Source organism: Methylotenera mobilis JLW8 (assembly GCF_000023705.1).
In the GTDB taxonomy this organism is placed as follows: domain Bacteria; phylum Pseudomonadota; class Gammaproteobacteria; order Burkholderiales; family Methylophilaceae; genus Methylotenera; species Methylotenera mobilis.
In genome coordinates this window covers 461,372-576,714 of record NC_012968.1, presented here as the reverse complement: position 1 = coordinate 576,714, position 115,343 = coordinate 461,372, and the positions used below count along the sequence as shown (strand labels likewise).

Below are 115,343 nucleotides of genomic sequence, written 5' to 3'. Positions count from 1 at the left end.
AATGGCAATCGGTGAGCGTTTATTTATGAACAACTGTTCACAATGTCACGGTTCTGATGCACACGGTAGCAGAGGCTTCCCTAACCTAACCGATAACGATTGGTTACATGGCGGCTCACCAGCCACCATTGAGCAAACCATTACTAACGGTAGACACGGTGTAATGCCACCGATGGCTGCAGCTGTTGGTAACGCTGATGACGTTAAGAACCTAGCAAACTACGTATTGAGCTTATCTAACAGTGAGCACGATGCAGAGCGTGCAGCATTAGGTAAAGAAAAGTTTGCGGTATGTGCAGCTTGTCACGGTCCAGATGGCAAAGGTAACCAAGCAATTGGTTCAGCTAATTTAACTGACAATATCTGGTTGCACGGTGCTGGTGAAGCAGCGATTATTCACCGCATTAATAACGGCTTAGACAATACAATGCCAGCACAAGGCTCACGCCTAACACCTGAGCAAATTCATGTATTAGCTGCTTATGTATGGCGCTTCTCTAATGTTAAATAATTGCGCTAACAATTGGTCGTAAGCTAGTATCTAGCTAAGATTAATGAATGTCGTAACATCTAAACGCCCGCTATTTAGCTTATGCTAAAATAGTGGGCGTTTTTGTATTTACTCACTGAAATTTCTAATTTTCTAATTAAGCCTGAATTAAAGTGTCCAATAAGCCAACATCCTCCAAGTCAAGTACACCAAAAAAACGATTCCCATCATTAACGACCCTGCGCAGCCTGTAACTAGGTCACTGTACGAGCCGCATCAGAAGATTTACCCGCGCACCATTTCTGGTTTTTATAAAAACTGGCGCTGGGTCATGATTTGGATTACCCAATTAGTGTTCTACGGTGTGCCGTGGCTGGAATGGGGCCAACGCCAAGCCGTGTTACTGGATATCAGTACGCATCGCTTTTACATCTTTGGCTTGGTGCTCTACCCGCAAGACCTTATTTACTTAGTAGTCATTTTAATTATTGCCGCCTTGGCGCTGTTCTTATTTACAGCCGTGGCCGGACGGCTGTGGTGTGGCTTTGCCTGCCCGCAATCCGTCTACACCAAGATATTTTTATGGATAGAACGACAGGTAGAGGGTGACCGTTCTGCACGCTTACGCTTAGATGCGGGCAAACTTAACAAGAACAAACTATCCAAAAAAGTGATCAAACACAGTTTGTGGATCAGCTTTTCAGCCTGGACCGGTTTTACCTTCCTCGGCTACTTCACTCCTATCCGCGACCTTATACACAACATTTCACAACTAAGCTTAAGCCCTTGGGAAACGTTTTGGATCTGTTTCTATGCGTTTGCCACTTACGGCAATGCTGGCTTTTTGCGCGAGCAAATTTGCAAGCATATGTGTCCCTATGCACGCTTCCAAAGTGCGATGTTTGATAATGACACGCTGATTGTCACTTACGATCAAGAGCGCGGTGAACCGCGTAGTGGTCGCTCGCGTAAAGTAGACGCAAAACAAACCGGTTTAGGTGATTGCATCGACTGCAGTTTTTGCGTGCAAGTATGCCCAACCGGTATCGATATCCGTAATGGCTTGCAGCAGGAATGCATTAGCTGCGGCTTATGTGTAGACGCATGCAATAGCATCATGGACAAAATGGAATATCCACGTGGCTTAATTCGTTTTTCTACGCAGAACGCTCTCACCAATCATTGGTCTCAGGAACAGGTGGTGAAGAAAATTTTACGCCCGCGTGTACTGATTTACAGCAGCTTACTGCTACTGATGAGCGCTGGGCTAGTTTACTCACTGGCTACGCGTATACCATTCAAGGTGGATGTGATACGAGACCGTGGCGTCATGTCGCGTATCGCACCAGGCGGTAAAGTGGAGAACGTTTATCAACTGCAAATCACCAATGCTTCAGAGCAGGTTGAAACTTACAATATTGCAGTATCTGGTATTGAAGGCTTATCGCTCGCTTCTGACTCGTCATTCACCGTTAACGCGGCTGAGTCAAGAATGGTGGCAGTGAGTTTGCAAATTACCGATGGCTCAATTAAGAGCGGCTCTCACCCAGTGGTATTTGAAATTACGGCAGACGACTCTAAAGAGCGCCTATTTGAAAAGTCTATTTTTTACATGTCTCGTTAGAGAGGTAACCCTATGTCAACAAAACAAATGCAAAATGAAAAAGCGAAATGGTGGAAGTCTGGCTACGCATGGCTAGTATTCGGAGGCCCAGCCATGGTAGTGGTCGCAAGCTTAATCACGGTATATATTGCCGTGAAAGGGCAAGACCCGGTATTAGCACACGAAGAAAATGCGCAGTTCCAGAGCAAAGCACTCACCACTGACGAGAAAAATGCACTAGAGCCTGCCGTGCTTGCGCGCAATCACGCGGCAACGGGTGTAAATCAGGAAGAGGAAAAATAATAGCGCAATGCAAACTGCGCTCATTTACAGCTCATTACTGATGGGTATCGCCGGTGGTCCACATTGTGTGGCCATGTGTGGTGCGGCCTGCACCGCGCTCACACAGTCGCCGCAAACTCCTTACGCTATTTACCATTATCATATTGGTCGCTTATGCGGCTATGCCATGCTGGGAGCGATTGCCACCTTTGCCATTCAGAGCATCGCTTGGCTTTCCAGCTACAGCAGTATATTGCACCCATTATGGACTTTTTTCCATGTCTTGATATTTTTCTGGGGGGTGTTGCTCATCATCTACGCGCGCCAGCCGATTTGGGTAGATCGCGCCGGACGCAATATATGGGGGCATGTGAAAAAGCTCAGCTCCAAGCAAGGCGGCCACTTTTATATTGGCATGCTGTGGGCACTGATGCCGTGTGGCTTGTTATATTCCGCATTGGTGATTGCCTCATTCAACGGCAAACCATTAGATGGCGCATTAAGCATGTCGGCGTTTGCACTGGGCTCCAGCGTGTCTCTATTCTTAGCGCCATGGTTATGGCTAAAGTTAAAAACTAACGCAATAGAACCTTACGGCATGCGTCTGGCTGGTGTATTACTGAGCACAGCAAGCGCATGGGCCATTTGGATGGAGCTGACCCATAACACCAAAGTATGGTGTGCTACCTAAATTGACTTACAGTCTTGATATACAAGCGCTAAATAGCTAAGGCTTTTAGCCCATCAACGGAGGTGTTCCATAACAAGAACATTTGTTTATCTTTTTGTAGCAGCACAGGGTAATCAGCCACACCCGCAGTTTCACTCAACAGCTTTGGCTTATCCCAGCTCTTACCTGCATCGCTAGACTTCATTAGCCAGACCTGATGTTTGCCACCGTCTTTTTCACGCCATACCAACCAAACATCATCACCCATTGTAGCCAAGGCTGGATGCCCAGCCTGTTTTTTCATATTGCCAAATTTTTTGGCTGGTGACGACACCCATGCTTCGCCATCCATACGGGCGTAATATAGCGTCGCTTTTCCGCCCGCATCATCGTTACCGCCATCAAACCACGCCATGTGGTAACCCCACCAAGCAGCGCCCTCTCCACCGCTAGCCAACGCCGCGCCGTGGTGTGGGCAGCCGTCCACCTTCCAACGGCCAAAGGTTGCTCGTTTAGGTGCAGGGAGCTGATGATTAACAGGAATCTCCGCCATCATATGGTCGCGCTCACTGCCCTCAAACACATGGCGCCACATAGCCACTACGGTGCCATCGGGTTTATTGGTCAGGGCAATACGGCAACACTCGCAGCTACTGTCAGCTAGCTTTTGTTCTGCACTAAAGCTCGAGCCTTTGTTTTCCGAAACTGCATAATAAATTGCAGCGCCCTCATATGGCTTGCCTGCCGCTTTAGCCGCAATCAAATCACGCTTATCAACCCAAGTCACGGTGATTTTACCTTTGCTATTCACATTAAGTGAATCAAAGCGATGGGTGATTTCGGCTTTATCTTGATGTACCAGCATAGACGGCTCAAACGTTTTGCCTTGATTGACGGAGCGAGCAAACCAGATGTAACCGGAAAATGGCGCTTTAAGCCCCTCCGTCCAAGTGACATAGAGATTACCTTCCGGACCAACTGCTATTTTCGGTCTCGCTTCACCATCTGCGCCAACTTTTTGCGACTGAGCGTTAATCCTGACTGGCTGAGTAAAGCTCTTACCATTATCAGCACTGGCATCCACCACCACAAAACCATCTTGCACCCCCACTCGCCATAAGCGGCCCGTAGCATCAAAGGCAAGGCTCACGGCTAGACTGCTCTTTTGCGGATGCGTGTGCCCTTCATGCGCTTGTAGCTGGGTGCTTATGCAAAACAAAAAAGTCCAAAGTAAGGTCGTAATTTTCATCATCAGTAATCAAATTTTAGTTGAACATAACCGGTACGTTGCGGATAAGGGTGAAACACGTAGGATTTATAATTATTCAAGTTATCCACCCCGATACTTGCTGTATAGCCTTTAGCAAATTTATAGTTGACCTTAGCATCTACTACAAAAAACTTGCTTGCGGCACCAAATGTACCATCATTAACATCACTGTTATCCAGTGCATTATATTGGCGGCCACTATAGCGAGCAGCTAAACTATACGTGAGATTATTGCCGCTATGGTAGGTTGCAACCGCTTTAAACATACTACGTGGAATACGTGGTGGCTTATTGCCTACAGTACTAGGGGCAGCAGCATTACGCAACACCTCAGCCTCGGTAAAAGTGGCGCTACCTTGCAGATCCAAGCCATGTATCAACACATCCTGCCACTGCGTTGCCAGCTCCAACCCACGCGTACGGATATGGTCAACATTCTGCACAAAACTACAGCCCGCGCTTCTCGTACAGCTACCGGTATCATAAGGAATCGCACTCCCATTGGTAATAGTTTGAGAAATAAGCGCATCGTACTTATTCTCACTAAACAAACTGGCGCGAATCAAGCCATGATCATAGCGTCGCTCGGCCGTCAGCTCACCGGCAATCACTTCTTCTGGCTTTAAGTTTGGGTTAGATTCTACAAAGTAAGCCGTGGCACCATTCTGTAAAGGTTGGAACATCTCGCTGACGGTCGGAAAGCGAAACGCCTGCCCAAACGCGGCACGAAAACCCCATGCTGGCTCAGGCTCAAAGCTAATGGAGATTTTAGGCGAGAATCTGGTCACCGATCTATCTTTATAATTGGCGGTGCGCAATACATTAGAAATAGTGGTTGTGTTTTGTCCATCTTCTGCCTGCCAATACTCGCCACGCCCGCCCAAGGTAAGCGCCCACTGCGGATTAATCTGCCATTTATCCTGCACATAAAGTGCATGAATTTTTGTTTCACCACGTGCCGATGCGTTCAATACGCCCTTGCTACCTGTCGTCCAATCGGCAGTGTTATTGGTATCACTCTTTAATTGGTATTGATCCACATGATAGCCAATATCCACGGTGTGTGCCTGTGGGCGCAAAGTCGCGCGCGCGTCAAACACGGTCCAGCCGGTTCCGGATAAGTCAGTCACGCGCCCGGTCTTGGTAAGATAGGGGTTACCTTGTACCACAGTGCCTGATGACAGTGCATTGGCCGCACTATTTTTATCTTTCTGGTAATCGTAATCTGACAGCGTCAATTGCCAGTCAAAAAAGCCTTTGGTGTCAGATTTAACATCCAGCGCCTGCATGATATGTAATGACTCAGCCTCACCCGGGTTCATCCCAGACACATCATAACGCTGCCCATTAAACGTTACCCTACCGTTGTACACTGGGTTGCCAGCAGCATCTTTAATGTAACTTGCCACATCTGTTGTCCCCTTCATATCCCACACTGCCAGCGTATAGGATATTTTGTGTTGCGGGCTAATATCATAAGCAGCTTTGAATTTAATATTGGTCTGGGCTGTATCGTCAATGCTGTTCGCACCAAAAATAACTCGGCTAGCATTCGTTTCACTTTTATCTTGATACGCGCCAGTCACCACAGGGCCAGCAGTTGGAGTGGTTGAAAGCGTTGCCGTTGAGAAGTTCATCGGCTGCCCTTCACTTTTTAAATAATCAGCACCTAGCCAGAATGAAAAATCATTCACTTTATTACCAACAGAAGCTGTTAAGTGATTACCCTGATAACTCTCGTCAGTACCATACAGTTTAAATTTTTGCGTAAAAGCCTGCGCGCTAGCGTGTGCTTCCAGTTTGTCAGGCATGCGTGTGGCAATACTCATCACACCACCAAACGAATTGCCTGCATACAGAGCAGAGAATGGCCCATACATCATGCTGATGCTTTCAATTTCTTCAGGGCTCACCATACCCCAGCGCGGCGGAAATGCAAATGAGTTACCAAGTAAGTTAGAAAGCAGCACGCCATCGGCATACAGCATACTTTGCGCACTGGATAAGGTACCAATAGTTCGTGTGGCGATGATGCCGTTACGGTCACCGATAAAACGCTCACGGACTTGGATGCTAGGGAGATATTTTAAGGTTTGCGCAGGGGTAGCAGCGTTAACGCTATCTTCAATCTGTTTTTTATCAAAGGTCTCAACGGTGGCTGGGTGCTTAATGATACGGCTGTCAATCATAGGCGCACGCACCTCAACTGCCTCTAAATCAATCGCCTCATTATGCTCAGCCAATAATGTTCCGCTAAAGCTTGCAGCGATAATGGTTGAAATTAGCTTAATACGCATTACATACCCCTGATTTTTATCTACTAATCTAATATTATTGTTTTTAATATTGATGCACGGCCTATATACATTTGCCACAGTTTGGCCTGCTACATCTTGATAGCTAGCAGTATATTTTAGATAAGCATGTGGTGTAATGTGACCAATTGTCGCAGGTACTTGTCGCACCATTTGACACACCGTTTGTCGTGCCAGTACGCGACAATTTGCCGCAATGCAATTTAGTCAGCAGCACGTATAATAATCAGCTAATGAATATGCAATTTCCTACTTTAGAAAATCCAACACGCCGCAACCTGCAGCGCTTATTTTTGCTGCGTAGCGTCATGCTGGCCTTCATGCTGGCCGCCACACTGGCACTGTATCACCTGCACATTCCACTACCTAAGATACCAATCGCGCTCGCAGTTGGCGGCATGCTGTTACTCAACTTAATGACGCTGTTGCGCCTGCGAAAATTCAGCACGGTGACTGACCATGAATTGTTATTGCAGTTATTGGGTGATTTAGTCGGGCTCACTATCCTGTTTTATTTTACCGGCGGTTACAGCAACCCTTTAGTGTGGATGTACTTACTACCGCTAACCATTGCCGCAGTGGCCTTAAAACGTGAATATACTTGGCTACTCGCCGCGATTGCCGTAACGTGTTATTCCACACTGGTGTTTTACTACGTACCGTTATCGCACCTGCATATGCATTATTTAGCAGGAAAATCGCTAGATATCCATTTAGTTGGCATGTGGTTAGGCTTTGTAGTGAGTGCAGGCATTATTGCTTTTTTTGTCACGCGTATTGGGCAAAGCTTGCGTGATTACGATCAAATTCTAGCCTCGGTACGCGAAAAATCGTTAGAAAGTGAGCGTGCACTCTCGCTGGGAACGCTCGCCGCCAGCGCGGCCCATGAACTAGGCACACCACTCGCCACCATGGCCGTTATAAGCAAAGAGCTGGCGCTGGATTTATCTAACCAGCCAGAGCAACTGCAGCAGCTAGCCATCATCCGCACGCAAATCGACCGCTGCAAGGAAATACTATCCTCCATTACACGCGATGCCGGCCAAAGCCGTGCCGATGCTGGACAAGGCCTAGCCTTACGCCAATTCTTACAGGAGGTGATTCAGCGCTGGCGCGACACGCGCCCAGCGACGGAGTTAGTAATCAATTTTGGCAACAGCTCCAGCAACCCACACATCTTTACCGACCGCACATTAAGCCAGGCAATACAGAACTTATTAGACAACGCAGCCGATGCCTCGCCCGATAAAGTGCTATTTGATGCAAACTGGGATGAAAACACACTACAGATATATATTAGAGACTTTGGTAATGGCTTGAGCGATGAAGTAAAGGCACAGCTAGGCAAACCATTCTTTAGCTCAAAACATGGTAATGGCATGGGTCTGGGGCTGTACCTCACAGAGATTATTATTGCCAAATTTGGCGGTACGCTCACACTAAGCAACCATGCCGAAGGCGGTGTACTCACCACCATCCACTTACCGTTACAGCCATTACGCATAAGTGATTAAGGATAAGCCAATGCTTGAGCACAGCACAGACCCCAAAACTAGCGACGAGCAGCCTACCCTACTGCTGGTGGATGATGATGAAGTATTTTTGAACGCGCTGGCAATGGCAATGCGTAAACGTGGTTTTTTCGTCACACTGGCCAACTGCGCAGAAACTGCCTTTGCCATTGCACAGGCCGATCCACCGGAGTTTGCGGTAGTTGACCTGAAAATGCCAGGCAACTCCGGCTTAGTATTAGTCCGGCAGCTTACAAGCCTGCAAGCGGCAACAAAAATTGTAGTGCTCACCGGCTATGCCAGCATTGCCACAGCAGTAGAAGCGATTAAATTAGGGGCAACCCACTACTTGGCAAAGCCGGTAGATGCCGATGAGATTGTTGCGGCATTTGATAAACAAACTGGGGATGCCGAAGTGGAGTTAGCCTCATCGCCACTACCTGTCGGCAGATTAGAGTGGGAACATATTCAACGTGTATTATCAGAGAATGATGGCAATATCTCCGCCACTGCACGAAGCCTCAATATGCATAGACGTACACTGCAAAGAAAATTGGGCAAGAAACCTAGCATCAACCCAAACATCATCTAATCGCATCCCGCACTTGCTAGGAAAACGAGGCGAGCATGGGGACATGCTCTTTTAGTCGTCGCTAAAGCGCTCCTCACGCCACGGATCAGCTTCATTATGGTAACCGCGCACCTCCCAAAACCCAGGGCGGTCGAACTCATGCAACTCAATCGCTTTTAGCCACTTAGCACCTTTCCAGGCGTAACGCTTAGGTACCACTATGCGCACTGGCCCCCCATGCGCTGCGGTTAAAGGCCCACCCAGCACACTATGAGCGATGATGACATCATCATCCAGCAACGCATCCAAAGGTAAGTTAGTGGTGTAACCATCATAACCGTGCAGAGTGACATGTTTAGCGGCTGGCAGCGGCGCAGCCATCGCTAGAATCTCACGGGCTGGCACCCCCTGCCAATCCATATCCAATTGGCTCCAACGTGTCACACAATGAAAATCTGAGACTTCGGTCACTTGCGGCATGGCCTGAAATTGCGCCCAATTGATGTCGATCTCATGCTCTACTAAACCATACACACGCAGGCTCCAGTTGTCGGTGGTCACTTGTGGACGGATGCCCAAGTCCAGAGTCGGAAAGTTTTTGACCTCGGTTTGCCCGGCTGGAATCCGCTCATTTGCATTAGCTTTGCTTGGCTTTGCACCACGCTTTGCTATTGCAATTTTGCCTTCTATAAGCTTTTTCCAATCTGGCATACAGTTGTTCCGAGATAAATATCTATGCGCTTGATTAACTTACGTTTGACTTTTTGAAACTATCCGCAAGTAACAAACCAACTCCAACGCATATTGCACTATCAGCCACGTTAAACGCCGGCCAATATAACTGATCAATATGAAAAAACAGAAAATCCACGACATAACCCAAGGTCAGGCGATCATACAAATTACCGATCGCACCGCCTAATACTAAGGCCAAACCTAGGCTAAATAGTTTCTCTTGATGATGCTTTTTAATCAGATAGCTAATCACAATGGCGGCAACCGCAGTCACCGCAGTGAAAAACCACTTCTGCCAACCGCCAGCATTGGCTAAAAAGCTAAATGCTGCACCTTCATTATGAAAACGTACCAAATCAAAAAAGCCAGTAATGGTTAAATGCTCACCATATACAAAATCTTGCTGAATCAGATACTTGGTGTATAAATCCAGCGCAACCACAATGGCGCTAAGCGCAAACCACTTACGCATGTGAGCGCACCTCACCCTTGCCAAACAAATTGCTTACGCAGCGCCCGCAAATATGCGGATGCGCAGCATCGGCACCCACGTCTGCACGGTAATGCCAGCAACGGTCGCATTTAGTATGTGCGCTTGGAGCAACCTGTACTTCTAACGTACCGCTACGCTGGTGCAGTGAAGCACGTGATGTAATCAGCACAAAACGTAAATCATCCTGCAAGCGACTTAATGCCTCAAATGTTGCGCCATCTGCGTAAATATCCAACTCAGACTGCAAGGATGAGCCCACTAGGCCAGCTGCACGTTTTTCTTCTATCGCTTTATTTGCTAATGCACGCACTTCTAGCACCGTTTGCCACGATTGAATCGCTGCGCCGTTTAGTCCATGCGCTGGCAAGCTATACCAAAGCTCTTCAAACACCGTTTTATCCGCATCTAAACCTAGCGTTTGCCAGATTTCATCTGCAGTGAAACTTAAAATCGGTGCCATTAAACGCATCATGGTGTGGGTAATGTGATGCAAAGTACTTTGCGCAACACGGCGCGCATGTGAAGTTTCACCCGTAGTGTATAAACGGTCTTTTAGAATATCTAAATAGAAACCGCCTAAATCCTCTGAACAGAAACTCACAAACTTCTGTACCGCCAAGTGGAATTCATAACGGTCATAATCCGCCAAGATTCCAGTTTGCAACTTGTCGGTTAAATGCAAGGCATAACGGTCAATCTCTAACCATTCGCTCACTGGCAACAAGTCTTTGGTTGCATCAAAGTCAGCCAAGTTCGCCAATAAGAAACGTAAAGTGTTGCGAATGCGGCGATAACTTTCAGCAACACGCTTCAAGATCTCATCAGAAATAGTCAACTCGCCTGAGTAATCGGTAGAGGCCACCCACAAACGCAGGATATCTGCACCGTAGGTATCCATCACCTTTTGTGGCGCAACCACATTACCTTTAGATTTACTCATTTTGTGGCCGCTACCATCCACCACAAAACCATGCGTGAGCAATGCTTTATACGGAGCATGACCATCAATCGCACAGCCGGTCAGCAAGCTAGACTGGAACCAGCCGCGGTGCTGGTCTGAGCCCTCTAGATACAAATCTGCAGGGAAGGCTAGCTCAGGGCGGCGCTTCAACACCGCAGCATGCGTACTGCCTGAATCAAACCACACGTCAAGGGTATCAGTCACCTTCTTGTATTGCTCGGCATTCTCTGGCGCATGTTGCGCCAAGAACGCCGTACCATCTAAACTAAACCAAGCTTCTACGCCGGTTTTTTCCGTGAGTAAGGCAGCTTGCTCTAACAGCTCTGCTGTTTTTGGATGCGGCTCACCTGTTTCCTTATGCACAAACAATGGCATAGGTACGCCCCAGTTACGTTGACGTGACACACACCAGTCCGGGCGATTTTTAATCATGGCCTCTAGGCGTGCACGGCCCCAGCTCGGGAAGAACTCAGTCTCGTCTACGGCTTTGTTGGCATGCTCACGCAATGCTTTACCATTGATGTCTTGCGCATTCATGCCAATAAACCATTGGTGGGTCGCCAATTGCATCAGTGGCGTTTTATGGCGCCAGCAATGTGGGAAGCTATGATTCAAACGTGCGCTCGCCAGTAAGTGACCACTCTCCTGCATTTTTGCCAAGATTACTTTATTGGCATCCTGTCTGGTTAAACCACGAATGGCGGAGAACTCCACCAGCTCACTGCTGAAGAACTTGCCATCACTACCGATTAAAACTCTAGGCTTTTGTTCTGGGAAGTTAGCACGCATCACCAGCCAGTCATCATTACCGTGTGCAGCTGCCGTATGTACCAAACCGGTACCAGCCTCGGTGGTTACGTGTTCACCAGTAATCACTGGCACCTGACGTGCGTCAAACGGGTGCTCTAGTTGAAGATACTTTAATGCCAAGCCTTTACAGGTTGCCAGCACCTTTGCATCGGCTTCTGCATAACGCGTTAATGTTGCCGTAGCTAAAGCATTGGCAAGTATCAGCAAACCTTTGCTGGTTTGAATCAAGTCATAATCCAGCTCAGGGTGCACGCTTACCGCCTGGTTGGCTGGCAAGGTCCATGGTGTAGTTGTCCAAATCACCGCATAGGCATCACCTGCAACCGTAACGCCAAACGCTTTACTCAATGCTGCATTGTCTACAACTTTAAAGCCCACATCAATCGCCGGTGAGTTGACGTCCTCGTACTCCACCTCAGCTTCAGCCAACGCAGAGCCGCAATCTACACACCAATGTACAGGTTTGCTGCCTTGATATAGGTAGCCATTTTTATAAATGTCACCTAAAGCACGCATTATGTCAGCTTCGGTTTGGTAATCCATTGTTAAATACGGATTATCCCAATCTGCTTGCACACCCAAACGGATGAAGTCTTTCTTTTGCTTTTCTACCTGCTCAGCAGCATAAGCACGGCACAACTCACGAAACTGTGCAGGGTCTATATTTTTACCGTGATTTTTTTCTACAACCAACTCAATCGGCAAGCCATGGCAATCCCAGCCCGGCACATAAGGTGCATCAAAGCCCGAAAATGTTTTAGATTTAACGATGATGTCTTTTAAGATTTTATTCACTGCATGCCCAATGTGAATATCACCATTGGCATAAGGCGGGCCGTCATGCAAAATGAATTTTTTTGCGCCCTTACGTGCGTTGCGAATACGCGTATATAGCTTTTTATCCTGCCATGACTTTAGCCATGCCGGTTCACGCTTCGCCAAGTCGCCGCGCATCGGAAAGGCAGTCTCAGGTAAGTTTAATTTATACTTGCTTTGCTCTTTATTGTCTTCAGTCATTTAAAATCTCAACACATTTCATATTCATCATTTCTGCTCGCCCAACGTTACATTGATTAATACAACACAGAAATCCAGTTGCAGACATACCATCAAGGTATTTCAATCAGCGCCGCCCCATCAACGGATATATTTACCGCTCTGCGGGAGTAAGCGCCCCAAAAAACTTTCTTGCTAATTCTACATCAATTGCAATTTGCGCTTTCAACGCATCCAAACCATCAAACTTCATTTCATTCCTAATTTTTTGCAAAAACTCTACATGCACATGCTTATCGTACAAGTTACCATTAAAATCAAGGACATGCACTTCCAATGACAGCTTAGGCACACCGGCAATAGTCGGGCGTACTCCTAAATTTGCCACGGCGTTTAAACCGTCTAATTTTACTGCATACACCCCTTTTAACGCAGGGCGCTCATGCCGCATATGTACATTAGCAGTAGGAAAACCAAGCTGACGTCCACGCTTTGCACCGTGCACCACCTTACCGCTAATACTGTAACCTCTACCCAGCAGCAATGCAGCTTCTTGCAAACGTCCTTCATCCAAGGCCGAGCGCACTCGGGTACTGGAAACCCGCTCACTACCCAGATCTACCTGAGGCAAACTCACCAACTTAAACCCTGCTGCGACAAAATCATTAACAGAACCGGCACGCTTGGCACCAAAGCGGAAATCCTCGCCCACCAAAACGGCCTGCGCGTTCACGGCATTACGCAATAGCTCATGCATGAAAGCCTCGGCCGTCACCTTAGCAAATCGCTGGTTAAACCTACACACATACACGCGCTCTACCCCAGCTTGCGCAAAGTACTCCAACTTTTCACGCATAGAGCACAGCCGTGCTGGCGCACTTTCTGGTGTAAAAAACTCTCGTGGGTGCGGCTCAAACGTCATTACTGCCGCCTCTAAGTTTACCGCCTGCGCCGTCTGCTTAAGTTGTGCCAATAACGCCTGATGCCCTAAATGCATGCCGTCAAAGTTACCTATTGCCAAGGCACACGGCTGCTGCAAACTGGTAGGAATGTGTCTAAAAATTTGCATTTAGCGACTTACTCTACGCATATAGTCACGCGATCTAAACCCTAACAGCAAGAGCATGGCAAAATAACTTACAGCCCCCAGCACCACCAAGCCACTTAAATAGGCTAAACGGCGCATCAAATTCAACTCTAGCCATACACTGGCCTCGCCCATCGCAAAGTGCAGCACCACCCCCATCACGGCTAGCGCAAGCGCCAGTTTAAGCATAAAACGCAGCCAGCCCGTTTGCGGATGAAAGATATGCGCCTTACGCAAGTGGTGATACAACAGGCTAGCATTAAGACAGGCACCCACACCAATGGCTAGGGCCAAGCCTACATGCTGCAAATTCAGTACAAACACAAAAACCAGATTCATTAACTGCGTCATCACCAAGGTAAACACCGCAATCTTGACTGGCGTTTTAATGTTTTGCCGCGCATAAAACCCCGGCGCCAGAATTTTAACCAGAATCAGGCCAAGTAAGCCCACGCTATAAGCGATCAAAGCTTGCTGCGTCATCAGCACATCTAATGGAGTAAATTTTCCATAGTTAAATAAAGTAGCGACCAAAGGCGTGGCCAACACTGCTAATGCCACAGCTGCAGGTGCCGCCAAAATAAAGGTTAAACGCAAACCCCAATCCAACAATTGCGAGTACTCGCTATCATCCTTACCCGCATAAGCCTTAGATAAACTAGGTAACAAGATGGTACCCAGCGCCACACCAAGAACGCCGGTTGGAAACTCCATCAAACGGTCTGCGTAATACAGCCAGCTCACACTGCCTGTATTTAAAAATGAAGCAAAAATAGTATTAAGAATAAGTGAAATCTGCGCCACAGACACCCCCAGCACCGCAGGCCCCATTAACTTAAGTATGCGCCAGACACCGTCATCATCCGCTTTAAAATCTAATCTAGGCAACAGGCCAATCTGCTTTAAAAATGGTACCTGAAATGCCAGCTGTAAGAACCCACCGAAAAATACCGCCCAAGCCAACACTTTAATCGGTTCATCAAAATATGGCGCAAACCAGAGGATAGCCACAATCATCGCCACGTTGAGCCATACCGGTGTAAAGGCAGGCACCCCAAACTTATTGTAGGTATTCAGCACCCCGCCAGCCATGGAGACTAAAGAAATAAAGAAGATATAAGGGAAAGTAATACGCAGCAGCTCCACAGTTAGCTGCATTTTCGTTGCATCGCCCCTAAAACCGGGTGCAACCAAGCTAACAATCCATGGCGCTGCCAACATACCGATAATTGTCACCACCACCAAAATCAGGCCTAACCAAGTAGCAACCCGATTGATTAAATGATGTGTTTCATCAAAACCGCGCTGGCTTTTATATTCAGACAAAATAGGCACAAACGCTTGACTGAAAGCACCTTCGGCAGAAATTCTGCGCAATAAATTAGGGATTTTAAACGCAACAATAAAAGCGTCGCTCAGCATACCTGCACCAAACACCCGTGCAATCAGCGTATCGCGCACGAAGCCCAAAATACGCGAAACAAAAGTCATGCTGCCGACTTTAGCCAGCGCGTTGAGTAAATTCATGCTTTATCGTTATAATGTAGTGAAGAAAAGTATAGCATTAACAACATATTGCGTAATTTTAACACGCCAATAGTCACTAGGTATTATTTACAAATATATTTGCATCATTTTAACTTGCAATATATTTATAAAATGCTATGATTACGGGCTTCGAATTTTGAATAGCTTTTTTAGGAAAAACAGATGGCAAATACCGCACAAGCAAGAAAACGTGCTCGTCAAGCAGTTAAGCAACGCGCTCACAATGCAAGCTTGCGTTCTACTTTGCGCACAGCAATTAAAAAAATCATTAAAGCTGTAGAAGCTGGCGATAAAGCTGCAGCTACTGCTGCGTACTCAGAGAATGTAAGCGTGATTGACCGCATTGCGGACAAAAACATCATTCACAAAAACAAAGCCTCACGTCATAAAAGCCGCTTAAACGCTGCGATTAAAGCGATGGCATAATTAACCTCGCAAGTGTTTTTACTTGCGTCGTAATTAAATCAATAAAAAAGCCGAACCTAGTTCGGCTTTTTTATTTGGTTCAGTTCTTTATTAGCTCTGCTTGTTTATTGTCCATAGATTCCAGATTAATACTCTACAACTAAATACGCTTCAAGTTGCCTTTGCGCGCTTGCACATATTTAACAACGCACTGATTGTTATCAAACCAAAAAATTACCGATCTTTCATAATCAGCGATGAAATAGTAAGCAGCTTCTTTATGCTCGTAATAATCACTTATATTTTCTTTGATTTGAGCAGCAGTTAAACCAACATCAGGATGCAAATATCTATTGTAAATATTGGGCTTAACATAAGTAACGCTCAAAATCGTCGCCTGATCTGGCCCACTGATATTCACAATGATGCCATCATATAAGTAGTTATAACCATCAGGCGTAGCCACTTTTGACAGAGGCTCCCCTAGTAAACCCAGCATGTCATTGTAGCTATCAACACCAGGCTCGAGATAAGGCGACTTAACTGATATAGCCCAATAAAGACCGCACAGTAGCAAAATGATTAACGTACGAAACACTGTAAGTTTCAATATGCACCTCTCGAATTAATGCCTCACCTACTTAATATTGATTAGCGGCACCGAGCCACCTGTGACCTGGGGCAAACGACCATCCCATTTTTCTAGCGCTACGCGCTGATTTTCGATCTCGCGCAATTTCAGCAAATCCGGTGTGATCTCTTGTTTCTGCAAGCGTAGCGACTCCGCTTCCGCTTTGGCTGATGCGATTTTTTGTTCAGCCTCTACGCGTATCCTCTCAAGATCGCGCTCAGCTTTCAGCTTCAATTGCTCGGCGGTAGTCTTGGCTTCAATGGCCTGATTAAAGCTTTCGGAGAATCGGAAATTGACGATACTGAACTCATCAATCTGAATACCGTGACGCAACAGCCGGTCACGCATAAACTGACTGATCTGGTCGCGCACTTCCGGGCGCTTGCTGATCAGTTCTTCTGCTGTGTATTTAGCGGTAGTGGCTTTTGTTGCCTCTTGCACCGCAGGGATAATGATACGATCACCTACAGAGTTCAAATCACCAATCGACTGATAAGTTTCTGCCACGCGGTCCGGAATTAAGTGATAGTTCAACGCAATTTTGGCATGCACTTGTTGCAGGTCACGCGATGCAGCATCGCCATCACCCTCGCCCTTTTGTATCTGCACATTAATTTCAGCTACCTGCTGCACGATTGGAATGCGAAAATGCAAGCCTTCTTCCAACACACGAGGATTGACCTTACCAAAAGTCGTAATTACACCGCGATTGCCAGCATTGATCACTACAAATGGGTTCAGCCAAGAGATCAGGATAAATGCCGCAATCAATATCGCTATGTATTTAATTATCTTAATAGCACCCGATTGAGACTGCGCTGAAGGGGTATTGAGTATAGCCATAATGTCTCCCTATTTTTAAGTTATTGGTACACAAATAGTACCAAATTATTAATAAAAATCTTGAAACAAATAAAAAAGGCCTAGTCACATCATGACCAGGCCCTGTAGACTATTACCGATATTTACTCGCCAACCTTGAGTTCGCTACGCACTTGCATTGCCAGTTTAATTGCATCATCGCGACTTGTGCTCAGCACAGTGAAATGCCCCATTTTCCTGCCAGCACGTGCTTCGGCTTTACCATACAGGTGCATTTTAAGACTAGGCAACCCTAGCACTAACTGCCAAGCTGGCTCAATCTGTGGCGCCTCATTTGGCCAAATGTCACCTAACAGATTTACCATCACAGCAGGGCTGTGCTGACGGCTACTACCCAGTGGCAAGCCTGTCATCACTCGCACTTGCTGCTCAAACTGATTAGTAATACAAGCATCCAAGGTGTAGTGACCTGAGTTATGTGGACGCGGTGCAATTTCATTCACCAACAACTCGCCATCACACACAAAGAACTCCACACCCAGCACGCCAGTGTATTGCAGCTTCTCAGCCACACTGATTGCCAACTTTTGTGCTTGGTGATTTACCGCATCACTACCACGCGCCGGCACGATAGAGACATCCAAAATACCATTCAAATGACTATTTTCAGCCGTTGGGAAAGTGGCAACATGTCCATTCACATCGCGCGCCAGCACAACAGAAACTTCATAATCCAGCTTCAGCATTTTTTCCAGCACACATTCTTCTTCTGAGAATGCAGCAAAAGCCGCTTTAGCTTCGCTCAAGTTAGTAACACGCGCCTGACCTTTGCCATCGTAACCAAATCTAGCCACTTTCAGGATAGCGGGATAAATCTCACTATCATCCGCAGGCAAGTCCGACTCAGCATCAATCACTGCATAAGGCGCCACTGGCAAGCCAGCTTCTTTCAGGAAATTCTTTTCGCTCACGCGATGCTGCGCAATAGCCACCGCATCAGCAGACGGACGCACCGGTACCGACTGTGCCAACGTCTTTAATGTTGCTGCAGGCACGTTTTCAAATTCCGTGGTAATTGCTTGGCAAGTTTCTGCTATTTGTTTCAATGCGGCGGCATCATCGTACTTGGCACAAATATGTACATCAGCAATTTTGCCGGCAGGGCTGTTCTGATCAGGATCTAGCACCGTGACTTTATAACCCATTTCATGGGCTGCAATCACAAAAAAACGGCCCAATTGACCGCCACCCAACATACCCAGCATCGCTGGTGGAAGAATCATAGAAGATTGACTCATGGTTTGTCGCTTAACTCCATGTTAAATACTTTTTCTGTTTGTTTGGTACGAAACTCTGCCAACTTAGCAGACAACGCCGCATCTTGATTAGCCAGGATAGATACCGCAAATAAACCTGCATTAGCCGCACCGGCATCACCAATGGCAAAGGTTGCTACCGGGATGCCTTTTGGCATCTGTACGATAGACAGCAAAGAATCTTGGCCTTGCAAATGCTTAGATGGCACCGGCACCCCTAACACTGGCAACGTGGTTTTAGCGGCAACCATACCTGGCAAATGCGCAGCACCGCCGGCACCGGCAATAATCACTTGAATACCTTTACTAGCTGCTGTTTCTGCAAAATCAAACATCAAGTCAGGTGTACGATGCGCAGAGACCACTTTTGCCTCATACGCCACACCAAAATCAGCAAGCATTTGCGCAGCATTTCTCATTACAGGCCAGTCACTATCTGAACCCATAATAATGGCTACCAACGGTTGATTATTTGCCACATGCATTCCTTTATGTAATCTAAATTAAAACGAGAGGGTTTAATTAAACTAATGATCTAAACCACGATTAAAACTGATGCTTTTTCTTATCGCAGCCTTAAGCCTGTTTTAATAGGACTAGGTTATCACGGTGTATCAATTCAGCCTCATCGACATAACCCAAGATGGACTCTATCTGCTGACTAGGCTTACGCATTACCCTTGCGGTTTCACTTGCGGAATAATTCACCAAGCCACGTGCAATCTCATGACCACCCGCGTCCACGCAGGCCACTACGTCACCGCGCTCAAAATGACCTTCAACCGCAGTCACACCTATCGGCAACAGACTTTTACCTTCAGCCACCAGCACGCGCACCGCACCTGCATCCAATATTAATTTACCTGTGGTACGCAAATGGTCCGCCAACCACTGTTTACGCGCAGCGATTTTCATCTGCGTGGCTTCAAGATGCGTACCGATTACCTCGCCCGCGCTCAAACGCACCAACACGTTGGACTCACGACCAGAGGCAATCACCGTATGCGCGCCACTACGGGCCGCACGTTTTGCTGCCAAAATCTTGGTTAACATACCACCAGTACCTACGCTACTACCAGCTCCGCCTGCCATCTGCTCCAAGGCCAGATCACCTGCCGTTGCATGCTGCACAAATTGCGCATTGGGGTCTTTACGTGGATCAGCTGAATACAAACCTTGCTGATCCGTTAAGATCACCAAGGTATCAGCCTCAATCAAATTGGCGACTAATGAACCTAAAGTATCGTTATCACCGAATTTTATTTCGTCGGTGACCACCGTGTCGTTCTCATTAATAATCGGAATAACTTTTAAATCTAACAAAGTGCGTAATGTAGTGCGCGCATTCAAGTAACGCTTTCTATCAGCCAAGTCATCATGCGTGAGCAGAACCTGCGCGGTGTGTAACTGATGCTGACTAAAGCAGCGCTCATACATTTGCACCAAGCCCATCTGCCCCACCGCTGCCGCAGCCTGCAACTCATTGACTGCAATCGGTCGTTTTTTCCAACCTAACCGCTGCATACCCTCAGCTACTGCACCGCTAGAAACCAATATAACTTGCTTACCCTGCTGCACCAGCGCGGCAATCTGCGCCGCCCACTCAGCAATCGCTACTTGATCAAGACCATTGCCGTTATTAGTGACTAGGCTAGAGCCTACTTTCACCACAATAACTTTTGCATCTAGCACTAGAGAGTTAAATTCAGACGACTTCATTCCCGGCTTCTTTATCGGCATTCGCATTCAGCGCCACCTCAGGTTTAACCTCTGCAGTTTCTTCTTCCTGCTGTCTATTGTCCTCAATATGCTGCATGATGGCATAAGTCAGCTCTTTGCAACCGATACCGCTGATAGCAGAAATTGCGAACACACGACCTTCCCAGCCATATGCCTTCACAAAGTCCTCAATCACTTGTTTGGACTCTGGCAACATATCAATTTTATTTAATACCAACCAGCGCGGCTTGTTGTATAGAGCCTCATCATACTTTTTCAACTCTTCTACGATAGCCTTTGCTTCATGTACCGGGTCAACTGCTTCATCAAACGGCGCCACATCAACCAAGTGCAACAATAATGAAGTGCGCGCCAAATGACGCAAGAATTGATGCCCAAGACCCGCGCCCTCAGCAGCACCTTCAATAATTCCAGGAATGTCCGCAATCACAAAGCTACGCTCTGCATCTACACGTACCACACCTAAATTAGGGTGTAAGGTAGTAAATGGATAATCAGCCACTTTAGGTTTAGCTGCAGACACTGAACGGATAAAAGTGGATTTACCAGCATTCGGCATACCCAGCAAGCCTACGTCAGCCAACACCTTAAGCTCTAGATAAAGCTCAAACTCCTCACCTGGCTCACCTTTGGTACATTGGCGTGGCGCACGGTTCATACTCGATTTAAAGTGCACATTACCTAAACCGCCGTTACCACCCTTAGCCATTTGCGCACGCTGACCGTGCTCGCTCAAATCCACCAACATTTGTTCGCTAGACTTGTCTGAAATGACAGTACCGACCGGCACACGCAAGACCATATCCTCGCCTTTAGCGCCATAACACTCGGCACTACGACCATTCTCACCACGCTGTGCACGGAAACTGCGCGTATAACGGTAATCTACCAAAGTGTTGATGTTGCGATCCGCCTCGATAATGATAGAGCCACCGCGGCCGCCATCACCGCCGCTAGGACCACCCATCGGCTCGTATTTTTCACGACGAAACGTGGCGACGCCGTTGCCGCCGTCACCCGCAAAGATTTTAATAGTAGCTTCGTCAATAAATTTCATAATACCCAGACTGTATCATCAGTTCATGTAATTATCGCGCAAGATTCTGTTTTGTAGGAGATTTTTATCAAAGACAGCCACAACAGCATGCCATACGATTAAGCAAAAACCACCAAACAACAAACTAGCAAGAACGCACGAATTGAAAAAACATTCTGCTAGCGCGTACCAAATAAAAAAGCCCTATCAAACGACAGGGCTTCTTCAATTATCGCAAAAAACTAAGCTGGAATAATATTCACAGTTTTACGTTTTAATGCGCCTTTAATTGTAAAGCTCACTTTGCCGTCTGCTTTAGCATACAAAGTATGATCTTTACCCATACCTACGTTTTCACCAGCGTGCATTCTAGTACCACGTTGACGTACGATAATGCTGCCAGCTGAAACAAATTGCTCACCGAATGCTTTAACGCCTAGACGCTGGGCTTGTGAGTCGCGACCGTTACGTGAACTACCGCCTGCTTTTTTGTGTGCCATGATTTAATCCTTAACTTAAAGATAACTGCTTATTTAGCAGCGATTGCTTCAATTTTAATTTCTGTATAACTTTGGCGATGGCCTTGTGTTTTACGGTAGTGCTTACGACGACGGAATTTAAAAATCATCACCTTGTCGCCACGACCATGTGAAACAACCGTTGCTTTAACAGTAGCACCTTTAATAATTGGAGAACCAATTGTTGTGTTATCACCGTCAGAAACCATCAGAATTTGATCTAGCGTTACTGTGCCGCCAACTTCAACTTCTAGTTTCTCAACTTTTAATCTTTCGCCTTGAACTACGCGATATTGTTTACCACCAGTTTTGATTACTGCATACATGATTATGCCTTTAACTCATACTTCAAAAGAATCGCGCATTATACGCAATTTATCCTGTAAAGCAAACCTTAATCTAAGCAAATTAGTAAAAATATTTAGATTAAATTTGGTCAGATAAACTGCCGCCGCCTAATTAGCAATGCACGGCCACACATTTGATTATATTCCAAGCAAAGAAAGCAGCGTAAACAACCATCCAAACATCAACCACTGCCAGATAAACCGACTCGACGACGCTGTACTCAGCTTAAAAATCAAAAGCATTATTATATAGATGAATAAACCTAAAAACCATGTCATTGAAAATCTAGGATTCAAATAGGCTGTGATAAAATCAGATTTCATTTTACAGGTTTTATTAATGTGACTCCAAGCATCATTCAATCTTGCATAAACGACGACATGCGCATGGTGGATACAACCATCCGCCAATCACTACACTCCGAAGTGGCTTTGGTTAACCAGGTAGCTGAATACATTATTAACAGTGGTGGAAAACGATTGCGCCCGATGCTAGTGTTGCTTGCAGCGGGCTTGTTTGGCGAAATCCAGACACAGCACCACCAGCTAGCTGCTGTCGTTGAGTTTATTCACACCGCCACCTTGCTACATGATGATGTTGTAGATGAGTCCTCCAAACGCAGAGGCCAAAGCACTGCCAATGCACTATTTGGCAATGCTGCCAGCGTATTAGTTGGCGACTTTGTTTACTCACGCGCGTTTCAAATGATGGTTGCCGTGCAAAATATGCGCGTGATGGAGGTATTGAGCAATGCAACCAACGTGATTGCCGAAGGCGAAGTGCTACAGCTGCTTAACGTCAACAATGCGGACATTTCTGATAAAGCTTATTTACAAGTGATTCATTACAAAACTGCCAAGCTGTTTGAAGCAGCGACCAGACTAGGTGCCATCATCAGCGAAGCGAGCGCAAAAGACGAAGCAGCTCTCACCGCTTACGGCATGCATTTAGGTACGGCATTTCAGTTGATAGACGACATTCTGGACTTAAGCGGCAATAGTGAAGACATCGGCAAAAACCTGGGCGACGACTTAGCTGAAGGCAAACCAACACTGCCGCTGCTATACGCAATGCGCAACAGCAATACCGAACAAAGCCAGCTTATCCGCAACGCAATTGAGCAAGGCGGCCTAGAGCATTTAACCCAAGTGGTAGAGATTGTGAACAACTCTGGGGCGTTAGATCATGTGAAAAAGATTGCAGAAGCTGAGTCCGCACAATGTCGCGCGGCAATCGCGCATTTTCCAGAATCAAAATTCAAACAAGCACTGATAGAGCTTGCAGATTTTGCGGTAACAAGAAGCTTTTAGCCGAGCGGAACACCTCCGGCTAAAAGCAGATACAGACACTTTAGTTTAGGATAATCTTCTCACCACTATCTGCGTGGTAGTAAGTCAGATGCGCGCACTCACTGGTGCCGGCAGTTAATGAGCCATCAAACAAAGACTGCCCCTCGACGTCAACCACAGCATAGCCGTTGTGATACAAAGTCACTTCCGCTAATTTTGGCTTTTTAACTGCAATCTCACGCATAGCAAAACTAATGCAGTTCTCTTCCTCTTCCTCAGAGTAGACTTCCCAATCCCTACCACCTGCCAATTGTGATAACCAACTTGGCAAATCAACCTCAACACGGCAAATAATAGGCTCATCCCACTCTGGGTGGTGTAATTCAGCCTGGACCAGCTCAGCTGCATTCAGTTGATGATTAGTGTTTGTCATATTGTTTCCTTAATACAAATTACAGCTCTATTATAATATCAATTACTAGGTCTAACTTGGTGACAACACGCCTAAATTTCAAGCCTACACCCCAAATCAAACCACGACACTGACAATCACTTAACGCCAAGACCGTGCATTAAGTTTACAGTTAGTTAACGGCACGTTATAGTTTTGTCTTGAAGCGCACATACAATAAGACCTGATAAAAGGATTGCCATGCCTGCCGTATTAAATGATATATCCACCATTCTGCAACAAGACAGCGCACTATTTATTGCAATCTCCACACTCATAGGCCTGATGGTCGGCAGTTTTTTAAACGTGGTAATCCATCGCCTCCCCAAAATGATGGAGCAGGAGTGGCATAACAATTGCCTGGAACTGCAAGGCAAAGAGATCGCCAGCACCACCAAATACAATTTGTGCCACCCACGCTCAGCCTGCCCACATTGCGGCCATCGCATCTCGGCGTTAGAGAATATCCCTATCATCAGTTATTTACTACTCAAAGGACGCTGCAAAGGCTGCAAAGCCCCTATCAGCATGCGCTACCCGCTGATTGAGGCGCTGACTGGCGCTTTAATTGGCGCTATCAGCTGGAAATTTGGCTATTCAAGCATCACCCTCATGGCATGGATATTTGCACTAGCCCTCATCACATTAACTTTTATTGATTTTGATACCCAACTGCTACCGGACGACATTACGCTTCCGCTGCTCTGGCTGGGCATCTTATTTAACCTAAACTCTGGGTTTACAGATTTAAAATCCTCCGTTATCGGCGCCATGGCTGGATACATGGTGTTATGGTCTGTTTATTGGCTGTTTAAGCTAATACGCGGCAAAGAAGGCATGGGCTATGGCGACTTCAAACTACTTGCTGCGATTGGTGCTTGGTTTGGCTGGCAACTTCTGCCTGCAGTAGTGCTACTGTCATCCACACTAGGTGCCATTATCGGTATTGCTTTGATTGTGCTGACCAAGCGCGGCAAAGAGGTACCGATGCCATTTGGCCCATTTCTGGCAATAGGTGGCATCGCCGCATTATTTTTTGGCCAAACACTGGCTACACTCTACCTGCCATAACTGACCATGTATGTTGTTGCACTCACTGGTGGCATAGGCTCCGGCAAGAGCGAAGCCTCCAGGCATTTCGCCAGCCTAGGCATTCCCGTGGTAGATACCGATGTGATTGCGCACCAACTCACGGCGCCTGGCAGCCCGTTACTCAAAGAAATCCAACAGATATTTGGTGCACATTTTTTTAACGCCGATGGCACACTAAACCGCCCTAAACTGCGCCAGCACATTTTCAGCGACGCCAATGAAAAAGCTAAGCTAGAACAATTGCTACACCCAGCTATTTATCAGCAAGCATGGCAAACACTGAAAAATAATGAACAAAACCTACATCCATGCTATCAACTGCTAGTAGTGCCTTTATTGTTTGAAAGCAGTCGCTACCAATCCATTGCCAACACCACCTTAGTGATTGACTGCGATGAGGCGCTACAAATCGAGCGCGCAATGAGCCGCAGCAAGCTCACTGCGGATGAAGTAAAAAAACTAATGCAGGCACAAACCTCTAGGGAAAACAGACGTAACCTTGCCGACGTCATCATAGACAACAGCGGCTCGGTGCAGGAGTTAACCGAAAAAGTTAATGAATTTCATAAAAAACTTATTAAGACTTGCATAGTTAGCAAATAAATTTGATAATCCAGTTCAACTTTTAAATTCAATGCAGCGGCCCAACCTAAAAAACGCTTTTGGCTTACATGATTAAACATGCCTAGTTATGACTATCCTTTTAATGAACGCATACGCACACTGCTGCGAGTAGAGGATTTGTTTGCCAAAGTTTTGCATAATGTTGCCGCAGACCATGAGTTTCAGCACCACTGTGCGCTACTCACACTATTGCAAATTCTAGACGTGGTAGACCGCGCCGAGCTCAAGGTCGATTTACTGCAAGAGCTTGACCGTCAAAAAACCGCCATGCGCATGTTGATTGGCAACCCGATTATTTCTCAAGAAGCGCTAGAAGCAACGCTAGGCGATATTAATGTGGCTGCCGACGCATTACGTGCAGAAACCACTAAGCTTGGACAAACCTTACGTGCCAACGAGTGGCTAATGAGCATTAAGCAGCGCGCTGGCATCCCTGGCGGCGTGTGTGAGTTTGACGTGCCATCCTACCATTACTGGCTAGGCCTAGGCCCGGAGCGTCGAAAGCAGGACTTAGAGTCGTGGATTAAGCCACTCATTCCTATGCAGCAAGCCATTATCATCATCTTGCGTATCCTGCGCGGCAGTGGCAGCACCAATAAGCTGGTTGCCACCAATGGCGTTTACCAGCAAATGCTGGGCGGCGTGAGGCCGGCGCAAATGTTAAAAATCAATATTGCTGACAACCTCAATTGCTTCCCTGAAGTAAGCGCCAATAAATACGCGATTAACATTAGATTCAATACACTGGATTGCGCACAAAAGCCTCAAAAGGTCGAAGAGGATATCGACTTTACCTTAACGCTGTGCAATCTGTAAGACTATCTGATCTATAAGTACGTTACACTCAACCAAACCGCGTTTATCTTCGCGTTATAATGTCTAGCTCGTAACGTAACATCGCAATGTAACTAAAAAGTACCGACCTATGACCCAAAGCAAAAGGCTAGTCGCATGCCCCACATGCAAAAATCTAGTGGAATTTTCCCCGCTTAACTCTTACAGACCATTCTGTAGCAAACGCTGCGAAATGATAGACTTAGGCGCATGGGCCAATGAAGACTACGCCATACCGACAGCAACAAAAGACGACGACTTACCTGATGAGCTAACGCAGTAAGCACTTAACCATGACTACCTTGGTGTTCAACATGACAATCACACAGCCACCGCACCATAATTTAAAACTCAGCCACGCACAACCTCGCCGCTTATTCGTCGGCCATTTAAAGCAAGCCTTGCATTATGGACTGGCACTCTTACTGGCAGCTATCACTACATTGAGCTACGCACAAGACACCATCACCATCCACAACCCTTGGGTAAAAGCCACCTACCCTGGACAAAATATCAGTGCAGGCTACATGACAATCACCAGTGCCAATGAGGCAACATTAGTGAAAATAACAAGCGACGTCAGCGACAGTGTGGAGATTCACAGCATGAAGATGGAAAATGGCGTGATGAAAATGCGCATGCTGCCTACGCTACCTCTAGCTGCCGGCAAACCCTATAAATTGGAGCCCTCAGGTTTTCACCTAATGCTGTTTGACCTGAAAAAACCGCTAGCTGACGCGCAAACGGTAAACTTTGAACTGACGTTTAAAAATAGCCAGAATATTGAATTCAAACAAAACGTAAAAGCGATGGTTAAAAGTGCAGAAAGCATTAATAGCACTAGCGACCACGAGCATCACCATAACCACTAGCACCACACCTACTGCAACCAGCTCGCTACATAAAGCCTAGCAACTTAATAAAAAGTAGCTACCACACCAACCTGCTTACAGCGCACCCCATACATCACGCTGCATTGCAATGCCATGCGCGCCATAAGTCCTTGCGGGATCCAAGTCTTCCCGCAGCATACCACCCAGCGCAAACACCGGTAGCGAATAGCCGGCAACCAACTGATTAAACGTAGCCCAGCCTAGCGGCGCCGTGTTAGGATGGCTTAGCGTTGATTTAACCGGAGACAGTGTCACATAGTCTAACGCCAACATCTTGGCATGCGCCAATTCTGCCGCATTATGACAGGAGGCCCCTACCAGCAAACCTTCAGGCTTCACTTTTAACTGCATCAGTCGCTGGGCCGACAGATGCACGCCAGCGGCGTTCAATTGCTGCGCACTTTCCACATCGGTATTAACAAACACTTTGGCTTCAAAAGGCTTGGCCAGTGCAATCACATGCTCGGCAAATAGCATTAAGTCTTGCTTGGATAGATCCGGCTCGCGCACCTGTATCATCATCAAGCCATTTTCCAGCGCCATTTTTAATCGCTCAAAGAACTGCACTTCACCCATTTCTTTTAAATTACTGATAGCATAAACTGGAGCTAAACTAAGCGCAGTAAGAATTGGCGTATTCGCCGGCAGCATAGGCCCTACCGTTAATTTCTCTGGATTTTGCCAGCTCAGCTGTTGGTCTTCCAACCCCACAGGGTCGCCTTGCCACTCCACCACAATAAAGAAATGTAGCTTCACCGCCTTAGCTGGTGTGATTAATTTGCCAGATTGATCATAGCGTGCCTCATATTCGTAAGTGCGGGTCATCCACGAGTGAAAGCGCGTTACTATAATGCCTAGCTCTTCCTGTAACTCCCGCTTCAGGGCTTGTGCTGGCGTTTCATTGGGTTCCACCTTGCCACCCGGGAACTCCCAATAGCCTTCCCACGGCTTGCCGACCGGGCGCTCACCCAGCAACACCATGCCGTTATCGCGCTGAACAATGCCAACCGCGGCTTCCGTCACCTTAGTGACAGAGTCACCAGCAGCCGAACCTTCTGCTGGGCTAGCTCCTGCCGGGCCTTTTGTAGATAAATTAAGGGCACTAGTGCTCATGTCTAGGTTTTCTTTTTTATCGGATTAATATCGCTTAGCTAATGCTAAGAACGATGATTGAGAACAATGATTAAGAGCGGTAGTCCGCATTAATCTTTACGTAATCATACGAAAAGTCACAGGTCCAAATCGTGACCGCAGCATTGCCACGGTTCAGCACCACACGCACCACAATATCAGACTCAGCCATCACCGCAGTGCCTTGCTCTTCAAGGTATGAGGCAGCACGCCCGCCTTTTTCTGCCACCAACACATCACCCAGATACAGGTCTAGCGCATTTACATCTAAATCATCCACGCCGGCATAACCAATCGCAGCCAGAATGCGGCCTAAATTAGGATCTGAGGCAAAGAACGCCGTTTTAACCAAAGGTGAATGGGCAATTGCATAAGCCACTTTGCGGCACTCTTCTTCATTTTGGCCACGCTCAACCACAATCGACATAAACTTGGTTGCGCCTTCACCATCACGCACAATCGCTTGTGCCAGCTCCACCGCCACCTCGGTAAACGCGTCGCGCAGTGCAATATAATCGGCGCTAGTTTCGGTTACTTTAGCATTGCCGGCTTGGTTGGTTGCCATAAAAATCAAGCTGTCATTGGTCGAAGTATCGCCATCCACCGTAATGCAGTTAAATGACTTATTCACTGCATACTGAATCATGCTCTCCAGCGCAGACTGGCTAATCGCAGCATCCGTTGCAATATAACCCAGCATGGTCGCCATATTAGGGTGAATCATGCCTGAGCCTTTACTCATGCCGGTAATGGTGACGGATTTACCGCCCACGCTTAATTGACGCGATGTGCCTTTGGCCACGATATCTGTCGTCATAATCGCTTCAGCGGCATTCAACCAGTTATCTGCTTTTAAGTTAGCAATGGCTGCCGGCAAACCAGTCACCACTTTATCAACAGGCAACGACTCTAAAATTACGCCGGTAGAAAATGGCAGTACTTGATTCGCCTGAATACCCAGCAAATCAGCTAGCGCATCGCAGCTTTGCTGCGCGCGTTTTAAGCCATCTTCACCAGTACCGGCATTAGCACAGCCAGTGTTGACTAACAAAGCGCGAATGCCCGCTGATTGCGCTAAGAAATCCTTACATAGCACCACCGGTGCGGCACAGAAACGGTTCTTAGTAAAAACGCCAGCCACACGCGTGCCCTCAGCAAGCTTAATCACCAACACATCTTTACGATTAGGTTTTCTCACGTGCGCTTCCGCATAGCCTAACTCCACGCCATTAACAGGCAATAAAGATGCAGCCGAGGGGGCAGTTAATTTAACGGGCATAACAAGTCCTTACTCAATTCAATAATTTTAAATAATAAGCGGATTAAGCACTACGCCAGGTGGTACCTTGTGGCGTATCTTCCAGAATAATGCCGGCCTCAGCCAGCTCTTTACGGATTCGGTCAGCCTCTGCAAAGTTTTTGGCTTGCTTGGCTTCTAGACGTTTGACGATCATCGCATCAACATCCAACTCGGCTGCACCATCATTAGCAGCACCGTTAGCGTTGGTTTTAGCCTGCAAAAACTCATCAGATTTGCGCGACAACAAACCCAGCACGCTCGCTAGCCCCTTCAGTAAGCCAGCCGCTTCTGTTGACTTGGTTTTATTTACTTCATTGGCCAAGTCAAACAACACCGCCATCGCTTCCGGTGTATTAAAGTCATCGTCCATCGCCAACTTAAAACGCGCAGCGTAAGGATGCTGCCAATCAATCGCATCATCAGAGACATCAACACCACGCAGTGCCGTGTAAAGGCGGGTAAGCGCCAGCTTGGCATCATTCAGATGCTGATCGCTATAGTTTAGCGGGCTGCGATAATGCGCGCGGAGGATAAAAAAGCGAATCACCTCTGCATCATATTGTTCCAGCACAGTACGTATCGTAAAGAAGTTGCCTAAGGATTTAGACATCTTCTCATCATCCACACGCACAAATCCGTTATGCATCCAGTAATTCACCATCTGACAGGGTTTACCATCATGACTATGCGCAGCTTCTGACTGCGCGATTTCATTTTCATGGTGCGGGAACTGCAAGTCCTGCCCACCACCGTGAATATCAAAATGCTGGCCTAAATGGTGTGAACTCATTGCCGAACATTCAATATGCCAGCCTGGGCGGCCTTTACCCCAGGGCGACTCCCAGCTGGGCTCACCAGGCTTGGCCGCTTTCCATAGCACAAAGTCCATCGGGTCTTTTTTAAAGCTATCGACTTCTACACGCTCGCCTGCGCGCAAATCTTCTAAAGACTTGCCTGAAAGCTTACCGTAACCCTGGAAACTGCTCACTGAATAAAACACATCGCCGTTGGCAGCTGGGTAAGCAAAGCCTTTGTCAATTAATGCCGCAATCATAGACAACATGCCATCCACGAACTCAGTCGCTTTAGGTTCTAAATCTGGGCGTAGCACGCCTAGCTTGGCAGAGTCTTCATCCATCGCATCAATAAAACGCTGGGTCAGCTGCGCGATGGTTTCGTTATTTTCATTAGCGCGCTTAATAATTTTGTCGTCTATGTCCGTCACATTACGCACATAGGTCACGTTGTAGCCAGACGCGCGCAACCAGCGGCTCACCATATCAAACACCACCATCACGCGCGCATGTCCTAAGTGACAGTAATCATAGACCGTCATGCCACATACATACATACTGACCTTGCCGGCAACAATAGGAGTAAATGTTTGCTTCTCACGGGCTAATGTATTGTAAATTTTTAACATATATTTAAAAGCTAGAGGATAGATTATTTGTTTTTATCTGCAACCCAACGCACACTAGGCCGATTAATGCGCGCAATGCAGAAATATATTGGCTTAAATCAAAATGAGCTATTGGAGGTTGCTTAGGCTATTGATAGAATTACACTTTGTTTATTCACCAAAAAGTATATCACAATGAATAATTTTATTGCGTCACTGCCATCTTCAATCGCTCGCTTTGTTTTAGTAGCTTCAGCAAGTTTTGCCTTCAATATCGCATCTGCAGACGAACTCAAAGACATCTCAAAACTCGCTGACCAAGGTCAAACTGCGGTAGCGCTAGACCGTATCAACACTTTCATTGCGGCCAACCCGAAAAACGCACAAGCATTATTCATGAAAGGCGTATTGCTAGCTGAGCAAGGCCGTAGAGATGAAGCAATCAAATCATTCACTGAGGTGACTGAACGTTTCCCAAACCTGCCTGAGCCATATAACAACCTAGCCGTGTTATACGCAGACCAAGGCCAGTTTGATAAAGCGCGTAAAGCACTGGAAACAGCAATCAAGACTCACCCTAGCTATGCCACTGCACACGAAAACCTAGGCGACATTTATGCGCGTATGGCAAGTGAAGCTTACGACAAAGCATTGCAGCTAGATACTGCTAATACACGCGCCCAAGGCAAACTGTCTTTAATTAAAGACCTGTTCGGCACCGGCAACAAAACCACCATTGCAGCTAGCGTGCCTGTGAAAGCAGCAACTGTGTCAGCACCAGCTACTGCAAACACTGCATCACCTGCAGTTGAAACCAAAGAAGTGAAAAAGGCGGCAGGCAACAACACAGACAACATTACCGCCTCTATCAACAGCTGGGCACAAGCTTGGTCTAACAAAGACTTAAACAAATACTTTGCCAGCTATGCCGATGACTTTAAGCCAGCCAAAGGCCAAAATTACAAAGCATGGGAAAAGCAAAGACGTGAACGCATTAGCGCCCCATCTAAAATTAACGTGGAACTCAACAATATTGCCGTGGTCGCAAACGAAGGTAACACCGCAAAAGTACGCTTCAAACAAAGCTACCAAGCGGACAAACGCTCACCAATTCGCACCAGCAAAACACTATTGCTGAAAAAATCCGGCGACAATTGGTTGATTACCGAAGAAATCGCTAGCAACTAATCGCTAGCAACTACTGATTAATAACTACCAGTAGTTAAGTAGTATTTGAAATATAAGGCATGATGATTAACAAAGCACTGACCTATACGCTATTAGCTGCCATTACGCTGGTGCCCTGGAATGCAACTGCTGTAAACCGCTTTAGCTTTGGCAACCTGTTGCCTAAAGCCAGCTTCGGCAGCGCAGCAACTATCGCATCTAATGTGGCAGCTAATCTCGTCGAAGAGTTGCTGGTCAAGAGTTTGCTCGAAATCTCTGCAGGTAAACACCAGCAGGCACTGAACACGATAGACCAATTGATTCAGAGCGTGCCTAATTTCAAGCTCGCCCATTTGGTACGCGGCGACCTGTTAATGGCGCAGGGTAAGTATTTGCAGGCTTTTGGCGACCCTGGCATTAACCGCCCAGAAGCGGTGCAGGACCTGCAAGATGAAGCGCGTGTACGCATTGAGCGCTACTTAGCTAAACAATCGCAAGCCAAACAGCCCAACTTGATTCTGGCACCCAACGCCCAGCAAACGCATTTAATGCTGATTGATACCAGCAAGTCCAGATTGTATTTGTATGAAAAACATGACAATCAGCTCAAGTACGTTGCTGACTATTACATTACCGTGGGTAAAAACGGGGTAGAGAAACAGAGCGAAGGTGACAAACGCACACCGATCGGCGTCTATTTTGCCAGCACCAAACTCAAGCAACAACTGCCCGATTTTTACGGCGAAGGTGCCTACCCGCTGAGCTACCCTAATGAATGGGATAAAGCGCACAACAGAAACGGTTCTGGCATCTGGCTACACGGCACGCCGAGCAGCACCTACAGCCGCCCGCCCCGCGCCAGTGATGGCTGTGTCGTGGTAGCAAACCAGGACTTAAAAGCACTAGAACCCGTTCTACAATCTGGTAAGACACCGATTATCATTGCTAACAACCTGCAGTGGTTGAACAGCTCTGCGGCCCCCGAGGCAGAAAAAGAGGTTCTTAACTCGGCCATCAACCATTGGCTCAACGACTGGCGTGCACAAGACACTGAGAAATACCTGTCACACTACTCCAAAGATTTTTCAACCAATGGTATCAACTATGAGCAATGGGCTGAGCATAAGTACCGCGTGCAGGCCAGCAAGCCAGATATCGATATTTCACTGTCTAATATCAGCATGTTTAGCTACCCTGACCCACAGAAAAAACTGGTAGTGGTTGATTTCACGCAAAGCTTTAATAGCCCGCATTTGAAAAATGTCATGCAAAAACGCCAGTATTGGATACAAGAAGGTAACAGCTGGAAAATCATTTATGAAGGTACGGCTTAGCACCCACTAGGCCGCTTCAATCATCACTCAAGGACCCTTAATGCGCAAATTTTATATTTTTCTCACCTTAATGTTACTTAGCGGCACGGCGATGGCAGCTAATCCACAAGTGGTATTTGAAACCAACCGCGGTAACTTTATTGTGGAGCTTTACCCTGATAAAGCCCCAAAAACTGTGGCAAATTTCTTGGCCTACGTAAACTCAGGTTTTTACCAAGACACGATTTTCCACCGCGTTATTAAACGCTTTATGATTCAGGGTGGCGGCTTTAATGCCGACATGTCCGAAAAAGAAACACGCGCGCCGATCGTTAACGAATCCAACAATGGCTTAACGAATGAAATCGGTACCATTGCTATGGCAAGAACCTCGGATCCGGATTCTGCAACCTCACAGTTTTTTATTAACCTAGAGAACAACCAGTTTCTTAACTATCAAAGCCCAGATGCCCAACTTATTGGTTACTGCGTGTTTGGCCGCGTACTAAAAGGCATGGATGTGGTGCGTGACATCGCAGCAACCTCAACTGCCAACGTTGGCCCATACGGTGACGTACCAAGATCGCCTATCGTTGTGCATCAAGTTAAAGTAAACAAAGCGCCTTTATAAGCACACACCTAATTTTTACTAGATATTTTCAACAGTTTTAACAATTATTTATAAGGACATTTCGTGGTTAAACTACAAACAAACTTTGGTGACATCACCATCGAACTAAACGCTGAAAAAGCACCGATTACAGCAGCTAACTTCTTACAGTACGTAGATGCTGGTTTTTATGACGGCACAATTTTTCACCGCGTAATTAATGGTTTTATGATTCAAGGTGGCGGTTTTGACGCAACCATGACACAAAAAAGCACACAAGATGAAATTAAGAACGAGGCAGATAACGGCTTAGGTAACGAGAAATACACGATTGCGATGGCGCGCACCTCTGCACCGCACTCTGCTAGCAGCCAGTTCTTTATCAACGTAGCAAACAATGAGTTCCTAAACCACACTGCACCTAGCGGCAGCGGTTGGGGCTACTGTGTGTTCGGTAAAGTGGTAGAAGGCATGGACGTGGTTGATAAAATCAAACAAGTTGCCACTACTAGCCTAAAAGGTCACCAAGATGTGCCATCAAGCAACGTAGTGATTGAAAAAGCAACCCGCGTTTAATCGCAACAAGAACGGGGCTGTATATTTTGGTTAACCTTAACACTGACAGCCCCGATCCATCAGGCGTGACACTATTCATTTCTGATTTACACCTGTGTGCAAGTCGCCCACAAATTACCGATGCTTTTCTCCAGTTTCTATCCTCCACAGCAAAGTCCGCCAAAGCACTTTATATTCTAGGTGATTTATTTGAATACTGGGCTGGTGATGATGATATTGAAGACGCTTTTAACCAGCAGATTATCCAAGGCTTTAAAGCGTTAGCCACGTCAGGTGTCTCGATTTATTTAATGCACGGCAATCGCGACTTTTTAATTACAGAAGACTTTTGCAAGGCGGCACATATACAGTTAATCAACGATCCTACGTTGATTGACCTATGTGAAACAGCCACCCTACTCAGCCACGGCGACGCCTTATGTACGGATGATGTCACCTATCAGCAGTTCCGCACCCAAGTAAGAAACAAGCAATGGCAAGCGCAGTTTTTAAGCCAACCCTTACAGGCACGCAAAGACCAGATTGCAGCTATTCGCTTACGTAGCGAGCAAGAGAAATCCAATAAATCAGCAGTTATTATGGATGTGAATGCAGAGGCGGTAAACCAGCTACTAAAAGAGTATGACTACCCCAGCCTACTCATACACGGTCACACGCACAGACCGCACCAGCACCAACTACAGGTTGACGGAAAAACAATCACGAGATGGGTACTGGGCGACTGGTATGAACAAGGCAGCTACCTAGCTTGCGATGCATCTGGCTGCCGCAGCGTTGACCTTAACAGCAACTAAATCCCAAGCTTCACCTGTATGGTGATCAAACGTTAAGGTTGATAACCAGGTATCTGCGTCAAATCAACCTCATCAATTTGTTCTGGCTCTAAAAACTGCTGCGCGTACTTCAGGTAAATACCCTCGCGTACAAAGATATCAAACAGCTCAGGGTCAATGTGGTTATCCACCTTCATCCTGCCCAAGATTGCTAATGACTCGGAAAGTGTCTTTGCCTTTTTATAAGGCCTATCCTTGGAAGTGAGTGCCTCAAAAATATCCGCGACGCCCATCACGCGCGCTGGTATCGACATTTGTTCGCGTGTCAGCCCTTTCGGATAGCCGCTACCATCCATATGCTCATGGTGACCGCAGGCATACTCAGGAACGCGCGCCAAACTTTGTGGATAAGGCAGCGATTCCAGCATGCTAATGGTGACCACGATATGGTTATTGATCACTTGACGCTCTTCTGCGGTTAAAGTACCACGCTTGATGCTCAGATTGTAGGTTTCATCCTCGTTCAAGAATCGTACTTTATTGCCGGATGCATCTAGCATCTCCATATTGGCGATGTCTTTTATACGCTGCAAATCACTTGCGGTCATCGACTCACTACCGATATTAGCCAACCTGAGGAAGTCCCTAGCCTCATCACAATAGGTATTAAACGCATCCTGCTTGGCCTGCAGCGCCGTTAATCTCACCTCCGCCTCTTGATTGAAACCGCCACTTTTAAGTATTTCCACCTGCTCTTTTAGCATGGCACACTCAGCCTGCTGCTTTAGGAGCTCAAAGCGTTGATCAAGCAACTGAATACGGTCAAAAATGGAGGATAATTTAGTTGGCTTATCCATAATAGCTTCTGGTGTTGTCACCTTGCCGCAGTCATGCAGCCAACTTGCCACTTTTAGCTCGTAAAGCTCATTTTCATTTAGGGTAAAGTCTTTAAAAGGGCCAGTCTTGGCATCAATCAGCGCCTGAGTCAGCATCATGGTCAACTCTGGCACACGTCGGCAGTGCCCGCCGGTGTAGGGTGATTTCTGGTCGATAGCATCAGCAATCAGCTCGATAAACGCCTCGAACAAGCCCTTCAAGCCATCAATTAAGTGATGATTGGTCATGGCTACCGCAGCTTGTGATGCCAAAGACTCTACCAAGGTTTGGTGCCCAATGGAAAAAGGAATAATCGCGCCGGTATCAACATCGGTCGCGTTAATCAGCTGCAGCACACCAATCACTTTGGACTCATGGTCTTTCATCGGAATCGTTAAAAACGACTGCGAGTGATAGCCGGTTTTTTCATCAAATTTGCGTGTACCAGAAAAATCAAAACTATCGACCTCGCGTACATTGGCGATATTAACGGTTTGGTCTTGCAAGGTAGCGTAGGCAGCAACCGTGGTCAGGTTAGGGCTACCATCTGCCAAGTACAAAGGCAAAGGTAAGAATGGAATTTCTTTACCGGTGGTGCCGCCTAACGACATCTGTAGCGACTTATTACGCATCATCTCGAACTTAAGGTGTTTATCCTGCGTGATGGTATAAAGAGTGCCGCCGTCGGCATTGGTAATTTCCTGCGCACCAAGCAGAATCATTTCCAACAAGCGCTGGTTATCACGTTCTGCTGAGAGTGCAATGCCAATTGCATTTAAACGCTCTAACTGCGCTAACATGTATGGGTGCTGATGTTCAGACATTGAATGCTATACCTTAATTAACTAGCTAATTCAGACTTCTTTAACACTGTGCTTTTAGCACATAACGCAAACACTACAATCAAACACTTAATTCACGGCGTCTCTAACTCAAGCCGCTAGGCCTAGGATAAATAGAACTCCATTTTCACGCCAGCCAACTCAATCACATCACGATCAGCCAAGGCATGCGCCTGCACCCCGGTAGAAACGCCATTGACGACGGGCAAAACTTTACCTTCCACATGGGTAATAAAGTAACCATTCGGGCGCTTGGTAATCACTGCCACCTGCACCCCTGTTTTGCCCAATGTAGTCAGCGCCTTATTTAGCACTAACTCGCGCCCACTGCTGGTACCATTTAACACCTGTATTTTGCCAACCAAAGCCGGCTCAACTTGGCTAGTCTCATCGTTCAGCACATTGGAGGCAACTGGCGGCTGAACACTTGGTCGCACCGGAGCTACTTGTGCTACAGGTACTGGATTAGGGGAGAACGAGGCTGGTTTAGCGCTGAATGCCGAAGGATGCACCAGCATGGTTTTCTCAAAGGCGGCGTTTGCGCCTGCCTCATGGTCAAGAAAGGTCAGGTGGAATCGACCCAGCTCAATCACATCATCATTTTTTAACTGCTGTTTTTTGGTAACGGTATTATTGACGCGCGTACCGTTGGTGCTGTTGAGGTCTTCTACAAAGTAGTCATCACCTTGCCTCAGTATGACTGCATGTTCACCGCTAATCGCTAAATTATCAAGGTGAATGTCATTAGTAGATTTACGGCCGATGGTAGTTTTAAGATGGGTTAATGCATATTCATTGAAGTATGAACCGTCTAAGGTAAGAATAAGCTTTGCCATAATCTATCCTGTTACTTTATCCAACTTATAAAATTATCATACCAGGTATTTTTATCTTCATAGGAGCCATTAACTTTGGCTAGTATGACAGAAACATTATCTTTACCGCCATGTTTATTCGCTAACTGTACCAAAACATCGGCAGCACTGGTTAAGTCGGATACATAATGATTAAGTGTGGCCTGTATTAATGCATCATCCACCAAGTCACTCAGACCATCAGAACATAGCAGATAAATATCGCCTACTTCTACTTTAAATTCATTGAGTTCCAGTTCTACCTCAGCATCAACCCCCAAGGCCCGCGTCACCAAATTCTTATGGGTGCAATGCTTTGCTTGCTCTAAGGTCAATATCCCAGCCCGAATCTCCTCTTGCAGCAATGAATGGTCTTCTGTCATTTGCTCTAGCTGATGGTTGCGCAGCCTGTATACGCGGGAGTCGCCAATATGCCCGACTAGCAATTGGTTATTGGTAAACAACCCTAACGCTAAGGTCGTCCCCATACCCTCACATTGCGGGTAGGTTTGCGATGCCTGATAGATAGACGCGTTTGCCGTAGCAACTACATCTATCAATAACTTTTTGAGTATAGATTTACTTAAAAAGGGCCTATCTACAATATCGAGCACCGCAGGTTTGGCGGAATAAGAGCCCAATGCTTCATTGACTTCAGCGGTGATACTAAGCACGGCCATTTCGCTGGCCACCTCACCTGCGTTGTAACCGCCCATGCCGTCGGCCAGAATAACGAAACCGATGCAGGCATCGCTGGCGATTGCGTCTTCATTATGACTACGCAGCAACCCAACATCTGTTAAACGCACGATTTCCAGTGCGTGGCTTAAATCCATGATATCAGCCTTGACTGAGCATGTAGCACCAAGCAACCGCGCATCAATGTCAAAAACTAGCTTCGCGCGGCTTTTACTTCAGCTGCGCGTACATCTGCGGCAAACTTATCTAAAACACCGTTGATATATTTATGCCCATCCGTACCGCCAAACACCTTAGCCAGTTCCACGCCTTCGTTGATAACCACGCGATATGGAATGCTTAGATCAAACATTAACTCACAACCGGCAATGCGTAAAATCGCATGCTCAACCGGGCTAAGCTCTTCTAGTGTACGGTCGATAAAGCCAACAATCTTGCCATCAATGGCAGTCAAGTTCTCGGTAACGGCTTGCAATAAGTGCTTAAAGTAAGCCTCATCTGCCTTGTTATAATCTGGGTCATCACGCATATCACGGAACACTTGTGATAACTCAGAGTCATTTAGCATACCGCGGTACACCGCTTTTAAAACCAATTCGCGTGATTTTCTGCGATTTTGGCTACCGCTCTTTTTGCCGCCGCTTCTGGAGGCGGGCTTTTTAGCACTAGCAGTAGTGCCGGCTTCGGCATCTACCACTAAGCTTGTTACTGCTGGTTTATTTTCACTCATAGCGCTTTAACCAAATTAAACATTTCAACAGCTACCTGAGCCGCCTCTGCACCTTTGATATGCATACGCGCAATCGCCTGATCATCATCTTCTGTGGTGAGCACCGCATTGGCAACCGGTACGCCTGTATTTAATTGCACTTCAGAAATGCCACGTGCAGACTCATTCGCCACTACTTCAAAATGGTAGGTCTCACCACGGATAATCGCACCCAAAGCAATTAATGCATCATACTTTTCACTTAACGCCATGTGTTGCAAAATCAGCGGTGTTTCCAGTGCACCTGGCACGGTTGCAATCGTAATCGCATCGCTTGCCACGCCTAATTTAAGCAGTTCACTCTTACATGCCTCAAGCAGGCCATCACCGATATTGCTATTAAATCTGGATAAAACAACACCGACTTGCATGCCTGATCCATCTAGGTTTTTCTTAATTTCTCTCACGTATGCTTCCTTTAAACTTGCTTAAACTTAATAAAGCAATATTTTACCGCATATCACCAACATCATAGGCGATATATTCAAAGCACTTACCTAGATGGTGCCAGCCGCCACTAATGGAACAATATCCACGCCTTTTGCAGGGTACTAAAGATGCCATACGAAATCGGAATGGCAACCAGTGTCCACGCCACAAAAACCAACAGCGGATGACTTTCAGTTTGCTGGCTGACTACTTTATCGCCATTTAACTTGATGGATTTTTCATGCGCCAATTGTCGCTCTGCTTCCAGTTCCGCATCGGTCATATAATGTTTATCTGCCACTGGTTTTACCAGCAAATTACAGATAAAGCCTAGTAACAGCAGCGCAGCTAACACGTACATAATTACGTTATAGGCCTGACTTGCTGGCACGCCATGATCCAATTGGTAATCTCGCAGATAGTTCACAATCACTGGCCCCAGCACACCGGCCGTAGCCCAAGCCGTTAATAATCGCCCATGAATCGCACCCACGTGCTGGGTGCCAAAAATATCCGCCAGATAGGCCGGAATGGTAGAAAAGCCACCGCCATACATGGTTAAAATGACACAGAACAAACCGGCAAACACGGCAACACTACCGATACCCCCGGCCCAAGGCGCAGAGATATATAAAAAGAAACCTAAGGCAAAAAAGATAATATAGGTGCGCTTACGCCCTAACCAATCGGATAGCGAGGCCCAACCAATACGGCCGATAATATTGAACAGCGACAGCAAACCAGCAAAGCCAGCACCAATCGCCGTTACGCGCAATAACTGCTCTGGAGACAATTCAGCCAGCTTCAACTGTTCGCCGATTAAAGCACCGCCAAACACCTCTTGCAACATAGGAGATGCCATACCAATCACGCCAATACCGGCACTAACATTCAAGCATAACACAGCCCAAAGTAGCCAGAACTGTGGTGTTTTATGTGCATGATTCACATGCACATGGCGGTTGGTAATCATGCTATTGCCATTATTCACCGGCGGCACCCAGCCTTTAGGCACCCAACCCGTAGGTGGCACGCGGTAACTCAACGCACCTATCATCATGGCAATAAAATAGAACACACCCATAATAGCGAATGTCTGCCACACACCAACAGAAGTAGGTGTTGCAAAGTGTGACATCATGGTATTGGCAAGCGGCGCACCAATCATGGCACCACCACCAAAACCCATAATTGCCATACCGGTGGCCATGCCGCGACGATCAGGGAACCATTTAATCAATGTAGAAACAGGTGAGATATACCCCAAACCTAAACCAATTCCACCAATCACGCCTGAACCTAGCCACATTAGCCATAGTTGATGTGTGTAAACACCATATGAGGACAAAAGAAGACCGCCGCCCCAGCATACCGCAGCCACGGCACCCGCTTTACGCGGTCCGGCATGCTCTAGCCAATGGCCGAACACGGCAGCAGAGGTGCCTAAGAATACGAAAAACAAGGTAAACATCCAGCCCAGATCACTCACCTTCCAATCGCAATCGGTAGCAAAAGCACGCGCCCAGATACCCATCGTATCAGCACAGGCGATTGGGTCTTGTATACCAAGCGCCTTAGAGAGAGGTAACCAGAACACGCTAAACCCATACGCCATGCCGATAGACAAATGAATTGCCAAGGCTGCCGGCGGCACTAGCCACCGATTAAAACTAGGGTTTGCCGTGATTCTCTCTTTAGAAAAAAAATCCGTCATTCTGCAATCTCTCCACACGCATTATTATTTTCAAAACCAGCTGAATTGCCAACTAACGGTATAGTGTAACAAATTGTTAAAAATGGCAATTTAGTTATTGCATTTACTCGCAGATATAGCAGGTTTAAACTTTGTCATGAATATGTCATATTAGCGTCATAAACTGATTGGGCTTAAATATCCGAGGCAAATTAATTGAGGAAATATATATGCCAGCCAATATATTAGTAATTGAAGACGAACCAGCCATCCAAGAGCTACTAGCTCTCAACATTACCCAGGCTGGTCACAATGCGATTCGCGCACTTAGCGGCGAAATTGCGCTAGACCTCATGCGTGAAACAGTGCCTGATTTAATCTTATTAGACTGGATGCTACCTGGCATGAACGGACTAGAACTTGCCCGCAAACTTAAATCAGACACCTACACCAAGAACATCCCTATCATTATGCTCACAGCACGCGGCGAAGAGTACGACAAGGTGCGCGGTTTAGAAGTCGGTGCCGATGACTATGTCACAAAGCCATTTAGCCCACGCGAACTCAATGCCCGCATCAAGGCGGTGTTACGTCGCAGAGCACCACAAATGACGGATGACCCGATTGAGCTTAATGGACTAAGATTAGACCCAACCACGCATCGTGTGACAGGCAATCAAAAGACCATTGATCTAGGTCCTACAGAATTCAGACTTTTACACTTTTTCATGACTAATTCAGAGCGAGTGCATACGCGTAGTCAACTGCTGGATAAAGTGTGGGGTGACCGCGTGTTTGTTGAGGATCGTACAGTAGATGTGCATATCAGACGCTTACGTAACGCACTATCTGCATCAGGCCACGAGGATCTTATCCAGACAGTAAGAGGTGCAGGCTACCGACTATCTTCACAACCAAGTGAAGCCAGTCAACACTAACACGGCACAAGCATGCCGTTGAGTGATGGCGCATGATGTCAAAAACTCATGCTTACTTGTAAATCCTCGCTATAATCACTGTAATAAAAAAACAACTGAAAATATGACTCGTGATTGATATACGCTGGAAAGCTGTCCTATTTATTTGCGCTCTAAGCATCGTGAGCGTTTTTATGTGGTTAATCTCAGGCTTGGTGACAGCCTTAGTGGTGTTTACACTGGGGCTATTGCTTTATGTCGCGCGTCATATTTATTGGATACATCAACTCAACAACTGGCTGCAAACACCAGACTTACGTCACGTACCGGAAGGTTCAGGCTTGTGGGAAGATGTATACAGTAGTTTATTAAAATACGAACGCAACAACATGCTCAAACAGACAGAGTTAAACTCTGCGTTAGAGCGTTTCCAAATCGTGGCGAATGCCATTCCTGACGGCCTAGTCATTCTCAGCGCAGCCAACACCATCGAATGGTGCACCTCGCATGCCGAATACCAACTAGGCTTAAATCTGGAAACCGACAAAAACCTACCTATCGTTAACCTGCTGAGAAGCAGCCACTTTATTGCTTACTTGTACAACGAAGTATATGACGAGCCGTTTAAGCTGAAAGACATTAAGAGTACTGAATCTACCCTGGAAATTTGGCTGATTCCGCTAGCAACAAAACAAAAACTGCTGATCAGCCGCGATGTTACCCAGATTGAAAAAGTAGATGCGATGCGCCGTGACTTTATTGCCAATGTATCACACGAACTGCGCACACCATTGACTGTAGTAGGTGGCTTTATCGAGACACTTTCAGATATGGAAGGCGCCATTCCTAGCAGCATAAGTAGCTACTTTGGCATGATGCAAGACCAAACTACGCGTATGCGCCGCCTGATTGAAGACTTGCTCACACTGTCACATATCGAAAGCAACACACAAGCGCCCGACAACAATCCGATTAATATGTCCATGCTGATGAACATGTTATTGAATGACGCCAACGCACTGAGTCAAGGCAAACATAGCATCAGCGCGCAAACCAACCCACATTTTGATTTATCAGGTGCTGTGGATGAACTGCAAAGCGCGCTGGGTAACTTAGTCAGCAATGCCATACGCTATACACCTGAAGGTGGTGAAATTCATATTAGTTGGCAGTTACGTAACAACCAAGGTATTTTCAGCGTTACCGACAATGGTATAGGTATCGATCAGCAGCACATTCATCGCTTAACCGAGCGCTTTTATCGAGTAGATAGAGGCCGCAGCCGTGAAACAGGCGGCACTGGCTTGGGGCTTGCTATCGTCAAGCACATATTGACCAGACATCAGGCAATACTTGAAATTAGCAGTGAATTGAGTGTAGGTAGTACTTTCAGCGCTGTCTTCCCCAAAGCGCGGATGATACAAAAGTGACCAGCCGCACTACGCTGTTAAAAAGAATCACACCCTACCTTGGGTGTGTCTTTTTATTCTCTGCCTGCGCATCCAATGTTCCATTAGATAAAAACAGCAAAAAGAGCGTCCCCGAACAAAAGGACAAAAGCACTATTGGCCAAATTGCAAAAGCCGATATTGACAGGATGGCTGATGTAGAAATGCGTGAGAACGCACAAAGCCTGCGCCTGCTGATGCTCAAGCTATACAAACGCAACCCACAAGAGTTAAAGAAAAGCACCTCCGACCCAGCCGAGAAAATGATAGATTGGGTGTTTGATGGCGCGACACAACACCACTATCAACTCCCAGAAATTAACAATCTGGTGACAACAGATGCAATCTTCCTCGCCTTTAATCCAGAGTTTAAGGGCGACCGCGTGCTTGCCTTTACCGTTGGCCTGCATACCATGCTGCTAAAAGCGCATAACGATAAAACCGAGTTTTACTTTATGGACAGCTTAGACCCGCAGCGCATATACAATGTGGCACGCAATATAGAAATTGCGGTATGGAAACTATCGAATGCGAGAGACGAAGCCGGCGCACTGTATTTGCTGAGCAACGAAATAAACGACCACGATAAGAACCTATCGTTTGAACGCGAATTTGGGAAAATGATCGGTCGTACAGATCTTTATGCCCTAGTGCTTGCGGAGAAGTCTCAGCGCATGATTTCTCGTGTAGTGCAAAACCTTGCCACTGCGCTGTTCTTACCATTTTAGTCTTTGCCGTTTTGTACAGTTTGGTCTTAACGATTTAATTTTAGCTCGGGTTGGCTCCGGCCTCAAAACTGGATGAGCACTTCTCTTAAGCGGCATCTCAACTACCAGTCAGCATTAAGCAAAACGCTTACCTCAAACATATCCGTACAAACACGAACGCCCCATGTAAATCACTACATGGGGCGTTCGCACATGCTATCAAGCTAACGGTTATAACAATACTTTTTCGATACCGCCATTGTTAGCTTTATGCACATAGTCTTGCATCCAGTTTTCACCCATAATATGTTTAGCCATTTCCACCACAATGTAATCAGCTTCAATTCCGGTATCTTCACCGTAACGGGATAGACCTTGTAGGCAGCTTGGACATGAAGTAAGGATTTTCACTTGCTCTTCTGGTGCGCCCACGGTCAAGCCCATTTGCTGCATGCCTTTTTCCAGCTCTTCTTGTTTACGCATTTTCACTTGCGTAGAAATATCTGGACGTGCCACCGCAAAAGTTCCGCTCTCACCGCAACATCTATCATTGAGCGCCACATCTTGGCCCATCAAGGTGTTGGTCACTTCAAGTGGCTTATATGTCTTCATCGGCGTATGGCAAGGATCATGGTACATATAACGTGTACCGGTAACACCTTGTAAGCGCACATCTTTCTCCATCAGATACTCATGAATATCCAACAAGCGGCAACCAGGGAAAATCTTCTCAAACTCGTACTTCTGCAACTGATCCATACAAGTACCGCATGACACAATCACTGTTTTAATATCCAAGTAATTGAGCGTATTAGCAACACGATGGAATAACACGCGGTTATCTGCTGTAATCTCCTGACCTTTATCGTGATTGCCTGACGCGGTTTGCGGGTAACCACAACACAAATAGCCTGGTGGCAGCACGGTAATCGCGCCTACTTCATACAGCATCGCCTGTGTCGCCAACCCTACATTAGAGAATAAGCGCTCAGAACCGCAACCAGGGAAGTAGAACACTGCTTCAGAGTCATCCGTTACTTTTTGTGGGTTACGGATCACCGGAATCATATGATCATCTTCTAAGCCCAGCATCGCGCGCGAGGTCTTAGATTGCATTTTCTTCGGCATCGGGCGATTAATAAAATGAATCACCTGTGCTTTGATTTCAGCCTTACCTACGGTTGCGGGCGGATGTTTCTTATCGCGCAGTAAGCCGAAGCGCTTCGCCAAACCATGCGCAAAACTCTGTGCTTTGTAGCCCCAGTTAATCATCACGGTACGTAATAATTTAATGGTAGCCGGGTCTTTAGCATTCAAGAACGCCATGCCCAGTGCGGTGCCAGGGTTAAATTGCTTTTTACCCTGCTCACGCAGGAAATTACGCATCTTGATAGAAACATCACCAAAATCGATATCTACTGGACATGGTTTTTCGCAGCGATGGCAAACCGTACAATGGTCAGCGACATCGTTAAACTCATCAAAATGCTTAATTGAAATACCACGGCGCGTTTGCTCTTCATACAAGAAAGCTTCAATCAGCAATGAAGTACCTAAAATCTTATTACGTGGGCTATACAACAAGTTTGCACGCGGTACATGGGTAGAACATACCGGCTTACACTTACCACAACGTAAACAGTCACTGATGTCGTCTGCAATCTCGCCAATTGCAGATTGCTCCATAATGATGGACTCTTGCTCTAGCAAACCAAAGCTTGGCGTATAGGCATTCTCTAGCCCAGAGCCTGACATCAACTTACCTTTGTTAAAGTGACCATTAGGATCTACTTTGTTTTTGTAGTCGGCAAATGTATCAATTGTGGCTTGATCCAGAAACTCCATTTTGGTAATACCGATACCATGCTCACCTGAGATCACGCCATCCAGACCACGTGCCAGCGCCATCACTTTGGCAACGGCCGCATGTGCATCCTGCATCATGCCGTAATCATCAGAGTTCACCGGAATATTGGTATGCACGTTACCGTCGCCAGCATGCATATGCAATGCAATAAACACGCGGCTTTTCAGTACCTGCTTATGAATCTCGTCGCAACGTTCAAGAATTTTTTGATACTCGCGTCCAGCGAAGATATCAGCCATTGGGCGCTTCAGTTCGCGCTTCCATGAAATACGCAAATCATAAGACTGCACTGCTCTAAACACATTTTCATAATGCGCATAGGCTTTACCAGCTTCGCCCAGCACGGCAACTGGCTCATCCAGATGCTCTAATACAAAGCCCCAACGTGCACGCAGATCAGCCAGCAATGCCAACGCCATCGTTTGCTTGGTTTTCACCATACCAGCGTCAGAGCCACCATCTTCATCCGCCTGCAGCGGCAACTCGCCTTGCATAAAGGCTTCTAAGGCATCAATCAGTTTTAGCTTGTTACGGATAGATAAATCAATATTGATACGCTCGATACCGTCAGAGTAATCACCCAAGCGCGGCAGTGGAATCACCACGTCTTCGTTAATCTTGAAGGCATTGGTGTGTTTCGCGATGGCAGCGGTTCTGGCACGATCCAGCCAGAACTTCTTACGAGATTCGCTCGATACCGCGATAAAGCCTTCACCGTTACGCGCGTTACATAAACGCACCATGCTTGAAGCAACTTCACCTACCGCATTTTCATCATCGGATGCGATGTCTGCAATCAACACCATTTTCGGGCGCTGTTGACGTGCGGCTTTGGTCGCATAGCCAACCGCTTTAATATAGCGCTCGTCCATATGCTCTAGGCCAGCCATAATCACGGCTGGCGTTTGCTTCGCAGTTGCGTCCAAGTAATCTTTAATTTCTACAATCGCAGGTACAGCATGCGATACATTGCCAAAGAACTCTAGGGCCAAGGTGCGCACATATTTAGGCATGCGGTGCAAAATAAAAGTGGCGCTGGTAATTAAACCATCACAACCCTCTTTCTGGATGCCGGGCAAGCCAGATAAGAATTTATCGGTAACGTCTTTACCCAAGCCGACTTTACGGAAGCTAGGACCTGGGATTTCCAGAATCTCAGGCTCAGACAGCAAGGTTTTCATGTCCTCGCTGTAGCGGCTGATTTTAAATCTAGCCAACTCAATATCGTGAATCTTGCCTAGGTTGTGGTCTAAGCGCTCAATCTCCATCCACTCACCATCTGGCGTCACCATGCGCCATGAGGCAAGGTTATCTAAAGCAGTACCCCATAGCACAGCTTTTTTACCACCCGCGTTCATGGCAACGTTACCGCCGATGCAAGAAGCATCCGCACTGGTTGGGTCACACGCAAACTCCAAACCTGCATCAGAAGCCGCCTCCATCGCGCGTCTGGTGACCACACCAGCACCACACTCAATGGTAGCCACTTGGCGTGCAACACCAGGCAAGGTGCGCATTTGCACGCCGGTATGCTGATCTAACTTTTCCGTATTAATGACTGCTGATAAAGGTGTTAATGGCACCGCACCGCCAGTATAGCCAGTACCACCACCACGTGGGATGATAGTAAGCCCTAACTCAATACATGCACGCACCAAGGCGGCAATTTCACTTTCGGTATCTGGCGTTAATACTAGGAATGGGTATTCAACACGCCAGTCGGTAGCGTCTGTCACATGAGACACGCGTGACAAGCCATCAAACTTCACGTTATCTTTACGTGTAATTTTTGAAAGCTTAGCCAGTGCTTTTTTACGCAGATTAGCTGTCTGTTTGAACTCATTCTCAAACTTAGTCACAGCTTGGCGTGCTGCCACTACCAGCTTCACCACCTTAGCATTGCCGGCACTGCGCTCATCAATCGCGGCAATGCGGTGCTTCAAGGCATCAACCAGCGCTTTGCAACGCTTAGGGTTTTCTAATAAGTCGTCTTGCAGATATGGATTGCGTGACACCACCCATAAATCGCCCAGCACTTCAAACAACATGCGTGCGGAACGCCCAGTTTTACGCTCACCGCGCAATTCATTTAAAATACTCCAAATTTCTTCGCCAAGAAACCGAATGACAATTTCACGGTCAGAGAAAGAAGTATAGTTATAGGGAATTTCGCGCAAGCGCGTTGCAGGCTTAGGCTCTGCGTTTAAAATAGTGCTTAATAGAGGTGCGTTCATTGTAGTTTTTGACAAATAGCTTTGCTATTAAAGAATCATTATAACATGGTGTAAGCTGGCAAATAAGCGCGACTGTGATATGGTTATTTATCACGCACACACATTTATGATAGCAACACCTGAAAAAAATTCACCAAGAATATCCATTAATAAAGTTAGACCATCAAGATGAAACAATTATTAAAGAAATCTTTACTGCCGATTATTATTATTGCACTGTTAGCCCTACTGGGGCTACAGCTGACCAAAAAGCCGCAAGCGCCTGATGTGACATTCAACACGATTGATGGCAGACAGATTTCTATGGCATCTTTGAAAGATAAGGTTGTCATCGTTAACTTCTGGGCCACAGACTGCCCAGGCTGCATAAAAGAAATGCCCGAGTTAATTAAAACATACAACACCTACCATCCTAAGGGACTTGAAATCATTGCGGTTGCTATGCCACATGACGAAATCTCGCAAATCCAAAACTACAGCAAATCCAATAACCTGCCCTTCCCGGTGACATATGACCAAAGTGCTGCTATCACCGAACTTTTCGGCAAAGTGCGATTAACGCCTACCGCTTTTATTTACAACAAGCAGGGTGACTTATTACAAAGAACCATGGGAGAACTGGACTTTGCCGCATTACAACAATTATTAAACAAAGAACTGGGTGCTTAAATGCTGTGGATTAAAGCGCTGCACATTATTTTTATCACCAGCTGGTTTGCCGGCTTATTTTACCTACCTAGGCTATTTGTTAACCACGCCATGGTGCTTGATGCAACGGTGCCAGACCACAACACATCTGAGCACTTAAAGCTGATGGAAAAAAAGCTATACCGCTTTATGCAGCCGCTGGCGATATTGGCGCTGGGCTTCGGGCTGTGGCTGTGGCTAGGTTACGGTATTGCCGGCGCATGGATGCATGCCAAGTTAACCTTAGTAGCCATACTGATTGGCTACCATATTTATTGCGGCAAATTGGTGAGTGACTTCAAGCAGAATAAAAACCAACACAGCCATATTTGGTACCGCTGGTTTAATGAACTGCCGGTGCTTATCCTGATTGCAGTAGTCATACTGGTTGTGGTTAAACCTTTTTAACGGAAAGATGAAGCATGCATCATGATGATTCTGACTTGCTAGGTTCGTCTTGGCTCATTTATATGCTGGCCAAATCCAGCAATACGCCTGAAGGGCGTTTATTAAGTCTGTTTGATATTCTGAACGATTGGCTCAAAGCACCCAACATGCCGAAACATTGCCAGTTAAGCGACGCCAATCACGCATTATTACTCAGCTACTGCACAGCGCAGGCACAAGCCTTAGGGGCTGAAAGCCCTGAAATCCTAGCCGAACATATCGTGTTGATTGCACGCAACGCCGCCTTGCAAAATATCGCACACCCATTGAGCAATAGCTTAATGCATGCCAAAAAGGCAGCTAACGCACTTATCTTGGCACAAACCCAACCAGCAGCCACAGTACAGAGCAAGCGCGCTATCACTAAACCTAGGAAAAAACTTGCGGCCTACAGCATTGCAGCAACTTTGGCACTAGCCATCGGTGCATCGTTGATCTGGTCACCATACTTACAAGATCTGCAATTCTTACAAGCTCAGCAGTCAGCCCCAGATCTGCGTGTTGAAGCAAGCGATACGGGCAATGCTGCGCCAGAGCATACGTTGACCGCTCAAGATGCAACGCAGATGTACGCTAAGTTTGAACAGATGCGCCAAGGCTCATGCCAATTTCCTGAAGTATTGCAAATGCCAGATAAACACAAAGCCATCTACTTAGAAAACGTCGTAGGCGGCAAACTGCCGGCCAATTTAGAAGATCTGGCGATTGCCAATGAATACATGGCAAAAATACGATGCAACTACACACCAATGCTGATGGCTGCATCCAAATAACCCGCTAAATAATAACAGTTGCCATCACTGTATACAGATTAGTATAATGATGCTATGACTAGCTTACGTGAAAAAATACTCACTACTGCGAGCAATTTATTTCAAACGCAGGGCATTAACTCGACTGGAGTTGATACCATTGTGGCTGTCGCCGGTACCACCAAAATGACGCTGTATAAATATTTTGGCAGCAAAGAAGTGCTGATTCTTGAAGTACTGAAACAAGGCCATCAAGACTTTCAAAACTGGCTCAACGACAAACTTAGCAGTAACACCAAACAACCTAGCGAAAAACTACAAAAGCTGTTTGACTACATTGAAGAGTGGGTCACATCACCTGATTTTCATGGCGTAGGTTTTATCAAAGCCTCGGCTGAGTTTCCGCAAGAAGATAACCCAGTACACCAACTATCTTCACAGCAATCGCAGCAATTCAAGCAATATATTCACCACTTAGCTACAGAAGCCAACATCAAAGACGCTGAAGGGTTGTCACTGCAGTTATCCTTGATATTTGAAGGCGCAGTACAAGCTGAGCAAATGAAACGCGGCTCAGGTGCGATTAAATACGCTAAAACCGCAGCTAAAATCCTGATTGACGGCGCATCCGAGCATTAACATCATCAGTTACGTCCAATACGACGCATACCCACACCTATCAGACTTACCTACTGATTAAACTTGCCTAGCTGGGCTAATACCTAAGATAATGATTCTTTTTTCATTTCTGCGTTAATTCCATGCATACACTTATTTGCGGCTCACTTGCTTTTGACACCATCATGGTGTTTCAAGATAAATTCAAAAATCATATCTTGCCAGATAAAATTCACGCCTTAAGCGTTGCATTTTACGTGCCAGAAATGCGCCGCGAATTTGGCGGAACAGCAGGCAATATTGCTTACAACCTGCAATTACTGGATGGCAACCCACTCATCATGGCAACGGCCGGTGAAGATTTTGGCACTTACACACAGTGGCTGAACACAAATAAAATCAACACAGCACACATTAAAATCATTCCGAACAGCTTTACCGCACAAGCGTTTATCACCACTGATACCGATGACAACCAAATCACGGCATTTCACCCAGGCGCGATGATAGAGTCACACCAAAACAGCGTAAAAGATGCTAAAGATATTACCCTGGCAGTGATTGCACCTGATGGTAGAGACGGTATGTTCCAACATGCGCGTGAATGCCATGAAGCGGGTATCCCGTTCTTATTTGACCCAGGCCAAGGTTTACCTATGTTCAACGGCGAAGAACTGCTACAGTTCATTGAAATGGCTGACTACTTGGCAGTCAATGACTATGAGTCACAAATTATTCAGGATAAAACCGGTTTATCATTAGAGCAACTCGCACTAAAAGTAAAAGCCTTGGTCGTAACTCTAGGCGGTCAGGGTTCACAAATTTATGCAGATGGTCAACGTTTTGACATTCCATGCGTTGTGGCAGATAAGATTGTAGACCCAACCGGCTGTGGGGATGCGTACCGCGCAGGCTTGTTGTATGGCATTGCTAAAGGCTGGGACTGGCCAACCTGCGGCAGACTGGCCTCAACCATGGGCGCAATTAAAATTGCCTACCGTGGCGGACAGAACCATGCACCAACCCGTGCAGATATTGAAGCGATTTACACACAGGCACTGGTGAATGAAACCGCAACCGCAGAAGGTTTAGCCAACTAAAATCTTGCCATGTGCAGAGAAGCTCAAGCTTTTAAAATTTTTATTCACTGATTAAAGGAAAAAGAAAATGCATATCAGTCGACTTATCGCAGTAGGCCTACTCAGCGTATTTTTAGCTGCTTGCGCCAGCTCTAACTCGGGCTCTGTCTACAGTAGGGAAGATGCTAGAAAGACACAAACCGTAAGAACAGGCACCGTAGAAAGTGTGCGCCAAGTGAAACTGGAAGGCACCAAAACACCAATTGGTACGGTTGCTGGTGGCGCCATTGGCGGTATTGCCGGCAGTTCTGTAGGTGGCGGCAAAGGCAGTACCATTGCTGCAGTGCTGGGCGCGGTAGTTGGTGGTATTGCAGGCTCTGCCGCCGAAGAAGTGGCAACCAGAAAAGATGCACTGGAAATCACCGTGAAGCTTGATGGCGGTGGCTTACTGGCCGTGGTACAAGAAGCTGATGAACCATTCTCTGCCGGGCAACGAGTACGCCTGATTGAAAACGGCGGCACCACTCGCGTATCACACTAGCCTACCACATCACTCACGTACTAAGCACCCATCAGCACCACCATACTGCCTAAAGATAATTCTGGCAGTATGGTGGTGTTTATACATTTAGCTCACCCGACCAACAATCTTAGCCGACACCAGCGCTCAGACTAGCAACGCAAAATTTGTCTTTCACACTGTAAGCTGCTGTCAACAAAGCATCATCTACACGTCATTAATTCTTCATATTTCATCTTTAAAGTTCCGTTCAAGCTTAAAAGATAAATTTCATGGAGAGCATCCGGATCATGCGTAAAGATTTAGCCTTAATTGGCAGCATTAATACACGTAACCAAGAGCCAGCCTCGCAAAGAAGACTGTATGTAAACCTGGCACACACACAAGCTGAAATTGAAGAAGCGCAGCGCTTGCGCTATAAAGTATTTGCGGAAGAAATGGGTGCACAGCTTTCAGGTACTGGCGGTTTAGATATTGATGGCTTCGACCAATTTTGCGATCACTTAATTGTGCGCGATAGCGGTACCAACCAAGTGATTGGCACTTACAGAATATTAAGCCCATCCAAGGCTAACGAGGCTGGTGGCTATTACTCTGCTGGTGAGTTTGATTTAAGCCGACTATCTCACCTGTTTGACCGCACGGTTGAAGTGGGCAGAGCGTGTGTACACCAGAACTACCGCAACGGCGGCACCATTACCATGCTATGGGCAGGCTTGGCCAAATACATGCAGATTCATAACTACGAGTACATGATTGGCTGCGGCAGCATAAGCATGTCGGATGGCGGCCACAGTGCAGCCAGCCTTTACAACAAACTACGCGATGAATACTTATCACCTTTAGAGTACCGTGTATTTGCGCGCAACCCGCTACCAATCCAGGCGCTACACAACAATCTGCAAGTGGCATGTCCACCGCTGATTAAAGGCTATTTGCGCCTAGGTGCTTACATTTGCGGCGAACCAGCTTGGGACCCTTACTTCAACACTGCCGACATGCTGGTGATGCTGCCATTATCAAGAATAAACCCAAGATACGCAGCACATTTCTTAAAATAATTTAAGTACAGCTTACCTAAGTAAACTGTATCTAAGTAAAACTTTACCTAAACACTGTTTTACCCAGACACAGCTTTACTTAGGTACAGTTTTACTTAGCCTCAACCATAGCGATGTGCGGTGAACCATGCACCGTGCATTAGAAATTAGCGTAGCAAGGTGGCTATGCTTAGGTTGCTACTCTTAGGTTGTTATACGTAGGCTTCTGGGTTTTGGTTACCAAATTGGTGGCTAAACTTTAGCCTGCTACAACACCATATAACTCATGTAAAATAAAAGCTCTACCCTTGATTAGCTCCGTTACTTTGCAAACCACACAACCTAGCGCCCAACAAACCAATGCCCTCACCCGTTATTTCCGAGTGACACGTGTCGTTATCCACACATGCGTGGGCTTGCTAGTAGCATCTGCTCTATTTCCATTTGCTGGCAACCAAATAAAAGCCAGATTGATTCAATGGTGGTGCACAGGCTTACTCGCTGCATTTAACCTCCAAGTCAAAAAGACCGGAGCCGTGCCTAGCGGCAACACACCACTGACTAGCGCCATGTTTGTAGCTAACCATATTTCATGGTCTGACATCCATGCACTCAACAGCGTCATTCCATTACGTTTTATTGCTAAGTCTGAAATTAAGAACTGGCCGGTGTTTGGCTTCCTTGTCAGCAAAGCCAATACATTATTTATCGACCGCAGTAAAAAACAGGATGCTAAACGCACGATAGAAGTCGCTCACAACAGCTTGCAGAGTGGCGATAATTTGTGTTTTTTTCCTGAGGGCACAACTACCGATGGCACGGAGATAAAACCATTCAAGAGCAGCTTGATTCAGGCGGCGATTCTGGCCCAATCATATATTTACCCAGTGGCCCTACACTACCCCAACCCCGATGGCAGCATCAATACCAAGGTTGCTTACGCAGGCGATACCTCACTGGCTGAATCCATGCGCAATATGCTGCTGCAAAAAAACCCCGTCATCGAGCTGCATTTTTTAGCGCCCATTACACCGGTAGAATATGCCACAATGGACAGGCGCACACTCACACTGCATATTGAAAGCTTAATTCGCAGGCAGTTAATGCGCTGATTTTTGTATCGCCACCGGCTTATCTAAAGGATGAGCATCCACTTGCACAATTTCTTTGGTAGCTAGATTCATCGCGGTTAGCTTGCCACCCCATAAACAACCCGTATCCAACGCAAATAGATTTTTGCGTTGTTGTAGACCTAACGCAGACCAATGCCCAAAAATCACTTGAGTATCTTGAGTGGCGCGTGCAGGCACATCAAACCAAGGCATGTAACCATGCGGTATATCTTGCAACTCACCTTTAAATTTAAACTCCATTTCACCGTCTGCCGTACATATGCGCAAGCGCGTAGCTGCGTTGGTAATCACACGCAAACGATCAACCCCGGTTAGATCCGGCGTCCAACAATTGGGTAAGTTGCCATACATATGCGTTAAAAAGTGCAGGTAATTTTCGCCCTGTAATGCAGCCTCTACCTCTGCCGCATAAGCCATGGTTTGCTCCACCGTCCATTGTGGCAGCAACCCCGCGTGCACCATTAAGTAATCAGCCTCGTGATACACCAAGGGCTGATGACGTAACCAACTCAGCAGCACATCTCTATCATCAGCAGCTAGCAGCGGCTGCAACGTGTCACCTCTATGTGCAGCAACAATACCAGCGGCCACCACAATGGCATGCAAATCATGATTACCCAGCACGATGCGCAGGCTATGCTGATGGGCGTAGCACCAGCGCAGTACATCCAGCGTGCCGCTGCCACGGTTAATTAAATCGCCCACCAGCCATAGCTGGTCTTTGTCCGGGTCAAATTTAAGGCGTGCTAATAATGCCTGAAACGCATGATAACAACCTTGTATATCGCCTATTGCATAAGTCGCCACGAATCAATACCGCCCTAATCATTTGAATTTACCGCCAATAAAAAAGCCACTTAATATATCAAGTGGCTTTCTCGTGTATTACCTTGCAAAAATCTCTACTTAGAATCCGGCACCCGCGGCATTTGCCATATGTTTCACAGCAGCAGCAACCTCTGCATCAGACAGCCCTGGATTGCCGCCTTTAGCAGGCATAGTACGAATACCATTAATAGCATGACTCACTAAGGTGTCGTAACCTTGTTTAACGCGAGGCTCCCACTGTGCTTTATCGCCAAATTTAGGTGCGTTCATTAAGCCAGCAGCGTGACACATAGAACAAACAGCCTTGTACACTTCTTCACCGCTTTTACCCGCAACAACTGGTGCAGAGGCTGCAGCTGCAGCAACAAGATCTGATCCTTTTGCCGCCTTTGCTGGCTCAGCTGCTTTAGCAGGATCAGCCACTGCAGGTGCTGCTTCAGCAGTTTTTTCCGCAGGCGCTGCTGCTTTTGCTGCAGGCGCAGTAAATTTTGCACCAGATGCGTTTGCCATTTCAGCCACAGCACTAGCAATTTCGTCGTCAGTTAATGCAGGATTACCACCACGTGCTGGCATACTACGAATACCCTCAAGCGCATGTTTTACCAATGTTTGGTAGCCTTGTGCAATACGTGGTGCCCATTGTGAGTTATCACCAATTTTTGGTGCACCCATCAGGCCAGCACCATGACACATAGAACAAACTGCTTTCACCACTTCAGCGCCGCTCTTACCAGCTGTCGCTTCTGAAGTCGCTGCAGCAACCTCTACAACCGCAACAGGTTTAATGTTTTCATCAAGCTTAGCTGCTATCGCCGCTGCAGGCGCATCAACTTCTACTGCATCTGTTACGCCAAAAATCTTAGCGACAATCACTATAAATGCAACAATACCAACGACACCAGCAAAAGTCGCAAGCAGAACCTGCCCTAGAGAGTAGCCTTTAGCTTCATTATCTACATTACTCATTACGTTTGTTCCTGAAAATATATGAATAAAAACCTTATTATACCTACACTTTAGCTTATGACAAAAAACGCAATCACAAAAAATATGCCTGAACCGCTAAATTGCATTGCGTATTAAGGCAACATACAGCACCTCAGTTTGCTATAATGCAACGCTACTTTGCGCCCGTAGCTCATTTGGATAGAGTATCGGTTTCCGAAGCCGAGGGTAGTGGGTTCGAATCCCGCCGGGCGCGCCATAAAAATCAATGGGTTAGCCTACCTCCGTGTCAGTGGAAGCATATATTTATCCCAAAGACAGTTTTTTGCTTCCAAATTACAAAGCCAGCTATATGCTTCCAATTTTAAAGAATGGTTACAAATTGCTGACATCGCCATTTCATTATGTTTGTAACTGTAAAGACTTTTTATCCACTGTGAAACGAGACTTCACTCATGCCTGACACTGTATAAATGACATTTAATTTAATCAAAAATTAAACTTTATTAATGGCCGAAATGTTTAGGCAGGGTCATAAGTCGGGGGACTAACTTAGTAATGATCTCCTAACCGCAACAAAGCAATATAGCGCTTATTTTGGATAATAGGTAACCCAAAGTAAACTCGTTTATATTGTCCGGGTGGTACTCTTTTTCCTGCATTATTGAAATCAATTTTAAGATGAAACTCACAATTTAGATTTGATATTTCGTGAGTATTCTTATTTACATCAGTAACTTCGAAGTCAACTACAAGCCCTTTTTTATTGCTGCCTTGACGGGTACAATCCATAGAGTTTCCAGTTTTAGAAGTCTCTTGTCGAATAAGGATTAAATCAGCTTCAGTCCCTCCTGTTGATAGGTGTGGCATTACATTGTGCAGTGCAAGCAGTGCTCTTGCGAACTCTTTTGAAAAAGAATTTAAACCTCCATTTTTTGTTTGTGCCAAATGTATATGTATATCTTTATGAAAGGACAGATTTTTAAATAATAGTTTTGCTCTTTTCACAAAGCTAGAAGCTTCAATCGGGTAATTATGAAGGTTTTGGTAATTAAGCTCATATAGCTTGTTATTAGAATCCACGTGAATATTATGGGATACCCCTGGTATGATTATTCCCTGGGTATAGAATGAGAAGAAATTGCCCGGATCAGCTTGATTCGACTCTTCAATTGCAGCTGCAGTTGTAATATCTGACTGGAATCTTGATATTACATTATAAAACTCTTTCAATAACTCTGCGTATTCAGGGGAAGAGCTATTGGATATCTGAAATAATATTTCCTGTAATGACAATGAGTTAAGTGAATACTCTAAAATATCTGAATTCACTATTTTGTTATTATAATCAGGCACGCTTAATAGAAACTGATTTAACATGTTCAGCGCCGAATCAAAGTCTAACTTTGAATCAGTCGCCTTAAGTGCCAGAGCGTAACTAGAAATGTAGACGTTATTCATTATAGTTGTGATTGAAACTTAGCTTATACTCACACCACTGATGATTGACCTAATATCAAGAGCTTGTTGATCAAAAAAACCTGCTGGCCAAGATGGCAAATCACCTTTAGCTCCTATAGGCAATATATCAACATTAGTTTGAGAGTTCTCGTTTTTGACAAAGAATACTTTAGCTAAGTCATCCGTATGATTATCCGAAAGTCTAGTGGCAAGTCTGATTCCGTTTAAAACATGATCACTATGAGTTTCAATAATTACTTGAACATTGGCTAGAGCGGTAAGTAGGATTAGTCTACCTAAATAGCTTTGACCTCTTGGATGAAGGTGCGCTTCTGGACTTTCAATAATGACGATATCACCTGCAGATGCAAGGATCAATGCAGTAACAACACTTAATGTATAACTATAACCATATCCAACATTAATAGATCTAGTTTGCATTCCATTCGGTGGTGTAATTGTATTGAAAGCAACATTCGCCTTCCCAATGGTTTGAGGTGTTATTGTGTACCCAGGTGCTATTTCCTGCATCCAAGCTTCTATAGATACGAATTTATCAATGCTTCTAGCTGCAGGATGTTTTCTTTGATCATTAACATCATTAAATCTCTCCGTTTTCACTTCGATCAGTCTTTGAAGTACTTCAATAGTAAATTCGCCTTTAGTACCAAGCCAGTTCGAGTGAAAAGCATGTTGGGATAACGGAAAATTATCTTTAGGACCAAATCTGTCTGCAGATAAATATTGAATCTTAAAATTATTATTCAATAAAAAATTCGTGATAGAGGGACTGCGCGTGTTGATTAGCCGTAATTCGTTTAGTGAAGCTTCATCTCTTTGTTTTGGGGTTGTATAACCCCATTGAAGAGATATCTGGTTAAAATCAATACCAATTATTAGTTGATCATCATTGCGATTCGAGTGATTGTGAACGTCACTAATTTCACCAATAGTTACTAGATCACCATTGATTTTTAGCGTGTCAGAGTCATTAAATTTTGATTGGAAAAAAATGCATAATGCTTGAATAGCTGTACTCTTTCCAACTGAATTGCTGCCACAGAAAACTGAAAGTTTACTTAACTCAAAGGTTTGAGACTGATATGCTTTGAAGTTGGTAAGATTTATCTTTTTAATGTTCATGTTCTGAATTGTTTACGTCTGCAAGTAGGTTACGGATATCAATATCAACACCAGTACTAGTTTCTAGAATTTTCCTAAAAGCACTAAATCTGTAAAGCACTGTAACTCTTTTCCCTGTTGATTGAGTTATTGCGTCATTAAAACCGCGGTTTGATTCTTTGTAGGTTGGTGAGGTCCATTCAGCGAAGTCAGTTGAATTAGATTGAATTGCTGTGTAAAGGGCATCGATGAGGTTAGCACTTTTTAATAATATAATTTCTCGTTGAGTATTATCAGCAAAGGAGAAGTAAGTAACTATTATTTCAAAAAGTTGTTTGTTTATTAAAGTATTGTTTTTAAAACGTTCTCTTATAAAAGTATAGTCTTCAAATACTTCATAAGCTAATTTCAAGCCTTTTCTAAAGCGATCTAAATGGTCCAAATATTTCTGCGCTGTTTTTGTTAAGTTGACTTCAGCTTTACCATCTTCAATATCACTCAAGGAGTTAACGTTTATTTCAAATTTACCCCATTGATTCATCGTAGACATGGCTGTTTTGAGAAATTGGTCATAACCGGCATTGCCAAATGTAGAGTATCCATTAACCATGAAAGCTAATGCTGACAAACATAACTCCATATCCTTTTGACGTACAGCTTTTACTTTATCTCTTGTTGCAACTTTAAACTCATCAAGTGAAGATGCGTATCTTAAAAATCTTACACTGCTACCCTGTTTGAGAGCAGAGCGAATTTCTTGTTCACTAAGTTTCATTCCATATGTATTTATTCGATGAAATAATTCAACAATTAAATCTGTGTTTTTATCACTTGAGTCATGATCGATAAGATAAGCAGTAATTGCATACTCTCGAATATCTCTTTGTTCAGTTCTTGTTAGGTCTTTGTAAAATTTGTCGTTGTGAGTTTTGAGGAAATTAAGCTTGTCTAAGCTAAAGTTGCCTTCAATAAAATCATAAATTGTTGTAATTCGTTGAAGCCCATCAACAACAATCCAGCCACCATCTGCTTTTTCGGCAAAGTAAAAAACTGGCAAGGGAAGTTTCATCAGAATTGATTCTATAAGCTTTGCTTTTCGCGAAGCATCCCAGATACGATCTTTCCGTTGAAAGTCTGGCTGCAAATCTATATCGCCGAATTTCATTCGGTCAAAAATTAAGCTAATTACTGGCGTTAGTTGTCTTATTCTTAAAGCAAATAAGTTAGAGGAAGCTGTTAGAGGAAGTTGATCTGATGCTTTATCGTCTTCATCAAGCGTGATATCGGCTTTAGATTGATCTCCGTCCTCGAAGCCAATAAAGTCGGGGGTGTCTGTAAATTCTTTAAAGTCGGTATGTTTGCCGTCTTCTGTCGGCTTCCATGCCAATTTAACGTTGGTATCAATGTTAACAATAGATTCTGATAGAGAGCTATTAAATAGACTCCAATTTTTTATTATTTCCTCTATGTTTTGAACGCTTGATTCAGCTGGGTATTTTTTTGTAATTAAATCTAATGAGTACTTAGTCTTTTGGATAAGATCTTGCTGCTCATTAACAATTTCAGAAAGTCTCAGATCTAAATAATTTTCTATTAGCTTTCTTACTTTTCGATACTCACTACCCTCAACCTCTTGTAAAAAGCCAGGAGCATGAACATGCTTTTGCCTTAGCAATAAGTGTTTTTTATTTCTAAATTTAAAAAACTGAATATAAGGCAGATTAGCCAAGATTGTTTCTGGTTGGTTTCTACTTGAACCACCGCCATATAGCGCTTGATCTACATTCGTAAATCCCTTTCTTTCTAGGTCCACCCATATTTCTCTTAATTCACTGAGTGGTCGTGATTTACCTAATGTATTAGAGGTGCTTGAAACATAGTATTTGCTATTTTCAACATCAATACTTGTTAAGAAAATAGGGGCTAATGCGGGATTAATGGATCGTAATTCATGACCAATTAAAAAATCTTTTATATCCAATAGAACATCATTGAAACTTATTGTCATAGCTAAACCCTAATCGGAATTTTAAATCGTTGCCTTAGTTAAATAAGGTATGTCCTGTTGAATTAATAAATTCTTTTGAGCGATATACTCATAAATGGTAATTGCAACGGCTTTAGATAAAAGGAATGGAACACCATTGCCTATCGTTTTAAACATATCAGACAAAGACATTGTATTTGGTAGCTCAAACTCAAACGGTAAGGACTGAATAGCTAATGCTTCAGCTGCGCTTAACCTTCTTGCTTTGTAAGGATGCAAATGGACCTCATTATTACCATATGCCGCAGTAGGAGAATATCTATATCGATGCAATCTCTTAAATGATTTTTTACTAACCTCACCTTCTTCCGTAGATTGGAATTTTGTCGTTGTGGGTTTGGGATTGAAGTAATGCTTAGCATTAGGATGATTATCAACATTATTAAGCTTGAACCAGTATTCCACAGTGAGCTCATTAATAACTGAAGTCCAATTGTTTGTTAGAACGCTATTTTCTTCAAATGTGGACTTGCTAGGCCACAACTTTTTATCTAACACTCCATCTCTTGTGTACAGAGCATGATTCATCCAACCGAATTCATTATTTAAAAGATTTTCGTTGTATTTTTGAGGTAGCAAACTTTTTGCTATACCGAATAAAATAATCCGATCTCTATCCTGAGCTACACCAAACTCAATGCTATTAGTTAATCGATCTGTAAGAAAGTAACCAGCCTTACTTAGACTGCTCTTCATTTCATCGTAAAACTCTCTATGTTTAGCTGTCTTCCATAGGCCTTTCACATTCTCAAAAAGAAAGAAGTGAGGTTTATTTTTTAAAATTAAATCAATATAAACCTTCGAGAGCTTACCATTCTCACCATCTTTACCTTTTTGTTTTCCTGCCACTGAAAAATCAGGGCATGGAGGACCACCGATAAAACCCACAATGTCGGTTTTTTTTAGAGATTCGATAAGGAATTCTACCTTTCGCTTTAATGGTTCACTATCTACGCTCCCTTCAAAGTAACCATGCTTAGGGGCAGGTAAATTCATTTTCTTCCTGCTATGTTTGTATGCATCAAGAAAAGGTTTGTGATGTTCGTTTACAAATACTACGTCAAAACCTGACTTTTCGAAGCCCAGATCGAGAAAGCCACTCCCCGAGAAAAAAGAGAAAACTTTAGGTTTTTTAAATGAGTTCAATGAGCAACCTTCAAAGTTAAGGCATAAAAATTTAAGTTGATATTATACGAAATTATATGTCATTAGATTACTATATTTGACCTAATGGCACGCTACCCAGAATGAAATAGAGCCTGTGTAAAAACACCTAATTTAGAACACTCTAATAACGAACTACTATAAAGAAACACATAAATTTACTTTGTCAAATTTAGCCACTTAATTTGTTTCTTTTCTCGTTTTCACCAAACATATTTGCAACCATCAGTTCCTCCCAGTAACCAGTGGTTACAAAATATCCTTTATATTCAATTGGTTGAATTAAATCTAACTATTGCATAATTATCAAATTAGGTTTAATAGTTATTGCTATAGCAAAACTTGCGTGATTAAAAATTCATGCTAATTTGATTTTCAGATGGCTCAGAGCGAAATATTACTTTGGGTCATTTGAACAGTCGGCAGTGTTGTATTGCTGCCATTTTAGAAAGGGAATACCGAAGAAAAGAAGCTTATTGAGTGAAGCAGCCTGAGTGATCAGGCTGTAGAAATGCAAAAGACCCAAGCGGAATACACTTGAGTCCTCTGAATGACACTTACTGCTAGCGGGAACTAGTTAAGTACATTCTACGACGATTGTGTGTTTTGTCAAATTTCAGACGATAGTCTTGGTCCCTTTGCGCCTTAACTTTCTCATCAGTCAAAAATGCTGATGAGCAGGAAAGGACTCCCTACGCCCAAATTTCTACGACTCCTTAAATCAAGTTAGTTATTAGGAGCATGAAATGTTTAATCAAACAGCATTAGAAGAGTATTACCAACGTCAAAATATTAGTTATGAGGCACAGCGCATCATCAACCACATAAGAACCTCAGATCCATCACGACTTACTGCCAGCGGCATGTATAACGTGGCTTGTCGTTACCCTAGTAAGAAAATGAAATGCACCATTCAGGCTGAAAGTCACAATAATGAATTAGCAGCCGTGTATGAGTGGGATCATGACTGCAACACGCATGAGTTTTACGACCAACCACCCAAGATCAAACTTAGTTATCAAAAGAGTGAAGGTAAAAAAGTAACCATCTTGCATACACCAGACTTTTTCATTTTGGCTAATGACTACACAGGATGGATTGAATGCAAAACAGAAGAAAAGCTCACTGAGTTATCCGTCACTCAGCCAGAACGATACGTGAAGGATGAACTAGGTAACTGGCGCTGCCCACCAGGTGAAGCCTATGCAGCTCAATTTGGTTTGCGATACAGCTTACGCTCATCAATCGTTAACGACTGGGTGTTGCTTCGTAATCTAGTGTTTCTATCTGACTACATGGATGCTGATTGTCCGGCTCCTACTGAATCTGAGCTACAGATTGTGCAAGGATTATTCAAAGACAAACCTTGGATGAACCTTATTGATCTGGTACGTGCAGATGATAAGTTACCGGCAGATGCTATCTACAAAATGATTGTTGATGGTCATTTGTATTTTCCGATTCGATCTAACCCTATCTCTGAGCTTGAATATGCGGTTGTCTACCGTGACGAAGTGGCAGCAGACTTTTACAAATTACAGGCGTGTAAAGATGCGGTAACAGAGTTTAATTTGCGCCAACCGCTACAAATAAAGGCTGGTGAGAATCTCACATGGGATGGCATGCCATGGAAGATAGACAATGTAGGTAAAACTTCTGCCTATCTGAGCAATGCAGAAGGCCATACCACGCAGATTGAATTAGAAGATCTTCAAACCTACATCCAGGAAAACAAGATTACCGGGTTACCGACTAATCTAAGTGACGACTTACAAAACGACGTCTACCTAAAAATATCTGCTGCTGGGCCAAAGGCCATGCAGGCAGCCATTGCAAGATATGAAATACTACAAAATCCAACTGCACGCACAACAGTCTCGATCAGCACCGTTAAATACTACCGCAAGAAGTTTCAGGAAGCTGAAATGTTATATGGGAATGGCCTGATTGGCTTATTCCCACAGACAGCAAAGCGTGGCAACCGTGACCGGAAGATTGACCCAATGGTAGTAAGCCTGATGGAGACAGTCATTGATGATCATTACCTAAAACCACATAAACCTAAATTCATGGCGGCATATGGTGAACTGACCAATTTATGCGCGGAACAGGGACTGGTTGAACCCAGTGAAAAGACCTTTCGAGCCGCCATCAATAAACGCAAGGCATATGATGTTGTGCTTGCCCGGGAAGGGAAACGCGCGGCCTATGAACATGAGACGTTCTACTGGCGACTTGATATGGATACTCCGCGCCATGGTGAGCGACCATTCGACATAGCACATATTGATCATACAGAGCTGGATATACAGTTAAGTGATCGTCTGTTTGGCATTATGTATGAGCGACCATGGCTTAGCATCATGATAGATGCGTACTCCAGAAAAGTACTCGCATTCTGGATTAGCTTTAATTCACCCAGCTATCACAGCTGTATGATGCTTATTAAGCGCTGCGTGCAACAACATGGTCGCATCCCTAGAACGATAGTAGTTGATGGTGGGAGTGAATTCGACAGTGTTTATATGGAGACTTTACTTTCATTCTTGAAAGTCACCAAAAAATCACGGGCTAAATCTAAAGCACGTTTCGGCTCGGTACTTGAAAGATTCTTTGGTACCAGCAATACCCAGCTTATTCATAACTTGAGTGGCAATACCCAAGCGACTAAGACGCCACGTACATGTGTGCCTAGCCACGATCCCAAAAAGCTTACTGCATGGACGCTACAGTCATTTACCCAGTGCTTTGCCAGTTGGCTAACACAGGTCTATGAGAACAATCCTCACAAAGGCCTTGGAAGCAGCCCTAACCAAGTGTTTGCGATCAGCATGCGTGACTTTGGCATTCGTTCACACAAGCATATCACTTACAACCACGGGTTTGAGTTGCTATGCATGCCGACAACTAAAAATGGTGTTGCCAAAATCCACCGTGTGCAAGGTATTCATCTCAACTATCAAAGCTACTGGTGCAAGGAGTTCACCGACCCAGCTTTGGCCGGCAAGAAAGTGCCCGTGCGCTACAACCCTGACAATGCAGCCTATGCTTACGCTTACATCAATGGGCAATGGATCGAGTGCATCTCTGAGTTTGTAGCTATTTTTAAGAACAGAAGCGTCAAGCAAATTGAACTCATCACCCAAAACCTCAAAGCTAAAAACATGCTGATGAGCAAGAAGCAAAAGTTGACTGCTCATACGATAGCTGCATTCTTACGCGAAGCTTCGCTATCTGAAGAGTTGCAACGTCAGATATGGCGTGATCAGGAGCTATTGGCCAGAGCCAATCTTGAATCTAAACCCATGCAGGATGTGGAGCAGGAGTCAGATATCTATGACATGGACACGACCAATGATCAAGACCTACAAGTTTACGAGGACTTTTAATCATGACTGCTAACGATAGATTCCCACAATCATTACTACAAAACCCTATCAATGTCAGAAAGGAGTATTTTTACAGAAAAACAATTGGCCATCCTAGATTGGAAGAGGCTAAGCAAAATGCTTTATCTTTAATTGACCCCAGTGCGTATCCGGACATCATGATCGTGACCGGGCCTACAGGCGTCGGCAAAACGACCCTTGCCATGAAAATTCAAGATCAATTGCTGGAACGTAACATGGAAAGAATGCAGTCAGACAAATCTCACTTACCAGTCATCAGAGTAGATGCCATTCCCCCTGAAAAAGAGATGAAATTTGATTGGAGTGATTTTTATACACGCATACTGCAGGCATTCAGTGAACCATGCATCTCTCAGAAGCAGCTGTTTGAAGATGAAATCTATCTGGAGCAGCCTATCTCACTTGTTTACGGCAAGAATAGTTTAGCAGCACTACGACGTGCAGTTGAGAAGACCATGAGAATGCGAGGTACCAGAACACTCATTATTGATGAAGCCAATCATTTGCTGATGGTTGATCCTAAGCACTTGCGTAGGCAGTTTGAAATCATTAAATCACTCTCACAGAAGTGCAATGTGACGATCATTCTGATTGGCACCTATGACCTATTACAAATCCTCGAGCAAAGCGCGCAACTTGTGCGCCGTGGACTCGTTGTACACATGGCACGTTATGATGACTACATCCCTGCTGACAAGAAAGCATTTGGAAGCGCTTTGCTTACCTTTCAGCGCCATATGCCGTTTAAGATAGAACCTGACCTTCTCAAACATCTGAACGTTTTTTACCTGAAGTCAGCTGGTTGTATCGGCATACTCAAGAAGTGGCTAAATAACGCGGTCAGAGAGGGTTTGAATAGTGATCTTGACACCATTGATTTGGATTTCATATTGCAATATGCGCACTCCAACAAAAGTATACAGACAGTGTTAAATGAAGCCTTCATTGGTGAGTCAAAACTCAAGGATATTGATTTCAGAGAGTTACGTTTAATGCTGAAATCACATCATGACAATCTTGGCAAAATCACAACTCAAGACAGCGATGTAAATATACCCCCTGGATCTGATCTCGTCCAAGAGGCGCTACCCAAACTACCACCAGCCAAAAAGTCGGTTAAGGGCCAAGTCGGAAAACGTAAACCTAAGCGTGATCCAACGGAGATGAATTATGGTTTATTCTGATGTCACCATTGATGATATTGATGACCGCGTCATTATTCCACCTAGAAGCAGACTATTTGGATTGGCTCCAATCGGTATTGGCAGCTCGGTATCTGAAGGACTTATCTCTTATCTGATTAGGCTGGCTGGTGAGCACTGCATCAGCCCCAAACTGATGATAAGTGCCGAGCTACTGCCACAAATGCGTGGAGTGAACGCTGTTCGTCATGCTGAATTTCATACTGACTATGCAAAGACGCTCCAAAGCACCGGCAAATTTGCACAGTCTTTTGTGAAGGTCACAGAGCAGCTTACCTGTAGATCAGATATATCACTGACGACCACGCTGCCTTGGCATGCAATAGTCCCATCAATCAGTAGCGGTTTAATGACGCAACACCCTAAATGGTGCAGTAGATGTTTAGCAGCAGACCGGGTTAGCGGCAAAGCCCCATACTTTCGTTTAGTATGGGGCTATAAGCTCTATCAGGTATGTCTTGAACATCAAACGTACCTCGTGGACGAATGTCCTTGGTGCGGCAAGCATCAGCCATTTTTCCCAGACCATGCCGTCATTGATCGTTGTAACTATTGTTATGGATGGCTTGGGACCCAAGCCGTAGAGGAAGCTATCATTAATGACGAACAACGTAGATGGACATCCCTCGCTATAGAGGACATGGTCTCTCATGGCCTACAAGCACGAAATGAATTAACTGGAGAGATGTTTAGAGGAAAATTGATGTCACTGGTTAATACATATGCAGATGGCCATAAGACGCGCTTATCCGAAATGCTTGGGTTTACTAGATCCACCATGGCCACATGGATTACTAAACAGAGAAAACCATTATTCCCGCAGTTTCTGTATCTATGCCATCAACTAGGCATGCTACCTTCACAGCTTTTATTTGATAACTCTGCGCCACAAAATCTGGAGCTCGCCTATAAGCCTGGCATCAAAAAGTTACATCAAATTTTGCCTAAAATTGGATTACAAGAGCCACCAAAAGCAGATATTTATTTAAAACTAAAAGGTATTTGTAATGATGCCAATGATTGCCGTTCATTAACCGAAATTACAGCAATACTGTCATTAACTAAGACCTACTTATCCTATTGGTTTCCTACAGAATGCAAACTCATTTCATTAAAGCATAAGCAAAGCATCCATCGCATGACGATACAACGGCACAAAGAGCAAATACTGTGCGTACGCAACATCACATGGCAGCTACATGGCCAAGGAATATATCCAAGTAACAGACTAGTAGCAAAAGCAATTGCCCCGCTCAAAATGAGCCTGCTAAAACCGCATATAAGAGCAACCCATAGACAGACCTTGAGAAACCTCAATTACTGATGTGAATTGACACTGCATTAACTGACTCAAGGGTAATTTAATGACTCTTACTTTTGTTTTAATCAAAACTATTTAGATAGATTGCGTACCTATAAAAAGTATATTAAGCTACTTAAAACACTTTTTATAGGTACATTTCATGCCAAAGAAAATACCAGAAAACGCCCCAATTAGCATATTTGCGCTTGATATGATCAAGCTGTGGGGCAAGACAATCTCAGCGCAACGTAAATTGCGCCAAATCACCATGCGTGACTTTGCGCATCGTATGGATGTAAGTCTAAATACCTTACAAAGAATTGAACGTGGTGAACATTCAGTCCAAGCCGGCAACTACTTACATGCCATGAATATGCTGGGAATATTGGATAGGCTATGCAATACACCTGAGAACAAAATGATGGAAAGCCGGACTAAGAGAGTGCGATATCCTATATCCAAAGATGACCCTGATTACTTTTAGCGGTTACTGGTGCCTATATCACTAATCACTTGTTCAAAAGCAACCACTTCCAGAGAGCGAATCACGCCTTAATTTAAAATAACTTTAAGTTCTATCACATTTAACAGTTACTCATTGGAGTGCGTCTCAAACACCTACCGCTCACGCCCTGCCTCATGAAACGCTTTTCTAATAGGCGATAACAAGTATTCCATCACCGTTTGATCTACTAGCTTGATTTCAGCGACAACTTGCATGCCTGGAGCAAGTCGCAGTTTATCTTGTTCAATTTCCAAGCTTTGCTTGTTAAGTTGAATGATAGTGCGATAAGCCAGTTGTGTAGTTGCTCCAGAAGAGCTTTGTGTGCTGTCAGTGCCGCTTTGGCTATTGTTTGATGCAGACTTATCAGTTGCATCTGCACTGACTTGTAATACTTTACCGTCCACCATGCCGTACTTCTGGAATGGATAGGCAGAGAGCTTTACTTTGACTTGTTGATTCTGTCTTACAAAGCCAGCATCTTCGTTTTTAAGCCACACTTCCGCTTGTAGTGCTTCATTGTTAGGTACTAAGGTCATCAGTACCGTACCAGGTGATACTACCGTGCCCGGTGTATGAGTGGCCAAGTCTTTTACAATACCTGCTTGCGGGGCTTTAAGCTCAAGTAAGCTGTTCTTATGAGATTGTTTAGCCCACTCTTGTTCTAGTCGTAGGTATTCTGCATAAGTGGCAACGCGCTCGGTTTCTAGTTTTTGATGATAATCAGACTGAATCTGATTGAGGCGCTTTTGAGATTGAGCGATACTAGCTTGCAAGCTTTTTGCATTGTATTCTTGCGCACGTAGGTCTTGTTCTGCGGTGATACGCTCACGCTGTTTTTCTTGCCCCATGAGTTTGCCTGCAAAACCATCTTTAACCAGCTTCGCATAAGCAGCTTCTTGAGCCTGATAGCTAGGGAGCGTTTGCTCTAGCTTATATTGAATCTCTTGTGTCGCACTTAGGTCACTGTAAGCTTTTTGTAGGCTAGCTTTCTCTGCAGCGATGTCATCTTCATAAGCACGTCGGTTAGACTGATAGGAAGCATAGATACGGTTAAATAGCTCACTATCGTCATTAGACTTTTTCTTGAGCGGCTTGTTGGCCAACTCAGCTTCGATGCGACGTAGCTCTAGCGACCGATGTTGCAGTGAAGATTGCAAGGCTTTGCTATCCGCTTCCGATAGGTTGGCATCCATCTGAATCAGCACTTGGCCTTTAGTTACAGCCTGACCTTCTTTGATGGCAATATCTCGCACAATACCCGCTTCCGATGGTTGCACGATTTTGATATAACTGACGGGGACCAGTTTTCCTTCTGCCACAGACACCACATCTAATCGACCGAAGATAGCCCATATCAGCATTACCAATAGCAAGAGTAGAACGCCACGCAACACCATACGAGGCAATGGTGAAGGTGGACGTTCTTGTACCCCGAGTATCCCAGGAGAGAAGTCAAAATGATCTAGGTTGAATGATGGTTGATCATTGCCAGTCTCTTTGACTTTCTGCCTGGGAGCTTGCAGTACTGGTGTTGCTTGTGTCATTAGTGATTACCCATATGAACTTAGCCTAGCTTCACTAACTCAGCTTGCCACACTGATGGATTATTCAGCGCTTGTGCCGCTTGACCAAAGTTAGCTGCTGAAATCACACTTTGTGCATTTAGCACGCCCATACCAGTAAGGTTGCTGTTTTTACCATATTGGTAAGCTAGGTCACCACCAATGGCAGCAGTATCACTACCTGTTTGCAAATGGGTAGTCAGCCTTGCATCAGTAAGCTGCCAGTTGGCGGTAGCGCCGGCGGCATCAAATGCAGCAACGAGATTAGCAAAGTTAAAGCTCTCAACTTTGTTGTCTCTTAACACATCTGAACCCCCTAAACTAAAACCAGTCATGGCTTCGGCAATCACCTGTAAATTAACTACGCTCTTATTGGTAGTACCTACGTACCAGTCTTTAAGTGTAATTTGGTCTGCAGTGCCTACTTTAAGGATCAGATCATTTGTTGATTTAGTGAAACTTAAATCACTATAGGCGAAGTTACCGCCTAGGCTGATGGTGTTGTCTGCGCCTGTTGAGGCATTGATAATGTCCTGACCATCACCTTTATTGAAAACAATCACATCGTAGCCAGTGCCTGTAGTGATGGTGTCATTGCCAAAGCCACCAATCAACAGGTCATTGCCACTACCAGCGGTGATGATGTCGTTACCTAAACCACCGTCGAACAGATTGTTGCCTGCAGTATCATTGAGTGAGTCACTGCCAGCCCCACCAATCAAGGTATCAGCAAGGTTATTACCATATAAAGTGTCGTTACCGTCACCGCCTACTAAGGTGTTGTTGTAAGACGACAGGCCATTCAAGGTGTCATTGCCTGAAGTACCCGTAACAACAAGACCATCTGTAGTTAACTTGGCTTTATCCCATACAGTGCCATCGGCAAACACAACTTGTTCGATACGGCCAGTAGCGTCGCTATACCAGTTGTTGATGGTGATGCTGTCGCCAGTATTTGCAAACTTAAGGATCAGGTTGTTGCTGTTATTGGCACGCATCAATGTCACATCAGATACTGCAATGTCCGCACCGAGTACGATCTTGTCGACGCTGGTGGTGTTACCGTTCTGGCTGCCTTCATTGATAATGTCCGCACCGTCACCTTTGTTGTAACGGTAGGTGTCTGAGCCAGCTGTACCGTTCAAGGTGTCATTGCCGATACCACCTTCGTAGATGTTACCAGTCGTGTCCCAATAGCTAGTGCCGCCATTATATATGCCGTTCAATACATCGTCGCCCGCACCGCCAACCAAGATGTCGGCAAGGGTGCCGCCATAGAGTGTATCACTCCCCTCCATCCCTAATAAGGTGTTGTTGTAAGACGACAGGCCATTCAAGGTGTCATTGCCTGAAGTACCCGTAACAACAAGACCATCTGTAGTTAACTTGGCTTTATCCCATACAGTGCCATCGGCAAACACAACTTGTTCGATACGGCCAGTAGCGTCGCTATACCAGTTGTTGATGGTGATGCTGTCGCCAGTATTTGCAAACTTAAGGATCAGGTTGTTGCTGTTATTGGCACGCATCAATGTCACATCAGATACTGCAATGTCCGCACCGAGTACGATCTTGTCGACGCTGGTGGTGTTACCGTTCTGGCTGCCTTCATTGATAATGTCCGCACCGTCACCTTTGTTGTAACGGTAGGTGTCTGAGCCAGCTGTACCGTTCAAGGTGTCATTGCCGGTACCACCTTCGTAGATGTTACCAGCAGTTTCCGAGGAGCTGTATCCTGCAACATAGCCATGCAATGTATCATTGCCTGCGCCACCAATTAATATATCTTCACGCTCACGACCAATTAAGACATCATCGCCGTCCATGCCCTTAAGCGTATTATTGTAGTTATTTAACCCATCTAAAGTGTCATTGCTGGCGCTGCCAACTACGACTAACCCATCCGTAGTAAGCTTAGTTTTGTCCCAGATCGTGCCATCTGCAAATACGACTTGCTCAATGCGACCAGTAGCATCGCTATACCAGTTACTGATGGTGATACTGTCACCAGCATTCGCAAATTTAAGAGTCAGATTAGATGTACCGTTAGGCCGTCCCACTGTCACATCAGATACTGCAATGTCCGCACCGAGTACGATCTTGTCGACGCTGGTGGTGTTACTGTTCTGGTAACCTTCATTGATAGTATCTGCACCGTCACCTTTGTTGTAACGGTAGGTGTCTGAGCCAGCCGTACCGTTCAAGGTGTCATTGCCAGTACCACCTTCGTAAAGATTACCAGTCGTATCATAGTAGCTATACGATGCACTGGAGTTACCATTTAACACATCGTCACCAGCACCTCCTATTAAGGTGTCAGCAAGTGCGCCGCCATTTAGTACGTCGTTACCAGCTCCTCCGTCCAGAATATCGTTGCCACCACCACCTGAAAGCACATCATTCCCCTCCATCCCTAACAAGGTGTTGTTGTAAGACGACAGGCCATTCAAGGTGTCATTGCCTGAAGTACCCGTAACAACAAGACCATCTGTAGTTAACTTGGCTTTATCCCATACAGTGCCATCTGCAAACACAACTTGTTCAATGCGACCAGTAGCATCGCTATACCAGTTGTTGATGGTGATGCTGTCGCCACTGTTGGCGAACTTAAGAATCAGATTAGAACTGCCGGTAGGACGCACCACTGCCACATCAGACACTGCAATGTCCGCACCTAGCACGATCTTGTCGACGCTGGTGGTATTACCGTTCTGGTAACCTTCATTGATAATGTCCGCACCGTCACCTTTGTTGTAACGATAGGTGTCTGAACCAGCAGTACCGTTCAAGGTGTCATTGCCGATACCACCTTCGTAAAGATTACCAGTCGTATCATAGTAGCTATACGATGCACTGGAGTTACCATTCAACACATCGTCACCAGCACCTCCTATTAAGGTGTCAGCAAGGGTGCTACCTTGTAATGTATCGTTACCGTCCATCCCTAACAAGGTGTTGTTGTAAGACGACAGGCCATTCAAGGTGTCATTGCCTGAAGTACCCGTAACAACAAGACCATCTGTAGTTAACTTGGCTTTATCCCATACAGTGCCATCTGCAAACACAACTTGTTCAATGCGACCAGTAGCATCGCTATACCAGTTACTGATGGTGATACTGTCGCCACTGTTGGCGAACTTAAGAATCAGATTAGAACTGTCGGTAGGACGCACCACTGCCACATCAGATACTGCAATGTCCGCACCTAGCACGATCTTGTCGACGCTGGTGGTATTACCGTTCTGGTAACCTTCATTGATAATGTCCGCACCGTCACCTTTGTTGTAACGATAGGTGTCTGAACCAGCAGTACCGTTCAAGGTGTCATTGCCGATACCACCTTCGTAAAGATTACCAGTCGTATCATAGTAGCTATACGATGCACTGGAGTTACCATTCAACACATCGTCACCAGCACCTCCTATTAAGGTGTCAGCAAGGGTGCTACCTTGTAATGTATCGTTACCGTCCATCCCTAACAAGGTGTTGTTGTAAGACGACAGGCCATTCAAGGTGTCATTGCCTGAAGTACCCGTAACAACAAGACCATCTGTAGTTAACTTGGCTTTATCCCATACAGTGCCATCGGCAAACACAACTTGTTCGATACGGCCAGTAGCGTCGCTATACCAGTTGTTGATGGTGATGCTGTCGCCAGTATTTGCAAACTTAAGGATCAGGTTGTTGCTGTTATTGGCACGCATCAATGTCACATCAGATACTGCAATGTCCGCACCGAGTACGATCTTGTCGACGCTGGTGGTATTACCGTTCTGGTAACCTTCATTGATAATGTCCGCACCGTCACCTTTGTTGTAACGATAGGTGTCTGAACCAGCAGTACCGTTCAAGGTGTCATTGCCGATACCACCTTCGTAAAGATTACCAGTCGTATCATAGTAGCTATACGATGCACTGGAGTTACCATTCAACACATCGTCACCAGCACCTCCTATTAAGGTGTCAGCAAGGGTGCTACCTTGTAATGTATCGTTACCGTCCATCCCTAACAAGGTGTTGTTGTAAGACGACAGGCCATTCAAGGTGTCATTGCCTGAAGTACCCGTAACAACAAGACCATCTGTAGTTAACTTGGCTTTATCCCATACAGTGCCATCGGCAAACACAACTTGTTCGATACGGCCAGTAGCGTCGCTATACCAGTTGTTGATGGTGATGCTGTCGCCAGTATTTGCAAACTTAAGGATCAGGTTGTTGCTGTTATTGGCACGCATCAATGTCACATCAGATACTGCAATGTCCGCACCGAGTACGATCTTGTCGACGCTGGTGGTATTACCGTTCTGGTAACCTTCATTGATAATGTCCGCACCGTCACCTTTGTTGTAACGGTAGGTGTCTGAACCAGCAGTACCGTTCAAGGTGTCATTGCCGGTACCACCTTCGTAGATGTTACCAGCTGTGTCGTAATAACTGTACCCTGCTATTGAGCCATTTAATATGTCATCACCAGCACCGCCAATGAGGGTGTCAGCCAAGTAGACTCCGACCAATGTGTCGTTGCCAGCACCACCTATTAGTGTGTTGTTGTAGCCAGACAATCCATTCAGCGTGTCATTGCCTGTAGTTCCGGTCACGACTAATCCGTCAGCAGTAAGCTTAGTCTTATCCCAAATGGTGCCATCCGCAAACACGAGTTGCTCTACTCGATAGTCATTACCAGCATACCAACTAGGAATTTTGATTTGGTCGCCCGCTGTAGCAAAGCTAATGACTAGGTCATTGGTGCCTTGCAATCTGGATAAGACCACGTCCTCAGGCGCGATACCTGCACCAAGGATGATTTTATCAACGCTGGTGGTGTTACCGTTCTGGTAACCTTCATTTATAATGTCCGCACCATCTCCTTTGTTGTAACGATAGGTGTCTGAGCCAGCAGTACCGTTCAAGGTGTCATTGCCGGTACCGCCTTCGTAGATGTTACCAGCTGTGTCGTAATAACTGTACCCTGCAATATGTCCATTCAGGATATCGTCGCCTGCGCCACCGATCAAGGTGTCCGTAAGCCCACTTCCATTTAAAGTATCATTGCCATCCATCCCTAATAAGGTGTTGTTATAAGATGACAGGCCATTCAGCGTGTCATTACCTGTAGTTCCAATCACGACCGATCCGTCGGTAGTAAGTTTATCTTTGTCCCAAATAGTGCCATCTGCAAATACGAGTTGCTCTACTCGATATGTAGCATCACCATACCAGTTGTTGATGGTGATACTGTCGCCAGCATTCGCGAATTTAAGAACCAAGTTAGTGGTGCCATTAGGGCGCGAGAGTGTTACATCAGATACTGCAATGTCCGCACCGAGTACGATCTTGTCGACGCTGGTGGTGTTATTGTTTTGGTAACCTTCATTGATAGTATCTGCACCGTCACCTTTGTTGTAACGGTAGGTGTCTGAACCAGCAGTACCGTTCAAGGTATCATTGCCAGTACCACCTTCGTAGATGTTACCAGCTGTGTCGTAATAACTGTACCCTGCAAGATTCCCATTCAGGATATCGTCGCCTGCGCCACCAATCAAGGTGTCCGTAAGCCCACTTCCATTTAAAGTATCATTGCCATCCATCCCTAATAAGGTGTTGTTGTAAGATGACAGGCCATTCAGCGTGTCATTACCTGTAGTTCCAATCACGACCAATCCGTCGGCAGTAAGCTTAGTTTTGTCCCAGATCGTGCCATCTGCGAACACAACTTGTTCAATACGACCAGTAGCATCGCCATACCAGTTATTGATGGTGATACTGTCGCCAGCATTCGCGAATTTAAGAACCAAGTTAGTGGTGCCATTAGGGCGCGAGAGTGTTACATCAGATACTGCAATGTTCGCACCGAGTAAAATCTTATCAACACTGGTGGTGTTACCGTTCTGGTAACCTTCATTGATAATGTCCGCACCATCTCCTTTGTTGTAACGATAAGTGTCTGAGCCAGCCGTACCGTTCAAGATGTCATTGCCGGCACCTCCTTCGTAGATGTTGCCAACAGTGTCAGAATAACTGTACCCTGCAATATTGCCATTTAATATATCGTTACCGGCACCGCCGATCAAGGTATCGGCAAGATTGCTGCCACTCAGAGTATCATTACCATCACCTCCATCAAGCAAATCATTACCACCACCACCGCTAAGTGTGTCATCACCACCTGACCCAAAAATGGTGTCATTTCCTAACCCACCACTGATTGTATTCGCAGATGTATTTCCTAAAATTACATCATCGTCAGAAGTGCCTGATCCAGTGAAACCATTTAAGCCACTTACTAAAATCTTTCTAGTTTTAAGTAAATCTAGAATTGTTTGATTGGGTGTTGAGCTCTCAAGCAACTCGCTAACTTTTTGCCAACCATTCCAGTTTGTATCTTTGAGTATATTTTGAGATGCATCATTAAACTCGATTAGATCAATTAACCCACTGGTGGCGTCATCAGAAACTTTTGCATCAAAAACTGCATTTAGTTTAGTAAAGTCAAGACGAATACCGTTAGCATCTATGACTAGATTGATTTCATCTAATAACGGCTTAAATCTTGTTTGCATGAGCAAAGCATCGTACACAGAGACTTTAAGTGCATCATAGCTTTGCTGCAATAAATCTAGCTGCCCTTGATTATAGCTAATCACGATAGGAAGCGCAGTCGGCAGGCTGCTGCCACCGCTAGGGCTTGGTGCTGCACTATTGATTTCCTTGATCGTAAGTCCTGTTCTAGCCCCTGCACTAGGGTTCGTTGGCAAGCCAAAAAAATAATTACCATTGAAGGCTTCAAGGATATGCATTTTCTGATTCCAGCTATCAATCAATGCTTGGAATTCTGGTGTCAGAATCTCAACTGAAATGGTGCCACCTCCACCAGATCCGCTCGTAGTCGTTGTAGATGTTGCCTCTGTAAGATACGTCGCGTTGGTAATATTTCCAAAAGACTGATACCCCACTACATATGGCAGTTCAAGAATTACATTACCCTCTGGAGATATTACTGAGTATTTTAAACCTGCCACTCGATCTGCATAGGTTTCTGCAAAACCACTGGTGTCTGCCCAGGCATCTAATAACTTATCAATCAATCCCATTTGTGCATCACGCGTGGTCGCTGCACTATATTGAGTAAGTAAGTTTTGTAAGGTTGTGGATTGTGTGGCGGCCTCACGTAAATCACGCACAGCACCACTACCTATCATATCGGGCAGATGTGCCACGGTGCTGGTATCAAGCTTATCGGCAAACTCTCGATGAAAAGTGCTATCAGCTAAATTGATGTCCCCCATATTGCCGGTAACTTCACCCAGTGTACCAGTACTACCATCCGACTTAATAAAGCTGCCGGTATCGGCTAGTTGGTTACCATTACTTAATGTGGTGCTGTGTTCCGTGCTGGCAACATTGATACCAACAATACCTAGTTGATTAAGCGTGAACAGTTCGCCTGACTGGCTAACACCATCTTGGTTGAGATCACGCCAGAGCTTAAGGTTGGAAAATTGTGCATCTTGATTATTAACAACGCCGTCAGCGTTGCTGTCTAGATCTGCTAAAGCATCAAAACCATCCTTGGCTTTGAGACCGTTACTTTTAACCGTAGAGTCCCCAAACAACTCTAGACCGTTATCTATAGTGCCATTACCGTTTCTATCAAGAACTAACATGGCATCGTCTGAGCTTACCCAGCCTGTGCCATTTTTAGTGCCATCGCCGTCGTGATCAAAGAGAATCGTATTTGTTGATGAGATGCCTACTGTTTCGAGACCGTCTCCGTCCAAATCAAAGGTTAAGGGGTCGCGACGGAGAAGGAAGTCTTTGGCTCGATCCCACCAGGTTTTGGTAGCTATATCAGGTTTAAGCCAATTACCTTCATGGATGTCCGGAATACCGTTATTATTGGCATCACCGAGAGGCAATGGCGCAGGAGCTGGGATGTTTGGATTGTAATCAGGATGCCCCAAAGGACGCCAACCTTTATCCCAAGCAATCTTAGCAGCATTTGCGCCAAGATTGAGTGCAATCCCCAAGCCCTTTGTTAAGGGTGAAGGAATTGTACTCATAACGCCACCTAGCGCAGCGGCAACATTCAGAGCAGCACTTACCTGAGAGTCTTCGTTACCTGAAGCCATAGCATCATTGAATTGAGTTATGGCCATTCCAAGCTCTACCATGGAATATAAAGGAGATGTTAGTAAGGTGGTAGTATTCAAAGGTGAGCCTGGTTTTGAAAGCTCTCCAACCAAACCAGTTACACCCGAGACAATGCCTGCGCCACCGCTACCATCGGGGTTTGACATATTCTGAATACCATTTGAAATGCTAACTCCTGCCGAAGTAATCCCGCCTAACCCAACCGCTCCTACCATATACGCTCCTATTATTTAATCAAATTAATATTAATAACTGACTCATTGATTTCATTTATCAAACAAACTAATGACTGAGGTAACGCCTCCTTAGGTGCAGAGAAAAAACTATTTAAAGTGGTGTCCACGTCAAAATGTATACTTTTTTTTTCCTCACCGACAAAAGTTAACTGTAACTCTGCTGTTGAATACCTTGCTGGCCTAATCAAACCTATAGCTGAAGTTAAATTTTTAATATCTATAACCTCTAACTCCTTTGCATTAGGAAACCTGTGTTTAATTACTAATATTTTTTCTTGGTAATTCAACTCAATGAACTCCGGGGGTCGATTTTTAGTGAAAATACGAACTATTAGAAATATCATACAAATTAATGTAAATATCTTTTGGCTGCTTTGATGATTAACAAAGGAAAAAAACATCAAGAAAATGGTTATAACAAAAATGTATACATTTATTGGCCAATAGTTATCGCATGTAAAGAAAAATTTTTTCTGACTAGCAGCGCTGTCAATTAACGTAGAATCAGAAAACCTCACTATTGAGGACGTATCTTGATTTTTTTCGTCACTTGTCATAACTCAACCTTCTCTAAACCACTTGCTTGCTGATTCTCATTTCTAATATTTTCATCTTTCCCCAGTATCACCGCCTCATCCACATTCAGCCCCTTAGGGAGTTGATGGGTAATAAACAGAATAGTGACCTTGCCTTTAAGTTTGTTCACTGTCTGCGCAAAATGCTCTGCGGTTTGTTGATCAAGATTGGAAACTGCTTCATCAAAGATTAAGACTTTAGGTTGTTTGAGCAATGCCCTGGCAATGGCAATGCGTTGCTTCTGGCCACCACTTAAGCCTGCGCCATGTTCACCGACTATGGTTTGGTAACCTTGTGGCAGCTTTGCAATAGCTTGGTGAATCTCAGCGAGTTGGCAAGCATGGATGATTTGCTCAAAGCTAGCGTGTGGATTAGCTAAGATCAGGTTGTCGTAAATGGTGCCAGAGAACAATACTGTCTCTTGTGGCACTACCCCAAAGTGATTTCTTAGCTCATTAGCTGCCAGGTACTTGATGTCTTGCCCATTGAGCTTGATGGTGCCTTCTTGGGGTTGGTAGAAACCCAGCAGTAATTTAGCCAAGGTGCTTTTACCACAGCCACTGGGACCCATGACAACAACACAATGGCCTGCTTGTATATTGAAGCTGAGGTTGCGATATAGCCACGGTAATTCAGTGTTGTTTTGTGGATCGGTGTATCTAAAGCCTAAGCTATCGACAGTGATGTTAGTGGTTTGGCTAACATTTGCTCTGGTAGGGATAAGTGTCATCGGCTCTGCAGGAGCGTTCATCACATCTCCTAGGCGCTTCACGGCAATATCGGCTTGTTGGAATTCCTGCCATAAACCCACTAAACGCATGACTGGTTGTGAAAGCCTGCCTGAGAACATCTGAAAGGCCACCAACATGCCAATGGTGAAACTAGTGTTGTGCATTACTAGCCATGCACCTACACATAGAATCGCCAATGTTTGTAATTGGTCTAGTGTGCTGGCTGCCGTATTGTAGGTAATGGATAGCTTACGGCTATCAAAGCTGGCATTGAGATAGGTGCTTAAGTAATTACCAAAGGTTTGTTTAAGCTGTGGTTCCATCTGTAACGACTTAACCGTTTCCATGCCTGAAACATATTCAGTGAGGAAGGCCTGATTACGTGCACCGAGCATAAACTGGTGATTAAGCTTGGCACGGATAATGGGGGTCACAAAAAAACTTAAGATAGAGATCAGTGCTAAACAAGCCACCGCAATCAAACTTAATTGCCAGCTATACCAAAACATAATGGCGAGAAATACGATCAGGAATGGGAAGTCTAGCAACAGTGTTACTAGACCACTTGCCAGAAACTCACGTATGGTTTCTACACCGTGTACACGGGCAATGATGACACCAGTAGGTCTGTTGTTGTAATAGCGTACAGGGAGATCTAACAAATGGCTAAAGACTTTATGCCCTAAAGTGGCATCAATACGGTTACCGGTATGTAATACCAAGTATTGACGCACCCATCCCATCACTGCACTAAAAACTAGAAAAATAAAGAGAGCAATCCCAATCACCACTAAAGTACTCGTAGTGTGATGCACTACCACTTTATCAATCACGATTTGGGTACAAATAGGTACAGCCAAACCCACCAACTGAATAGCTAGCGATGCTAGTAATACTTCAGACCAGATATTCTTGTATTTGAGTAGCTCGGGGACGAACCAGCGAAAACCGAATTCTTTCTCAGGCGCTTGATTCGTTCCGCTGCCGGTGGGTGCATTAGCTTGAGTAGCTTGAGATGCTTTCCCTTGCGTCACACCATCTTCATCAGTGAGTGCCTCTTCAGCTTTACGCACCATTAGAAAATCACCAGTGATACGGGCGTTAAAATCAGGATCATTGATACTGATGGTCACAGGCTCTGCTTGACCAGGATGCAATACAAGTAAGCGTTTGTCGTCGCGGCTTAAAATAAGGGCGATGTCGTAATTTGGATTGGCTGTTGCATTAGGGGGTAAAGCGGAAGGTGAGGTGCTGCTTGGTTCTACACTATCAGCATTGGAGTCAGTGTCTGATGAGGCACTACTGTTTGTTTGTGTTTGTTGTACTGGATTCAGAATGGCCAAGCATGGCATGCTGGCTTGCGGAAGTTGGTTGAGACTATATCGTTTGCGACTGTTGTTTAAACCAAAATGATTAAGCGCTTGTTGTAAATGGACAATATCATAGGGTGGCGGATACTGCTTAATTAGCAATGCAACGTCATGCGGAATACGATTCAGCTGACAAAACGCCCCTGTAGCCCATATAAAGGCCTCTATGTTTAACGGTTGAACCACTAAACCCTCACTGCTTGTTATTAGTATTATTGTCGTGTAATTATTTTTTTGAGCAGTGGTTTATTGAGATCCTCCACACTCTTGTGGAGGACTTTAACTGATAAAAGTTAAATCATGCAAGTGAATTTATTGCTCAATCGTAAAGAGTTGTAAAGTGGTGGCGATTCAATCCAATTTTAAATAACACACCAATTGCTACTGACAAAGCTTCATGGGCTATCAGAGTTAAGAAAATAATGAATGCTCCCCCGCCGACGGGATTGTTTATCCAAATTTGGGGTGTAGATTAATTTATGTGTCCATAATTGGATAGAGCCAGCTTTATGGTGACTTACAAACTCTTAATAGATGCAATTTCACGGCCAACCACTACCTAGAGTATAATTTTATGCTTATTTAAGTAAGTAAAATTATGCTTCCGCTGACACTCCGACAATCTAAAAACCAAAAAATCCCTCTTTGTGACACACTTTTGACACAGTGAGGCGAGAAATGGCATCAATTACTAAACGTAGCTCTGGTTGGCAGGTTCAAATTCGGAAGCAAGGCTATAAACCAATTTCAAAAAGGTTTGATAAGAAGTCGGAAGCAGAGGCATGGGCAAGAGCTATCGAATCTGAAATGGATAGAAATGTATTCATTGACCGCTCATTAGCAGAAAGAACCACGCTTGGCGAAATACTGATTAAATATCGCGACCAAGTATCAATCCACCACCTCGGCTACATACAAGAGAAATCAAGAGTTAACGTTCTACTTAGTCATTCAATTGCAAATAGATATCTAGCTACACTTAAATCTTCTGATTGAATCACCACTAGCTTACTAGACGCCTTTGAGCCGTAATAATCGCAACCAATGAAAGTTTCTTGTGGTTTGCTTAGAGAACACCTATAGTCTTCACAGGAAACTTAACACAAGGGCATCACATGAAAAAGCTATTAGTAACAATCCAATTAGAATTAGACATTCCTGACACATGGGATTTGGTAGAGCATCCTGACCAAGTGCAAGCCATTAAGATGGATGATGGACAGTATATGCACATGAGCTTTTTGCCTATGATGACCAAAGACTTTAAAGCGGGCGCTGAGTGGTCTAGCGAGTGCCCTGATGAGTTTACCGAGGAGGTCTTGGATATGGTCGCAGATGAAGAGGTTTTGATGAAGCTTGAGTTGAACTAGCCAGCCTATCCAACCACCCAATTCTGGAAAGTCCACTCACGTCTTTATACTACCCCTTTAAAACTCTTTGTATATCAAAAAGCGCGCTATACGACTAGCGACTCGAGACCAGCCTTGCAATAAAATTGGTCAATCAAAGAGTTATTGGGCGATTTAAATCAGAATAGATGGTTTGGCCGCTTCAATAATTGGTGGCGCTTTTGCACAAGGATAGTCGATCTAACATAAATTTATTAATAGCAATTTATGCCTCCATTTTTATACAAGAGCCAAATTTACCATTCTCACTGAACATCTATAATGGATTAAAGTAGGCAATAAAGCTTTTGATAGCACTAAAGATATCAATACTTTTTTGACTCACTTATATTTTCTTCGACAATAATTGCCAAATTACTTTAAGGATGGCAACAGAAGAGAATGCTCTCTTACCCTGTGTGCTGCAATCGCTCTTACTTGCGAACTTTTAAAGCTCTGGGTGTTATCCAATTTAAACACACTCACCACTCGATTCATCTCTTCGGATTGCTCCATAAGTGACTCAGCGGCGGCGGCGGCTTGCTCAACCAGTGCAGCGTTTTGTTGGGTAACTTGATCCATTTGCGTCAGAGCTATATTAACCTGATCAATTCCAGCACTTTGCTCTGATGAGGCAGCTGAAATCTCAGCCATGATATCCGTTAGTTTTTTTACCGAGGTGACAACCTCTTTCATGGTATTGCCAGCATTTTCAACAAGCTTAGTACCCTCAGAAGTTTTTTCTACCGAGTCTGAAATGAGCTCTTTAATTTCTTTTGCTGCAGAAGCCGAACGTTGCGCCAGATTGCGAACCTCTCCCGCGACAACGGCAAATCCTCTCCCCTGCTCACCAGCTCTTGCAGCCTCAACTGCGGCATTAAGCGCAAGAATATTTGTCTGGAACGCAATTCCATCAATGACAGAAATAATCGCCTCAATCTTTTGTGAGCTTTGATTAATCATAGTCATTGTACTTACGACCTGCTCCATCACATCCCCACCTTTAGCTGCAACAGTAGAAGCTGTCATTGCCATTTGGTTGGCTTGCTTTGCGTTTTCTGCATTGTGCTTCACAGTCGAGGCTAGCTCTTCCATGCTAGAGGCAGTTTCCTCAAGGGATGCGGCTTGCTCTTCTGTACGCTGAGATAGATCTACATTTCCTTGTGCAATTTCTTTGGCCGCAGTATTAATTGTCTCCACCGATGATTTTACTGTAACAATTGGGGCGACAATCAACTCGAGCGTATTATTCACACCCTCTATAATTTTTCGGAAATCGCCTAAGTGTTGAGCTGCATCTGCACGCACCGTGATGCGCCCTTCAGCTGCAGCAGCTGACAACATATGTGCATCACTGTTTAAAGCTTTTAGATTTTTACGAACAGCTTCAATTGCATCATTAACGAAGATTTTTTTGCCTGGGAATTTTTCCAAAGGCACATCAAAATCACCTTCACCAAAACGAGATACGACACCAAGTGCTTTTCGCGTGACGTTGAGGTGACCAGCCACCATTTGATTCACACCATCAGCCATATCAGCATATACACCTTGATATTTCTTTTCGTCGATTTTGACATCAATATCGCCTAGGTCATGCTGCTTAGCCATTTCGTTGATGTCAGCTATGAATGCCTTTATATTGCTGCGAGTATTCTCAATCGCTTCGTTAATTAGCGCTTTTTTACCAGGAAATTTCACTAATGGAATATCAAAGTTTCCGTCACCAAAACCTTTTACAACATTGATAGATTTGTTGCTAACATCAATATGACCTTGAACCATATTATTAACGCCATCTGCTAATTCAGCATAAGCTCCCTTATAACTTGCAACATTAATCAACAAATCAACGTTACCAGCATCATGTTCCTTCGCCATATTATTCATATCAATAATAAAGTGTTTAATACTGCTACGCACTTGTTCGATACGTTGATTGATACTCGCTTTTTTACCGGGAAATTTTTCCAAAGGTGCATCAAAATTACCTTCACCAAACGCCTGCACTACAGCCATGGCTTTTTCGTTCATTTCAATATGGCCCTCTACCATCTTATTGATGCCAGCCGCCATTTCCGCATAACCACCTCTGAATTTGTTAACATCCACTCGCTCATCAATATCACCTGCATCATGTTGAGCGCTAATCTTTTTTAGAGAGATGACCAGTTCATTCAATGTAGATTGTAAGAGTCTAATTGAGCTAGCAATGCTAGTTTTGTCATCTGATTTCACATCAAACTTAGTATTGAGATTGCCTTCGGCAAAACCTTTAGCAATAACTGCCAAATCTGCAGGCTCTGCGCCAATTGCTCTCAAAATAGCATTCTTGGTCAACACACCCAATACAGTTATAACCAAGAGTAGTAAAATTGATATCGCTAGCGCGATCCAAACAGCAACATCCTTACCTGCTATGGCATCGGCAGCACTCTTATTTCCTAACTCAATATTGTATTTTGTATGCTCTTCAAACTTTTTAGCAATGGCTACACCAATAGCATCTATGCTCTCTAGCTCTGCTCTAATATTGGCAGTCAGAGAGACTTGGTTTGCTGCCTCCTCAGGGCTTAATTGAACAACACTTCGCGACAGTTCAAAAATTTTAGGAACTTTACTAAAGTAATCCTCAAGCAATTTTTTTTCTTGGTCATAAAGTTCTTTATCTTTAGCTCCAACCAAGGTGGTTTCATATGTTTTAAATGCTTTAAGTGAGAGTGCTTTACGGTCTTCAAAGGCAAGCTCTAACTTTTGTTTCGCTTGAATATCCGTAGCTGTTGTATGTCGTATCAGATTGATCCGTGCTCGCTGGAATAGGCTATTCGCCTCTCCGAGAGACGCTAAAGAAGGAACAGTATTAATCGTGCTAAAGTTCGCCTTCTGAAATACGTCATTGATTAAATATATATTTGCGCCGACCAAGAAAACTAGACCAAGACTTGTAGCCAAAATTAGCAACGTAATGCGATTTGCGACAGTAAGTTTCATCTATTACCTTCCAGTTCTTATTTTAAATAACTTATTGAGAATTAAGCTAATTGCGCTGATTATTAACAGTGTACTAGACTAACCAATCACTCTTCCAAATTATGGAAATCTGTTAAGAAAACTATATAATCATACATAAGATATGTGAAACATCGTTTTCTAATAATAATGTAAATTCAAATTAATTACACTAAACTACTAAACGTCACTTGATACGGACTTTAATCTTATCCAACCAAAGACGCTCCTAATAGCACAGAAAAACCTCCAAACACTAGTTTCATTTATTAAGATATCCAAGAGATTTTTTAATAAAGTCACACTCTTTTGAGTCAGCATGAATAAAGAATCAAAGTAGCAAAAGTAAACATCCCGGTGTCCAAACTCACAACCTTATGCGCACTAAAGAGAATGACTAGCAGACACTTAAATATGACCCACTTTTTATTGCCTATAGTTACCAGATATGTCCATGCACAATAACTACATTGAATTATTGCGCTTTTATCTTTCAAGCCACGGCTACACACAGCAGTAACGTGAATGATGGGAGTTTAGCAACCATCGCATTATTCATAGCATAACGAAAAGCTCCTAGTAATATTGATTATGTACTACAGCCAACTGTGCTCTAAAAATTCCCCGTTTCTGTGCCTGTTTTCCTTGTGCTTGCTCCCTTACGATGGCATCCATTGTTATTTCGTCGTCTATGCGCAGGCAAATCTTTACACACACCTGCCAAACTTATAAGCCAGTAGGAAATATGTCGCAACAAAAAGCCGTAATCAAACCATATCACCACCCAGCTGCCGGTTGGGGTGCGTTAAAACAAGTTGCCGCGCAACTCGCGCTACAGAAAATTCCAGTCAAGGGTGTGATAACGCTGCTGTCACAGAATCAGCCTGATGGGTTTGACTGCCCAGGCTGTGCTTGGCCGGATAAAGAGCACACTTCCACATTCGAGTTTTGTGAAAATGGCGTGAAGGCGGTGGCTGCTGAAGCGACAGCCAAACGTACACCTCCTACGTTTTTTGCCAAACACACGGTGACAGAGTTGATGGGTTGGAGCGATTTCGATCTGGAAAATGAAGGCCGCTTGACGCACCCTATGCGTTATAACCCAGTGACGGATAAATACGATGAAATTGCTTGGGATGATGCATTTGCGCTGATGGCATCGCATTTGCATGCATTGAACGACCCGAATGAAGCGGTTTTCTATACTTCTGGTCGCGCCGGCAATGAAGCTGCTTTCCTCTATCAATTGTTCGTGCGCGAGTTTGGTACTAATAACTTTCCTGATTGCTCCAATCTTTGCCACGAATCCACCAGCATGGCTTTGCCGCCTACTGTTGGTATCGGTAAAGGCTCCGTGACTTTGCACGACTTTGAGCATGCTGACACCATTCTGATCTTCGGCCAAAACCCGGCCACCAATCATCCGCGTATGTTGGGTGAGTTGCGTGAGGCAGCTAAACGCGGCGCGCGTATTGTTGCGATTAATCCATTGAAAGAGCGTGGCCTTGAGCGCTTTGCTGACCCTCAAAGCCCATTTGATATGTTGTCTTTCAAGGGTAGCAAAATCAGCGATCTGTTGATCCAGCCTAAACTCGGCGGTGACTTGGCGTTGATTAAAGGCATGATCAAGTTCGTGATCCAATGGGATGATGAAGCAATCAAACTTGGTAGCGAGCGTGCTGTTGATTTAGCGTTTATTCAGCAGCACACCAATAATTTTGAGGCAATTGCCGAAGACGCCCGTCAGGAAAGCTGGGACGTGATTGTGGAAGAATCTGGCGTGCCGCTCGAGCAGATTGAAGAAATTGCACGCATCTACGCCACCGGTGACCGCGTAATTTCTACCTGGGGCATGGGTATCACTCAGCACAAACATGGCGTTGCCACGATTAAAACCTTGGTTAACCTGATGTTGTTGCGTGGCAATATCGGTAAGGAAGGCGCTGGCCTGTGCCCAGTGCGTGGACATAGTAATGTGCAGGGCAACCGCACTGTGGGCATTTACGAAAAAATGCCAGTTGAATTTCTTGAAAGCTTGGAACGCGTGTTTGATATCAAGGTGCCAAAAACACCAGGTTACGATGCTGTGGGCGCCATCCAAGCCATGATTGATGGTAAAGCTAAATTCTTCTTTGGTTTGGGCGGTAATTTCTCTATTGCCACCCCTGACACCGACCGTACTTGGGAGGGTATGCGTAACTGTGACTTGACTGCTCATGTCACCACCAAACTCAACCGTAGCCATTTGGTACACGGCAAGGAAGCATTGATACTGCCATGCTTGGGTCGTACCGAGATTGATACGCAGGAAACTGGCCCACAAGGCGTGACTGTGGAAGACTCCATGAGCATGGTGCATATTTCCTACGGCATGAACAAACCAGCCTCGCCGCATCTGCTCTCTGAGCCTGCCATCGTGGCCCGTTTTGCACATGCGACACTCAAACACAGCAAGACGCCTTGGCTAGAATACATCAAGGATTACAGCAAGATTCGCGATGCTATTGAGCAGACCATGCCAGTGGCATTTAAAAACTACAATGAGCGCATCAAAAAGCCTGGCGGTTTCCGTATGCCAGTGCCTTCCAGTCAGCGTATTTGGAACACACCGTCTGGTAAGGCAGAATTTACGCTGCAGGCTATTCCGCAGAGTTCACCTATCCATCAGGCGCGCGAGCAGTATGGTGACCAATTATTCGTACTGATGACAACGCGTTCGCATGACCAGTACAACACCACCATTTATGGTATGGATGACCGTTATCGTGGTGTGTTTGGCCAACGCCGTGTTATTTTCATGAATCCGGCAGATATCCAGCGCATGGGGCTGCAAGCCGGTGACTGGATTAATCTAGTAAGCGTCTGGCAAGATGGCATCACGCGCAGAGCAGACAAATTCTTAGTTGTATCTTACGACATTCCGCAGGGCTGCCTGAGTGGCTATTACCCAGAAACTAATAATCTGGTGCCATTAGAAAGCGTAGCCGATCTCTCACGCACGCCAACCTCCAAATCCATTCCCGTGATTATCGAAAAAACCACTGCGCCAGAGGTAGCCAATGCTGCTTGAACTTGATGCTTATGAGGTACAGGAGGGTTACGCCTCCGAGAGTAGCCAGCTAGATACAGCCCAGTTAGACACCAGTGCCGTGCTGATGCTGGGGATACTGGAGTTGCTGCATGCAGAGCATGAACAGGGTAGGAGCTATGTGTCGCTAGCGGTTATCTGCAAGCGCCTAGATATCCGCATGAGCACGCTGCAACGGCTGATGACAGCCTTAAGCGAACAAGCACTGGTGGAAGTGTTTACCCAAAAAGAGCGCTTGGTTGCTGCCTTAACGGCTGGTGGCGAAGAGGTCTCAATGGTGTTGCAAGCGGCTTAAGTTGCCAGTCGCGATACAACAACACACGGCTGGAGTATAATCAAAAACTTCAGAATTCCATCCCTGCTTGGCCATTTATGAAGCTTTATGTCTCGTTTGCCGCCCGCATTCGCGCAATGATCGATGAAGGCGTCTTAAAGCCGGGGGATAAGATTTTTTCGGTACGGCAAGCCAGCCAGAAATATGAGCTCAGTATTAGCACCGTATTGCGCGCATATTTGCTGCTGGAGCAAGATGGCATTATCAGCAGCCACCCACAATCCGGCTATTTCGTCACCCCCCGCAAACGCTTGCAGCAACGCCACGCTTCTCCGCTGGCCAAAGATATTAACCTTGCTGAGATTGATGCGGGCAAGTTGGTACTTACTACGCTTAAATCAATCCGTGAGTTTGGCACGGTGCCGCTGGGCTCACCGTTTCCAGATCCGCAGCTATTTCCGCTGAAGAGAATCCATCAATATGAAAAAGCCCTGACCGATGATCAGGGTGATTGGGGCGTATTGAGCGATTTGCCGCCCGGCAATGAAATGCTAAGGCAACAGATTGCGCGACGTTATTTGGTGAGTGGCATGGATGTCTCGCCAGATGATATCGTCATCACCCATGGCGCTACCGAAGCAATCACGCTGTGCCTGCAAGCGGTAGCCAAGGCGGGTGACACCATCGCGCTGGAGTCCCCAGGATATTATGCATTGGCGCATACTGTTGAGCGCCTAGGCATGAAAGTGGCTGAAATACGTACTGACCCGGAGTCTGGCATTGATTTGGATGCATTGCGCGCCATGACCGATAACGTGCGCATCGCTGCCGTTATTCTGACTTGTAACTTCCAAAATCCGCTGGGCTTCGTGATGCCGGAGGCTAAAAAACAAGCACTAGTGACATTGCTGGCAGAACAGCAGATTCCTCTGATTGAGGATGATGTTTACAGCGAATTGTACTTTGGTGACATACCACCTAAGCCAGCTAAGGCTTTTGATGATGCAGGCATCGTGCTGCATTGCTCCTCGTTTTCCAAATCACTGGCTCCCGGCTACCGTGTGGGTTGGACCCATGCCGGACGCTACCGCCAGGAGGTAGAGCGGCTCATGTTTCTCAATAGTCTGTCACTGCCATCAGCCCCGCAGATTGCGATAGCCAAGTTCTTGCAACGCGATAGCTTCGAGCAGCATCTCAAGCAATTACGGCATACCCTGCGCTCCAATTATGTACTGATGCGCAATGTGATTGAGCAAAGTTTTCCTGCTGGTACACAGCTTTCTGTCCCTAAAGGTGGCTATGTGATCTGGGTAAAGCTACCACCAGCACTTGATGCGCTAGAACTTTACCGCGCCGCGATCAACAGTGGCATTACCGTCGCCCCCGGCACCATTTTCTCCCGCAAAAAAGAGCTCACTCATTATATTCGTCTCAATTTCAGCCACTTGTGGACACTAGCCATCGAACAGGCGGTACGTGATGTCGGTGCGCTGGCGTGCGATATGCTGTCAGCCGGGGGGGGGCTAACTAGCAACTAAACTGCGGCCTCAGCTCATCTTGTGCCAGATCTAAAAATGCACGCAGTTTGGGTGGCATAAAACGCTGCTTGGGGTACACCAAATGTACAGGGTCTGCCCTGCCTTGCCAGTCTGGCAGGACTCTTAACAAATCACCGCTAATTAAGCCCTGCTTGCAGACAAAAGCGGGCAATAGCGCGATACCCTGCCCATTTTCTGCCATTGATTTCACAACACCGATGCTATTAGCCATGGTGCGTGCTGGTAATGGAATGGTAATGTGGCTGTACTCGTTGCTTAACGTCCAAGCATCGCGCCCCATCGGGGTAAATTGTAAGCAATGATGTGCGTGTATGTCCTGTGGCACCTCTAATGGTGCGGCGCTCTTTAAATAATCTTTGCTGGCAAACAATTCCCAATGGATGATGCCTAGCGATTTTGCTATCAGGCTGGAGTCGCGTAAATCACCGGTACGAATCGCAACATCCACTCCATCTGCCACCAAATCGATATAGCGGTCGGTTAATAGTAGTTCCATCTCCAACTCAGGGAAATCTCGCTGTGCACGCTGTATTAGGTTGGCTAGCAAGCTGTCGCCAAGGTCGGCCGGTGCGGTCACCTTCAATTTACCTTGTGGTTGCTGACGCGCCTCGTCTATGGCGGCTTCGGCCTCTAGCAAATAGCTAAGCCCCTGCGCCGCATGCTGATAGTACACAGCGCCAGCTTCAGTCAGGCTCAGCCTTCTCGTGGTGCGCTGTAGCAGCGTGATCCCTAAGCGCTTTTCCAGCCGAGAGATTCTGGTACTTACGGTGGAGGTAGGCAAACCAATTTGCCTAGCTGCTTCACTAAAACTACCGGCCTGTACCACTTTGACAAACACTGCTGATTCGTTGAAATCCATAATTATTCATTTAAATGAAAAGTAATTTAACATTTAACCATCTAGTCTGTGATTTGTCATATCTTTATAGTGGGAACCATCGTAACCAAGTAAAAAATGAAGTAAAAATTGAAGTACAGAAATCGAGGAAAAACATCATGAAAAAACTAGCTTTTATTAAACGCAGCAACGGCAATCACTGGGTAGGTGATGGCTTCCCGGTGCAAAGCATTTTTTCTTATCGCGATATTCATGAAGAAATGTCACCGTTCCTGTTGATGGACTATGCAGCACCGACCAAATTTGAGCCAACAGAGCAACGCCGCGGCGTAGGCAAACACCCGCACCGTGGTTTTGAAACAGTAACCATCGTCTATGACGGCCAAGTGTCACACCATGACTCTACTAATTCTGGCGGCACCATAGGCGCAGGTGATGTGCAGTGGATGACAGCCGGCTCCGGCATTATCCATGAGGAGTACCACGGTGACGATTACGCCCGTACCGGCGGCCCGTTTGAGATGATACAACTTTGGGTCAACTTGCCAGCTAAACACAAAATGGCAGCGCCTGGCTATCAAGGCATTACCAGCGCACAGATACCAGAAGTTGCACTAACAGCTAATGCAGGAAAAGTGCGCGTGATTGCTGGTGAGTTTTTAGGAAAAAAAGGCCCTGCGCATACCTTCAGCAGCATGAATGTGTGGGATGTCAGGCTAAATGCAGGCAGTACAGCGGCATTCAATTTACCCGAAGGTCATACCACTGCCATCTTTGTGCTGCATGGTGCAGTAAAGACCGGAGATGTACACGTTATCCAACCATCTGAGCTGGCAGTGATGCAGCGCGAGGGAACCGAACTGGTGTTAGAAGCACAGCAAGACTCAGTTTTACTGTTATTAAACGGGGCACCGCTGAATGAACCAGTGGTTGGCCATGGCCCTTTTGTGATGAATAGCCGGGAAGAAATCAATCAGGCTGTTGATGACTACAACAATGGTCGCTTTGCAGTAGCGGCATAAAAACAATATAAAACTTTAATTCAATTCTTTAGGAGAAACACCATGAACAAACCATACGTACGTCTAGACCGCGACAACGCAGTAGTATTACTAGTAGATCACCAAGCAGGCCTGTTATCTTTAGTACGCGATATTGAGCCAGATCGCTTTAAGAACAATGTATTGGCATTGGCAGATTCTGCTAAGTACTTTCAGTTGCCAACCATTTTAACCACTAGCTTTGAGAATGGTCCTAACGGTCCGCTGATGCCTGAGTTAAAAGAGATGTTCCCTGATGCGCCTTATATTGCACGTCCAGGCCAAATCAATGCATGGGATAACGAGGACTTCGTGAAGGCGATTAAAGCCACAGGTAAGAAGCAAATTATCATTGCCGGTGTGGTGACCGAGGTGTGCGTAGCATTCCCAGCACTGGCTGCGATTGAAGAGGGTTTTGAGGTGTTTGTGGTGGCGGATGCTTCTGGCACGTTTAATGAGATGACGCGTGATGCGGCATGGCGCCGCATGGAGGCTGCTGGTGTTCAGTTCATGACTTGGTTTGGGGTGGCTTGTGAGTTACATCGTGATTGGCGTCGTGATATTGAGGGCTTGGCGACTTTGTTATCTAACCATATCCCTGATTACCGTAATCTCATCACTTCTTTTAATGCGCAAAGCGCTAAGAAATAACTGCAAGAAATAATCATGAACATCCCTAGGATGCTACTTTAGATCTTGGGGATAACATTTATCAAGGCAATAAACATGACTTTCACATTAGACACCGAACAAACCGCTACAGTTGTCATTTCGCATCATATCAGAGATGACGCTAAGCTCGACTATGAAGCATGGTTAAACGAAATTATTCCAGTTTCCAAAAGCTACCCTGGGCACTTGGGTGTTAGCATCGTACATCCAGTCGCTGGAGCCACAGTCACTTATACAGTGATTATTCGGTTTGACACGCGCAAAAATCTCTTGGCATGGATGGCGTCAGACGATAGAAAAAAACTGATTAAAAAAGTACAGCCGTATCTAGTAGAAGATGATAAATTCTTTGTACGCAGTGGCCTGGATTTTTGGTTTACGCCAGAAGAGGCAAAAGCCAAGCTGCCCACTAAATGGAAACAACTAGTCATCACCTGGTCAGCCATTTTTCCCTTGGTATTAGCGATGTCTGCACTGATCGATTGGCTGGCAACAAGCATCCCCATCCCCTTAGGCCATATGCTAAAAGTATTGAGTACTACGTTTCTGGTGGTATTGATGATGGTGTATGTAGTCATGCCGCGTTACACTAAATTGGTACATAAATGGCTGTTTAGCTAGCACTTGAAAGCAATCTGTATACAATAAGCAGCAATGAATCTATCCAGTATCAATTTAGTACAATTTCCTGCGGTCATCAAACTACATTCAGATGATGAGTTGATACTCATCGCCACCAGCTCAGGTTTTGAACACAACCCGGACCTGAGCCGCATGTATTTTCAACCGCAGGACATGCTGATTGATAAACTCGGCAATGTGTACAAACTCCACAAAACTGCGCAATTGGCATTAGCTGCCACGGGGGATGTGATGCAACTTGATGAAGTGATTAAATTGATTCAATTGCATCTATCAAATCATGGTACATGCTGCGTATCTAAATTCTCGGCACACTCTATCGCAGAAGCGTTTAACTGCCTTTAATCAAACGGCCATTCACATCTAACTTGGCAATAGCGTTTAAGACGCTGTTATTTCTTTTACACACTGAAATTCAATTGCGTCATCCGTTTGATTAACGTAACATTAATTAAATGAATGATTTAGCTAAAATCAATAAAGCAGGCGGCAAGCGCGAAGGCGCGGGCCGTAAGATTGGCTCTGGGAAATTTCGCGAGCAAACTTCTGTGCTGAGAATCCCCACTAGCCAGGTCGCTGTGATTAAAGACTTTTTAGCGGCTTACCAACGAAAAAAAATGATGACTGATTTAGACGTAGTAACACAATTTGAATTACCCGCTTTAGAAACAGAATCAATGGAGTTGCCTCTATTTAGTTCTAAAGTGTCAGCAGGCTTACCCAGCCCAGCAGAAGACCACTTAGAACAGAGGCTAGACCCGAACGAGTTCTTGATTGATAAGAAAGACACCACTTTCTTCGTGACGATTCAAGGTTACTCTATGGTCGACGTAGGCCTATTACCGGGCGACAAAGCCGTCGTAGACCGTGCCAAAATTGCCTCTATCGGCGATATTGTATTAGCAGTGATAGATGGTGAATTTACCATTAAAACCTTAAGCCGCAGCAAAGAAGGCAATGTGCGCCTACTACCAGCCAACTCATCTGCCGACTATGCGCCCATCAATATCACAGAAGAAATGAACTTTGAGGTATGGGGCGTAGTAACCGGCTCATTCAGGCGCTTTAAATAAATAGTTTAGCAATAAAACCCCGTAAAAAAACTGATACGGGTATTGACTAGATTACTCCACAATTTCTGTGGGTAAAGTTGTGGGATGGATGGGCACAGCTTAATTAACTCACTGCTTTCACTCAACTTATTTGCTTAGAGGCATTATTAGACACATGCAGCAAAACCAAGCGATTAATCGTGAATTTCTTGATCAGCGCCCCGGTGCAACTTTAGTAGAATTTGGTGCAGAGTGGTGTGGTCATTGTCAGGCTGCACAAGCTAACATCAGTGCGGCCATGAAGGCTTATCCCAACATACATCATATTAAGATCGAAGACGGCAAAGGCCAGCGCCTAGGTCGAAGCTATGCAGTAAAACTTTGGCCTACACTCATTTTTCTGCAAGACGGTGTAGAGATTGAGCGATTAGTCCGCCCATTAAGTGAAGAATACATTAATGCCGCTTTATCTAAACTGAGATAATAAGTTTGGATAAGATAATTAAGCTTAGATAATAAAAAATCGCACAGCAACAACTGCAGGAACAACAAACACTGCGGCTACAAATACTGCAGTAAAGATAAAACGGGCAACTTTGCCGGCATCAATCACCACATCCAGCGCGACATCATCATATTGTTGATAGGTGTACATTTAACTCTCCTTAAGAAACTTGTGATTTCTAACTGATTACAAATGAAGTAGGTAACTTCGCTACCTGCTTTAATAGTGGGTAACTATAAGCAAGTTTTATGTCATATAAATGACAAAGGGAGCCTAAGCTCCCTTATCTTACTGCTAAGATTGCTAATGCAGAACAATCATTACTTGTTCATCACGTACATAGTCACTTCAAAGCCAAAACGCATTTCAGTAGCTGCCGGTGTTGTCCACATAATCATTCTCCTAAGTATTTGGTTTAAACATAACGCACTGTCATGTTTGTATGGTTCCATTATGAAGCTATTTAATAAAATCACACTGTCACTGTTCATGAATAACAACTACGTAAAATCATGAACAGAATATCAACACGATAAAGCCAATCACCAACAAAAAACATAACAATCAATAAGTTACATATAAACAAAAGCACTACATCACTTCAGCATATAAAAATTTAAGGCAAAAAAAAAGACTTCTCTTACGAGAAGTCTTTTTTAGTTTTTGGTGCCCAGGGCCGGAATCGAACCGGCACGCCTCGCGGCGCGGGATTTTGAGTCCCGTGCGTCTACCAATTCCGCCACCTGGGCCTCTTGGAATTATACATTCCTGTATAATTGCGATTTCGCTATTATAGCAAGCTATGAGCCATATGAAAACCCAAGATTTCGATTTTTATTTACCTTCTTCATTAATTGCACAACATCCATCCTCTGAACGCACTGCCAGTCGCATGTTATACCTGAATAGCACAGCGAGTAAATTAACGGATAAACAGTTTTTAGACTTCCCGGATTTCTTCAAAGCTGGCGACTTACTCATTTTTAATGACACCCGCGTGATCAAAGCACGTTTATTTGGCAATAAGCACTCTGGCGGCAATGTGGAAGTATTGATCGAGCGCGTGATTAATCAAAATACCGCTTACGCCCATGTGCGCGCATCGCGCTCACCTAAGGTTGGCAGCCGCATCACACTAAGTGATGCTTTTGACGTAGAAGTCACTGCACGCCACGATGATTTATTTGAGCTGCGCTTTTTAAGTGAAGATTCAGTGTTTGAATTACTGGAGCAGCACGGCGCGCTACCGTTACCACCTTATATTACCCACGGCGCCACCGACCATGATGAAGAGCGTTATCAAACCGTGTACGCAAAACACTTAGGCGCAGTAGCAGCACCAACCGCAGGCTTGCACTTCAATACAGAGATTCTGGAGCAACTCAAGGCCAAAGGCGTCAATATCGCTTACGTAACCTTACATGTGGGCGCTGGTACCTTTCAACCGGTGCGCGTAGATAGCGTAGCCGACCACAAAATGCACAGCGAGTTATTTCATGTACCGACAGAAACAGTCGCATTGATTGAAGCAACCAAGGCCAATGGCGGCATTGTCACAGCAATTGGCACCACCGCAATGCGCGCACTGGAAAGCGCCGCCAGAAATGGTACATTGGCCGCAGGTGAAGGCGACACCGATATTTTCATTACACCGGGTTACCGCTTCAACGTAGTTGATAGATTGCTGACCAACTTTCACCTACCTAAAAGCACCTTACTCATGCTAGTCTCTGCATTTGCTGGTACCGATAACATCAGAAAAGCTTATGCTCATGCAGTAGCAGGCGAATATCGTTTCTTTAGTTATGGTGATGCCATGCTTATAGAAAAACTACCGTTAGCATAAATACATAAGTATTACTGATTGCACTATATTGAACAAAAATCGAAATTGAACAAAAGCCAAAATCACTTGGACTAACTGACACTTAACCGTTTGAAGAAATAGAGAAAAAATGCGCGTACTCACCCTACTTATTCCGATTGCCCTAATGACGCTAGCATCTACTGCTAATGCGGAGATTCTACCTGAGGCAGAAGTTGGCATTAAAATCCCGATGGTAAAAAAGCCGACTACACGCCCATTTACCGTCGCACACATACCTGGCTTTAAACGCTATTACATTGCAGATGGTGGCTTAGCTCCTATGGGTAGCGAAACGGAAGCGCCTTACTCAAAATCGCAGATCCACGCCTATGATGAAAATGGCAAATATGTAAACTCATCACGCCCAGGCTACGATAACCGTTCAATTTACTACAACACCAATACACACAAACTAGAAACCGTTACCTATAACATCTCTAGTGATTTAGGCTTTGCGCCTAACTCGGGTATTTTCTCTATCCACTTAACCGAGTCTGGCGATCTGAAAGACTCATCTGACGAGATTTCACAATTCAACCCTGCATTTGGTGATTCAGCGACGATTCCTAGCTACGATGCCGAACATAACCGTTATTTTGCAAAACAAGCGCATGGCAACAACGTGTTTATCGTTGACCCTAATAGCCGAGAAAAAGTCGGTGTTATCGCTTTAGAACTAGACAAAGCAGGTGCCGCGCATGATGACGTGAGCGACTCATTTATTGCTTATACTGCAGTAAAAGGCGAGGAGTTTGCTTTACTGGATGTAGATCATAAAGCTGTATTGCTATTTGATATTACGGGTAAATTTGTAGGTAAATCTGCCTTACCTAAAACACTCAAATTGCGCGCCAACAACCACTACACTGGCTTAGGTTACGCCAACCAAATGCTGTTTGTGTTCCATGAGCCAGAAGGCGAATTTGGTACCTACTATGGCTTCAAAATACAAAAATAATAATCGCTAGCATTAACGAAAAAACCGCCCTTCAGGCGGTTTTTTTATGGCTCATGATTGCTAGCTTATTAACAGCAGTAGCAATTTAATCTATATAAAAATATTTAAATTAAATGTTTTTAGGTGCCACTGACCAGCGATTTGGTGTGTAGTCCCAGTTTTTACGCCAAGCACCGAGGATTAAATTGGGATATTCAGGCTTACCCAAACTGCCGTTGTAACGCCCCAACGCACGATATAAATCACCGCGCTCAATATCCACATAGTGCCTTAAGATCGTACAGCCATAGCGTAGGTTAGTACGCAGCAAAAACAAGTTATGGTCGTTAGCGCCTATGCTACGCACCCAAAACGGCATTACTTGCATAAAGCCGCGCGCACCTACCGATGACACTGCATATTTCTTAAAGCCACTCTCCACTTGAATCAGGCCCAGCACCATTTGCGGATCTAACCCCGCACGGCTGGCTTCATAATGCACGGTGCGCAAGAAGTCTTCTCGATACTGCTGGTCTGGCATGCGCTTTTGCAAGCGTTGTGACATTTCGTTCAGCCAGGCTTGGCCTTCTTCTTTCGTGGCAAAGGTCAGCGTAGGCGCAGCACGGTCACTCACGCTACGCTGCATCAGCGCCTTCACGCTGTTAGAAAGCGGCTCTTCTATCTGCGAGCCAGCATAACTCATGTGAGGCACCAGGGTACCTAACAACATCAGCAAGCTAATTCGTAGTTTTTTGAGCACGCAAACTCCCTAATGCAATGACTGCAACACCTTGATACTAAGCCAATTTTTGCACAAACTCAACCACTGACGCCAGCGCTACAGATTGCGCATCAGCTTGTGTTCTGGCTTTGTACTCCACATTACCTTCATTAAGACCACGCTCACCAATCACCAGACGATGCGGAATACCCATCAAATCCGCCTCAGCAAACATCACGCCTGGACGCTCTCCTCTGTCATCTAGCAGCACATCCACGCCAGCGGCTTGTAGTTCATCATGTAGTTTCTTGGTAGCCGCTTGCACAGCCTCAGACTTATCATAACCAATCGCACAAATCACCACTTCAAACGGTGCCATGCTCTTAGGGAAGATAATACCGCGCTCATCGTTACCTTGCTCGATGGCCGCACCCACAATACGTGATACGCCAATACCGTAACAGCCCATCTCCATCACTTGCGTTTGGCCGTTTTCATCTAGGTAAGTTGCGCTCATCGCTTCTGAGTATTTGGTACGCAATTGGAAAATATGACCAACCTCAATACCGCGGCACAGTGACAACACACCTTTACCATCAGGGCTGGCATCACCTGCCACCACGTTACGAATATCGGCAACCAATACAGGCTCCGGCAAATCACGGCCAAAGTTCACACCAGCCAAGTGGAATTTAGGTTTATTGGCACCACACACAAAGTCGCTCATCGATGCCACGGTTTTATCGGCAATCACGGTCACATTAGCACCTACACCTACTGGGCCAATAAAGCCCGGTGGGCAGTTAAGGTTAGCGCGGATTTCTTCTTCAGTAGCAAATCTAAAATCAGAGAAGCCTGCCACTTTACCCAGTTTTACTTCATTAAGATTGTGGTCACCACGTAACAAGGCTAAATAAAACTTAGCGTTGCCCGCTTCATCTTTCGCAATCAAGGCAATCGCCTTAACCGTGCGCGCTATACTGATTTCTAACAATTTCGCTACGTCTTCGCATGCGGTTTGCTTAGGCGTATCTACCTCGCGCATGGTTTCAGCAGCGGCACTACGGCTAGTGCTAGCAGGAATCGCTTCCGCCAACTCCACGTTGGCCGCAAAGTCTGAGGTCTCACAGTAAGCCAAGCCATCTTCGCCAGAATCTGCCAATACATGGAACTCGTGCGAACCATCACCGCCAATCGCACCGGTATCAGCTTTTACCGCACGGAACTTCAAGCCCAAACGGGTAAATACATTGCTGTAAGCTTGGTACATGGTGTCATAGGTTTGTTCTAACGATGCAAAATCAGTGTGGAATGAATAGGCATCTTTCATCATAAATTCACGCGCGCGCATCACGCCAAAACGTGGGCGAATCTCGTCACGGAACTTAGTCTGGATTTGGTAGAAATTCAGAGGCAATTGTTTATAACTACGAATCTCTTTACGCGCAATGTCGGTAATCACTTCCTCATGCGTTGGGCCAAAACAGAACTCACGCTCGTGCCTATCTTGAATTTTCAGCATTTGCGGGCCAAACACAGCCCAACGGCCAGTTTCTTCCCACAGCTCTTTCGGCTGCACCGCTGGCATTAATAGCTCCAACGCACCCGCATTGTTCATTTCCTCACGCACCACGCGCTCCACCTTACGCAGTACACGCAAGCCTAGTGGCATCCAGCTGTATAGGCCTGAGCCCAGACGTTTAATCAGGCCGGCACGCACCATTAAAATATGGCTTTGCAGTTCAGCTTCGTTAGGGGCTTCTTTTTGGGTGTTAAAGAAAAATTGAGAGGCGCGCATAGTAATGTAAGCTCAGTGCTAAATTAAAATGCGAATTTTACAGATAATCAGTGTGTTAGTCAGTAATACTTATCACGCTGTAGGCGCATACTGTCATTATTTGGCTGCAGCGCGGCCTTTGATGATGGGACTATCCGCTGGGAAATAGCCGGACTTCCACGCAGCAAACGGCACGATGGTGGCTGGCGCACCGTTATCATAAAACCAGCTATCCACCGCATAACGCTCGCCACTAGCTAGCTCATGAATCACTGCGGTGCTGTGCGGCCAGCCAAAAAGAAAATAACTGCGCGTACCCATACTCTCAATCGCATGCAGCTTAATCAAGCCATGCTGATACATTAAGCGCATATAAGTCGTACTATTGATGGCTTCATCGTTGCAGTCTAGCTGCCCGGGATAACGCGAGTTATCAAAGGTGCCAGCACGGTCGGTGCTAGTGCCGGTCTTGGCGCCTACCACTCTCTCCAGTGCGCCAATGGCTTCCGCAATATGCTTGCGCTCTAATGGTGCATCAGATGCATTATTAGGACTCTGGTCTTCAAATATAGCAGTGACGACTTTCCATTCATCACTGGTCAAAGCAACCTGTTTAATCTCGGCACAGCCGCCGCCAGTACAGATTTCAAAAGCGTCCAGTTTAGGTGTTTGTTTATAGATGCGCGTAATGTCGGCAATGGATGCCTGCGCACTCAAGGGCAGTAGTAGTGTTATCCCTAGCAATAAACTATAAAACCACTGGCGCATCTGGCAGTTCATTTTTATTTTCACCTTGCGCCGGATAGTGCTGGATAAGATGTTCGCTGATTTTTGAAATACCTTCAATCACACCGGCTTCAAATTTCCCTTGCTTGAACATATGCTCCATATGGCGGCTAATATGCTCCCAGCCCTGGCTTTCCACATGTTGATGGATACCGCGATCAGCCAGAATCTGAAAATCATGATCGGCTAACAGCAGGTAAATCAACACACCATTATTGTGTTCTGTATCCCAAACCTTTAATGAGGAGAAAACTTCTAACGCTCTATGCTTAGCCGTTTTTTTTGCAAGTAGTGCAGACAAAGGCAACCTCGCCTCCACTGCAAAACGAATCTCGCCTAAGTGCTGCTGCTCACTGGTGGCGATTGCCGCTTCAATACGCTGTATCGCGCCATAACAAAAATGCTTTTTTACGGCACTGGGTAGCGTGCAAAGATGCCGAAACAAGCGTCGCGTCCATTTAGCTGTCATTACCAATCTCCAGATGCGCCGCCGCCGCCAAAGCCGCCACCACCGCCGCCACTCCAACTATCGGATTGGCCACCACCATAGCCGCCGCTGCCATAACCACCTAAGTGCCCCAAGCCGGATGCGCCCATCAATGTGAGAATAAAAGCAACCAAGCCTAATAACAGCGCAATTAACAAAGCCACACCAAAGAACCAGGCCAGCACGGCAATAAAGCCACCATTTAATACACCGCCAAAAAAGTCGCCGAATATTGCACGTAATATACTGCCCAATATCAAGCCACCGACCAGCAGCAACGGTAAAAAGTCGCCTAAACCACCTTGGTTATTTTGCTGCACAGGCGCAGGCAACTGCTCACCAGCAATCAAGCCTATTAGTGCATCCAGTGCTTTGCTGATGCCGCCATAAAAATCACCTTGTTTAAAACTTGGCGCCATAATTTCCGTAATCACACGCTTGGCAATTAAATCAGGAATAGCACCCTCCAAACCATAGCCAACTTCTATGCGCATTTTACGGTCATCTTTTGCCACCAGCAGAATAACGCCGTCATCTTGTTTGTCGCGCCCAATTTTCCATGCCTCCGCCACGCGAATGCTGTACTGCTCAATGGCCTCAGGTTGGGTAGTGGGTACGATTAACACCGCAATCTGGCTGCCTTTTTCCTGCTCAAACGCAGCGATTTTCTGCTCAAGCGCGCTTTGCTGCGCTGGGCTAAGGGTTTGGGTTAAATCGGTAACACGGTGCTGTAAAGCGGGGATAGGCGCAAGCTCGGCATGCACAGTAAACGATGCCAGTAGCATCATGCACAGTGCAAACCAGCTTGCTCTCAAGAATGAATACACGCTAACCACGCAAGTGCTTAGGCTGACTACTTGCTGTCGAAATTAACCGTAGGCGCGACTGAAATCGCCTTTTCATTTTCTACAGTGAATGTAGGTTTGGCTTTGTAGCCTAGCGCCATCGCTGTTAGGTTATTTGGAAAGCTACGTACGGCCACATTGTAGTTTTTGATGGTTTCGATATAGCGATTACGTGCAACCGTGATGCGGTTTTCCGTGCCTTCGAGCTGCGCCTGTAAGTCTCTAAACCCTTGGTCCGCTTTTAGATTTGGGTAGTTTTCAGACACTGCCAGCAAGCGTGATAATGCAGAGCTCAATTGCCCTTGTGCGGCTTGAAACTTGGCAAAAGCCTCCGGATCGTTTAGTAGCTCAGGGGTCACTTGCATGCTACCAACCTTTGAGCGCGCATCGGCTACTTGCGTCAGTACTTCTTTTTCATGTGAAGCGTAGCCTTTTACTACATTCACCAAATTCGGCACTAAATCTGCTCGACGTTGATATTGATTCAACACCTCAGACCAGCCTGCTTTTGATTCTTCATCCAGCGATTGAAAAGTATTGTAACCGCAGCCAGTTAAGCTTAATACAAGCAACACAGCCATTAATCTCAAAACTAAATGTTTCATTGCGATTCCTCTAAAATTGATCAATTACCGACTTTAAATATTACCGGTCTTAATATAGTGCTGAATCTTTATTTACAAGTCTTGGCCAGTCACAACCCTTGCAGAATACGTTTGGCCGCACACAAATCAACCCAGGCCTGAGCCTTATAGGCGGTATTTTTAAGCAAAAATGCAGGATGGTAAGTAATCACCACCGGCAAGTGCTGGTAATAAATCGGGCTGGCGGCTTGGGCACTGCGCCAATCTTCCATACCCTGCAATTGCCCCAGCAAGCTATGGGCAGCGGCCTCCCCCATTACCAGTAGCAATTTAATCGCATGCTCGCCTAGTGTCTCTGCACTTGCTTCTGCAATATCAATACTGCAGTTTATGTTAATCGCTTTCAGCATATTGCTCAATAGCGTTTCTATGTCCTGTGCATTGCTTGATGTGCAATCCAACACAAATCCCATACTGGCATCAGCGCTAATCAGCAGGCGGAATGGAGCGGTAACCACAGTGGACTTCACAGCAGGCTCCTCATGGACACCTTCAAGCGGCACCTGCTCAATGACTGTGCTTAATAAAGGTGTGCTTTCAATCGCGTCGGCAGGTGCTGGCTCGACTGTTATTGGTATGGCTTGCACGCTAGGCAGTGGCGCTTTTAATTGCCATACAGGTAGCAACTCAAGCTCTCGCAGCACGTCCTCACGCGTCATCAAACTCATATCGCTAATCCCATTAAAATTGCATCTTCACGCCCATGATGTGCCGGGTAATAGCCGCGGCGTACTGCCATTTCATTAAACCCGATGTTCTCATACAGAGCAATCGCTGAAATATTACTGGCTCTTACCTCGAGAAACATATTGGCGGCTTTTAGCGCTTGCGCAATGCGAATCATATGCTCCAGCAGCAATCGCCCCAAGCCTTGTTTTTGGTATGGCTTGCTGACACTTAAATTTAATAAATGCGCCTCATCTAGCACCATCATCATCAAAGCGTAGCCGACAATCCGGTCATCATGCAACAACACCCACGCGCTATGTGCAGATTTAAGCGAGTCTGCAAAATTGCCACGCGTCCACGGATGCGAGTAAATGTGCGGCTCTATCTCCATAATGGCATCTAAATCGCTTACCGTCATGGCGCGAAATTGATATCGCGGCGTAGATTTTGGTGTAGATTCCGGTTTAGCTAGTACGCTCATAAACGCAAGCCCTGTTCACGCTCAGCAGTTTTCAGTGCCACACGATTGCGGATATAAATTGGCATGGCATGCTCTGCCGACTTAGCTTCCCCTGCTGCAAATATCGGCCGCGCTAAGGCAAGCACCGCGCTGGCCACAGGCAGCAAGTGGGGCTGCGTAGCGAGTAGCTGCCCGCGGTAGGCATCGGCTAATACATCACCATAAGTTTGCCATCCGCTACCCACGCCCACCCAGTCATCACCGTCAACCGCGGGTACAGCATCCGGTTTATATAGGCCAGGTGCAATGGCTGCCTGCCAGCCGTCCGCCTCCTTCACATACACCGCGTGATACACCTCACCCATGCGCGCATCTAAACAGGCGATTACTTTGGATGCGGCACTCGCTTCAGCCAACGCCATCAAGGTACACACCCCGACAACAAGCAGGTTAGCACCAAAGCCTAAGCCTTGCGCTACACCAGCGGCAATACGCACACCAGTAAACGAGCCAGGGCCCGCGCCAAATGCCAAGCCATCTAAATCCTGCAGCTGCAGCCCTGCTTGACTCAGTAACTGCTGAATCTGCGGCAAAATAATTTGCGAGTGGGTTTGCCCAGCCAACACATCATAGTTAAACACCGCGTTATCGCGCGTGATGGCGAGCGACAAATACTCGGTGGAAGTATCAAAAGCTAATAGGTTCATTGGTTAAATTTTAAAATGACACTTGTTAAATTGCGCCAGAGTCAGCCATTTACAGTGACCATAACAACAGGTTTAAATCCTAATCAAAACAGTTAAGACACCAGATTAAGGCGTCATATTAAAACGCCATAAAACGATGAGAAAAACATGGTGCTCTATTCACCCGCTATTTTGCCACGCAATTGCTTTAAATGCCCGCGTTGTGATTTAGTTTCTAAGCGACGCAGTTTTGAGCCATAAGTGGGGCGTGTAGCGTATCGGGTAGGTTTGACCTGATTGGCCGCGTTGGTAATCTCATGCAAGCGCTGGACGGCATCTTTTTTGTTCGCCTCTTGCGTACGATACTGCTGTGCTTTGATGACCAACACGCCATCATCATTGATACGGTTATCTTTAAGATGAAGCAAGCGCTCTTTCAGCCAATCACTCAGGCTTGAGGCGTGAATATCAAACCGCAAGTGAATCGCACTGGAAACCTTGTTTACATTTTGCCCACCCGCACCTTGCGCGCGAATTGCAGTAAGCTCGTAGTCACTTTCTGGAATCTGAATCAGATGCATCGCAACAAATTTGGGAGAGTTCAATTAAAAAGAGAACTATAGCGCCAATTGGTTTAAGAGTTAGATAAAATTAAAAAAGCTGACCTTATAGCCAGCTTTTTTAATTTATTTAGTGCTAACGGCAGTAGAAAATCCGACCGCTACCGCTAGCTAATTTGGCGTTACGTATTAAGTTATTGCGTATGAGTATCTGCCTAAATTTGCGGCTTCTGATTTGCCGCTGTACTCATTTTCACATTCTTTGGTGCAGCTACCTCTTTTACCGCCACCTCTTTTGCTTTGGCAATCGCTGGTTTAACTGCAGGCTGACTTCGCATATGAGCAGCGACACCAGCACTTGCTTCAGCCGTACAACCCCCGCCCATCACTGTTTTATTGCAATCGCCAGCAAAACTAATTGTTGAAGCAAAAAGAACTACGTATGCAAAAAGCGCTGATAAAAAACGAATCATGATGAATTCCAAAAGTTAAAAACGTATGCGAAATTTTCAGTGCCACATGGTGAACGGCGCTAAAAACATAAAGGACGCGCATTCTAAACTAATTAGAATATCAAAAATATAGGATTTACTCCCTAATCATCACTTTTACAAAATACTTACATTTGGTTGCATGTTAGGTAAATGAATGACCGCAGGAAAAAAGCGCTACCTACTCATTGCACATAATTAAACTAGTCAATCTAAATCATTAGCAAAAAACGCCTGCACATCACTTAATACCCGCGTGCGCTTGAACGGCGGCAAGCTTTGCCAGATGCGCTTGCCATACGCCTTGGTAATCAGTCGTGGGTCACAAATCATCAGCACACCACGGTCGTCTTCATCACGAATCAAGCGCCCGGCACCCTGCTTTAGGGTAATCACAGAATACGGCAGCTGGTACTCCATAAATGCATTTTTACCCTCTGCATTCAGTTTATCCACGCGTGCCGACAATACAGGATCATCTGGCGGTGCGAACGGCAACTTATCAATAATCACCACACTTAAGGCCTCACCGCGCACATCTACGCCTTCCCAAAAGCTCTGGCTGCCAACCAATACGGCATTGCCCAGCTTGCGGAAACGATCAAGCAGCTCAGTGCGCGAGGTATCGCCTTGCAACAACAGCGGGCTTTCAATGCCGTTTTCTGCAAACGCGTCTTTCAGTAAAGCATGTATTTCGCGCATCGCACGCAAACTGGTCGATAGTACGAATGCACGCCCGCCGCTGGCCTGAAGCACAGGCAGCGCGGCGGCTGCCACGCAGGCAGTGTAGGATGGGTGATTGGGGTCTGGCATATCAGGCGGCACATAAAACAAAGCCTGTTCCTGATAATTAAAAGGACTTTGCCACGAAGCGGTAGCCGCATCTTGCAAACCCATTTGCGCTAAATAATGGCTAAAATCGTTTTTAACCGCCAAAGTAGCTGAAGTAAATATCCATGCACGCGGTTGTGCACTTAATTGCTTACCAAAGCCCTCCGCTACGCTGAGCGGTGTAGCGTGTAACTGTACGGATTGTGTAAACACCTCAACCCAGCGCACTAAGTTGTTATTCTCGGCAGCATGCCAGCGGCTAAGCAAATCATACAGCGCCATACTGCGCTGCCAGCATTTCTCTAGCAGCGGGTCACGCGCGGCCTGCGTCTCCAGCACCTGAGCCAAGGCTTGTAGTTGAGACTGCATGTGTTCAAATGTAGGTTCAAAGTTTTTCAGTGCCAGCGCTTTTTGCACCGGCATGCGTGAGCCTTCGTAAGAGAAAATCAACCTAAAATCTTTACAGGCTTTTTCCAATACGGGAATCACCTCACCTAGCTGTACGCAGTCTTTAGCTAGGCTTAAATGAGCCGCGGTACAATCGCGCGCTAACTCCATTAACTGGCTGGTGGAGATATCCTCGCCAAAAAATAAACCAGCCACCTCCGGCAGTTGATGCGCCTCATCAAAAATCACAGTATTGGCACTAGGCAGCAGTTCGGCCACACCTTCATCACGCAGCATCACATCGGCAAAAAATAAATGGTGATTCACCACGACCACATCCGCAGCCAGCGCTTGCTTACGCGCCTCCATCACAAAACACTCTTTGTAGAAGTTGCAATCGCCGCCTAGGCAGTTATCGCGGGTTGAGGTAACGTTGGCCCATATCGTGGCACTTTCGGGTACGCTGTTCAGCTCACTTTTGTCGCCAGTTTTACTGTTCTCAGCAAACGCCTTGATGACGTGCACGTATTTAGCATCATCTTTCGCTAAAAAACGCCCTTCGTTAGCGGCCCGCTCTAAATGGTAATGGCACACATAATTGGAGCGGCCCTTTAGCATTGCAACCGTCACTGGCACTTTCAGCGCATCACGCACATTGGGCAGATCACGGCTAAACAGTTGGTCTTGTAGGTTTTTAGTGCCGGTAGAAATGATGACCTTACCGCCAGTTAGCAACGCAGGTACCAAATAGGCAAAAGTCTTACCGGTACCGGTGCCGGCTTCAGCAACCAATTGGGTATTGTGCTCAATGGCATCAGCAATCGCCAACGCCATTTCCAATTGCTGGGTACGCTCGTGGTAGCCAGCAATGTGCGAAGCTAAAATTCCATCTTTTTCAAAAACCTGGCGGATACTGTATTCACTCATAGAACAGCAATTATCCCATGAGTTAGCACGCTCATGTTTGCTTTTAACTTAAGTTAGCGTCACATTTGGTACTTTTGGCTAAGTTTACTATAATGAGTCCGTGGCAAAATTTACTTACTACAATTATCTAGTTTGTTTAGTGCTTGCACTCACCAGCGCATCATGCGCGGCAACCCCTAATGGGCTTACCAGCACCAACACACTGACAGAGAAATCTGCGCCCGCCGAGCCAGTTGAGGCTCACCACGCGTGGCCGGAACGTGCTCGCGAAGTGTTAGTGAGTGCACTTAGCCTTACTGGCATTACCTACAAATATGGCGGCACTTCACCAGAAACCGGCTTTGATTGTAGCGGCTTTGTGCGCTATGTATACCAGCAAGCCACCAACCTAAGTCTGCCGCATGGAGCAAAAGCCATTAGCCAGATCGGCAAGTCCGTCTCTAAAAGTGATTTGCAACCAGGCGACTTGGTGTTCTTCAACACGCTTAAATCAACCTTCTCACATGTGGGTATTTATGTAGGGAATAACCGCTTTATTCACTCGCCAAGCAGTGGCGGCGGTGTGCGTGTCGATGATATGCAAACCAGCTACTGGAGTAAACGCTTTAATGGCGCCCAGCGTATAGAGCCAGACCAAGATAAAAACTAAGCCTCAAGATAAAACAAGCCTAAAGTTCAGACTAAATCTTAAGAACTACAACCTAGAGTCAGAGATAGAACCAGACCCAAGAATTAAACCGGGAACAAATCAATCAGGGGAAAACTAAACGAAGCCCAAGCGCTGCACGTTTAACCGCGCAATCATGAGCTTCGTTGTTGTTTGATACTGCATTTAAAACTCTTCAATACTTATTTTTGTTTTACTGCCTTAATGCCAATACCTTTTACTAACTGGCGAGAAAATGCCGCCAGCGTATATTAAGTGTGAATATCTGAATTAGGCGTGAAACTTAGCCAAGTCACCAGGTTTACGTAGCATTTTATCTACTTCACCTAAATGCAGCTCTTCTTGGTAAATCATTTCTCTAGCGTACTCTTCCAACATCACTGAATCACCTTCTACCAGTTTCAATAATGCTTTATAGGCATTTAAAGCTGCAGTTTCATGTGCTAAAGACTCGCGTAAAATATCACCGATGTCATGATTATGGGTTTCTAACAGAGGGCCGATGGATAATGACGGATGGCCGCCTAAATGCGTAATAATTTCACCCGCTTTATTTGCATGATCTAAAGACTCAGTTGCCTGACTGCGCAACCAAGACACAATAGGAATACGGTTGTAACCAAACACCATCAACGAATAGTGGGTGTATCTTACAACCCCGGCTAATTCAAACTCTAAAATAGTATTGAGTGCTTCCACAATGGGACTGTTATCGTGATGATCTGCCATTTTGTAATCCTTTCTTATCAAATAAATATATCGCCCGATGCCAAATCGGTCACGTTAAATACTGACGCATGCGATAGACAACTAACGCTCGAAAACAATCCTCCAGCATTAATCGGCAAGTATTAATCCTCGAGCACTAATCTTCAAGTGTCGTTTTATCACTATGCCCCAAATGACGGTCTGGGTCTACTCTATCACGCACCAACTGTTTAATCTCTTTGGACTCAGGGAACCTGCCCGCTTCTTTTCTGGAAAAAATCAGCGCATCATTTAAGCGCACCTCAAAAATGCCGCCAGTGCCAGGCCGTAACGCTACGCTGTATAAGTCCTGCTCAAACGTGGTCAACAACTCCTGCGCCAGCCATGCCGCCCGCAATAACCAACGACACTGCGTGCAATACGTGATTTCAACAATATATTTACTCAATTTGTATGTCCCGACTGATATAGTTTAATATGCGTAGAGCGCAATATAATGATTAAACTCTGAAACTAAAATTTTTTTGGCAACTCATAGTTATCGCTAGGCTAGTGATTTGGCCTCGTAAATATTTAGTCTAAAAATATTTAACAAGAGAAATCTAGCGCAATAAACCAGAATCTAGCTTTGATATGTAAACCACATCAGGTTGATGCATTCAAAGTGAGTTGAGATATTAAAGCATAAATCAGTTACTGTTACTTTTGTTAGGACACCTTACATTCATGCAAGTAAATAATAAACATCACCGGCTTAAAAAAATTGGGCTAGTTGGCTCAGGCTTAGTGCTTGGCCTTATGCTAAGCCTAACCTATTCTGCAGTTGCAGAAAAAATGGTTAAACCACAGCTGCCGCTGGATGACCTGCGTGCATTTGCTGAAGTGTTTGGCAAAATCAAAACCGACTACGTAGAGCCGGTTGAAGACAAAAAACTCATTTCAGAAGCCATCAGCGGCATGTTGACCGGCTTAGATCCACACTCCACCTACATGGACCCAGATGCATTTAAAGACATGCAAGTTGCCACACAAGGCGAGTTCGGTGGCTTGGGTATTGAAGTAGGCATGGAAGATGGCTTAGTAAAAGTAATCTCACCGATTGAAGACTCTCCTGCTTATGCCGCCGGCCTGAAAAGCGGTGACTTAATCGTTAAGTTGGATGACACGCCAGTAAAAGGCTTAACCTTAAATGACGCGGTTAAACGCATGCGCGGCAAACCTGATACTAAAATCGTACTCACGGTTATCCGCAAAACTGAAACCAAGCCGCTCAAGTTCACGCTCACCCGCGCGATTATCAAGAGCAAAAGCGTTAAGTACAAACTCACAGAGCCAGGTTACGCCTATGTACGTGTAACACAATTCCAAGAGCGCACCGGTGAAGACCTAGCTAAAGCCCTCAAAACCATGCACACAGAAAACAAAGGTGCATTTAAAGGCTTAGTGTTAGACCTACGTAACGATCCGGGCGGTTTATTAAACGGCGCGGTTGGCGTATCTGCCGCTTTCTTGCCGAAAGGCGAGCTAGTGGTGTACACCGAGGGCCGTGCACCGGACTCTAAAATGCAGCTTACCGCGACACCAGAAAACTATGTACGTGGCGGCGCAGCAAACGACTACATCCGTGATTTGCCTGACGACATTAAAACAGTACCGATGGTGGTGTTGATTAACAGCGGCTCTGCTTCTGCTTCCGAAATTGTGGCAGGCGCATTGCAAGACCATAAACGTGCGGCAGTGCTGGGCACACAAAGCTTTGGCAAGGGCTCAGTGCAAACCATCATGCCGATGAACAATGGCGCAGCGATCAAACTCACCACCGCGCGCTACTTTACGCCTAAAGGTCGTTCTATTCAGGCGAAAGGTATTGTACCTGATTACTTGGTAGAAGATGGTACCGACCAATCTGGCGCAATTCATGAAGCGGATTTATCTCGCCATCTTTCTAACCCGAAAGATGCTGATGCCAACAAACCTGCGGATAGCACTACTCGCAGCGATGCCGCTAAAGCTAAAGCGAATGAGAAAAAATTCGCGGAACCTAGCGCACCGATTGAACCTGCAAGCAAAGATGATATTCAATTTACGCAGGCGATGAATCTACTTAAAGGCCAGCCTGTGGTGCAATCTACCCCTGCGGCAAAAGCAGATGCACCAAAAACTGAGTAACGTATTGCTGCAATAAAAGTGACTACTTTGTAAATTAAACCGCCTCAATACTTGAGGCGGTTTTTTTACGTCTGCAATCACGACTTGGTATTGTTTAAGAAATGTTGAGATTGAAAACGATTATAATGTGCTCATGACGTTATCACTTAAAGAACTCACTGCTGAAGCTGACCGCTGCGTTGCATGTGGCCTGTGCCTACCGCATTGCCCTACCTATAGAAAAACGGGCTCAGAGGCAGACTCTCCACGTGGACGCATCCAGCTTATTCGTGCCGTGTCGCAAGACATTTTGCCTAACAACGCACGCTTCAAAGAGCATATTGATTTATGCCTAAGCTGCCGTAGCTGCGAATCAGCATGTCCAAATAGCGTCAGCTATGGTGCGCTGGTAGATACCACGCGCGCACTGTATATCAAGAAAGAAAGCCATTGGTTAAGCCTAGCCAAACCATTTATTCGTTACCGTGCATTAAGCTACATAGGCACTTGGCCACTTTGGTTACTATCCAAAGCCAAACTACTAGGTACCTTAAAGCGCATGGTGCCGGCCGCTCGCTTACTGCCTACCATCCCCAAACCTATCGTTTGGAAATCTTTATACCCGGCAACCCAAACTAAACGCGGCGCGGTAAGCCTGTTTTTAGGCTGCGCCAGCAATGCTTTTGACAACCAAACATTAAGCGCCAGCATTGATGTATTAAACGCACTAGGCTACGACGTACACGTGCCCAAGGCGCAAACCTGTTGCGGCAGCATTGTCCGCCAAGCAGGAGATGCAGTTGAGGCAGATGCGTTGATTGCTAAAAATAGTGCCAGCTTTGAACGCACCATGCCCATACTTACCGTAGCCAGCGGCTGTGGCTCTGGCCTGCAAGACTATCTCGCCACGCATCAGGTGCAGGACATCAGCACTTTTTTGATTAATTGCGACTGGTCTACCGCACAGCTGGCACCACTGCAACAGCGTATTTTTGTGCAAGACCCTTGCTCACTACGAAATGGGCAGAAAGCGCAAAAAACGGTTTATGATTTACTGAAAAAAATTCCGACTGCCGACATACAGGCACTACCTGGCAACGGCCAATGCTGCGGCGGTGCTGGCGCTTATGCCATTACACAACCGGAGATGGCCAATACGCTACTCAATGATAAACTGGCCGCCATAAAATCAAATCAGGTATCTATACTGGCCACCTCCAATATAGGCTGTAGCTTGCACATCACGCAAGGCTTAGCACACGCAGGCTTGGACGTGCATGTGCTGCACCCGATACAAATCATAGCGAAACAAATGGGGTTTAAGGCATAAGCAAGCAATAGCGCTTAACACAGGCACCATCAGCATGCGCCTGTGTTAGGTAGTTAAAACAAAGCACAGAACACTAGCTTAGCCCAGATAATTGAGCGTAGAATAACTTTCATGAACAGATTACTCACTACAGACAAATTAATTTGTGCCTTGGACACTGGCTTGCGCACCCTGTTTGCCAAGCCACACAGCGAGCGTGCGCATCCTGATATGGCGATTGATGAATCGCCAATGGATAACCAGCAGAAGAAACATGTTAGTGCACTGATGCGCGTTAATCATACTGGCGAAGTCTGTGCGCAGGCTCTCTATAGCGGCCAAGCGCTAACCGCGCAAAGTGCCGCAACCAGCATCACCATGCAACAAGCAGCGCGAGAAGAAACCGAACACCTGGCGTGGTGCGAATCACGTATAGAAGCTTTAGGTGGCCATACCAGCGTACTCAACCCTTTGTTCTACGCCGGCTCATTTGCAATCGGCGCAGTGGCCGGTGCTTTGGGCGACAAATGGAGCCTAAGCTTTTTAGAAGAAACCGAAAAACAAGTCGGCGCACACTTAGCCAGCCATCTTGACCAACTGCCGGCTACGGATGAAAAATCGCGCCGCATCATTGAACAAATGCAAATTGATGAAGCCAAGCACGCTAACGATGCAAGACAACAAGGCGCAGCTGAGCTGCCAGCGCCAATTAAGTTCTGCATGACAAAAATGTCGCAGCTCATGACAAGCACTACTTATCATATCTAATTATTTCTTAAGGCAATACCATGCAAAAATTTAGTGATGTACTACAAACCCTCGATGACGCTTCTAATGTTGAGCGTATCGAGCTGTATAACAAAGACGGCAGCCCAGCAGGCGTGATTGAAAACAAACCTGGCAGCCAAGGCTCTATCAAGGTTTATAGCCACTTAGCGCGCATGTATGGAGAAATCTCTTTAGATGCCGCGGTTGAAGGCTTAAGCCTGTATGCAGAGCATACGGAAGATGCCGAGAACTGCCCAGGCAAGCATCCTAATGTAGACCGACTGCTGAATATTCTAGAAGACGAACAGCCGCTAACAATCAAAGTAATTGAGGCATAAGCGTTCGCCATGTCGGGCTAGCTACCGGCTTGCATGGGCTGGCTAAAGCTCAGCCCGATGCAATTAACCCAATAAAAAAGGGGATGAACATTTCATCCCCTTTTTTTATGATGCTGGTTTTTATTATATTTGAGCCGAATACTTATAAGCGGGCTTTTATAGCAAGCTCTTTGTATGGTGCGGCCTATAGTAAAAACTTCAATCAACAACCTTTAATCACCTCTTAACTCACAGAAGCTAATACTGACCTAAACTTAAGGCTTACAGTGGCTTAAGTAGCGGCTACGCTAAGCGGCTTAATTTCAAAGCTATGCGTAATCTCGACACTTTTGCTCAACATGATAGAGGCTGAGCAATATTTCTCGGCCGAAAGTTTAACCGCACGTTCTACCTGTGTTGGGTTTAAGTTATCGCCCGTCACCACAA

106 protein-coding genes and 2 tRNA genes (2 of these 108 running past the window's edge) are annotated in these 115,343 nt (G+C 45.5%); 52 read left to right on the top strand and 56 right to left on the bottom strand.

From position 1 onward, the window contains the following. The 4 genes from ccoP to MMOL_RS02735 form a co-directional block, all read left to right on the top strand. Window positions 1–511: the 3' portion of a cytochrome-c oxidase, cbb3-type subunit III gene (ccoP, locus tag MMOL_RS02750; protein WP_015831489.1), read on the top strand. The gene continues 392 nt to the left of window position 1, outside the view; the window shows 511 of its 903 coding nt (coding positions 393–903); its start codon lies beyond the left edge, outside the window; its stop codon occupies window positions 509–511. A gap of 169 nt (window positions 512–680) precedes the next feature. Next, window positions 681–2,114 (top strand): cytochrome c oxidase accessory protein CcoG, encoded by a 1,434-nt coding sequence (gene ccoG / locus MMOL_RS02745; RefSeq protein WP_015831488.1) that lies wholly within the window; start codon window positions 681–683, stop codon window positions 2,112–2,114. Between the two features lie 12 nt (window positions 2,115–2,126). After that, window positions 2,127–2,396 carry a hypothetical protein gene (locus MMOL_RS02740; protein WP_015831487.1) on the top strand — a complete coding sequence of 90 codons (270 nt, stop codon included), beginning with the start codon at window positions 2,127–2,129 and terminating at the stop codon, window positions 2,394–2,396. Between the two features lie 7 nt (window positions 2,397–2,403). Further along, window positions 2,404–3,066 (top strand): sulfite exporter TauE/SafE family protein, encoded by a 663-nt coding sequence (locus tag MMOL_RS02735; protein ID WP_015831486.1) that lies wholly within the window; start codon window positions 2,404–2,406, stop codon window positions 3,064–3,066. Window positions 3,067–3,094: 28 nt separating this feature from the next. On the opposite strand, the gene MMOL_RS02730 is transcribed toward MMOL_RS02735, so the two are convergent. Together MMOL_RS02730 and MMOL_RS02725 are read right to left on the bottom strand one after the other, a co-directional pair. Further along, a complete protein-coding gene (locus tag MMOL_RS02730; protein ID WP_015831485.1) occupies window positions 3,095–4,297 on the bottom strand; it encodes a sialidase family protein in 1,203 nt (400 codons plus the stop codon). Continuing rightward, a complete protein-coding gene (locus MMOL_RS02725; protein ID WP_041928648.1) occupies window positions 4,297–6,612 on the bottom strand; it encodes a TonB-dependent receptor in 2,316 nt (771 codons plus the stop codon). Before MMOL_RS02725 ends, MMOL_RS02730 begins: the two co-directional genes overlap by 1 nt. 251 nt (window positions 6,613–6,863) lie before the next feature. On the opposite strand from MMOL_RS02725, the gene MMOL_RS02720 reads away from it, so the two are divergent. Both MMOL_RS02720 and MMOL_RS02715 read left to right on the top strand, forming a co-directional pair. Next, window positions 6,864–8,144: an ATP-binding protein gene (locus tag MMOL_RS02720; protein WP_015831483.1), complete on the top strand. Its 1,281-nt coding sequence runs from the start codon at window positions 6,864–6,866 to the stop codon at window positions 8,142–8,144. Between the two features lie 10 nt (window positions 8,145–8,154). Then, window positions 8,155–8,733, top strand: coding sequence for a response regulator transcription factor (locus MMOL_RS02715; RefSeq protein WP_015831482.1), 579 nt, complete (start codon window positions 8,155–8,157; stop codon window positions 8,731–8,733). A 51-nt stretch (window positions 8,734–8,784) separates the two neighbouring features. Here the strand turns inward: MMOL_RS02715 and MMOL_RS02710 are convergent, their stop codons facing one another. From MMOL_RS02710 to murJ, 5 genes are all read right to left on the bottom strand, one after another. Next, window positions 8,785–9,423: a molybdopterin-dependent oxidoreductase gene (locus tag MMOL_RS02710; RefSeq protein WP_015831481.1), complete on the bottom strand. Its 639-nt coding sequence runs from the start codon at window positions 9,421–9,423 to the stop codon at window positions 8,785–8,787. Window positions 9,424–9,457: 34 nt separating this feature from the next. Beyond that, window positions 9,458–9,919: a signal peptidase II gene (gene lspA, locus MMOL_RS02705; RefSeq protein WP_015831480.1), complete on the bottom strand. Its 462-nt coding sequence runs from the start codon at window positions 9,917–9,919 to the stop codon at window positions 9,458–9,460. Beyond that, complete coding sequence (gene ileS / locus MMOL_RS02700) at window positions 9,912–12,728, bottom strand: isoleucine--tRNA ligase (RefSeq protein ID WP_015831479.1); 2,817 nt, start codon at window positions 12,726–12,728, stop codon at window positions 9,912–9,914. The genes lspA and ileS overlap by 8 nt, the downstream gene beginning before the upstream one ends. 133 nt (window positions 12,729–12,861) lie before the next feature. After that, on the bottom strand, window positions 12,862–13,776 hold the full coding sequence (locus MMOL_RS02695; protein WP_015831478.1) for a bifunctional riboflavin kinase/FAD synthetase: 915 nt from the start codon (window positions 13,774–13,776) through the stop codon (window positions 12,862–12,864). Next, window positions 13,777–15,321 (bottom strand): murein biosynthesis integral membrane protein MurJ, encoded by a 1,545-nt coding sequence (gene murJ / locus MMOL_RS02690; protein ID WP_015831477.1) that lies wholly within the window; start codon window positions 15,319–15,321, stop codon window positions 13,777–13,779. Between the two features lie 183 nt (window positions 15,322–15,504). Here murJ and rpsT point away from each other — a divergent pair, with 183 nt between their 5' ends. Continuing rightward, window positions 15,505–15,768, top strand: a complete 264-nt coding sequence (gene rpsT / locus MMOL_RS02685; RefSeq protein WP_015831476.1) for a 30S ribosomal protein S20 — start codon at window positions 15,505–15,507, stop codon at window positions 15,766–15,768. A 139-nt stretch (window positions 15,769–15,907) separates the two neighbouring features. Here the strand turns inward: rpsT and MMOL_RS02680 are convergent, their stop codons facing one another. The 8 genes from MMOL_RS02680 to rplU all read right to left on the bottom strand — a co-directional run bounded on the left by MMOL_RS02680 (window position 15,908) and on the right by rplU (window position 22,136). Next, a complete protein-coding gene (locus MMOL_RS02680) occupies window positions 15,908–16,213 on the bottom strand; it encodes a hypothetical protein (RefSeq protein WP_148207841.1) in 306 nt (101 codons plus the stop codon). A gap of 171 nt (window positions 16,214–16,384) precedes the next feature. Next, window positions 16,385–17,221: a prohibitin family protein gene (locus tag MMOL_RS02675; RefSeq protein ID WP_015831474.1), complete on the bottom strand. Its 837-nt coding sequence runs from the start codon at window positions 17,219–17,221 to the stop codon at window positions 16,385–16,387. A gap of 122 nt (window positions 17,222–17,343) precedes the next feature. Then, window positions 17,344–18,498, bottom strand: a complete 1,155-nt coding sequence (locus tag MMOL_RS02670; protein ID WP_049764464.1) for a 5-(carboxyamino)imidazole ribonucleotide synthase — start codon at window positions 18,496–18,498, stop codon at window positions 17,344–17,346. Then, on the bottom strand, window positions 18,495–19,001 hold the full coding sequence (purE, locus tag MMOL_RS02665; protein ID WP_041928521.1) for a 5-(carboxyamino)imidazole ribonucleotide mutase: 507 nt from the start codon (window positions 18,999–19,001) through the stop codon (window positions 18,495–18,497). Before purE ends, MMOL_RS02670 begins: the two co-directional genes overlap by 4 nt. A gap of 91 nt (window positions 19,002–19,092) precedes the next feature. Then, a complete protein-coding gene (gene proB / locus MMOL_RS02660) occupies window positions 19,093–20,235 on the bottom strand; it encodes a glutamate 5-kinase (protein WP_015831471.1) in 1,143 nt (380 codons plus the stop codon). Further along, window positions 20,222–21,313 carry an Obg family GTPase CgtA gene (gene cgtA, locus MMOL_RS02655; protein WP_015831470.1) on the bottom strand — a complete coding sequence of 364 codons (1,092 nt, stop codon included), beginning with the start codon at window positions 21,311–21,313 and terminating at the stop codon, window positions 20,222–20,224. Before cgtA ends, proB begins: the two co-directional genes overlap by 14 nt. A 221-nt stretch (window positions 21,314–21,534) precedes the next feature. Further along, the gene (gene rpmA, locus MMOL_RS02650) at window positions 21,535–21,792 is read right to left on the bottom strand and encodes a 50S ribosomal protein L27 (protein WP_015831469.1); all 258 of its coding nucleotides are present in this window, start codon (window positions 21,790–21,792) and stop codon (window positions 21,535–21,537) included. Between the two features lie 29 nt (window positions 21,793–21,821). Beyond that, window positions 21,822–22,136 (bottom strand): 50S ribosomal protein L21, encoded by a 315-nt coding sequence (gene rplU / locus MMOL_RS02645; RefSeq protein WP_015831468.1) that lies wholly within the window; start codon window positions 22,134–22,136, stop codon window positions 21,822–21,824. Between the two features lie 363 nt (window positions 22,137–22,499). On the opposite strand from rplU, the gene ispB reads away from it, so the two are divergent. Next, window positions 22,500–23,468 carry an octaprenyl diphosphate synthase gene (ispB, locus tag MMOL_RS02640; protein ID WP_015831467.1) on the top strand — a complete coding sequence of 323 codons (969 nt, stop codon included), beginning with the start codon at window positions 22,500–22,502 and terminating at the stop codon, window positions 23,466–23,468. A gap of 40 nt (window positions 23,469–23,508) precedes the next feature. Here ispB and MMOL_RS02635 read toward each other — a convergent pair whose 3' ends face one another. Further along, on the bottom strand, window positions 23,509–23,880 hold the full coding sequence (locus MMOL_RS02635; protein ID WP_015831466.1) for a hypothetical protein: 372 nt from the start codon (window positions 23,878–23,880) through the stop codon (window positions 23,509–23,511). Between the two features lie 219 nt (window positions 23,881–24,099). Here MMOL_RS02635 and MMOL_RS02630 point away from each other — a divergent pair, with 219 nt between their 5' ends. The 5 genes from MMOL_RS02630 (at window position 24,100) to MMOL_RS02610 (ending at window position 27,320) form a co-directional block, all read left to right on the top strand. Then, complete coding sequence (locus tag MMOL_RS02630) at window positions 24,100–24,969, top strand: prepilin peptidase (protein WP_015831465.1); 870 nt, start codon at window positions 24,100–24,102, stop codon at window positions 24,967–24,969. 6 nt (window positions 24,970–24,975) lie between these two features. Continuing rightward, window positions 24,976–25,593, top strand: a complete 618-nt coding sequence (coaE, locus tag MMOL_RS02625; RefSeq protein ID WP_015831464.1) for a dephospho-CoA kinase — start codon at window positions 24,976–24,978, stop codon at window positions 25,591–25,593. 78 nt (window positions 25,594–25,671) lie between these two features. Further along, on the top strand, window positions 25,672–26,430 hold the full coding sequence (zapD, locus tag MMOL_RS02620) for a cell division protein ZapD (protein WP_015831463.1): 759 nt from the start codon (window positions 25,672–25,674) through the stop codon (window positions 26,428–26,430). A gap of 109 nt (window positions 26,431–26,539) precedes the next feature. Continuing rightward, window positions 26,540–26,731: a DNA gyrase inhibitor YacG gene (locus tag MMOL_RS02615; RefSeq protein ID WP_015831462.1), complete on the top strand. Its 192-nt coding sequence runs from the start codon at window positions 26,540–26,542 to the stop codon at window positions 26,729–26,731. A gap of 31 nt (window positions 26,732–26,762) precedes the next feature. Beyond that, window positions 26,763–27,320 (top strand): copper chaperone PCu(A)C, encoded by a 558-nt coding sequence (locus tag MMOL_RS02610; protein WP_148207840.1) that lies wholly within the window; start codon window positions 26,763–26,765, stop codon window positions 27,318–27,320. Window positions 27,321–27,395: 75 nt separating this feature from the next. On the opposite strand, the gene MMOL_RS02605 is transcribed toward MMOL_RS02610, so the two are convergent. The 3 genes from MMOL_RS02605 to cysS all read right to left on the bottom strand — a co-directional run bounded on the left by MMOL_RS02605 (window position 27,396) and on the right by cysS (window position 31,195). After that, a complete protein-coding gene (locus tag MMOL_RS02605; RefSeq protein WP_015831460.1) occupies window positions 27,396–28,454 on the bottom strand; it encodes a Nudix family hydrolase in 1,059 nt (352 codons plus the stop codon). 70 nt (window positions 28,455–28,524) lie between these two features. After that, window positions 28,525–29,751, bottom strand: a complete 1,227-nt coding sequence (gene argJ / locus MMOL_RS02600) for a bifunctional glutamate N-acetyltransferase/amino-acid acetyltransferase ArgJ (protein ID WP_015831459.1) — start codon at window positions 29,749–29,751, stop codon at window positions 28,525–28,527. A gap of 43 nt (window positions 29,752–29,794) precedes the next feature. Then, on the bottom strand, window positions 29,795–31,195 hold the full coding sequence (cysS, locus tag MMOL_RS02595) for a cysteine--tRNA ligase (RefSeq protein WP_015831458.1): 1,401 nt from the start codon (window positions 31,193–31,195) through the stop codon (window positions 29,795–29,797). 174 nt (window positions 31,196–31,369) lie between these two features. Between cysS and MMOL_RS02590 the strand changes: the two genes are divergently transcribed. The 5 genes from MMOL_RS02590 to MMOL_RS02570 all read left to right on the top strand — a co-directional run bounded on the left by MMOL_RS02590 (window position 31,370) and on the right by MMOL_RS02570 (window position 35,634). Then, on the top strand, window positions 31,370–32,362 hold the full coding sequence (locus MMOL_RS02590; RefSeq protein ID WP_015831457.1) for a tetratricopeptide repeat protein: 993 nt from the start codon (window positions 31,370–31,372) through the stop codon (window positions 32,360–32,362). 59 nt (window positions 32,363–32,421) lie between these two features. Beyond that, entirely contained in the window at window positions 32,422–33,675 is a 1,254-nt protein-coding gene (locus MMOL_RS02585) for a L,D-transpeptidase family protein (RefSeq protein WP_015831456.1), read from the top strand. 40 nt (window positions 33,676–33,715) lie between these two features. Then, on the top strand, window positions 33,716–34,285 hold the full coding sequence (locus MMOL_RS02580) for a peptidylprolyl isomerase (RefSeq protein WP_015831455.1): 570 nt from the start codon (window positions 33,716–33,718) through the stop codon (window positions 34,283–34,285). 63 nt (window positions 34,286–34,348) lie between these two features. Then, a complete protein-coding gene (locus tag MMOL_RS02575; protein WP_015831454.1) occupies window positions 34,349–34,840 on the top strand; it encodes a peptidylprolyl isomerase in 492 nt (163 codons plus the stop codon). Window positions 34,841–34,866: 26 nt separating this feature from the next. After that, entirely contained in the window at window positions 34,867–35,634 is a 768-nt protein-coding gene (locus tag MMOL_RS02570) for a UDP-2,3-diacylglucosamine diphosphatase (protein WP_015831453.1), read from the top strand. 32 nt (window positions 35,635–35,666) lie between these two features. On the opposite strand, the gene MMOL_RS02565 is transcribed toward MMOL_RS02570, so the two are convergent. The 6 genes from MMOL_RS02565 to MMOL_RS02540 form a co-directional block, all read right to left on the bottom strand. Further along, entirely contained in the window at window positions 35,667–37,313 is a 1,647-nt protein-coding gene (locus tag MMOL_RS02565; protein ID WP_015831452.1) for an HD domain-containing phosphohydrolase, read from the bottom strand. A 122-nt stretch (window positions 37,314–37,435) separates the two neighbouring features. Further along, window positions 37,436–38,167 (bottom strand): FHA domain-containing protein, encoded by a 732-nt coding sequence (locus tag MMOL_RS02560; protein WP_015831451.1) that lies wholly within the window; start codon window positions 38,165–38,167, stop codon window positions 37,436–37,438. An 11-nt stretch (window positions 38,168–38,178) separates the two neighbouring features. Next, window positions 38,179–39,021 carry a Stp1/IreP family PP2C-type Ser/Thr phosphatase gene (locus tag MMOL_RS02555; protein ID WP_015831450.1) on the bottom strand — a complete coding sequence of 281 codons (843 nt, stop codon included), beginning with the start codon at window positions 39,019–39,021 and terminating at the stop codon, window positions 38,179–38,181. A gap of 56 nt (window positions 39,022–39,077) precedes the next feature. After that, a complete protein-coding gene (gene nusB / locus MMOL_RS02550) occupies window positions 39,078–39,614 on the bottom strand; it encodes a transcription antitermination factor NusB (protein WP_015831449.1) in 537 nt (178 codons plus the stop codon). Next, on the bottom strand, window positions 39,611–40,060 hold the full coding sequence (gene ribH, locus MMOL_RS02545; protein ID WP_015831448.1) for a 6,7-dimethyl-8-ribityllumazine synthase: 450 nt from the start codon (window positions 40,058–40,060) through the stop codon (window positions 39,611–39,613). The genes nusB and ribH overlap by 4 nt, the downstream gene beginning before the upstream one ends. A 110-nt stretch (window positions 40,061–40,170) precedes the next feature. Further along, a complete protein-coding gene (locus MMOL_RS02540; protein ID WP_015831447.1) occupies window positions 40,171–41,796 on the bottom strand; it encodes an OFA family MFS transporter in 1,626 nt (541 codons plus the stop codon). 209 nt (window positions 41,797–42,005) lie between these two features. Here MMOL_RS02540 and phoB point away from each other — a divergent pair, with 209 nt between their 5' ends. The 3 genes from phoB to MMOL_RS02525 all read left to right on the top strand — a co-directional run bounded on the left by phoB (window position 42,006) and on the right by MMOL_RS02525 (window position 44,868). Then, a complete protein-coding gene (gene phoB, locus MMOL_RS02535; protein ID WP_015831446.1) occupies window positions 42,006–42,713 on the top strand; it encodes a phosphate regulon transcriptional regulator PhoB in 708 nt (235 codons plus the stop codon). Window positions 42,714–42,823: 110 nt separating this feature from the next. Then, window positions 42,824–44,122 (top strand): phosphate regulon sensor histidine kinase PhoR, encoded by a 1,299-nt coding sequence (gene phoR, locus MMOL_RS02530; protein ID WP_015831445.1) that lies wholly within the window; start codon window positions 42,824–42,826, stop codon window positions 44,120–44,122. Continuing rightward, window positions 44,119–44,868 carry a hypothetical protein gene (locus tag MMOL_RS02525; protein ID WP_015831444.1) on the top strand — a complete coding sequence of 250 codons (750 nt, stop codon included), beginning with the start codon at window positions 44,119–44,121 and terminating at the stop codon, window positions 44,866–44,868. The genes phoR and MMOL_RS02525 overlap by 4 nt, the downstream gene beginning before the upstream one ends. Window positions 44,869–45,078: 210 nt before the next feature. Here the strand turns inward: MMOL_RS02525 and MMOL_RS02520 are convergent, their stop codons facing one another. Further along, on the bottom strand, window positions 45,079–48,948 hold the full coding sequence (locus MMOL_RS02520) for a DUF3683 domain-containing protein (RefSeq protein ID WP_015831443.1): 3,870 nt from the start codon (window positions 48,946–48,948) through the stop codon (window positions 45,079–45,081). Between the two features lie 168 nt (window positions 48,949–49,116). Between MMOL_RS02520 and MMOL_RS02515 the strand changes: the two genes are divergently transcribed. From MMOL_RS02515 to MMOL_RS02480, 8 genes are all read left to right on the top strand, one after another. Continuing rightward, window positions 49,117–49,617: a peroxiredoxin family protein gene (locus MMOL_RS02515; RefSeq protein ID WP_015831442.1), complete on the top strand. Its 501-nt coding sequence runs from the start codon at window positions 49,117–49,119 to the stop codon at window positions 49,615–49,617. After that, window positions 49,618–50,043: a CopD family protein gene (locus tag MMOL_RS02510; RefSeq protein WP_015831441.1), complete on the top strand. Its 426-nt coding sequence runs from the start codon at window positions 49,618–49,620 to the stop codon at window positions 50,041–50,043. Between the two features lie 14 nt (window positions 50,044–50,057). Beyond that, window positions 50,058–50,855, top strand: a complete 798-nt coding sequence (locus MMOL_RS02505; protein ID WP_015831440.1) for a hypothetical protein — start codon at window positions 50,058–50,060, stop codon at window positions 50,853–50,855. A 54-nt stretch (window positions 50,856–50,909) separates the two neighbouring features. Further along, complete coding sequence (locus MMOL_RS02500; RefSeq protein WP_015831439.1) at window positions 50,910–51,473, top strand: TetR/AcrR family transcriptional regulator; 564 nt, start codon at window positions 50,910–50,912, stop codon at window positions 51,471–51,473. A 122-nt stretch (window positions 51,474–51,595) separates the two neighbouring features. Beyond that, on the top strand, window positions 51,596–52,552 hold the full coding sequence (locus MMOL_RS02495) for a carbohydrate kinase family protein (RefSeq protein WP_015831438.1): 957 nt from the start codon (window positions 51,596–51,598) through the stop codon (window positions 52,550–52,552). Window positions 52,553–52,619: 67 nt separating this feature from the next. Continuing rightward, window positions 52,620–53,072, top strand: a complete 453-nt coding sequence (locus tag MMOL_RS02490) for an outer membrane lipoprotein (protein WP_015831437.1) — start codon at window positions 52,620–52,622, stop codon at window positions 53,070–53,072. A 269-nt stretch (window positions 53,073–53,341) separates the two neighbouring features. Continuing rightward, on the top strand, window positions 53,342–54,112 hold the full coding sequence (locus MMOL_RS02485; RefSeq protein ID WP_015831436.1) for a GNAT family N-acetyltransferase: 771 nt from the start codon (window positions 53,342–53,344) through the stop codon (window positions 54,110–54,112). Between the two features lie 287 nt (window positions 54,113–54,399). Continuing rightward, a complete protein-coding gene (locus tag MMOL_RS02480; protein WP_015831435.1) occupies window positions 54,400–55,203 on the top strand; it encodes a lysophospholipid acyltransferase family protein in 804 nt (267 codons plus the stop codon). Here the strand turns inward: MMOL_RS02480 and MMOL_RS02475 are convergent. Both MMOL_RS02475 and MMOL_RS02470 read right to left on the bottom strand, forming a co-directional pair. Beyond that, window positions 55,192–56,031 carry a symmetrical bis(5'-nucleosyl)-tetraphosphatase gene (locus MMOL_RS02475; RefSeq protein ID WP_015831434.1) on the bottom strand — a complete coding sequence of 280 codons (840 nt, stop codon included), beginning with the start codon at window positions 56,029–56,031 and terminating at the stop codon, window positions 55,192–55,194. The two genes, MMOL_RS02480 and MMOL_RS02475, sit on opposite strands and share 12 nt — an antisense overlap. Before the next feature lie 99 nt (window positions 56,032–56,130). Continuing rightward, window positions 56,131–57,018, bottom strand: a complete 888-nt coding sequence (locus tag MMOL_RS02470) for a c-type cytochrome (protein WP_015831433.1) — start codon at window positions 57,016–57,018, stop codon at window positions 56,131–56,133. A 161-nt stretch (window positions 57,019–57,179) separates the two neighbouring features. Here MMOL_RS02470 and MMOL_RS02465 point away from each other — a divergent pair. Next, window positions 57,180–57,256: transfer RNA gene (locus tag MMOL_RS02465), tRNA-Arg, on the top strand. 293 nt (window positions 57,257–57,549) lie between these two features. On the opposite strand, the gene MMOL_RS02460 is transcribed toward MMOL_RS02465, so the two are convergent. From MMOL_RS02460 to MMOL_RS02445, 4 genes are all read right to left on the bottom strand, one after another. After that, entirely contained in the window at window positions 57,550–58,377 is an 828-nt protein-coding gene (locus MMOL_RS02460; protein WP_148207838.1) for a hypothetical protein, read from the bottom strand. A 99-nt stretch (window positions 58,378–58,476) separates the two neighbouring features. Continuing rightward, complete coding sequence (locus MMOL_RS02455; RefSeq protein WP_015831431.1) at window positions 58,477–59,601, bottom strand: AAA family ATPase; 1,125 nt, start codon at window positions 59,599–59,601, stop codon at window positions 58,477–58,479. Next, the gene (locus tag MMOL_RS02450; RefSeq protein WP_015831430.1) at window positions 59,591–61,588 is read right to left on the bottom strand and encodes a DUF262 domain-containing protein; all 1,998 of its coding nucleotides are present in this window, start codon (window positions 61,586–61,588) and stop codon (window positions 59,591–59,593) included. The genes MMOL_RS02455 and MMOL_RS02450 overlap by 11 nt, the downstream gene beginning before the upstream one ends. A gap of 21 nt (window positions 61,589–61,609) precedes the next feature. Then, on the bottom strand, window positions 61,610–62,773 hold the full coding sequence (locus tag MMOL_RS02445; protein ID WP_015831429.1) for a DNA cytosine methyltransferase: 1,164 nt from the start codon (window positions 62,771–62,773) through the stop codon (window positions 61,610–61,612). 764 nt (window positions 62,774–63,537) lie between these two features. On the opposite strand from MMOL_RS02445, the gene MMOL_RS02440 reads away from it, so the two are divergent. The 4 genes from MMOL_RS02440 to MMOL_RS02425 all read left to right on the top strand — a co-directional run bounded on the left by MMOL_RS02440 (window position 63,538) and on the right by MMOL_RS02425 (window position 69,190). Further along, on the top strand, window positions 63,538–66,180 hold the full coding sequence (locus MMOL_RS02440; protein WP_015831428.1) for a Mu transposase C-terminal domain-containing protein: 2,643 nt from the start codon (window positions 63,538–63,540) through the stop codon (window positions 66,178–66,180). 2 nt (window positions 66,181–66,182) lie between these two features. Next, window positions 66,183–67,385: an AAA family ATPase gene (locus MMOL_RS02435; RefSeq protein WP_015831427.1), complete on the top strand. Its 1,203-nt coding sequence runs from the start codon at window positions 66,183–66,185 to the stop codon at window positions 67,383–67,385. Beyond that, window positions 67,372–68,727 carry a TniQ family protein gene (locus MMOL_RS02430; protein WP_015831426.1) on the top strand — a complete coding sequence of 452 codons (1,356 nt, stop codon included), beginning with the start codon at window positions 67,372–67,374 and terminating at the stop codon, window positions 68,725–68,727. The genes MMOL_RS02435 and MMOL_RS02430 overlap by 14 nt, the downstream gene beginning before the upstream one ends. A 139-nt stretch (window positions 68,728–68,866) precedes the next feature. Beyond that, complete coding sequence (locus MMOL_RS02425) at window positions 68,867–69,190, top strand: helix-turn-helix domain-containing protein (RefSeq protein WP_015831425.1); 324 nt, start codon at window positions 68,867–68,869, stop codon at window positions 69,188–69,190. Between the two features lie 134 nt (window positions 69,191–69,324). Here MMOL_RS02425 and MMOL_RS02420 read toward each other — a convergent pair whose 3' ends face one another. From MMOL_RS02420 to MMOL_RS02405, 4 genes are all read right to left on the bottom strand, one after another. Next, window positions 69,325–70,755 carry an HlyD family type I secretion periplasmic adaptor subunit gene (locus tag MMOL_RS02420; RefSeq protein ID WP_015831424.1) on the bottom strand — a complete coding sequence of 477 codons (1,431 nt, stop codon included), beginning with the start codon at window positions 70,753–70,755 and terminating at the stop codon, window positions 69,325–69,327. A 20-nt stretch (window positions 70,756–70,775) separates the two neighbouring features. Beyond that, window positions 70,776–79,070 carry a beta strand repeat-containing protein gene (locus MMOL_RS12125; RefSeq protein WP_187287228.1) on the bottom strand — a complete coding sequence of 2,765 codons (8,295 nt, stop codon included), beginning with the start codon at window positions 79,068–79,070 and terminating at the stop codon, window positions 70,776–70,778. 80 nt (window positions 79,071–79,150) lie between these two features. Next, window positions 79,151–79,717, bottom strand: a complete 567-nt coding sequence (locus MMOL_RS02410) for a hypothetical protein (protein WP_015831422.1) — start codon at window positions 79,715–79,717, stop codon at window positions 79,151–79,153. After that, complete coding sequence (locus MMOL_RS02405; RefSeq protein ID WP_015831421.1) at window positions 79,714–82,023, bottom strand: peptidase domain-containing ABC transporter; 2,310 nt, start codon at window positions 82,021–82,023, stop codon at window positions 79,714–79,716. The genes MMOL_RS02410 and MMOL_RS02405 overlap by 4 nt, the downstream gene beginning before the upstream one ends. 492 nt (window positions 82,024–82,515) lie before the next feature. Here MMOL_RS02405 and MMOL_RS02400 point away from each other — a divergent pair, with 492 nt between their 5' ends. Both MMOL_RS02400 and MMOL_RS02395 read left to right on the top strand, forming a co-directional pair. Then, window positions 82,516–82,833: a phage integrase gene (locus MMOL_RS02400; RefSeq protein WP_015831420.1), complete on the top strand. Its 318-nt coding sequence runs from the start codon at window positions 82,516–82,518 to the stop codon at window positions 82,831–82,833. Between the two features lie 119 nt (window positions 82,834–82,952). Then, complete coding sequence (locus MMOL_RS02395) at window positions 82,953–83,207, top strand: hypothetical protein (protein WP_015831419.1); 255 nt, start codon at window positions 82,953–82,955, stop codon at window positions 83,205–83,207. 393 nt (window positions 83,208–83,600) lie between these two features. On the opposite strand, the gene MMOL_RS02390 is transcribed toward MMOL_RS02395, so the two are convergent. After that, entirely contained in the window at window positions 83,601–86,216 is a 2,616-nt protein-coding gene (locus tag MMOL_RS02390) for a methyl-accepting chemotaxis protein (RefSeq protein WP_015831418.1), read from the bottom strand. Window positions 86,217–86,979: 763 nt separating this feature from the next. Here MMOL_RS02390 and MMOL_RS02385 point away from each other — a divergent pair. From MMOL_RS02385 to MMOL_RS02375, 3 genes are all read left to right on the top strand, one after another. Further along, the gene (locus MMOL_RS02385) at window positions 86,980–89,304 is read left to right on the top strand and encodes an FdhF/YdeP family oxidoreductase (protein ID WP_015831417.1); all 2,325 of its coding nucleotides are present in this window, start codon (window positions 86,980–86,982) and stop codon (window positions 89,302–89,304) included. Beyond that, on the top strand, window positions 89,294–89,617 hold the full coding sequence (locus tag MMOL_RS02380; protein ID WP_015831416.1) for a hypothetical protein: 324 nt from the start codon (window positions 89,294–89,296) through the stop codon (window positions 89,615–89,617). The genes MMOL_RS02385 and MMOL_RS02380 overlap by 11 nt, the downstream gene beginning before the upstream one ends. Window positions 89,618–89,694: 77 nt before the next feature. Next, window positions 89,695–91,134: an aminotransferase-like domain-containing protein gene (locus MMOL_RS02375; protein WP_015831415.1), complete on the top strand. Its 1,440-nt coding sequence runs from the start codon at window positions 89,695–89,697 to the stop codon at window positions 91,132–91,134. Here the strand turns inward: MMOL_RS02375 and MMOL_RS02370 are convergent. Continuing rightward, window positions 91,124–92,014, bottom strand: a complete 891-nt coding sequence (locus MMOL_RS02370; protein ID WP_015831414.1) for a LysR family transcriptional regulator — start codon at window positions 92,012–92,014, stop codon at window positions 91,124–91,126. The two genes, MMOL_RS02375 and MMOL_RS02370, sit on opposite strands and share 11 nt — an antisense overlap. A gap of 137 nt (window positions 92,015–92,151) precedes the next feature. Here MMOL_RS02370 and MMOL_RS02365 point away from each other — a divergent pair, with 137 nt between their 5' ends. The 6 genes from MMOL_RS02365 to MMOL_RS02340 all read left to right on the top strand — a co-directional run bounded on the left by MMOL_RS02365 (window position 92,152) and on the right by MMOL_RS02340 (window position 95,883). After that, on the top strand, window positions 92,152–93,015 hold the full coding sequence (locus MMOL_RS02365) for a pirin family protein (protein ID WP_015831413.1): 864 nt from the start codon (window positions 92,152–92,154) through the stop codon (window positions 93,013–93,015). A 42-nt stretch (window positions 93,016–93,057) separates the two neighbouring features. Further along, window positions 93,058–93,684, top strand: coding sequence for an isochorismate family cysteine hydrolase YcaC (ycaC, locus tag MMOL_RS02360; RefSeq protein WP_015831412.1), 627 nt, complete (start codon window positions 93,058–93,060; stop codon window positions 93,682–93,684). A 75-nt stretch (window positions 93,685–93,759) separates the two neighbouring features. Next, on the top strand, window positions 93,760–94,326 hold the full coding sequence (locus MMOL_RS02355) for a putative antibiotic biosynthesis monooxygenase (protein WP_015831411.1): 567 nt from the start codon (window positions 93,760–93,762) through the stop codon (window positions 94,324–94,326). Window positions 94,327–94,359: 33 nt separating this feature from the next. Continuing rightward, on the top strand, window positions 94,360–94,692 hold the full coding sequence (locus tag MMOL_RS02350; RefSeq protein WP_015831410.1) for a DUF4144 domain-containing protein: 333 nt from the start codon (window positions 94,360–94,362) through the stop codon (window positions 94,690–94,692). A gap of 110 nt (window positions 94,693–94,802) precedes the next feature. Continuing rightward, window positions 94,803–95,420 carry a LexA family protein gene (locus MMOL_RS02345; RefSeq protein ID WP_015831409.1) on the top strand — a complete coding sequence of 206 codons (618 nt, stop codon included), beginning with the start codon at window positions 94,803–94,805 and terminating at the stop codon, window positions 95,418–95,420. Between the two features lie 154 nt (window positions 95,421–95,574). Then, window positions 95,575–95,883, top strand: coding sequence for a thioredoxin family protein (locus MMOL_RS02340; RefSeq protein ID WP_015831408.1), 309 nt, complete (start codon window positions 95,575–95,577; stop codon window positions 95,881–95,883). Window positions 95,884–95,907: 24 nt separating this feature from the next. On the opposite strand, the gene MMOL_RS12170 is transcribed toward MMOL_RS02340, so the two are convergent. The 3 genes from MMOL_RS12170 to MMOL_RS02335 all read right to left on the bottom strand — a co-directional run bounded on the left by MMOL_RS12170 (window position 95,908) and on the right by MMOL_RS02335 (window position 96,653). Beyond that, the gene (locus tag MMOL_RS12170) at window positions 95,908–96,054 is read right to left on the bottom strand and encodes a hypothetical protein (protein ID WP_015831407.1); all 147 of its coding nucleotides are present in this window, start codon (window positions 96,052–96,054) and stop codon (window positions 95,908–95,910) included. A 170-nt stretch (window positions 96,055–96,224) separates the two neighbouring features. Beyond that, a complete protein-coding gene (pqqA, locus tag MMOL_RS12285; protein ID WP_012777389.1) occupies window positions 96,225–96,296 on the bottom strand; it encodes a pyrroloquinoline quinone precursor peptide PqqA in 72 nt (23 codons plus the stop codon). A gap of 272 nt (window positions 96,297–96,568) precedes the next feature. After that, window positions 96,569–96,653 (bottom strand) — tRNA-Leu (locus MMOL_RS02335). Window positions 96,654–96,715: 62 nt separating this feature from the next. On the opposite strand from MMOL_RS02335, the gene queA reads away from it, so the two are divergent. Together queA and MMOL_RS02325 are read left to right on the top strand one after the other, a co-directional pair. Beyond that, complete coding sequence (gene queA, locus MMOL_RS02330; RefSeq protein WP_041928519.1) at window positions 96,716–97,750, top strand: tRNA preQ1(34) S-adenosylmethionine ribosyltransferase-isomerase QueA; 1,035 nt, start codon at window positions 96,716–96,718, stop codon at window positions 97,748–97,750. Window positions 97,751–97,859: 109 nt separating this feature from the next. Then, the gene (locus MMOL_RS02325; protein ID WP_015831405.1) at window positions 97,860–98,729 is read left to right on the top strand and encodes a hypothetical protein; all 870 of its coding nucleotides are present in this window, start codon (window positions 97,860–97,862) and stop codon (window positions 98,727–98,729) included. A gap of 109 nt (window positions 98,730–98,838) precedes the next feature. Here MMOL_RS02325 and MMOL_RS02320 read toward each other — a convergent pair whose 3' ends face one another. From MMOL_RS02320 to MMOL_RS02265, 12 genes are all read right to left on the bottom strand, one after another. Next, a complete protein-coding gene (locus tag MMOL_RS02320; protein WP_041928639.1) occupies window positions 98,839–99,438 on the bottom strand; it encodes a lytic transglycosylase domain-containing protein in 600 nt (199 codons plus the stop codon). Window positions 99,439–99,505: 67 nt separating this feature from the next. After that, on the bottom strand, window positions 99,506–101,227 hold the full coding sequence (locus MMOL_RS02315) for a proline--tRNA ligase (RefSeq protein WP_015831403.1): 1,722 nt from the start codon (window positions 101,225–101,227) through the stop codon (window positions 99,506–99,508). Between the two features lie 96 nt (window positions 101,228–101,323). Then, a complete protein-coding gene (locus tag MMOL_RS02310; RefSeq protein WP_187287227.1) occupies window positions 101,324–101,974 on the bottom strand; it encodes a hypothetical protein in 651 nt (216 codons plus the stop codon). Then, on the bottom strand, window positions 101,955–102,461 hold the full coding sequence (locus MMOL_RS02305) for a TPM domain-containing protein (protein WP_015831401.1): 507 nt from the start codon (window positions 102,459–102,461) through the stop codon (window positions 101,955–101,957). Before MMOL_RS02305 ends, MMOL_RS02310 begins: the two co-directional genes overlap by 20 nt. Continuing rightward, window positions 102,461–103,267 (bottom strand): TPM domain-containing protein, encoded by an 807-nt coding sequence (locus MMOL_RS02300; protein WP_049764461.1) that lies wholly within the window; start codon window positions 103,265–103,267, stop codon window positions 102,461–102,463. Before MMOL_RS02300 ends, MMOL_RS02305 begins: the two co-directional genes overlap by 1 nt. A gap of 65 nt (window positions 103,268–103,332) precedes the next feature. Next, window positions 103,333–103,929 carry a LemA family protein gene (locus tag MMOL_RS02295; protein WP_015831399.1) on the bottom strand — a complete coding sequence of 199 codons (597 nt, stop codon included), beginning with the start codon at window positions 103,927–103,929 and terminating at the stop codon, window positions 103,333–103,335. A gap of 89 nt (window positions 103,930–104,018) precedes the next feature. Next, window positions 104,019–104,636, bottom strand: coding sequence for a uracil-DNA glycosylase family protein (locus tag MMOL_RS02290; RefSeq protein WP_015831398.1), 618 nt, complete (start codon window positions 104,634–104,636; stop codon window positions 104,019–104,021). Further along, window positions 104,633–105,118, bottom strand: a complete 486-nt coding sequence (gene rimI / locus MMOL_RS02285) for a ribosomal protein S18-alanine N-acetyltransferase (protein WP_015831397.1) — start codon at window positions 105,116–105,118, stop codon at window positions 104,633–104,635. Before rimI ends, MMOL_RS02290 begins: the two co-directional genes overlap by 4 nt. Then, complete coding sequence (gene tsaB, locus MMOL_RS02280) at window positions 105,115–105,804, bottom strand: tRNA (adenosine(37)-N6)-threonylcarbamoyltransferase complex dimerization subunit type 1 TsaB (protein ID WP_015831396.1); 690 nt, start codon at window positions 105,802–105,804, stop codon at window positions 105,115–105,117. The genes rimI and tsaB overlap by 4 nt, the downstream gene beginning before the upstream one ends. Window positions 105,805–105,959: 155 nt before the next feature. Then, window positions 105,960–106,364 (bottom strand): alternative ribosome rescue aminoacyl-tRNA hydrolase ArfB, encoded by a 405-nt coding sequence (gene arfB / locus MMOL_RS02275; protein ID WP_015831395.1) that lies wholly within the window; start codon window positions 106,362–106,364, stop codon window positions 105,960–105,962. A gap of 194 nt (window positions 106,365–106,558) precedes the next feature. Further along, a complete protein-coding gene (locus MMOL_RS02270; RefSeq protein ID WP_015831394.1) occupies window positions 106,559–106,816 on the bottom strand; it encodes a hypothetical protein in 258 nt (85 codons plus the stop codon). Between the two features lie 225 nt (window positions 106,817–107,041). Beyond that, the gene (locus MMOL_RS02265) at window positions 107,042–108,979 is read right to left on the bottom strand and encodes a DNA repair helicase YoaA (protein WP_015831393.1); all 1,938 of its coding nucleotides are present in this window, start codon (window positions 108,977–108,979) and stop codon (window positions 107,042–107,044) included. Between the two features lie 100 nt (window positions 108,980–109,079). Here MMOL_RS02265 and MMOL_RS02260 point away from each other — a divergent pair, with 100 nt between their 5' ends. After that, window positions 109,080–109,628, top strand: a complete 549-nt coding sequence (locus MMOL_RS02260) for a C40 family peptidase (RefSeq protein ID WP_015831392.1) — start codon at window positions 109,080–109,082, stop codon at window positions 109,626–109,628. 288 nt (window positions 109,629–109,916) lie between these two features. Here MMOL_RS02260 and MMOL_RS02255 read toward each other — a convergent pair whose 3' ends face one another. Next, window positions 109,917–110,375 (bottom strand): ferritin-like domain-containing protein, encoded by a 459-nt coding sequence (locus tag MMOL_RS02255; protein WP_015831391.1) that lies wholly within the window; start codon window positions 110,373–110,375, stop codon window positions 109,917–109,919. 136 nt (window positions 110,376–110,511) lie between these two features. Then, the gene (locus MMOL_RS02250; RefSeq protein ID WP_015831390.1) at window positions 110,512–110,802 is read right to left on the bottom strand and encodes an Rdx family protein; all 291 of its coding nucleotides are present in this window, start codon (window positions 110,800–110,802) and stop codon (window positions 110,512–110,514) included. A gap of 278 nt (window positions 110,803–111,080) precedes the next feature. On the opposite strand from MMOL_RS02250, the gene MMOL_RS02245 reads away from it, so the two are divergent. The 4 genes from MMOL_RS02245 (at window position 111,081) to MMOL_RS02230 (ending at window position 114,917) form a co-directional block, all read left to right on the top strand. Further along, the gene (locus MMOL_RS02245; protein WP_015831389.1) at window positions 111,081–112,523 is read left to right on the top strand and encodes a S41 family peptidase; all 1,443 of its coding nucleotides are present in this window, start codon (window positions 111,081–111,083) and stop codon (window positions 112,521–112,523) included. A 133-nt stretch (window positions 112,524–112,656) separates the two neighbouring features. Beyond that, window positions 112,657–113,832, top strand: coding sequence for a (Fe-S)-binding protein (locus MMOL_RS02240; RefSeq protein ID WP_015831388.1), 1,176 nt, complete (start codon window positions 112,657–112,659; stop codon window positions 113,830–113,832). A gap of 111 nt (window positions 113,833–113,943) precedes the next feature. Then, complete coding sequence (gene coq7, locus MMOL_RS02235; protein WP_015831387.1) at window positions 113,944–114,579, top strand: 2-polyprenyl-3-methyl-6-methoxy-1,4-benzoquinone monooxygenase; 636 nt, start codon at window positions 113,944–113,946, stop codon at window positions 114,577–114,579. 20 nt (window positions 114,580–114,599) lie between these two features. Then, window positions 114,600–114,917 (top strand): DUF2322 family protein, encoded by a 318-nt coding sequence (locus tag MMOL_RS02230; RefSeq protein ID WP_015831386.1) that lies wholly within the window; start codon window positions 114,600–114,602, stop codon window positions 114,915–114,917. Window positions 114,918–115,188: 271 nt separating this feature from the next. Here MMOL_RS02230 and MMOL_RS02220 read toward each other — a convergent pair whose 3' ends face one another. Continuing rightward, window positions 115,189–115,343: the final stretch of an OsmC family protein gene (locus tag MMOL_RS02220; RefSeq protein ID WP_015831385.1), read on the bottom strand. Its footprint extends 277 nt past the window's final position; only the last 155 of its 432 coding nucleotides appear in the window; its start codon lies beyond the right edge, outside the window; the stop codon is at window positions 115,189–115,191.

Bases quoted from the DNA above. Each gene is read 5' to 3' on its own strand.
- MMOL_RS02305 (WP_015831401.1), bottom strand. From the start codon at position 102,461: ATGACAGCTAAATGGACGCGACGCTTGTTTCGGCATCTTTGCACGCTA.
- MMOL_RS02585 (WP_015831456.1), top strand. From the start codon at position 32,422: ATGATGATTAACAAAGCACTGACCTATACGCTATTAGCTGCCATTACG.
- queA (WP_041928519.1), top strand. From the start codon at position 96,716: ATGAAAACCCAAGATTTCGATTTTTATTTACCTTCTTCATTAATTGCA.
- MMOL_RS02715 (WP_015831482.1), top strand. From the start codon at position 8,155: ATGCTTGAGCACAGCACAGACCCCAAAACTAGCGACGAGCAGCCTACC.
- MMOL_RS02520 (WP_015831443.1), bottom strand. From the start codon at position 48,948: ATGAACGCACCTCTATTAAGCACTATTTTAAACGCAGAGCCTAAGCCT.
- MMOL_RS02455 (WP_015831431.1), bottom strand. From the start codon at position 59,601: ATGAACATTAAAAAGATAAATCTTACCAACTTCAAAGCATATCAGTCT.
- tsaB (WP_015831396.1), bottom strand. From the start codon at position 105,804: ATGAACCTATTAGCTTTTGATACTTCCACCGAGTATTTGTCGCTCGCC.
- MMOL_RS02370 (WP_015831414.1), bottom strand. From the start codon at position 92,014: ATGGATTTCAACGAATCAGCAGTGTTTGTCAAAGTGGTACAGGCCGGT.
- MMOL_RS02460 (WP_148207838.1), bottom strand. From the start codon at position 58,377: ATGTTAAATCAGTTTCTATTAAGCGTGCCTGATTATAATAACAAAATA.
- MMOL_RS02485 (WP_015831436.1), top strand. From the start codon at position 53,342: ATGCGTAAAGATTTAGCCTTAATTGGCAGCATTAATACACGTAACCAA.
- MMOL_RS02630 (WP_015831465.1), top strand. From the start codon at position 24,100: ATGCCTGCCGTATTAAATGATATATCCACCATTCTGCAACAAGACAGC.
- MMOL_RS02725 (WP_041928648.1), bottom strand. From the start codon at position 6,612: ATGCGTATTAAGCTAATTTCAACCATTATCGCTGCAAGCTTTAGCGGA.
- MMOL_RS02670 (WP_049764464.1), bottom strand. From the start codon at position 18,498: ATGAGTCAATCTTCTATGATTCTTCCACCAGCGATGCTGGGTATGTTG.
- rpmA (WP_015831469.1), bottom strand. From the start codon at position 21,792: ATGGCACACAAAAAAGCAGGCGGTAGTTCACGTAACGGTCGCGACTCA.
- argJ (WP_015831459.1), bottom strand. From the start codon at position 29,751: ATGCCCGTTAAATTAACTGCCCCCTCGGCTGCATCTTTATTGCCTGTT.
- MMOL_RS02450 (WP_015831430.1), bottom strand. From the start codon at position 61,588: ATGACAATAAGTTTCAATGATGTTCTATTGGATATAAAAGATTTTTTA.
- zapD (WP_015831463.1), top strand. From the start codon at position 25,672: ATGCCTAGTTATGACTATCCTTTTAATGAACGCATACGCACACTGCTG.
- MMOL_RS02435 (WP_015831427.1), top strand. From the start codon at position 66,183: ATGACTGCTAACGATAGATTCCCACAATCATTACTACAAAACCCTATC.
- MMOL_RS02385 (WP_015831417.1), top strand. From the start codon at position 86,980: ATGTCGCAACAAAAAGCCGTAATCAAACCATATCACCACCCAGCTGCC.
- MMOL_RS12125 (WP_187287228.1), bottom strand. From the start codon at position 79,070: ATGTCAAACCCCGATGGTAGCGGTGGCGCAGGCATTGTCTCGGGTGTA.
- cysS (WP_015831458.1), bottom strand. From the start codon at position 31,195: ATGTTAAAAATTTACAATACATTAGCCCGTGAGAAGCAAACATTTACT.
- MMOL_RS02270 (WP_015831394.1), bottom strand. From the start codon at position 106,816: ATGATTCGTTTTTTATCAGCGCTTTTTGCATACGTAGTTCTTTTTGCT.
- rimI (WP_015831397.1), bottom strand. From the start codon at position 105,118: ATGAGCGTACTAGCTAAACCGGAATCTACACCAAAATCTACGCCGCGA.
- MMOL_RS02340 (WP_015831408.1), top strand. From the start codon at position 95,575: ATGCAGCAAAACCAAGCGATTAATCGTGAATTTCTTGATCAGCGCCCC.
- MMOL_RS02410 (WP_015831422.1), bottom strand. From the start codon at position 79,717: ATGACAAGTGACGAAAAAAATCAAGATACGTCCTCAATAGTGAGGTTT.
- MMOL_RS02325 (WP_015831405.1), top strand. From the start codon at position 97,860: ATGCGCGTACTCACCCTACTTATTCCGATTGCCCTAATGACGCTAGCA.
- MMOL_RS02565 (WP_015831452.1), bottom strand. From the start codon at position 37,313: ATGTCTGAACATCAGCACCCATACATGTTAGCGCAGTTAGAGCGTTTA.
- MMOL_RS02615 (WP_015831462.1), top strand. From the start codon at position 26,540: ATGACCCAAAGCAAAAGGCTAGTCGCATGCCCCACATGCAAAAATCTA.
- MMOL_RS12170 (WP_015831407.1), bottom strand. From the start codon at position 96,054: ATGTACACCTATCAACAATATGATGATGTCGCGCTGGATGTGGTGATT.
- MMOL_RS02560 (WP_015831451.1), bottom strand. From the start codon at position 38,167: ATGGCAAAGCTTATTCTTACCTTAGACGGTTCATACTTCAATGAATAT.
- coaE (WP_015831464.1), top strand. From the start codon at position 24,976: ATGTATGTTGTTGCACTCACTGGTGGCATAGGCTCCGGCAAGAGCGAA.
- MMOL_RS02490 (WP_015831437.1), top strand. From the start codon at position 52,620: ATGCATATCAGTCGACTTATCGCAGTAGGCCTACTCAGCGTATTTTTA.
- MMOL_RS02380 (WP_015831416.1), top strand. From the start codon at position 89,294: ATGCTGCTTGAACTTGATGCTTATGAGGTACAGGAGGGTTACGCCTCC.
- MMOL_RS02675 (WP_015831474.1), bottom strand. From the start codon at position 17,221: ATGGCTATACTCAATACCCCTTCAGCGCAGTCTCAATCGGGTGCTATT.
- lspA (WP_015831480.1), bottom strand. From the start codon at position 9,919: ATGCGTAAGTGGTTTGCGCTTAGCGCCATTGTGGTTGCGCTGGATTTA.
- MMOL_RS02515 (WP_015831442.1), top strand. From the start codon at position 49,117: ATGAAACAATTATTAAAGAAATCTTTACTGCCGATTATTATTATTGCA.
- MMOL_RS02265 (WP_015831393.1), bottom strand. From the start codon at position 108,979: ATGAGTGAATACAGTATCCGCCAGGTTTTTGAAAAAGATGGAATTTTA.
- MMOL_RS02345 (WP_015831409.1), top strand. From the start codon at position 94,803: ATGAATGATTTAGCTAAAATCAATAAAGCAGGCGGCAAGCGCGAAGGC.
- MMOL_RS02470 (WP_015831433.1), bottom strand. From the start codon at position 57,018: ATGAGTAATGTAGATAATGAAGCTAAAGGCTACTCTCTAGGGCAGGTT.
- MMOL_RS02230 (WP_015831386.1), top strand. From the start codon at position 114,600: ATGCAAAAATTTAGTGATGTACTACAAACCCTCGATGACGCTTCTAAT.
- purE (WP_041928521.1), bottom strand. From the start codon at position 19,001: ATGCATGTGGCAAATAATCAACCGTTGGTAGCCATTATTATGGGTTCA.
- MMOL_RS02580 (WP_015831455.1), top strand. From the start codon at position 33,716: ATGCGCAAATTTTATATTTTTCTCACCTTAATGTTACTTAGCGGCACG.
- ileS (WP_015831479.1), bottom strand. From the start codon at position 12,728: ATGACTGAAGACAATAAAGAGCAAAGCAAGTATAAATTAAACTTACCT.
- MMOL_RS02375 (WP_015831415.1), top strand. From the start codon at position 89,695: ATGAAGCTTTATGTCTCGTTTGCCGCCCGCATTCGCGCAATGATCGAT.
- MMOL_RS02605 (WP_015831460.1), bottom strand. From the start codon at position 28,454: ATGAGCACTAGTGCCCTTAATTTATCTACAAAAGGCCCGGCAGGAGCT.
- MMOL_RS02365 (WP_015831413.1), top strand. From the start codon at position 92,152: ATGAAAAAACTAGCTTTTATTAAACGCAGCAACGGCAATCACTGGGTA.
- MMOL_RS02730 (WP_015831485.1), bottom strand. From the start codon at position 4,297: ATGATGAAAATTACGACCTTACTTTGGACTTTTTTGTTTTGCATAAGC.
- rpsT (WP_015831476.1), top strand. From the start codon at position 15,505: ATGGCAAATACCGCACAAGCAAGAAAACGTGCTCGTCAAGCAGTTAAG.
- rplU (WP_015831468.1), bottom strand. From the start codon at position 22,136: ATGTATGCAGTAATCAAAACTGGTGGTAAACAATATCGCGTAGTTCAA.
- cgtA (WP_015831470.1), bottom strand. From the start codon at position 21,313: ATGAAATTTATTGACGAAGCTACTATTAAAATCTTTGCGGGTGACGGC.
- MMOL_RS02510 (WP_015831441.1), top strand. From the start codon at position 49,618: ATGCTGTGGATTAAAGCGCTGCACATTATTTTTATCACCAGCTGGTTT.
- MMOL_RS02430 (WP_015831426.1), top strand. From the start codon at position 67,372: ATGGTTTATTCTGATGTCACCATTGATGATATTGATGACCGCGTCATT.
- MMOL_RS02635 (WP_015831466.1), bottom strand. From the start codon at position 23,880: ATGACAAACACTAATCATCAACTGAATGCAGCTGAGCTGGTCCAGGCT.
- MMOL_RS02395 (WP_015831419.1), top strand. From the start codon at position 82,953: ATGAAAAAGCTATTAGTAACAATCCAATTAGAATTAGACATTCCTGAC.
- MMOL_RS02300 (WP_049764461.1), bottom strand. From the start codon at position 103,267: ATGATGCTACTGGCATCGTTTACTGTGCATGCCGAGCTTGCGCCTATC.
- MMOL_RS02315 (WP_015831403.1), bottom strand. From the start codon at position 101,227: ATGCGCGCCTCTCAATTTTTCTTTAACACCCAAAAAGAAGCCCCTAAC.
- MMOL_RS02740 (WP_015831487.1), top strand. From the start codon at position 2,127: ATGTCAACAAAACAAATGCAAAATGAAAAAGCGAAATGGTGGAAGTCT.
- MMOL_RS02255 (WP_015831391.1), bottom strand. From the start codon at position 110,375: ATGGCAGATCATCACGATAACAGTCCCATTGTGGAAGCACTCAATACT.
- MMOL_RS02735 (WP_015831486.1), top strand. From the start codon at position 2,404: ATGCAAACTGCGCTCATTTACAGCTCATTACTGATGGGTATCGCCGGT.
- MMOL_RS02610 (WP_148207840.1), top strand. From the start codon at position 26,763: ATGACAATCACACAGCCACCGCACCATAATTTAAAACTCAGCCACGCA.
- MMOL_RS02710 (WP_015831481.1), bottom strand. From the start codon at position 9,423: ATGCCAGATTGGAAAAAGCTTATAGAAGGCAAAATTGCAATAGCAAAG.
- MMOL_RS02310 (WP_187287227.1), bottom strand. From the start codon at position 101,974: ATGCGCCAGTGGTTTTATAGTTTATTGCTAGGGATAACACTACTACTG.
- MMOL_RS02355 (WP_015831411.1), top strand. From the start codon at position 93,760: ATGACTTTCACATTAGACACCGAACAAACCGCTACAGTTGTCATTTCG.
- MMOL_RS02440 (WP_015831428.1), top strand. From the start codon at position 63,538: ATGTTTAATCAAACAGCATTAGAAGAGTATTACCAACGTCAAAATATT.
- nusB (WP_015831449.1), bottom strand. From the start codon at position 39,614: ATGAGTGAAAATAAACCAGCAGTAACAAGCTTAGTGGTAGATGCCGAA.
- MMOL_RS02505 (WP_015831440.1), top strand. From the start codon at position 50,058: ATGCATCATGATGATTCTGACTTGCTAGGTTCGTCTTGGCTCATTTAT.
- coq7 (WP_015831387.1), top strand. From the start codon at position 113,944: ATGAACAGATTACTCACTACAGACAAATTAATTTGTGCCTTGGACACT.
- phoB (WP_015831446.1), top strand. From the start codon at position 42,006: ATGCCAGCCAATATATTAGTAATTGAAGACGAACCAGCCATCCAAGAG.
- MMOL_RS02350 (WP_015831410.1), top strand. From the start codon at position 94,360: ATGAATCTATCCAGTATCAATTTAGTACAATTTCCTGCGGTCATCAAA.
- proB (WP_015831471.1), bottom strand. From the start codon at position 20,235: ATGAAGTCGTCTGAATTTAACTCTCTAGTGCTAGATGCAAAAGTTATT.
- MMOL_RS02720 (WP_015831483.1), top strand. From the start codon at position 6,864: ATGAATATGCAATTTCCTACTTTAGAAAATCCAACACGCCGCAACCTG.
- MMOL_RS02400 (WP_015831420.1), top strand. From the start codon at position 82,516: ATGGCATCAATTACTAAACGTAGCTCTGGTTGGCAGGTTCAAATTCGG.
- MMOL_RS02320 (WP_041928639.1), bottom strand. From the start codon at position 99,438: ATGTTGTTAGGTACCCTGGTGCCTCACATGAGTTATGCTGGCTCGCAG.
- MMOL_RS02540 (WP_015831447.1), bottom strand. From the start codon at position 41,796: ATGACGGATTTTTTTTCTAAAGAGAGAATCACGGCAAACCCTAGTTTT.
- MMOL_RS02495 (WP_015831438.1), top strand. From the start codon at position 51,596: ATGCATACACTTATTTGCGGCTCACTTGCTTTTGACACCATCATGGTG.
- MMOL_RS02500 (WP_015831439.1), top strand. From the start codon at position 50,910: ATGACTAGCTTACGTGAAAAAATACTCACTACTGCGAGCAATTTATTT.
- MMOL_RS02425 (WP_015831425.1), top strand. From the start codon at position 68,867: ATGCCAAAGAAAATACCAGAAAACGCCCCAATTAGCATATTTGCGCTT.
- MMOL_RS02290 (WP_015831398.1), bottom strand. From the start codon at position 104,636: ATGAGTTTGATGACGCGTGAGGACGTGCTGCGAGAGCTTGAGTTGCTA.
- MMOL_RS02695 (WP_015831478.1), bottom strand. From the start codon at position 13,776: ATGCAAATTTTTAGACACATTCCTACCAGTTTGCAGCAGCCGTGTGCC.
- MMOL_RS02245 (WP_015831389.1), top strand. From the start codon at position 111,081: ATGCAAGTAAATAATAAACATCACCGGCTTAAAAAAATTGGGCTAGTT.
- MMOL_RS02240 (WP_015831388.1), top strand. From the start codon at position 112,657: ATGACGTTATCACTTAAAGAACTCACTGCTGAAGCTGACCGCTGCGTT.
- ycaC (WP_015831412.1), top strand. From the start codon at position 93,058: ATGAACAAACCATACGTACGTCTAGACCGCGACAACGCAGTAGTATTA.
- MMOL_RS02420 (WP_015831424.1), bottom strand. From the start codon at position 70,755: ATGACACAAGCAACACCAGTACTGCAAGCTCCCAGGCAGAAAGTCAAA.
- arfB (WP_015831395.1), bottom strand. From the start codon at position 106,364: ATGCATCTGATTCAGATTCCAGAAAGTGACTACGAGCTTACTGCAATT.
- murJ (WP_015831477.1), bottom strand. From the start codon at position 15,321: ATGAATTTACTCAACGCGCTGGCTAAAGTCGGCAGCATGACTTTTGTT.
- MMOL_RS02295 (WP_015831399.1), bottom strand. From the start codon at position 103,929: ATGAAACATTTAGTTTTGAGATTAATGGCTGTGTTGCTTGTATTAAGC.
- MMOL_RS02590 (WP_015831457.1), top strand. From the start codon at position 31,370: ATGAATAATTTTATTGCGTCACTGCCATCTTCAATCGCTCGCTTTGTT.
- MMOL_RS02555 (WP_015831450.1), bottom strand. From the start codon at position 39,021: ATGGATTTAAGCCACGCACTGGAAATCGTGCGTTTAACAGATGTTGGG.
- MMOL_RS02390 (WP_015831418.1), bottom strand. From the start codon at position 86,216: ATGAAACTTACTGTCGCAAATCGCATTACGTTGCTAATTTTGGCTACA.